This is a genomic window from Chryseobacterium sp. LAM-KRS1 (genome assembly GCF_013184525.1).
Taxonomy (GTDB): domain Bacteria; phylum Bacteroidota; class Bacteroidia; order Flavobacteriales; family Weeksellaceae; genus Chryseobacterium; species Chryseobacterium proteolyticum.
This window is the reverse complement of record NZ_JAAOIZ010000001.1, coordinates 749,731-865,073: the sequence shown is the minus strand read 5'-3', so window position 1 is coordinate 865,073 and position 115,343 is coordinate 749,731. Positions and strand designations below refer to the sequence as shown.

Below are 115,343 nucleotides of genomic sequence, written 5' to 3'. Positions count from 1 at the left end.
CAAAAAGAATAGTGTTTCTGAATTTAGTGGAACATTTGAGATATACAAAGACAACTCCCTGCTATCTTTGGAAAGAAGAATTGTATTGGATAGTGAGCCTACCAAATTTTTAAAGGTCGATCCTGATCATATTTTAGTCGGTACGGTAAAGGGTTTATACAATATCCGGTTGAGCACAAACCAAATACATCCGGTAATCGCTGACCAGGAATTGTCTATCCGTAATATCATAAGGTCAAAAGACGGTAACTTGTGGATCACAACTTTGGGAAAGGGATTTTATTTACTAAAAAACAACAGGCTTATCAGGATGCCTTATGATGCTGATGGTAATATTTCATCTCCTCATACCATTCTCGAAGATCAAAAAGGTTTTTTCTGGATCCCTACCAATAACGGCTTATATAAAGTTCATGAAAGCCAGCTTCTGAAATTTGTTCAGGCCCCGGATTCTAAGGTTAATTATTACAGATTTTCAAAAGATTCGGGTTTTTTCACCAATGAATTCAATGGTGGCAGCAATGTAAGTGGCAATAAACTTAAAAATGGGGATTTTGTGCTACCTTCTCTGAATGGATTAGTATTTTTTAACCCCTTAAAAATCGAAAGTTACTACCCTAAAAACATCTACATCGAAAGAGCAATGATAGATAACAAAGAAGAGTCCTTTCATAAAACTCTTTTTCTTGAACAGAAATCCAGCAGATTAGACCTCTTTATAGATGTTCCTTATTATGCAAATCCCGACAATATTGTGATAGAAGCTAAAATTATGGGGCTTCCCAACGCAAAATGGGAATCCATCGGGAAAGACAGGAAGTTTTCCATTTCCAATCTGAGGTACGGGAATTATTCTTTCATTGCAAGAATGCTTGTTTCCGATAAGGGAAAATATATCTATAAAAAAATCAACCTCATCGTAAGGCCTTATTTTTATCAGACCTTATGGTTTAAGATAGTGATGATATTATTACTATTCTTTGTGTTATACCTCCTTCTCAAATGGAGGATCCGGTTTTTGCAAAAGAAAAATCTGGAACTGGAAAAAATTATCACCGTACGTACCGAAAAACTTTCCGCTACCGTCGAAAAGCTTGAAACAACAAAAATTCAGCTTCATAAGGAAATCGAGCAGCAAAAAAAACTGATCGGTACCATAACACATGATATTACCACTCCTGTAAAATTTATTGCATTAACTGCAAAGGAAATATTAGGGAATAAAGAATTCAATCAACAACGGACTGAAAAAGTGCTCGCTTCAATTTATAAATCCTCCGATCAACTGTATAATTTTACGGCAACGCTCAAAGAGTATGCTGATATCTACAGCCACCACAGAACCGATAAGACGGAAACATACTCTCTGCATGATCTGATCACAGAAAAAATAGTGCTTTTCAGTACCATAGCTGAAAGCAATCATACATCCATTATTAACAATGCCGATCAAAAAATACACACCCGGATCAGTAAAAATATTCTGGCAGCCATTATCCATAATCTTCTGGATAACGCAGTAAAATATACAAGAGGAGGAACCATAACCATAGATGCTTTTACCGAGTACAGAAGCGTTATTTTAATTGTAGAAGATACCGGTTCAGGAATGGATCAGCAAAAAATAGATTATTATGAAGAGCTTCAGAACAACATCGAAAATGAAAAATTATTACTCCAAAAATATGGGATGGGAATCCATCTGGTGCTACAACTACTACAAATGATAGAAAGTAAAATAATCTTTACCAGAAACAAGACAGGGGGAACTACCTGCCGATTGATTTTAAAAAATAAAAAAAATGATTAAATACATTCTTATAGCTGATGATCATGATGTGGTTCTTACGGGAACAAGCCTGATACTGGAGTCCAGAATCCCTGATATATCCGTTGATCAGGCAGAGGATTACCCGGAAACTCTGGAAAAAATCTCCCAGCGAAAGTACGACCTGATTATTCTTGATATCAACATGCCTGAAAGTAAAAATAAAAAAATGATTTCTGAAATTAAAGAAATCGATCCGGATGTAAAAATATTGATATTTTCGGCCTATGAAGAAGAGATTGCTGTACAATACATAAAAGAGGGAGCCAACGGTTACCTCAGTAAACTGAGCAAAGTGGAGGAAATATCAGAAGCAGTAATCAGGATTTTCCGTGAGGGCTACTACTACCCTTCCGGTATTGTTAATCAATTACTACAGGACTCTCCGCTAGATTCCATAAAGAGGCTTTCGGAAAGAGAATATCAGATTTTTATTTTAATGGTGAAGGGATATGGAAATTTAGAAATTTCCAATGAGATGAACATTCAGATGAGCACCATAAGCACCTATAAAAAAAGGATCCATAACAAACTGAAGACCAATCATCTTGCAGATCTTATTAAACTTTATCAAAATTATATTTCCTGAAGTAAAATTTGCAAACACTGACAACTGACTCTTTTAGTTCTGTTTAAAAAAGGGTTAGTGATCCTGAGAATCGTGTAGAAAATTTTCTACACGATTCTTTATTTCATTCTACAGTCCATTACAGGCTCTTGTGGAAGTATTCCTATAATTTTACGCCTTGTAAATGATACTTTAATATCACGGACTTTTCCTGTTCTGATATAGGATTATTGACACATCAAAACCATAACCATAAACATTTAATAAATGAGTAAAAATTTTATCCCACTAGTATTATTCTTATCAACTATCACCTTTGCGCAAACGGGAAATGTTGGAATTAATACGGTAACCCCTGGCTCTACATTAGACATTAACGGATCGGTAGCGGCAAGTTATAAGACAGTTAATACGGCATCTTACAGTTTAACCGCCACTGATTTCCATGTATCATATAATGGTAGTACGAATACGACATTTAGCCTTCCTCCCGCAATTAATGGCACCGGAAATTTTAAAGGACGTATGTATAGGATTGCCAATAACAGTAATTTTACGATAACCATAAGTTCTGCTTTACCTGAAACAATTAATGGGAATACAAATATTCTGGTCCTTCCCAATCAAAGTGCACAGTTGATCAGTACAGGACTTACCGGAGCAAATTCCACATGGGAAAGCATAAGTGGAGTAACAAATACGGCCAGTAACGGTCTAAACCTTTCCGGGAATGATGTTAAGTTAGGAGGTACCCTTTCCCAGGCTACAGACATCGTTACTACCGTAGGAAATAATCTGAGTATCACCGGTACCGGTAAAGTTTTATTAGGATCCAATACGATCCCGGCTGGTGCGGCTGATGCTAAAATTGTTATTGATAATGGCACAACAAACGGAGCGCTGCAGATTAAGGATGGAACACAACAATTAGGCTATGTATTAACCAGCGACTCTAATGGATTAGCCACCTGGTCATCTACTGTTACTACTGCGTTTGCCAATAACTGGACTTCTTATACGGGAACATTAGTAAATCCTTTCACAGCACCTACCGGCGGCGGCGGTCTGGTTACCGGAATATCACTGACTATCCCTGCAAAAGGATGGTATTTTATCCGAAGTGGCGTAGCCATCAATTCTGAGTGTAATGATTACTTCTTTTATATCAATGGTATTGGAGACGTATGGAGAAGTTATTGTGGCTCTAACACGGCAGCTTTTATGTTTCCCCGGGATCAAAATCGTGTCTTGTACTTCGCAACACCAGGAAATTATACCATTTTGGCCGGTAAAACAAATTTTATTATCCCTGCCAGTTTTAATGCGGGTAATCCTTCTTTTTATCTTGATTTTGTAAAGTTTCAGAATTAACAGTATAAATAATCAATAAATACATTCATCATCCAACTAACTTTTTGATCATTTTAACCACAATTTATATGAAAAGAAATTCAATTTTCCTGACTTTACTTGCCGCCATGAGTAGCACTCTGAGCTATTCGCAAACAGGAAATGTGGGTATCAACACTACCACTCCCGGGAGCACACTCACTGTGAACGGTTCATTTGCCGCTACGTACAGAGCTGTTACAGCAAGTGGAAATGTCGCCCCTACGGATTACTATCTGGCCTACAGCAGCAATACGAACGGAACTTTGACGCTACCTGCCGCCATTACTGGTTCCGGTAACTTTGCAGGAAGAACCTATCATTTCAAAAATACAGGAACAGCCGTGTTATCTATTGCAGCCAACGGAGCAGAATTAATCGACAATCAAACAGGAGCAGGCGTTGGCACTGTTAATGTTCCCGCAGGTTACTATGCATTTTTTATAAATAAAGGAACAACGACAGGAACAACATGGGAGCTTATTTTGCTTTCAAGCTCTGACAGCTTGCCCGCAGCCACCACCAGTTATCCGTTTTCTACAGTAAGTACCACAAGCAGACAGGATCTTACCGCCAGCACCGGTCCTTACATCAGAAGGGAAATCAATTATCCTCAGGGAACAGTAATCAACACGGGAAATGTACTGAATATCAGTAACGGTCGGTTTACTGCACCTTCAAACGGATATTATATGTTTTATGGTTCCACCCAATTTGATAACGGAAATATTCCGGGTACACCAAGTTTCGACTGGGTTGTATTGTATCTTATGAAAAACTATGCAGTGAGCACAGACAATATTTTGGTACAATCTTTCCAACCTGCTCCGGGTACACTGACGGGAAGAAACGTATCGTGTATCACGTATCTTAATAAAGATGAAACCGTAAGCATGGCAGCCGCCGCCGGAGTAACCGGCAGTCCAATATACCAGGTTGTCGTAAGCTCCTTTTACGGATATAAAATAGCGAATTAATTTATACAAAACCGCGGATAGATTCTAATAACACAACTGAAACTTAAACATGTAGAAATCCCTCATTTTACAAGGTTTCTTATTAAAAAACGACTGTCTCATTAGTAGACAGTCGTTTAATTTAAATCTCTTTATGGTGAAAATTTAACACTTATTGTGTAGTACCTTCAATTTATAATCTTAAATTTATTGAATAATCATTAAAATAAATCAATTATGAACAAAACATTAATAGATACATCATGAAATTTAACAAATAAAACCAAAGCATAAAAAAATATGACTCTATGAAACAAATTTCACATTTCGTTTATTCTAAATTTTATAACCCAAAATAACAACCATGCCATAAACATTACAACATACAACCAAATCAAAAAAAAACTAATATGCCAAACACAAACTTAACATCACAAACCCGAATCAACAGTACCCTTCCTTTGTCCTCAGAAGAAAGGAACAAAATTTTGTACGAGTTCAATAAAACAAATTGGGACTTCAAAAAGGAACAAACATTGGTTTCATTATTTCTCAAACAAGTTTCCCTACATCCGGATAACGTGGTTGCTGTTTATCAGGATCAGCATATAACCTACCGTGAGTTGGATGAAAAAAGCAACCAGATCGCCAATACACTCATTGCAAAAGGGATTACAGAAGGAATGTACATCCCTGTATGGCTGGACCGCTCCCTGGAATGGGTCATTGCAATTCTTGGAATATTAAAAACAGGTGCTGCTTATGTTCCTATAGATCCTGCCTATCCGGTAAAACGCGTAGAGTATATTCTGAATGATACTAAAGCAGAAATTATAATCACCAATCAGGTCCTCTCTCAAAATTTATCTAAAGACCCAAACCTCCACATCTTTTATCTTGACCGTAAGGATGACCTCACTGATTCCTCCGTTCAGCATCCGGAGGTGATCATTCATCACAACACTCTTGCTTATACCATTTACACCTCCGGCTCCACAGGTAACCCTAAAGGAGTAATGATCACTCATGAAAGTATCCAGCACCTGGTAACCTGGCATAATGTTTATTTTAATGTCACCCCCACTTCTCATCTCAGCCTGGTGGCCGGTTTGGCATTCGACATATCGGTATGGGAAACCTGGTCGGCATTGACTTCCGGTGCGACCCTTTTTATAGCGGACAGCGAAGAGAGAACTGAAGCTTCCGCCCTGGTCAGCTTTTATCAGAAAAACAAAATTACCCACGGTTTTGCCCCTACTGTTTTGGTTCCGGCAGTCGTGGCACACACCAGAAATCATAATGATCTTCAGCTGGAATATCTTTTTACAGGAGGTGAAAAACTAAAGCCTGTCCTCACCGATGGACTAAACTATGAACTTATCGATTATTACGGTCCTACAGAATGTACCGTATATGCTACTTTTAAGAAGGTTAAAGATCTTCACGGAAAATATGTTTCTTCCATTGGCAGGCCTATAGCAAATGCTAAAGCTTACATATTGGGAAATCAAATGGAACTATTACCCATAGGAGCAACCGGAGAATTATACATAGGCGGCACCTTACTGGCTAAAGGATATTTAAACAATGAGGAACTCACAGCTTCAAAATTCATTATTAATCCTTTTATGGAAACTGAAAAACTATACCGAACGGGAGACCTTGCCCGATGGTCCTCCGATGGAGAAATCCAGTTTCTGGGAAGAATGGATAATCAGGTAAAAATAAGAGGATTCCGAATAGAATTGGGAGAAATAGAACGCACATTCGATCGACTGGAAGGAATACAAGAAGCTGTAGTAATCACAAAAAATACTTCAGGGAATAACAAATATCTTGTCGCCTTTATTGTTTTAAAACCCGGAACATCAAAGGATATCCAGCAAATCAGGAATTTTCTCAAAGAAGAATTACCCGGATATATGATCCCCGCCCAGATCATCTGTATCGACAAAATACCATTGACCGCGAATGGAAAAACCAATACGGACCTCTTAAGCAGCCTTGCAGAAAAAGAGGCAAAGGAACTTATCTCACACGAACCGCCAACAAATGAAACCGAGAAAATAATAGCTGATATCTGGTCATCGGAACTGGAACTTCCGGTTATCAATATCACTGATAATTTCTTTGATATCGGAGGAAATTCGCTTCTGGTTGCTGTTGTTGCGGTAGCTTTACAGGAAAAATTAAATATAAAAGTATATCTGCGCGATATTTATCAATACCCTGTTCTGAAAAAACTCAGCGATGTGCTTATAGCACGTGCTCACGAGGCAAGAGAAGCAATTCCTTCTGAAGACGTAGAACCTTATGTTGAATTACAACAGGACGTCTACCTGAATCCCGGCACCCGATTCAAGGATAATTTTGATCCCGAAAAACTGGAAAATCCATCTGCCATATTTCTCACAGGCGCCACAGGCTTTGTAGGAATCCATCTTCTGCAGGAGCTTTTAGATACAACGGATGCAGATATATACTGCCTGGTAAGAGCACAGGACGAATTTCATGCCATGGAAAAAGTCAACCAGTGCTTTATTCAGTTTCATATCCCGCAAAATCACTCGCAGAGATCAAGGATTATTCCGGTTTTAGGTGATCTGGCAAAACCTTCTTTGGGTTTATCTGAAGAAAAATTCGATCTGCTTGCCACTGTTATTGATGTGATATATCATTCCGGAAGTTCCGTCAATTTTATTGAGCCTTATTCTTATATGAAAGCACCCAATGTAGATGGAATAAGGGAAATTATACGTCTGGCAGGAACAGAAAGAACAAAGTGCCTGGCTCTTTTATCTACAATTTCAATTTATAGCTGGGGACATCTATTTACCGGAAAAAAGATCATGCTGGAATCTGACGACATAGAACAGAATATCATGTCGGTAAGTAAAGATATTGGCTATGTGCGAAGCAAATATGTAATGGAAGCTATAGCGGATCTTGCAGCCCGGGAAGGTCTCCCGCTGATTACGTATCGTTTGGGATATGCGATGTGTCACAGTAAATCCGGAGCGAGCGCACCTTATCAGTGGTGGTCCGGACTGGTAAAAAACTGTATAGAGTTTAAATCTTACCCTGCATTAACAGAACTTAGAGAAGGCCTGATCACCGTAGACTACATGACCCGGTCAATGGCCCATATCACGAAAAATAAAAATGCAATCGGCAAGAAATTCAATCTGATTGCCAGCCCTGAAACTAATCTGACGCTGGAGGATTTCTTTGGCCTACTCAAAAAGAATTACCCTTATGAACTTACTCCCCTTCCCTATAAAGAATGGCGTAAGCATTGGGAAAATGATACCAAAAACAGATTGTATCCATTAACAAGTCTGTTTAAAGATAATATGCATGAAGGCCTGTCTACTGTGGAACTTTACCAGCATACTTACATTTGGGACTGTTCGAATGTAAAGGAGTTCCTCAAAGACTCAGACATTAAAGAACCTGTATTCAACAAACCTGTCCTTGATGCTTATTTAAAGTATCTGGGCATGCATTCTTAGTTTTTAGTTATGGTGTATCCCCGGCCAAGGCCGGGGATTTTTAATATAAAGTTATCTGAAAATCTGTTGTGCAAACTCATAAAGGCATCTTCTCCAGGTAAGCCATTCGTGATAAGTTCCTGCGGATCTGTATGAAGTATAGGGGTAATTATTCTGAGTAAAGAAATCATGCAGAATCTCATTGAATCCAAAGAATCGTGCTTCTTCTTTTTCCCCGATCCCGACAAAGAAATAAGGCTTTTTCCGTGACTTTAAAAGATGATCAACCGGCAGCTCCTTAAAAGGCTCATCTTCAGTTCCTCCATAAATTACAGGACTGAATGACCCGATGGCTGTAAACATTTCAGGATGACTTACCCCTATCAGCATCGCCTGATAGCTTCCACGGGAAAGTCCGGCAATCGCTTTTTTACCATTGGTTTTATACTTTTTTTCTACATAGGGAACCAGCTCCTCGATAAAAATCTTATCCAGATTTCGGGATGAAATGACTGTTTTGGAAGAATTATCCGCCAGTTTTTCTTCTTCCGGATTTAATGCCACTCCGTAATCCATTACGACAATCATTTTCTCTGCTTTTCTTTCTGCCAGAAGATTATCAAGAATCCAGGCAATATGCCCCTGTCTTTCCCAACCCGTTATATCTTCTCCTGTTCCGTGGTATAGATACAATACCGGTAGTTTCTCTGATCCGTATCCCGGAGGAAGATAAACCTTAAAATTTCGCTTACCTTTTGTTATTCTTGAATTAAAACCATCCTCTATAATCTGTCCATGTTTTACATTCTTCTCAAAGAAAAAATCTTCTCCTGATGGAACTTCGATCCCGCTGGTCGGCTGACCGTAGCCAAAGTACAGCTGAGTATCCGGATCATTGACCCGCTTTCCATCCACGTTCAGCCAGTAATAATGAAATCCAATTTCAAGAGGATTTGTTGAAATATTCCAAAAACCGTCTTTATCTTTTGAGGCGGTAGATTTTATATTTTTCATACCATCCCCACCCTCTAAATTTACAGATTGAGCATCCGGAAAATACACCCGGAACTGAGCCTTCTTTTCAAAATCCAGCTTCGGAAAATCCTTTCCCGGTAATGCCGTTGTTGAAACACTGGAATTCTGACAAAATAGCATTGACGAAAACAAAACAGAAACGAGAAATATCTTTTGTAAATATTGCATTATTTTGATTTTAACATAAGAAAAATACGAACACTCATTTCTTACATTCCGTGTAAAAATCAAGTTTTCCCTATAATTTAATTCAATAATAAGAAAATATTCTTCTTAAATAAGTAAACAACAGAAAAAAAATCTTTCATTTTTTTGAAAAATTAGTTTTAATTCAAACTAATTTTAAGTATATTTGTTATACAACAGCGATTGATTAAACCTCCACTATACGTTAATATTCATCATATGCCCGTCACACAAAACAACATATCAGAATTAGCCCTGGAGCTTGGTTTGGCAATGAGTGAAATGAAAAGCCGTTTGCGACAGAAAATCCAGACCAGAATCAACGAGTATGATCCGGATCTTTCTTTTGAGCTTATAGAGATCCTTGGAGTTTTATCCCGGAATGACGGGATCAATCAGCAGGAGATAAGCAATAAAATAAGCAAAGACAAATCAAGTGTTACCTACCTGATCAACAATCTTGTAAAACGGGAATTGGTTGAAAGAATAGAATACAGCAATGACCGAAGGAATAAACAGATATTCCTTACCGCAAAGGGAAAGGAAATTGTAGAAATTGTTTATCCGTGGGCACTGGAACTGTATGAAAAAGCAGCCGGCAACCTTGGTATAGAGAAAATACAGGATGCTCTTTTCCTGGTAAAAAAAATGACAACAAATCTTGAATAACTGAGTTTAAATTTACTGATATGAGAACAATACTTGTACCTGTTGACTTCACATCAACTACCGAAAATGCCGTAAAACTTGCTGCAGAATGGGCCACACAATATCAATATACACATATTATTCTTTTAAAAACGTCGCAGGAATCTGAATTTGACTATCTCCACATAGCCGAAGGTCATCTGCTTGTGAATGAAGAAAATGTAAACAGCCTCATTAAAAGTACAGAATTACTCCTTAGTAAATTAACAGGTATCATCACTGAAAAATCACCTGAAGTAACTGTTCTAAAAGCGGTAAGCGAATGGACGCTTACGAGAAGCATCAATGAACTGCTGAAAGACCAGCCTTCTGTAGAACTGATCATTTTAGGAAGTGACGACCAGGCTTCTTCCGGTAACAGCTTTGTGTCTGAAAATATTATAAGTATTGCCAGAACCAGTCCTGTAAAAGCATTGATCGTTCCTAACGGTTACACCTACAGCACGATTAAAAATATTTTAATACCCTGTGACATAAACAGCATAACAAAATTAGACCGACTGTTTCACCACAAGTCCATCATCGAGCAGATGGATGTTCGCCTTATGTTTCTCAATATCAACACAAGAAAAGGGATCGATGATAATGAAGATAAAAAGAGAGACCTGGAAAAGTACATCCACCAATATTTAACCAAGATTCCGAGTACTATTCATTATTATTACGACGAAAATATTATCAACGGAATTCTGACTTTTGCCTCATCAAATAAAACGGATCTGATTATTGCGCTACCGGGAAGACATAGTTTCCTTTATTATCTGGCAAGCCGAAGTATTTCTGAAGGAATTTACCAAAATGTAAATCAACCTGTTTTGATATTAAAATAACTTCTATCTTCTATCTTTTATTTTCAAAAGCCGACTTAATCACATTATAAACAACAGAAAATAAGCAAACTAAAATAACGTAATGTATTTTTGATATAAAATAGTTGACAAAGTCAACTATTGATGTATATTTACATCATGAAACAATATTATATTGAACAAATAAGAGCTTTCAACAGGTATTATACACAGGTACTGGGGTTACTCAACAAGGGTATTCTTGATGGAGACCTGGGTATTTCGGAAGTCAGGGTTATGCGTGAGATTTATTTCAATGCTGACGTAAGACCTACTGAAGTGGCTGCTACTCTGGGATTGGATAAGGGTTTTCTAAGCCGCATCCTTAAACGTTTTGAAAAATTAGGACTGACTATTAGAAAAAAATCAGGAGAAGACAACCGTTCCAGCGTGATTAGTCTTACAGACTTAGGACGCAGCACTTATGAAAAGATCAACCGTGATTCAGACATTCAAATAGAAAATTTATTTTCAGATCTTTCCGAGCAAAATCTGAAAACGGTCATTCGGAGTATGACCACGATTGATTCTCTACTTCATCACAGAGATAATCATGCAGTTATAGATCCTGTTATTATCCGACCTATTGAAGAAAAAGACAATAAAGCCTTAGCAGATATTATTCGTACAGTTTTTGAAGAGTTCAACGCTCCTCAAGAAGGAAGTGTATATGATGATCCCAGAACAAACCAATTATATCAGCTTTTTCAAGATGTAAACGCAGAATATTGGATAGTAGAATCTAATGATGTAGTTTTAGGTGGATGTGGCTTCTATCCTACCATAGGGTTGCCTTCTGCATGCGCAGAGATTGTTAAATTTTATCTTTCCAATCAATTGAGAGGAAATGGTGTTGGACAATATTTGCTAAAAATGATAGAAAGAAGAGCAAAAAAAGCAGGTTATAAGCAACTTTATTTAGAATCTTTTGAGGTTTTTAAGGGAGCAATATCAATGTATGAGAAATTGGAATACAAACATTTACACAGTTCCATAGGAGATTCCGGGCATTATGCAACAACTATTCATATGTTGAAGGATATCTCCTAATTTAAATATTAAAATTAGACAGTGGTGACATAGGCTATCGAAGTATGCTTGCATTAGTTCCTGAAAAAAAATCAGGAATTGTTCTATTAAGCAACACTGATAATATAGATATTAATATTCGATATCCTATTGGATGAAACGGATCAATAAACATCAACGATCTTCTCAAAGACCTGCCTTCTGTGGAATTGATCATTTTAGGAAGTGACAACCAGGCCTCTTCTAGTAAAAGCATTGATCGTTGCTAACGGATACACCTACAACACGATTAAAAATATTTTAATACCTTGTGACATTCTCTTTCTATATCAATAAGTCAGACAAAAAACTATACGTCATAAGAACTAAAGTAATATAAATAAACATATTATATAAGTCCGGATTTATTATTTGTCTGATTTTTTTCATCTTATTAGTCACTTGCAATTAAAAAATAATTATATTTGCGATTCAATTACTACTGCATATGAAAGTGATAGTAGCCCTCACCAGTGCAATCATTGGTTAATCACCGGGCTTAAAACATAAGAACACTTTAAAGAACGAAGCCTCTTCGTTCCATATTACTATTACTTACTTTTAATTTTACATTTATGTCATATCATAAGAAAACCCCATCGAAGGGTTTGCGCTATTTCACATTGTTGAAACAATCATTACTGGGTACCGAAATGGATTATACGACCGGTAATATTAATAAAGCTGTTATTTTACTCGCCATTCCCATGATGCTTGAAATGATCATGGAATCGGTATTTGCACTGGTAGATCTTTATTTTGTAGGGCATCTCGAAAACAGCAGCTATGCCATACAAACAGTGGGCTTAACGGAATCTGTACTTACGGTAATGTACTCTATCGCAATTGGTATGAGTATGGCAGCCACAGCGGTGGTTTCACGACGGGTGGGAGAAAAAGATCCTGATGCAGCAGCACATGCCGGTATGCAGGCTATTATCGTAGCTTTTGCCGTAACCCTTGTCTTAAGCATCGCGGGGATGATTTATGCCGGGGATATTTTACGGATCATGGGAGCAAGCAAGGAAACCGTTGATGCTGGAGTAAACTTTACCCGGATCATGATGGGAAGCAGCCTTGTGATAATGCTATTATTCCTGATCAATGGTATATTTCGTGGTGCAGGAAACGCTGCCATTGCCATGCGGAGTTTATGGATTGCCAATATCTGCAATATCATTCTGTGTCCTATATTCATTAACGGCTGGGGTATCATCCCTGCATTCGGACTAACAGGAGCGGCTATGGCAACGGTTATCGGACGGTCTATGGGAGTGGTTTACCAGCTATTTTGCCTGTTTAACGGAAAGCATCAGCTAAAAATCAAGCTTCATCATTTTCGTATTGACTTGCCGGTAATAAAATCATTGGTTGGGATTGCAACTCCTGGTATACTTCAGTTTGTTATCGGGTCATGCAGCTGGATATTTCTTGCTGAGCTGGTAGCAACCACGGGTGGTGATCATGGATCTGCCGGTTATCAGACCGCATTGCGATTGATGATGTTCTTTATGCTGCCAGCCTGGGGTATGAGTAATGCTGCCGCTACCCTGGTAGGGCAAAACCTTGGAGCCAAACAATTTCAGCGCGCTGAAGATTCTGTCCTGGCTACTGTAAAATACAATGTCATCTTCATGATCATTGTCACCATATTATTTCTCTTTTTTGGAGATTGGCTGGTTTCATTTTTCACCAATGATATCCAGATCAAAGAAGTTGCCCAAAAGGCTATGTGGATTATGAGTACCGCTTTTGTCTTTTACGGCATTGGTATGGTAATGATGAATGCCCTTAACGGAGCCGGTGACACAAAAACCCCGACATGGATCAATTTCTTTGGCTTCTGGTTTCTTCAGATCCCATTGGCCTATATCCTTACCAAACACTTAGGCATGGGACCAACCGGTGTCTTTATCGCAATACCGGTTGCGGAAACGGTCATCGCAATTACGACATTTTTCTTTTTCAAAAGAGGTAAATGGAAAACGGTCAATGTATAGTCCCGGACTTATTATACCATAATTTTCTAAAATGAAGAGGCCACTCTATTGAGTGGCTTCTTTTAGTTAGGTCCAGCTGTTTTTAATTTGTAAATTAATGCTTGAAAAATTGAAGTATGGAAAATTTTTTAACCAAAAAATTTGGAAAGATCTTTAACCTCCAATTTATTGCTGAAGGATGGTGGTCTAAGGCATATAGTTTTACTGCTGAAGGGCAGCAATACATTATCAGAACAGGCAATCATGTACAGGATTTTATGAAAGACCATTGGGCTTTTATACATCTGAATAATACGAAAATTCCTATTCCTGAAGTTTTGGAATACGGAAATTATCATGATAATGTATACTACTGTATTTCAAGACAGGCAAATGGTGATCCTTCCGATGAGATCATGGACCATCTTGATCATTATTCGCAAACAGAGCTTGCAAAAATAATCATCCGGCAATTGGAAAATATCCACCTGAGCGATACCACGAACCTCAGCGGTTGGGGCTTTACCGATGCCCAGGGAAAAGGCATGTTTCCAAGCTGGCAGCATTTTCTCTTATCATTTTATAATAGCAAAACGACTGCAAGCTGGCAACATCTTGCCCAGACCTCATGGCTTAACAGACAGCTTTTCACACATCTTATCGAAAAAATGAAAAGCTTTTTCCCTTATCTGCCCAATGAAAAATATATCCTTCATGGAGACTTCGGGTTTGATAATCTTTTACTGGACGGAAACCGAAAAGTAACCGCTGTTCTGGATTGGGCCGAAATGATGCTTGGCGACCCGCTTTATGATTTACTGCATATGAATGAACCCTGGATAAGGGATACTGGTCCTGATTTTCTTTCGATCTGGCTGAATATGAAACCCGGGTATATCAATTTTGAGCATATAGAAGAACGGCTACAATGCTACCGTATCCATTATACTCTTTTCCATCTGTATATTCATACTGTACGAAAAGAGCATGATGATTACCAAAAAATTGAGAACTGGGCCATAAACAATTTATAATTTTTAAATATTTAGGTTAAATTAGTTCAATAAAAAGGTCATTATATTTCAACATTACCCGTTACGACGTCTCCGTCACGTTGATAAGCTGCGATCATAACCCCTTTCGAAGTCACGTGATTTTCTGTTAATTTAAATGCTGAAGGAATTCCATTCTCATCAAAAAGTCTTTTTCCCTTGCCAAGGATCAACGGATAGATTTTAAGTCTTAGTTCATCTACCAGATCATTTTCAAGCAGCAGGTGAATTAGCTCGCTGCTTCCCCATACCTGAATATCCGATCCTTCTGTGTTTTTAAGCATTCTGATATCTTCCAAAGTTTTTAAGAATACGGTATTTTTCCAATCAGATGTCTCCCTCTCTTTAGACAAGACATATTTTGTCCCTTCATTAATTGCAGGCCAAAAGTTTGCATGCTCAGGCCAATAGGATTCAAAAATTTCAAATGTTTTCCTTCCTAAAATATAATCTGAAGGCTTCATCTCTTCTTTCATAATCTCTCCAAAAAGCTCATCTCCATAGGACGCTGTCCACCCTCCATATCTGAAGTTTCCAGAGGTATCCTCTTCAGGTCCTCCGGGAGCCTGCATAATACCATCCAATGTTATCATGGATAAAACGGTTATTTTTCTCACTTTATTAATTTTTTATGATGTATTAAAATTATTACGCTGATCCTTTAATTAAATTACTTTAAAAAAGCATTAAGGTAATTCAGTATGGTCGAAGTCTGCATCATAAGGCTGACATGGTTTTGACCCGGTACAATGGCTAATTGTGATTTGGGCAAGGCTCCAAAGTCTCCTGCAATACCTCCACCTAATAATTTATAGGTTTTTACAAGCTCAATTTTATCGAGGCCGTCGTTATCCCCAGCTATGATCAGTACAGGAGCTGTAATTTTTGCGATATTCTCATCTCCCATATTATAAGATTCCGATGCAGAAGCCATCATTTGCTCAAGAAATTTGGTCCATTTTGTCTTATCAGGAGCTACAGCATCATAAGCAGTTTGCATAGGGCTACCATTAAAAACATCCGGTTTCATTCCCTTAAAAGCATTATTAATTTCCGGTAGCCAACCCGCGCTTTTATAAGTAGCAGAAATAATAACAAGATTTTTTAATCTCTTTGGACTCTGGATAGCAAACTCATAGGCGATGGCACCTCCAAAACTATAACCTACTACATCAGCACTCTCAACTTTAAGATAATCCATTACTTTTTCCACATCCTTTGCTAATGTGGCATGTGACAATTTCCTGTCCGAATAAGGTGTATGACCGTGTCCCTGCAATTCTATAGCAATCACTTTCCTGGTTTTTGATAATTCAGGGATCAGTTGTCCCCAATTCATATCAATGGTCATAAAAGCACCATGCAATAAAACTACCGGTCTGCCCTCTCCGTATACTTCATAGTAAACCTTAGTTCCTTCTACCGGAACATACCCGCTTCCGGAAGGCTTGATTTTCTGTGCATACAAATGCGAAGCCGTTAACATCATAATTACAATCATGATCAATGGCTTACGAAACGTATCAAATTTGAATAGATTTTTCATAGTAATATTTTAATTTGGTTTATTTTTTTTGATCTTATCTCAAACAGATCAAAAAACTTTTATCCAAAATTACTAAGCCATTAGAAAAGTTCGCTTGCCATAGGGCAAGATTTTATTGGGGTAAACAGTTTTCTTTGCTGATCTTGTTTTTTGCGGGAATTCCTGTTATTTCTTAAATATTTTTTTTACTACATATCTATAAAATCAATGTAAAATCAATAGACAAATCAAATTTTACCTGAAAATTTATCAGATAATTTTAGTGATGTAAATGAAATTTGATTAATTTTAACTCGAACTAAACTTAATTTATTATGAAAAATTTACAAAAAATCAAAAGAGAGGATTTGAAAACAATTAAAGGAGGAATTAACTGTCCTGGTGGCCAGATCTGCTTAATCGGTGGAAAATGGCAATGTATGCCATTCGATGGATGCGGTGGCGGAAACCAACCTTAATTTTAATTTTATCCAAATTTTATTATTATGAAAAATTTCACAAAAATTACAAGAGACCAATTGAAGAATATCAATGGCGGAGCAGTAGGTTGCTCGAATGATTGCTGCCCTCCTCCGGGAATTAAAAGATGTCCATCGGTAGTATGCTTTGCACCGTGTGAAATACTAAGTTAAAAGCTGAAAGGCGATCCGATCAATACGGTTCATTAACTTTAATAAAAAGCATCCTTTAGAAGTATCTAAAGGATGCTTTTACTTAATCATCTGCACTCAATCATTTTTTTAGAGGGTATAACTTCTGTTTCCACAGACTATTCATTGACAAAAACAGAAGAAGTTTTAGTCCAGATCAACTCCAATCAAAATCCCGATTGACCACATTAAAACAGTCGGTCCCTAAAGCATAACAAATTATTAATGATCCGTTTAAATACAGATAAATTAAATCACTTTTCTTTGTTAAAGTGAAAAGTACCGGGCATCTATTCTTAACGCAATCATTGGGGCATACTGCACGGATATCTTTTTACTTAAATAAAAATATTGTATGCTTTTAAACACTACCCTGCCTTTTTCTGGAGAATCAGAATTAACCATAGGCTTAGTGATCGTTTTTGCTTTATCCTTATTTGCTGTAGTTGTCTTTGAATTTGTAAATGGCTTTCATGATACAGCCAATGCAGTTGCCACAGTTATTTATACCAAAGCCCTTAAGCCCGTTATTGCCATCCCCTGGTCCGGTCTCTGGAATTTTCTTGGTGTTTTCACGGGTGGGATTGCTGTAGCGATGGGAATCCTGAAACTGGTACCCATGGACACGCTTATGACACTTCCCATAGCTGTCGGGGCAAGCCTGGTACTTGCTGTGCTAATTGCATCCATCATCTGGAATCTTGGAACATGGTACCTGGGTATTCCCTGTTCGAGCTCACATACCCTCATCGGTTCACTGATTGGTGCCGGTCTTGGTTTCAGCTGGTATTACGGAGGTGGTGTGAACTGGGGAAAGGCAAAAGAAATAGGGCTGTCACTCATCCTTTCTCCTATTGTGGGTTTTGGACTGGCTATTCTGATAATGTGGTTCTTTAAATATGTTCTCCGCTATAAAGCACTGTTTCATATCCCGGAAGAAGAAAATGATAAACCTCCTTTGGTAATCAGAGGTATTTTAATTACCACCTGTACTTTGGTCAGTTTTTTTCATGGAAGCAACGACGGGCAAAAGGGTGTCGGTCTTTTTATGCTCATCCTTATTGCATTCCTTCCTGCCAAATTTGCGATCAATCATGATATTCCCAATGACAGGATCATCTACACCCTGAATCATACAGAAAAGCTCGTACAAGGTATAGCCGCTGCATCTATTGAAAACCGAAATGAATTGGTTTCCATAAGTCAACAGATCGAAGCTGTAAAAAAACAGCTGGCTTATAAAAATGAAAAAGATAAAAAAGGAACCTATGCCTTCCGAAAACAGGTTGAAACTCTCGTAAAGTCCATTAAAATGATCAATGATGATAAAAAGATAATCATTGATGATACGAATAGGAGCCAACTTATGCATCAGGCAGCTGAATTAAATAAACTTACTGAGTTTGCACCGGTATGGGTTATTATTATCATATCAGTTTCATTGGGATTGGGAACAATGATCGGCTGGAAAAGAATTGCAGTAACCATTGGTGAAAAGATTGGTAATGAACACCTGAATTATGCGCAAGGAGCTTCAAGTGAAATTGTAGCGGCTTCAACCATCGGTATCAGTACATTTTTGGGGCTACCAGTTAGTACCACCCATGTATTGTCAAGTGGAATTGCCGGATCTATGGTAGCATCAGGAGGCAAGAATAACCTGAACGCAGGCACATTGAAAAATATCGGGATGGCCTGGATTCTTACTTTACCTGTTTCAATAATATTATCTTTGTTATTGTTTACACTCTTTCACCTGTTTATTTAATTTAACATGGTCTCCTTTTAGATTAATCAAATTATCATCAAAAACAAAAAAATGAAAAAAATACTGGTTGCATCCGATTTCTCTCACAGTGCCGGGAACGCTATGCTTTATGCATTATCCCTTGCTAAAGCTTTAAAAATGGAGATAACAGTTTTAAATGCCATACATCCCACAGAGGGAATCAATAATAATATTTACAATGTTGTCTTTATCGAGGATTATTATGCGCGAAAGAGAAAGGCTCTTCAGGAATGGACAGAAAGTTTTATTCAGAGTGAAGAATATAAAGACATTCCGGTTAAAACAATCTGTGATGTGGGTTTTCTTCGAAATGTGGTGACCAAATATGCAGAATACTATGAAGTTTCATTTTTGGTGATGGGGATTACAGGTGCTACGGGTATCAAGGGAATTGTAGGCAGCAACACCAGTATGGCACTATCTAAAATCCGGATCCCTACATTAATTGTTCCTATTGAAAGTGCAATGCCAGAAGTTCCTGTCATTACGCTGGCCACCGATTATAAAACAACAAAATTATCTGTAAGGGATGTTAAAGCTTTAAATCAGATTCTGAAAGTTTCTAAGCCTAAAAAACTTGAGGTTCTTCATATTTCTGAAAAAGAAACCAACCCTAAGGTTATAAAGAATGGTGAAAAAAAGCTCACGGCACAGTTTCCCTCTGTAGAAATTAATTTCAATTATATCGATGAGGAGGGTAAAACATCAAATGGAATTATAGAGTTTATTGATAATAATGAAACAGACATTTTGTGTCTGGTTAAAAGAAATCATAATATTATTTACCGCTTATTTAGCAGCAGCACTGTAGAAGAAATTCTTAACAAATCCGTAAAAGCAATATTGGTACTTCATGCTTAAATAGTATTGTTCATTTTTCATTTGTATCAAACCATCCTTTAATCTGCATAAGGTTAAAAGAAAAAATTAATATTAGTTCGCAATTATACAATTTTCATTTTCGATCAATCGGTTACTTTGTAAAAAAAATGAAAATGAAAAAAGTAGTTATGGTAAGCGTATTCATAGCGTTTGCCGGTTTTTGCAAAGCCCAAAATACAGATATGGTGTCAAAAAGTGCCAGGAAAGCCATAGAATCAAGCAATGCCATCTATGCAGATCTCGCCAATAAGGACGATGGATCTATTCTTACCAGATATACTGAAGATGCATGTCTGTTCCCTCCCGGCGCTTCACCCGTGTGCGGACGGGAGCAAATAGCTTCATTCTTTAAAGGTGGACCTAAGGTACATGTTACATTTACAATTCAGCATTTATATGGGAATGATAAAACATTCATTACTGAAGAAAGTTTTTATGAAATGAGAGATCTTGACGGTAAGAAAATAGACGATGGAAAAGTAATGGTCATCTGGAAAAATACAAAAAACGGATGGAAAATGCATCGCGATATGTTTAGCAGTAATCATCCAGCAAAATAGGCTAAAAGCCTACATTGACAGCCTCTTGAAAATCTTTCCCGTTTTCAATTAGGAAACTCCGGGATTCTGAGGGAACAATACCCGTAAATCTTTTAAATTCCCGGATAAAATGTGCCTGGTCATAATACCCGCAATCATAGGCGATAGAAGTCAGTGATGACCGGGTATTAAGCACCAGATGCAGGGATCTGTTAAATCGGATGACGGACGTAAAGGCTGCCGGACTGATACCGATATTGTTCATGTAAAGTTTTTGAATATATCTTTCCGATAGTCCGGAGTCTTCAGATAACCGGTTTAAATTTAATGGCTGATGATCAAATGAAATCCGCTTACTAAGAGCCAGAACCATCGACACTTTTTTCAATCGGTTTTCATTTTTTCTCATTTGCTGCAACAAAAAGTCTTCTACTATTTTAACCTGGCCGGACAAGTCACCCGCCATCATGATACGATCATACAAGGTTGTACTTTCTGCTGTTACATCATACATATCAGTGGCATAGTTTGTAAATTCAGAGACCGGATCATCAAAAAATAAAGTGCTGGCATGAGGATAAATTCTTACGATGAGTACCGTGGTATTTTTTAAGACCGTAAGTCTGGTAGGAAGTGTAATATGTCCGAGTAATTCTACAGACGGGGTATCTTTTCTTTTGCCATTAATGATAGTCGCAGCTGATCCGCCAGAAATATTAATAATCAAATCGATATAACCACTGGGATAAAATACAGCATCCGTGATATCTTTACCAATCGTTACAACCGTATAATTCTTTACGTAAGGCGCTAAAACAGCTGATGGCAAAATCTGCATAATCGGAATAAATAATTAAGTAATTCGCTAATACAAAGCCTGTTAAAGTTATAAAAAAACATGACAGATCAAAAGAAAAACACATACTTTTTGGCCCTGGCTGAGATATATGATATTTGCGAAATTTTCATTGGTTACAGTAAAATAAAGATCCTGCAATTTTAAAAACTACAGGATTCTTTGTCATCTAAACTATATACTTATTGATTTTTTTTAAAAAGTCCTGCTTTTAGGTTTGAGCCCAACGACCCCTCCGCCAGCTGAAGATAATTACGCTTACTCTGATCTTTTTCAATTTGTACAGTTCCTGTAGTCTGCACGTTTTTCATATCCAGAAAATCTGAGGAAGTTAAATCATTACCACCTATTGCACCGTCACCAAATCCTGCCATATTTTTATAGTCTGTAAAAATGCAATCAGAGGCTTTGTATCTCAGTGTACTTCCTTTTTCCCTTATCCATACCGTAGTCGTATTTGCAATGATATTATGATGAAAATCAAAATAGTCACCATCAGTACCTTTTGTAGTCCAGACCCCACTGAAATAACCTCCATAAACCAATGAATAACGCATGGCACTTCTGCTCCCCTTAGCTCCTTCATTTTTCCAGAAAACAACAGGATTTTTACAATTGAAAAATACACAATGATCAACCACCAGACCATATCCATTAGCTATAACCCCTACATGCAACGGCAATACATCCGGATTTCCGGTAAAAAGACACTGCGTTACCAGAAGATCATCTAATTTTTTGCCATCCCTCCAAATGGGATAAGACCTGCGTAAGTTTTTACCATCTATATAAGAATAGTCAGGGCTTCCCGTAAATCTAAGACCTTCAATAGTCACATGACTAACCTCCGGTTGTATGCCTCTTGCCTCTTCTCCTCCCACACCCGGTACAAGGGGTGCTGCTGTAACGACAACCGGCATTTTTTGAGGCCCCCAATCTGCATCATCAGGCATAATCTCCGCACGAATAACCAAACGGTTTTTAGGGGTATACTTATCGTTACTGAATACAACAGTCTCGGTGATCAGATGGATACCTTCCGAAAGAATGATTGTAGTGGATTCCTTTTCCTTATTTTGGTTGACGCGTCTTGCTGCTTCTGCAATTGTTTTCAGAGGTTGTTCTTTTATTCCGGAACTGGTATCGTTGCCGGTCCTGGGATTAACATATAATTGTTCTGCCTGTACTATCGCTACACTTATTATAAAAAGCAGAAAGCTAAGTATGTATTTTTTCATATTCCTTTTTTGGGTAAAATTAGGAACAATCTTATACTGCAAAAAGGTCATTTTAATTTTTAAATGGTCATTTTACAAACTCTTCCGGTATTGTTGAGGAGTGCTCCCCGTAAGTTTTTTAAAGAAGCGGTTAAAATTAGAAGGATCAGAAAAACCAAACCCGTAAGCAATCTCTTTTGCAGATTTGTTTTGATACAGCTCTTTCTTTATTTCTGAAATCAGTTTATGGTGAATCATTTGTTGTGCTGATAGCCCACTGAATTGCCTGCATATTTTGTTCAGAAATCCCGGACTGACATTAAGTATTCGGGTATAAGCCTCTACAGTCCTGTCATTTATAAAATTATTTTCCAGTAAAGATCGAAACCTGTAAAAATCCGGATGAACATAGGTATCCCCCTGAATATGATAAACACTTGCATAATAACGATTGAGAATGACAAGCAGCTGATATAAGACGGATCTGATCAGATGGCCACTGTCATTCTGGAGCTGCCCGAACTCCCCTTCTATTTCATGTAAAAGGTTCATACATTTCTCAAATGATACTTTCGGTATCTTCATCCCGGTTGGAAATGAATATTGATGAAAATATTGAAATCTATACAGGAACAGCTCGTCTGAAAAAAAGAGATAGAGAAAATCTTTATCAAAAAATAAAGTATATCCTTCTACCTTTTCTTTGATTTCCCAGCACCGAACTTGTCCGGGGCTTGTGAAGATAGCAGTTCCAGGAGTAATGGGAATCTTATTTTCATCCAATGTAAAGGTACCGGCTCCCTTTTCAATAAAAAGAATTTCGTAAAAACTAAGCTGGTGCAATGTGCTATCTAATACAAAATGATTTAAGGTTTCAATACGACCAATATCTAAAAGCAGCTCTAAACCATACTTGCAGGGAAGAAAGTGATACGTTTTAATTTTTGTGACCGGTTCCATTTCTTTTAACAACTTTTTCTTGCACCAATGATGGATTAAAAATACAAATTTCCGGAGTGTATATGATAATGAATAAAAATTATAATTCTATGATCAAAGATTATAGTATACAGCCAACCTGAAAAAGCCCCTCACAATTATTTGAAGGACTTTCTTCCTGAGTTATATGTCACATGATTTATGGTAAAAATGAAGAACCTATAACACTAAAAGACTATGCACCCATTTCTATTCCTTGTCTAGCTCATATCAAATTTACTTCATTAGAAGATTTTTATAGGGTATCTATTTTCAGTCCATATAATATTAAAGGTATTCTTTGAAAAATTTCGTTATATTTTCTATCAGGCTTTTCGTGTTATTATTAATTCCATGATTGGCATCTTCATAAATCAGTAGTCTTGTTGAAAAATTATTTTCCTTTAAATTTTTAAACAATACAATTGCATTTTCAACATTTACCCTTTCATCATTGGCCCCATGGATAATCATATTTTTTACTTTTTTATTTTTGATCATAGGAATAGCAAGAACTGAAGAGCGCTTATCCATTTCTTTTTTCGAATTTTTCTCAAAATCAGGAATGAGTTTTTTGTAAAGCTCCCACATTTCCGGTCTGTCTTTTTGATTTAAATCAGCAATGCCTCCTACCGTAATATTTACGTTTACTCTGTCTGTTTCTTTTAGGACTAAAAAGTTGGTCATTGCTCCTCTGCTTACACCCAACATTCCAACTTTTTTGGGATCAATAGTCTCCTGATGATCAATAATTTCAAATAATTTTAAGACATCTCCAATATCTTTCCCCCCAAATTCATCTTTTCCTTCACTACGGGCTCCTCCCCGTAACTGAGAGCCTATTACCACAAAGCCTTTAGCCGCAATTTTTGATAGAAAATCCGTTAATACTGGTAGAGTTACAGCTCCAAGTTCACCATTGCCTCCACGGTTGAAAATAATTACGGGATACTTCCCTTTTATTTTGGGCTCTATAAGAAACCCTCTTATTTTAAGATTGTCTTCTGATAAATAATTATATCCGAAAATTTTTACTGAGTCAAGATGTTGATATTCCGTTTTATAAACCTCTTTCCCTTCAGTATTTTTTACGGTATACCCCCCTATTTTTTCCGGTTGTAATTCCTCAAAACCGGTTGATAAATTTTGAGAGAAAACCAGATTCGACAGGATCAGTAAACAGAAATAAATAATTCTTTTCATTTTCTAAGTTTTTTTATTTGCTCTGGAGAATATTTTTTAGGATATTCTTCATACCAGGTTAGTAAGGTCTCTTCTCCCAGGTTATCATACACCCTTTCATATAAACTTTTTAATCGGTCTGTATGGCTTTCAACATTAAATGTCTCATTATACCACTCCTGTTGTTTTCTTTTTTCAGGCTGATGATGTATAAAACGTCCAAAATGTGCAGAACAAAAGGCTTCATAGTCCTGCGTAAAAAGAATAAAGTTATGCCACATCTCATCAATTATTAAGGTAGAATCATCAATAAAAACATCATCAACGTGGTTACCCAGCCATAGCCATTTCAATGTTTCGTTAAATATCTTTAAAGCTTCTTCCTTCTCAATATTGTACATGGTTAAAAAACGATCAATAACATCATCATTTCTGTAGGCCAGCACATCATGTAAGCTTTTGTTTATCATAGTAAGTCTAGTTTTAGATAAGAAGGAAGGAATGATTGCTCATTCCTTCTTTTTTTAGTAATTAAGGAGCAATTGCAACAACTGGTCCGCCCGGATTGGTCGGGGAAGTTACTGTACAGATGTAGCATTGAGTAATAACAATCGGCTTAGGAGGTGCCGTGCATGCAACACCACCATAAATTCCTTTAAGACCTTCGATTTTCTTCTTCAACAAATCATCAATAACTTTCTTTTTTCTGTTACTTTCAGAACTCATAATTAATAAACAGTTTAATTTTCTCCTACTCTATTAAGCTTTTCGGATTTCGCTTTTTTTAACAGGGCAAACATAAATTTTAATTAGATATATTCATAGCATACACTATTTATATTTATAAATTTAGAGCATATTAAAGCACCGCAACTATCTTAATTACAGAACGTTGATTTTTTACAAAATGAAATTAGATCATTGTAATCATCCATGTTAAAAACTATCCTAAACAATATTGAAGAGAACAAAAAGTCCGGTTATAATAAGTGTAAATATGCAAATTATATAAAAATGGCTCTATGCAGCTGGATTAAAGATAATCTATAAAAAAGCTACACCGTTCACCGATATAAAAAAATGACACCATTCATCTTCAATGGTGCCATTTGGTTTTTAGAGAATAAAGGTTTACTCCCGAATATCAATCCATCATCCGTTTTTTAATAATAATCAAAGATGGGTCTCTGGTTCAATTATTTTGAAAATAAGGCCTTTTTAAGAGCTAAAGCTCCCTGTTGCGAAGAGAACCTGATCGCCTCAATGTGATCAAGAGGATTAAGTAATCCGTAGTCATGAATAAATCCGTTATAGGTTTCGATAGTTACAGGTACTCCTGCCTCATCTAATTTTCTTGCATAGGCCAAACCTTCATCATGCAGAATATCATTTTCTGCAATCTGTACCAATGCAGGCGGAAGCCCTTTCAGTTTTTCCAGTGATGCCTGGAATGGTGAAGCATAATATTCTTTTCTTTTTTCCAGATCCGGAAGGTAATTATTCCACATCCACTTCATTAATGAAGCAGTTAAAAAACGACCATCCGCATAATTCTGCCATGATTCCCGCGTAAAATCAGCATCTGTTACCGGCCATAATAATAATTGGAATTTAATCTCAGGACCTCCTTTATCTTTTGCCATCAGGCAGAGTACAGCTGTCATATTTCCTCCTACACTGTTTCCTGCAACTGCCAAATTTTTCCCATCAACACCGATTTCAGCGCCATTTTCGGCCACCCATTTTGTAGCGGCATATATCTGGTTTATAGCTACCGGATATTGTGCTTCAGGAGAGGGAGTATAATCTGTAAAAACAGCAGCTGCACCACTGTTGACCACCAAATCCCTAACTAATCTCCTATGGGTAGGATAATCACCCAAAACCCAGCCCCCACCATGGGTAAACATAAATACAGGAAGCTTATCAGAAGAGGCATTGGCAGGCCTTACGATGTGGATGTTTACTGTAATACCATTTTGTGTAATTTCTCTTTCTGTCTCTACAATGTCAGAAAAATCGAACTCTACTGATTTTTGAGCGTCTATTAAAACTTGTCTCGCATCCTGAGGTGTCATCGTTTCCAAAGGTTTACCACCGCTATTGTTAAGCGCGTCTAGAAATTCTCTGATTTCTCTTAAGATTTGCGGATCTTTTTCCGCAGGAAGAAATTGTGCCATAATAAAAATTTTAGTGATTAATATGTAAATAATAAAGACCTATCCGCGTATTTATTTTTGTGTTTTCACAAGTTCTTTTACAACAACTTTTGCCATTTCCTTAGAGCTGAATGGATTTTGCCCGGTCACGAGATTATTATATACGATAACATTAGAAGTCATGGGTATAAAAGCTTTTTTTAGATTAGCTCCCCGTTCTTTAATCGCTGCTTCCAAATTAAAAGGAACTTCTCTTTTTCTTCTCGCTATCGTTTCTTCAAACCAATCAAATCCAGTGATTGACTTGCCTTTGATCAGATATTCACCATTGGACAGTTTTACGTTAAGCAGCCCTCCTACTCCGTGGCAAATGGCAGCTACCATTTTACTTTTTTCATACTGGTTTTTAATGATAACCTGTAAGGTTACATCATCTGGAAAGTCGTACATCGTAGCATGACCGCCCGCCAGATAAATACAATCAAAATTTTCGTTTTTTACTTCATTAAGACTTTTGGAGCTGTTTAATTCTTTCATAAACAAAGGATCCTCGTGGTAATTCCTGGTGATTGTATCCAAAACCAAAGGTTTTAAGCTTTCTGGATCAATAGGTACATCTCCTCCTTTAGGACTGGCAATAGTGACGACCCAGCCTTTTTCTTTTGCAGCGTGATAAATATGAGTAAGTTCACTTAGCCATAACCCTGTTGCCAATCCACTTGCATATTGATTTACATTTGTTACGATCAGTAAGAGTTTTTTCATCAGTATTTTTTACTTTAAAATCTGCCTTCCAAATCCATTCTCTATAATTTATATTCAGCAGATTATTAATATATATGTGTTTTTTAATGCCCAACAGAATATAATATCCTGTTTGAGAGACTAAAATATACAAAAAAAATCTGTTCACTGTAACCGGATCCATACAAAATGTAACCGAATCTCTGTTTATGAACAAAATTAAATGACTAACTAAGATGATGAACACTCCAATAACAGTATTTGTTATAGATAATAATGAAACATTATTGCATGTTATTATTGAACTTTCACCTGTGCTGCAAGTATTCTTTTTGCCCATTCCTGATAAAGAGTATACCACACCCGATCACCGTTGGTACTATTACAGAGTATCACTATACCACTCTTGGTTGGTACATGTAAAAACATTGCAGCGCTCCAACCTTCATTTTCTCCGGTATGTCCTATAGTCCTTAATCCCTCATAATTCATAAAACGATAGCCCAGGCCACTCTCTCCCTGGTCAGAATATGGTAAAACAGGTTGCTTCATTAATTCCAGCGTTTCTGGTTTTAAAACATTATTCAGATCATTTCGATTAGCTGTAAGGGATATTACGGCGAATCGGGCCAGGTCAACAATTGTTGTTTGCAGTCCTGCAGCGGCCTGCTCTGTGAAAATACGGTTATGTATCGGATTCCCTGATGTATCGTAAGCTGTGGCAGAGGTTTGTAATGTATCCGGCCATTCATAATCTGTATTTTTTAATCCAAGGGGCTTAAAAACATTCTCCTTCATGTAATATGCAAACTTCTCTTTTGTCTTTTCTTCAAGAAGCAGTTGTGCTAATGTATAACCTCCTCCCGAATACTCCCATTTCGTTCCGGGTTCACTTATCAACCGGACACTTTCACCATTTCTTTTTGTCTTTCCTGAAAGCGACTCTTCCAAACTCATTAAAGGTGTTCCCTGTTCCGCACCTCCATATCCATGTACCGAAAGACCGGCTGTATGACTAAGGATACGCCTTAATGTCACTTTTGAAACATTGTATTGGGATTCAGGCAATTTCCATCGCGTTAAATACTGATTTACAGGTTCATCTAATTTTAGATATTCCTTTTCACTGAGTTGCATAAATCCCCACGCAGAAAACACTTTTGAAACAGAACCAATATTAAATACGGTTTCCCTGCTGACAGGTTTCTGTCTTTTTACATCAGCAAATCCAAGATATTGTATCCATTTTACTTTTCCATTTTCAATAATGGCCACTGTCGTTCCGGGAACATTATTTTTTTTCATAGACTCCAAGCCTAATTTCTGGATTTTCATGTAGAGGGAGTCTGCCGGATTATTTCCAGTTGTTTCATTAAGCCGCCCGGTACCATACTTGCTTGAGCAGGAAAGAAAAAACGGTATAGTTACAATAAATAAAAATTTGACATTCTTGATGCTTATATACATGTCGGTAGAATTATAAATTTTGTTTCGATTAAGCCAAAGTTTTTGGCAATCATCCGGTCATTTTTTGTATCCGGGGAAAACATATTAGTACGTATTGTGAAAAATATAAATATTTGAAACCCGAAAATTCAGTAATTGCGATCAAAATCAAATATACTATTTAAATACACTATATTACTATTTTTTTAGATTTTTAAAGACAGGCAATACTATCATTCCAAAACTATTGATTCCAAATACAGGAAAAACGCTCTTTTAAGCGGCTTTCTTATTACTTTTTACGTTTGTAATGAAGCTGTACCAAACCGGTTTCAAATGTTTTTACGGTAATAAATTCAAGTACCTGTTCTGGTCTTCTGTCATTAAAAAGTCTTGTCCCATCACCTAATAAAACCGGGACAACCGAAATTACAAACTCGTCTATTAGGTCTTGCTTCAATAATTCATTAATTATTTCCGCCCCGCCGTCGCAATAAATATTTTTACCGTTTTCTGATTTTAAACGCTCAACCAATTCGGTTAAATTACCCGTATAAAAAATCGTTCTGCCTACTTGCGGCCTTTCTGTTCTGGTAATTACATAAACATCCCGTTCCCCATTATCATAATGAGATGCTCCGATTTCATTTACTACATAATCATAGGTTCTTCTACCAATAATTATGGTATCAATTTGAGAAGTAAATTCCGTATAGCCATAATCTTCGCCTTCTTTCTCTACAAGTTTTAAAAAGCTTAAATCGTCATTGGGTTGCGCGATATAACCATCTAAGCTCATCGCAATAAAAAGTGATATTTTTCGCATTGTTTTGAATTTTAATGTATCTGCAAATTTACTTTTACCCAGCCTGGTATACTTTGTAAAAATGCGACAAATTAAAGTAACGATGGCAAAAGTCCTGTATTTCTTTTGATTTCATGGCTAAGGTGTGAATGGTCATAGTAGCCACATTCAAATGCAATATCTAAGAGACTCCTGTTTTGATCCGGATTTCTGATCAGGTGCAAAGCATTCTGAAATCGGATTATATTGGTATATTCTTTTGGTGATATTCCAATAAGTCTTTTAAAATCCCTTTCCAATTGTCTTACGGACGTGAAATTCCTTTTTGCAAGCTCAGATATGCTGATTTTTCCTTTTGCAGAATGTATCTCGTTAAGTACAGGTTGTAACTTGTTGTTCTTATTCTGTACTCTAGCGGAAAAGAATTGATCAAAATAATGGAAAGTATCCTCTAATGCTTTGTCAACGTTAAAGGAATTTGATTTTTCAAATTCAATCGTGTCGTCTACCAGCTCATTCTGTGAAGTATAATTATAGAAATTGGCAAAAGCTGCCGGCTTCAGGCATGCACCGATTAAATGAGTATCAGTATCAATAAAACTATCTTTGAATGAAGTCATTGCTCCCACTACATAAGTTTTTCCGAACTCCATTACGACCGAACCGTTATCCGTCAAACAAGGATCTCCTACATTCATTAGTATACCAGCACAGCCATCCGGAAAAACTCTTTCCCATTGCTCTTCCTGTTCATTTCCTTTCAATTCCCAATAGAAATGAATGAAGGATTCTAATGCTTTATGCGGATGTACTTTTTTATACTCCATAGGTTTATTTTATAGCCCGATATTCTATTGCATTTCTTACTACCAATGCCTACAATCAGTCCAGATAGCCCTTGATTGTTTTTAAAACTCCAAAGCTGTCATTGGTACACGCTTCAAAATTGGCCACTTGCTTTACGTTCGGGTGTGCATTTTTCATCGCGTAAGAATATTTGGCATTCTTCAGCATTTCTATATCGTTCATATAATCTCCGAATGCCATCGTATTTTCAGGAGAGATTCCCAAAGATTTCTGAAGGATTTTCAAAGCGTTTCCTTTATTGATATCCTTATTCATAATGTCCAGCCAGTATTCTCCCGAAACAACCACTTCCAGACCAAATTCTTCAAATCTTTTCAAAACCGGATACAGATATTCTTCAGAGCCTTCAGGATGATAGACTGCTATTTTAAAGGCTGTATCATCAATTCTTTCAGTAAGATCATCCTTTTTCATATTTTCGGTATAATACTTTGAGAAAAAATCTACAAACTGCTGATCTTCGGTTTCATAATATGCCATTTTTTTAGCTGAGAGTACCGCTTTCGCTCCCGGTATTTCCCGAACCGCTTTGATGATCTCAACAATATATTTATATTCCAATATATCAGCAAAAAGCTCCTGATCTTTATAGATCACATAACCTCCGTTTTCAGCGATAAAGCCGATCTCACTCTCTATATCCCCGAAATAATGGGTAATCCCCGGCATCTGCCTGCCACTCGCGGGAACAAATACAATATTTCTTTTTTTCAGTTCTTTATAAATATCCGAAAATTCAGGGCTCATTTCATGGTTGGAATTTAGAAACGTCCCATCCATATCCGTCACAATTAATTTAATTTGTTCCATAATTTTATTGAGAAAAAGAGATGTTATATTCTGTATGTATCAGAATTACCATCTGCATATTCTTTCCAAAGGTATTGATTTTATTATTTTTTCTTGTAATGAATCCGGGGCAGGTTTCTTAATATTGCCGCGCTTTGTTCCGGGGTAATGTCTCGCTGAGGCTCTGCAAGCATTTCATACCCTACCATAAATTTCTTTACTTCCGCACTCCTGAGCAGCGGTGGATAAAAATGCATATGAAAATGCCATTCCGGATGTTGCTTTCCGTCCGTAGGTGATTGATGAATTCCCGCAGAATAAGGAAATGACGTTTCAAAAAGATTGTCATAAATTGTAGTCAGGTCCTTGAGTATGGCTGCAAGTGATTCTTTTTCATCCTCAGAAAATGCTGCAATATTTTCTCTTTGTTGTTTACTGATAATCATTGTTTCATAAGGCCATGATGCCCAAAACGGCACTAATGCTGCAAAATTTTCATTTTCTGTGACCATACGTTCGCCGGCCGTTATTTCCTGCTCAATATAGTCCTCCATCAATGTTCTTTTATTCTTTTCAAAATAAGATTTCAACTGATCCTGGGTTTTCTGAACCATTGCCGGAACTGATGACTGTGCCCATATCTGGCCGTGCGGATGAGGATTGCTGCATCCCATGATGCTTCCTTTATTCTCAAAAATCTGAATATAATTAATATGGTCCAAAGCGGCTAATTCAATGAACTGCGCCTGCCATGCATCCACCACATTTTTTATTTGTTCCACGGACATTTCCGGTAAGGTAAGGCTGTGGTCTTCAGAAAAGCAAACAACCCTGTTGATTCCACGTTCCGGAAGCAGGGTAAAAAATCCTGAATGTCCTTCTGAGAAATCAACCTCTTCATTAAGCAACGCCCCGAAATCGTTATTAAAAACATATGTCCCTTTATAGTCAGGGTTGCGGGCTCCGTTAGCACGCCAATTTCCGGAACAGAGATAACAGTCCGGATCATAGGCAGGACGATCATCTGCTGCGGTCTTCTCTCTCTGTCCTTGCCAGGGCCGGTTTGCCCGTTGGGGAGAAACCAGTATCCATTCATTCAGGAGAGGATTGTATCTTCTGTGGGGATGTTTATTACGGTCAAATGATGTATTCATTGGTGTATTCTTTTATCCCGTCTGAAATTTTAACTTGATACACTTTCATCTGAATATTAAAATGTTCAAGATATTTTTCACTGATGGCTTTAATCACTTCTTCAGCTCTGTTTTCCTGAATCAGGTTGATGCTGCAGCCCCCAAAGCCGCCTCCCATGATTCTTGCTCCCAGAACCCCTTCCTTCTGCAATGTGTTTTCAACCAAAAAATCAAGTTCAATGCAACTGACCTCAAATTCAGTGGACAGCCCCGTATGGGTTTCCGTGAGAAGTGTTCCCAGATATTCAATATTTCCTTCCGAAATTGCTTTGGCCGCCATTTCTACTCTTCGGATTTCTTTCAACAGATAGAGACATCTTTTGTATGAAATATCTCCCATTTCTTCTTTTGTATGATCAAGCATAGACAATGTAAAATCCCGGAATTTTTCAATCTCAGGGAAATTTTTCCATAAGACTTTTTTGCCGTGTTCTACATCTCTACGTCTTTCGTTATAGCCGGATGTCAGATGACTATGCTTTACACAGCTGTCAAAAAGCAGCAGGCTGTATCCTTTAAGGTCGGCATCAAAATATTGATGCTCCAAAGAATTACAGTCAAGCATAATGACCTTATTTTCCTTTCCGAAAACGGAGGCAAACTGATCCATAATTCCGCACTGAACTCCTGCAAAAGTATGTTCTGATTTTTGCCCGATCACCGCGATTTCTTTCTTGGTGAGATGAAGGTCAAAAAGTTCATTGAGGATATAGGCAAAGCCACATTCAAGGGCTGCCGAAGAAGAAAGTCCGGATCCCATTGGAATGGTACTACTGAAGACAATTTCCATTCCGCAAAACTGGTTTTCCGACTTCTGCAACTGGCTGAAAACGCCCAGAATATAGTTCATCCACATTTGCAGTACAGGTTTTACCTCTATTGTGACATCAAATGTATATTCTTCTCCGAGGTCTTTGGCTATGATGGTACAAAAATTAGACTGTGGCAGCTTGCGGACGGCAAAACAAATGTATTTATCTATGGCAGCAGGTAATACAAAACCGTCGCTATAGTCTACATGCTCACCGATAATATTAATTCTCCCGGGAGAAAGGAAGATGTGTTCAGGCTCTGCTTTGAATTCGGTCCTAAACTTTTGTATGGTTGGGTTGATTAACTGTTCCTGCATATCAATCTCATTTGATCAACAGATCTGGGCTCATCTAAAGTATAAAACTACTGAATTTTAATAGAGAAGTTATACTTTTTATGCCCAATCTTATTTCATTTTTTGTGAATCTTTAATAAACTGGTCTAATCCTGAATCTGTAAGCGGATGTTTAAGAAGAGAAAGTATAGGAGCCAAAGGACACGTTACCACATCAGCACCAATCTTTGCACAATTGATAATATGCATGCTGTGTCGGACTGAAGCAGCAAGGATCTGTGTCTGAAAAGCATAATTGTCATAAATCTCCCGGATTTCCGATATCAGATGAAGGCCGTCCGTAGAGACATCATCCAGTCTTCCCAGAAACGGAGAAACATAGGTGGCTCCTGCCTTGGCAGCCAGCAATGCCTGTCCGGAAGAGAATACAAGCGTACAGTTGGTCTTTATTCCCTTTTCAGAAAAATAGCGGATGGCTTTAATCCCATCTTGAGTCATGGGTACTTTTACAACAATTCTCGGATGTAGTGCAGCAAGCTCTTCACCTTCCTTAACCATTTCTTCAAAAGTAATTCCCAAAACTTCAGCACTCACATCACCATCCACAATGTTGCAGATATCAAGATAGTGTTGGTGTATGTTTTGTTTTCCGGAAATACCCTCTTTCGCCATCAGCGAAGGGTTGGTGGTTACTCCGTCAAGAACTCCAAGGGCATGGGCTTCTTCTATCATCGCCAGATTGGCAGTGTCAATAAAAAATTTCATAAAAAGTGATTGTTATTTTATAAGTGTTAAAATTACACTTATATTTTAATAAATCATCATATGATTACACTTTTTTATTGTTTTGCTAAAAATTATTCCATGAAATAATTAAACTCTTTCCTGTATTGAGAAGGACTTTTTTGGATGTATTCCTTAAACGTTTTATTAAAATAACTGAAATTATTAAATCCGGATTCAAAGCAGACTTCTGTAATGCTTAAAGGCTGTTCAGCAAGAAGCTTGAGGGCATGGGTAATTCTGTATTCGTTAACAAACTGTGTAAAGGTCTTATTTGTGATTTTTTTAAAATAACGGCAAAAAGACGGTACTTTCATATTGGCAAGATCAGCCATTTCTTCCAGGGTTATGGCTTCTTTAAAATGATCTTTGACGTAATTGAATATAAGATTGATTCTTTCATTATCTTCAATCTGTGTCTGAAGGTAATATTTTCCCGCATTTAAAATCCTGTAATCCTGAGTAACAGCCAATTCATCCAATATTTTTAAAAATCTGCATAATCTGTCCAAAGAGGAAGCTTCATGCATCTCAACAATCTCTTTCCCGATTCTTTTTTTCACATCCTCCCCAAATACAATACCTGCTTTTGATTTTTCAAGCAAAGAAGAAATCCTTTGCATTTCCGGTATGTCCCAGATAGGTTCTCCTAAAAAATCAGGTTTGAACTGAATAACCATTTCATACTCATTATGCGTACTTTCATTGGTGAGTCCGCAATGCGGTAGATTGCTTCCTATCAGTACAAGATCTCCTTCTGAAAAATAAGTGATACTACTTCCAATCTGTCTTTTCCCGGAACCTTTGCATACAAAAATCAACTCAACCTCGGGATGGTAATGCCAGACATGTGATTTTATATTCTCATTAGTCAGAAATTTAAGGCTGGTAAAGCTGCTTCCTATAGTAGGTCTTACCGCCTCAAAAGAAGGATTTACATGTTTCATAGGCCAAATACAAATAATTTCATATGCAAAATTAACAAATAATACACTAATATCATTAAACAAGGTTAATATAGCACATAAATATGAAAATTTAATTATAGCCTGAGAATTATTGGTGCCCTAGCTTTGCATTATTAATCCTAAAAGCCTTAACCCATGAGCACATTATTAAAAGCCATATTTTTTGCAGGAGCCTTGTTGTTTTCAGCAAATGTAATGAGTAAGAATAGAGATTTTTCCCTTTCCTTTGGAAACGTACAAGCCAAAACGTTAAATTTTGAGCTGTCGAACGCCAGAAGCGTATCTGTTTTTGTTTATAACAGTGCACATGATGAACTATTCTCCGAAAATCTTACGGATGGGAGCCATGTAATGAAAACATATGATTTTCAAAGCTTTGAACCCGGAACTTATTATCTGGTAGCAGAATCAGAAATGAAGATAGAGAAGTATAAAATACAAATCAGTTCCGATAATGTAATGGAAGTGGAAAAAAAGCCTGTGAGCTCAATCAATAAGCCTGAATATACCATTTCCGGTAATATGGCCAAGCTGCATATGTCGGATGTAAAGGGTCCCGTAAATATTTCAGTATATGATCTATCCAATACGACGTATTATACATCCAATAGAGAATATGCTGACGGCAATGTAGATATTACCTTTAATCTTAACCCACAAACAGCCAACCAATATATCATACAGGTTGAAGAAAACGGAAATATTTTTAATAAAATAATTTCCCTTAGATAACCCGCTACATTTAAAGATCATTCATTCCAATTATTTGGATTTAAAATTTTACATAGCTATTATTATTTGAGGCCGCTCTTCTTTCCGATCCGGAAAAAAAACGGCCTCATTTTTTTAATTGTGATGTCCCATATTCAATTTAATTTTTTTCAGATCTTCCAATTCGTGAACAGGGCGTTCGATGTCATAAGGAATCGGTTTTTTGGAAAAAGTCTGGAAATACAGCAGGCAGGCATCCTTCCACCAGACTGCATCTTTTGACTGAATCTTGAGTTTTGACTGAACATCAGCAAATCTTTGTTCATCTATATAAGGTTCCATCTTATCCCATACTTTCTGATAGTCCCTTACTTTTTTTACTCCGGAATCATACGTATAGCACAGCTCATCCCATAGTATTTTTCCGTCTTTCATTGTATAATCCCACGGAACATGATGAAACCACAGGATAAGATTTTCCGGACAGGTTGAGATATTCCCATACCTTTCATTCAATGGTGGAAAATATTGCGAAACAGCATTACTTCCTGTTTTTGTTCTGTTAAAGCCCAATCCCTGAGCATCAGCCTGATGATAATAGACAGGTGACCAGTCCGGTCTTCCGCCTTTATAATCTCCCCATGGCTCTGGCCCGTAGTGATGTCCGCCTGCAAAAATGTGGTGAAGTCCCAAAGGCATCATATAATCCACAGCGGTTTCTCGGGACGAAAGCATCATTTCTTTTACCGGATTCAGGAATTTCTGATTGTCTGTAAAGGTCATTTTAATCCATTCATCCGCAATCTGCTCTGAACTCAGCTGATGGTTCCATGCCAACCTTCCGAAGGCATACCAGTTGGCCTGTGCAAAATGATGCCCTGTCCAGTTGGTATCTTCCCCGATATTGGCAACAGCTGAAATGGCTGTAACTTTTGCGGGTCTTAAAGTTCCGTCTGTTATTTTAGCAATCGTAGATCCCTGACCGTCCGAGTAAGTATCACTTTCCAGTGTTTCCTTGAATAATGGAGCCAAATAAACCAAATGATTTGAAATGCCCAGATATTCCTGTGTAATCTGAAATTCTACCATTTCGGAAGTTTTTCTTAATGCTCCGAAAAGCGGATTAAACGCTTCGCGGGGCTGGAAATCAACCGGACCGTTTTTAATCTGAATAATCACATTATCCCTGAATTTACCATCCAGAGGAACAAATTCCAGATAAGCCTGTTTGGCTCTGTCGTCTTTGCTCGGACTGTAGACAAATGCTCTCCACATCACGATTCCATGGTAAGGTTTCAGGGCATCAGCCATCATATTGGCTCCGTCTGCATGGGTTCTTCCGTAATCCTGAGGACCCGGCTGCCCTTCGGAATTGGCTTTCACCAAAAATCCACCGAAATCGGGAATCAGTTTGTAAATTTCAGCAGCTTTATCCTTCCACCATTTTTGTACATCCTTATTCAATGGATCTGAATTTTGCAATCCACCAAGCACTTTGGGGGAAGAAAAATTCACGGAAAGATATACCTTGATGCCATAAGGCCTGAAAATATCGGCCAGAACCTTTACTTTCTTAAGATAATCTTCCCTGAGCATATTAGGCGATGCATTCACATTATTCAAAACAACGGAATTAATTCCTACAGAAGCATTCGCTCTCGCGTATTCTTCATAGCGCGGAGAAATTTTCCCTGGCAGATCTTCCCATTTCCAAAGCGATCTTCCGGCATATCCCCTCTCAATGCTTCCGTCCAGATTATCCCAATGATTCAGAATCCTTACATCGTATGATGGCTTTTCAATACTGTTTAAGTGAGACAGGTCGGCTTTTGTCTGCTGTAATCGCAAAATATGATAGACTCCATACAACAATCCTATTTCTTTCCCTGCAGAAATAACAATTTTTTCAGGGGTGGAAACAATTTTATAGCCATCTTTCAGATTTTTCTCTTTGTTTTCTGTACAAAGTTCCACCGCCTGCCCCTGCCAGTGGCTGCTCAGCTCTTTTCTGGCAATGTTCAGCGTGGGACTGTTCCCTTTGGAAATAATTTTATCTGCCGATATTCCGTTTTTTGCAGGAAACCGAAGCCATAGCTGACTTCCGTCCTCCGCGAAGGCCAGTAACGGAATGATCAGAAAAAATAGAATGTTGAGTCTCAGATATCGCATTGAAAAATTTTAAATTATTAAAGATGACTATGATTGGTCTTCTAGACCTTCAATCGTCTTGATTTTCCCTTCCTGATCGTATTCCAGTTCAATCACTTTCATACTTCTCAACCATGTTTTACCGCCACTGGGAACAGAATCATGGAAAAACAGATACCACTTCCCTTTGAATTCCACAATACTATGATGAGTAGTCCATCCTACCACCGGAGTAAGAATTTCACCCTGAAAGGTAAACGGCCCGTAAGGATTATCCCCGGTTGCATAGCAAATCAGGTGGGTGTCTCCTGTTGAATAAGAGAAATAATAGGTATCATTATACCGATGCATCCATGATGCTTCAAAAAAGCGGTGTTTATCTCCATGAAGCAGTGGTTTTCCGTTTTCATCAATGATGACAACGTCTTTAGGTGCTTCAGCAAATTCAAGCATATCATCACTCAGCAAAGCTACCTTAGAATGGATTGCAGGTTCATTATTTTCGGGAATTACAGCAGATTCAAGTGCTTTATTATCCCTGTAGCGCTGTAATTGTCCACCCCAGATTCCTCCGAAATACATATAATATTTTCCGTTATCTTCAAAAATGCACGGATCGATGCTGTAACTGCCCATCATCGGATGCTTTTCAGGAATGAAAGGCCCGTAAGGTTTGTCGCTCACAGCAACCCCGATTCTGAAGATATCATTCTGATCCTTCAGAGGAAAGTACATATAATATTTACCGTCTTTGAACGCAACATCACAATCCCACAGCTGTCTTCCCGCCCATGGAATATCTTTTACCGAAAGTACTACGCCATGGTCTTTAATTTCTCCACCTTCCACATCATCCATTGAGAAGACATGATAATCATTCATGTCAAAATGGTCTCCGTTATCGTTTTCTTCAATTCCACTTTCGCGGTCATGAGAAGGATAGATATAGATTTTATCTTCAAAAACGTGAACGGAAGGGTCTGCCATATAATCTTCCGGGAATAAATATTTTGATTTTTTCATTAAGTAAAAATTCTATTGATTTAAGTTTTTCTCTGCCAATTTTATTATTTTTTGTACTACTGGTTTCTCCTGATCTTTCCTGTCAAACAGTAGCGGGTAATCCGTTCTTCCTTTTACCGGGAAATCGTTTTTCCAGGATTGCTTATCGGTAACACCCCATAAGGTTACTCTTCTTATTTTGTCTTTATGTTTCAAAAACAAACCAAAGAAATCAAGATAGCGTTTTTCCCATTTCGCTTCTACTTCCTTAGGAAGACCTTTGATGTAAGGATTCATTTCTTTCTGATAGGCAACGGTATCCGAAACATTGGCAGAGCTTCCCCACGGAGAAGGCAGCGCACTTATTTCCAGTTCTGTTATATTAACTTTAACTCCGGCATTGGAATAATCTACAATTGCTTTTTCATACTCATCCATAGAAGGGTTATCCATCCCGACGTGAGACTGCATTCCCACCCCATCAATGCGGATACCTTTTGATTTAAGCTTTTCAACCATTGTAATGACTGCTTTTACCTTTTCAGGATACCATTCATTATAATCATTATAGTATAGTTCTGCATTGGGATCGGCTTCCTGTGCATACTGAAATGCCAAAGGAATAAAATCTTCACCCAGGATTTCGTAAAATTTACTTTTTCTGTAGGACCCGTCTTCAAGAATGGCTTCATTGACCACATCCCAACCTTTTACTTTTCCTTTGTAGTGGGAAACTACGGTTGTAATGTGGTTTTTCATGCGCTGTTTTAATACTTCCGGAGAAACATCCTTTCCGTTGCTGTCTGTAAAAAACCATTTTGGAAGCTGGGAATGCCAGATCAACGTATGCCCGATGATGAACATCTTATTTTTCATCCCGAAATCAACAAATTTATCGGCATCATCAAAGAAGAACTTTCCTTCCTGAGGCTGCAGAAACATAGATTTCATACAATTTTCAGCAACAATAGAGCTGAATTGTTTTTTGATAATCGTTGCTGCTTTCTGATCTGTCCCGTCAATCTGGGGAAGACTCATAGCGGTCCCGATGTAGAATTTATCCTGAAATGCTTTTTTTAAAGTCCCATCGGATTTCTGCGCCGACAGCCCGGAAGCGGTAAGAGCCGCCAAACCAATTAAAATTCGTTTCATAGTAATTGTTTTATTTTCTTCTTTCAGCCAGATCTTTTTCAATCTGAACTTCCATTTTTTTGTTGATTTTGTAAAATAAAAGCAGTCCGCACGCAATGAAAAACGGTATGGACGGGAAAATACTCACAAGCATTTTGGCTCCTGCCGCCACTGTTTCAGGCTGAATAGCCTGTTCGCTCCCGTGTACTGAAATGTATCCGTATTTCCCAATGATCAAAGCGACCAGTGAGCTTCCGATGCTGAGACCTACTTTTAAGCCAACCATCATTGCGGAAAAGATAATAGCCGTTGCCCTGCGGTTGTTCTTCCATTCCGAATAATCGGCAACATCAGCAATCATGGCCCACAAAAGCGGCGTACTGATTCCGTAAAAGAATCCGTGTAAGATCTGTGACAAAAACATCACTTTTACTGCTTTCGGAGGGTAAAATATAAACATCAGGATGAACAATGTAGAGATAAATAATGAACCAATAAAAGTATCACGCTTTCCAAATCTGTCTGCCAGCCTTTTAGAGAAAGTAATCCCGACGATCATCATGACAATTCCTCCTGCATTAAATAATCCGAATCCCGCAGACTTTGGATCTTCTCCGAAGAAATTCATCCCTGCAGAATTAAAAAATGCGGTAATCGGTGAGATAAAGCTCTTCAGGGCATTTTCATCCACATAGTTGTTAAAATAATATACATAAGATCCTCCTTTCATAGCCAATGTGATAAATATAAATGCGGTCACGGTAAGCATAATAATCCACGGTCTGTTCTGGAATAAATCTTTTAAATCTTCTTTCAGACTTGATTTCTGCTCCGGCTTGGGAATGATTCTTTCTTTGGTCGTAAAAAAAGTAATCAGAAGCATTACGGATCCGATCACCGCCAGCCATGTCATAACAGTTTCAATTCCCTGAGCTTTATCTCCGTGTCCTACATATAAAATGATGGGAAGCATAAATACCTGTACAAAGAACTGTGCAAACATTACGGCTACAAAACGGTATGAAGAAATACTGTTCCTTTCTCCCATATCTCCCGTAATAACACCGCTCAACGCAGCATACGGCAAGTTATTGGATGCGTATAATAGTAACAATAATGAATAGGTAACCGCTGCATAGATCATTTTACCCTGATAGGAAAAGTGAGGCGTGCTGAAAGCTAATAGTGCTGCAATACCAAGCGGTACGGCGGTAAATAAAATCCATGGACGAAATTTTCCCCATCGTGAGCTTGTACGATCCGCCAGTGCTCCGACAAGCGGGTTAAAGCCAAACCCGGCAATTAAACCTACGGTAAGGGTGATGACAGAGGCATCTTCTGCCTTGAGTCCGTAAATATCCGTATAAAAATAGGTTAGGTAGGTTACCAGGGTCTGAAAAACAAGATTGGCTGCCAGATCTCCCAGGCTATACCCTACTTTTTCTATTACCGATATTTTTTGCGGTTGATTATCCATTGATTGTAATAAGGTTTTCTATGTTAAATTAATTTTTTTCTGTTGTAAAAGGTGACGCAGGAAGCCCATTTTTGTTTTTAAGATTTCCATCCGGGTTGTCTGCCCAGTCGTAACGTACATTGACAGGGCTGGTGACCTGGTCATTCCAGACAATGACTTTACTACCTTTAGCTTCTGCTTTGGCCCATTGGTAGCTGCCATCTTTCTGCTGTATGGCAAAACCTTTCAGTTCTCCCTGTACCAGATCATCTGTTCCGGGTTTAAAGGATAAAATAATGGTATTCCCTTCTGTTTTCATGGACTGATAAACGGGTCCGTCTGCAATAATCTTTTTACCTTCCGCAATTTTCAGGGCTTGTAAAGCCAATCTGTCACCTACTGTTTTTTTATTCAGCGGATGAATATCGTTCCATTCTCCTACATCAATAGCTACTGCAAGCCCTGCGTAAGGAACATTGAGGGAAACCTGTCTCTGCTGCTCTCTCAGCTCAGCCCAGCCACTATCCAGAGGTTCATCTTTTTTCTCCATGAAATTAGCCAGCTGTACAATCAGGAACGGCAAATCATTCTTGTTCCATTTTGAACGCCAAAGTGAAATCATTGTTGATAGCAAATCTCCATATTCTTTAGGTTTTCCTGTATTGCTTTCACCCTGATACCAGATAAATCCTTTGATGTTATAATTGATCAGCGGGTTAATCATGGCATTATAAAGTCCTAATGGTTTCCACCGGATAAAAGTTTGTCCGGGAGCCATTTTTTCCATTTTTGCTCCTATTTTATATTTCCACTCGCCTTTAAGATCTGTTTTTTGTCCGTCAATTTCGAGGTAATACGGTTTATCGGCAATAAACTGCCCCTTCCCGCTTCCATTGATTACTCTTACGGTAATGATATTCTTTCCTTCTTTTAAAACGCCTTTGGTAATATCGTACCAACGTGGCGGATATTCATAGGTGACATTTCCTACTTTAATTCCATTGATGTAAGTAACATCAGCATCTTTTATCCTTCCCAGATTCAAAAATGCTGTTTTCTGATCCACTCCTTTTGGAAGAATAATTTCTTTGCGGAACCATACCGAACCGTCAAACGAGCCTTCCTGATCCTCCCACGATCCCGGTACCACCATGGTTTTCCATCCGGAATCATCCCCATTGTCTTTCTCCCAGTGCTGGTTCAACCCTATATCACTCTGATCAAGCTCTGCATACCATGCTTTGCTTAGGGATCGTTCCTGAGATTCTGTGGTTTTTATCAGGTCATCATTTTTCCATCTTTCTGCTTCAGTAAGATATTCCGGATATTTTCTCAGTGAGTTTTCATCCATCCAGGCCTGAACCGGAGAGCCTCCGAGACTGGTGTGAATGATTCCTACCGGAACTTTGTTTTTTTCATTCAGTTCTTTGGCAAAGAAATAGGCAACTCCTGAAAAATCAAGAATAGTCTGAGGGTTGGTACTTTCCCACTTCCCGCCGTCAAGATCATTTTGAGGCGCTTTAAAATTATATTTCTGCGGGACAGTAAAGAATCTTATATTCGGATTATTGGCATTTTTAATTTCATTTTCATAAAGAGGTGTCAGCCTGCGCATCGGAAGTTCCATATTGGATTGCCCTGAAGCCACCCATACATCTCCAATAAGGATATCCTTAAGGGTGATCTCATTAATTGTCATGCTATATGGACCACCGGCATTAAGCTTTGGAAGCATAAGGGTCCAGTTGCCATTCTGATCAGCCGTGGCATGATAGGTTTTACTGATAAACTTAACCGTAATTTTTTCTCCCGCATCTGCATATCCCCAGATTTTCAGATCCTGGTTCCTCTGAAGGATCATCCCGTCCGAAACCAAAGCAGGGAGCCTTACTTTTGCATGAAAACTGCAAATGGCTGCCAGAAAAAATAATAAGTATAGGGTTCTGTTTTTCATGGGAAAAATCTGTTTTTATTTTTAGTTCAGCTTGTATTGCTTTTCGTATTTTCCTTTCAGCAAACGGACTTCGATGATTTTAGCGGTCATCAATTTTTCATCAGCCAGGAATTTTACCGTTAGATGTTCTTTATTCTTTTCTGAATCCGGTATCGGAACAACCAGATATTGAGATAAGGCTCCGGACTTTCCGTTCAAATTCTGAGTAATGATGTTTTTACCGTTGATTTCAATATTCAGTACTCGATTGGCATTGGCATCAAAATAAAGCAGGTAAAGGAATGAAGCATTTTTCTCGTTATTTTTCATCTGATAGCTGAACCAGCCTTTGGCATCTCGGAAGTGCCGGTCTTCCATATAACCTGTACCAGAGTCTTTGCTTTCTATAAAATGATCTGATTCCGGCTGCTGTTCTCCTAATTGGATTCTATCAGTTGTGATGACATCCAATTCTTTGGTTTCCGATTCCTCTTTCGCCTTCTGTTTCAGCATATTTTCTATCCCGTTTTTGTCGGCCTGCGGCCAGTACAAAATATATCTTTCTGCCTGGATACTGTAAAACGGTACAAGCTCTAAACCTTTCCCAAATTTTTCCGACGGATAAAGCCCTGTAACGGCAAAGTTGAGCGGTTTACTGTTCAAAGGTGTAACATGGCTGACTACCTCGGAAGGATTTCCAAGGATAACTGGAATTTCGTTTAAAGGAATCTGCGGACCATGAGCAATATGGCCGCCTCTGCTATCGTCCGCAAGAAGTCCCTGTTGGTTTTCGGCACCGTATGTTGCGGCAAGCACTACAGGACCGTATTTAAATGCATAATAATTGGAATGGTCAGGAAGTTGTTCTGCAGAAAGATGCATCGGCAAAATCATTTTCACAACATCTCCTTTTTTCCATCTTTTAGTCAGTGTAAAATAGCCATCGGAACCTCGTTGTACTTTCTCCTGTTTTCCGTTGATCAGAATTCTTACTTCCGAGGCTGTGGTCCATTCCGGACATCTTAGTTTTAAACCAAATTCTGATTTTCCTGCGGCATCAAAGATCAGTGTTGTTTCAGGAACTTCCGGGAAGTTGTTCACCTGACGAACTATCACTTTTTGCTGTTTCCAGGTCAATGTGGAAGGAATAAACAGGTTCACATATAAATCCTTATCCGACCGGGCATAAATCATTTCCCCGTATTTGGCATGATTTTCCATCCCCGATCCTACACAGCACCAGAAGCTGGTCTGAGGCTGTGAATAAACACGATAGTGTCCGGGACGCATCGGGGTAAAGTACACGAAGCCTCCCTGGTTATAATTTTCCGTGGAAAGGATATGATTGTATAATGCTTTTTCGTAATAATCGATATAATAAGATTCAGGTAACGTTGCATAAAGCTCTTTCGTCAGCTTGAGCATATTATAGGTATTGCAGGTTTCCGGACCTTCTATACTTTTTATCATGCTGCTGAAATCATTGGCAGGGTTAAAATGCTCACTGACACTGTTTCCGCCAATAACAGACGATCTTTTCTCGGTAATATTATGCCAGAAAAAATCAGCGGCATTACTCCAGGAAGTATTATTTTCAAGATCAGCAATGCGTTTGTAGCCGATTACTTTTGGAATCTGTGTATTGGCATGAAGACCTGTAAGCTTATCTTCTCCCGCCAGAAGAGGATTAAGGATAGCCTGATGGGAAAAGCGATGAGCCAGTTGCAGATATTTTTTTTCATGGGTGATATCGTAAACATCCGCAAAAACTTCGTTAAGTCCTCCATGCTCACTGCGCAGCATATCCTGTATCTGTTCATCAGAAAGGCCTGACACTTCATTCAGCATCCAATCCGTAAGTCGGATCAACATTGTCTTTGCTTTTTCACTTTTTGCATACCAATAGGCATCGCGTAATCCTGCATATAACTTATGAATATTATACAAAGGAACCCAGCGATCATTCAATCCAAAACCTGAGGCGCGTATATTCCCCTGCTTTATTTCTTTCCAGATCTTTTTCCCGTTGGGAACCCCAGAAATGTATCCGTCCGGAGAAGCTTTCTGGCATCGTTCCAGCTCACTGATCATATAATCAATCCTCTGCTTGATTCCGGAATCACCTGTGGAAGCATACATTAATGATAGTGCAGAAATGTAGTGTCCTCCTATATGACCATCTAATCCGGTGTTTTCCCAATTGGGGTAATTATCTGCTTTTGGTTTTAGTCCGGCTTCCTTAAGATAGGGAGCCAGCAATCTGTCCGGCTCCATCTCCATAAGGTATTTCCGGTCTGCTGTCATGGCTTTATTGAAAACACTCTCTGATAACCTTACAGTTTCCAAAGGGAAATAATGAATTTTCTCCTTTACCTGGGCTGAGGTGAATGAAGCGAAACACAATAAAATAACTGAAAATTTTGGTCTCATGAATAAATGTTAATTCAACATTTCTAAAATAATGGAAACAATCTATATACGAAACTTTTTTTGAGTCTGTTTTAGTTATTTTTTTATTTAAAACCTTTCACAAAGCCCGGAAAATAAAAGAAAAGCCACTACCTTATCATAAAAAATAAGATAATCAATTCACAGAAAAAGAAAACTTTGCAATCACAGGATTCCCTATGAAAATGAATTAAGAATACGTTTTAATAAAAATTTCAATGATATAGTGAATACCTTATCGTATTTTTAACGTTAAGCTATTTTAATTAATAATAATAAGTGTTAATTCTAATTTTAACACAATTTTAACATTAAATTCATATACATTTAACTGGATTTCATTGCTATTTTTCATTTTTAATCCCAGTTTTAGCTCCCAAAATACCTTTGTAGAATCGTTTTAATAAAAATAATGATTCAGATTTAAAAGTGTAAGAATTACATTTGTATAAGATCGTAAGTATAAAAGTTTTACCTTTGCATCAAAATATAAAAGATGACTGAGGATTACTCCCAATATCCCAAACACCTGGTTGCTGTTGACTGTATTATTTTCGGTTTTGATGGCGAAAATCTTAAAATCCTATTGGTAAAAAGAAATTTTGAACCTCAGATGGGCGAATGGTCCCTCATGGGTGGATTCATTGGCAGTGAAGAGACATCCGATGAAGCGGCCAACAGGGTTCTGTATACATTAACCGGTCTTGAAAATATTTATCTTGAACAGCTGAAATGTTATACGGAAATTAAACGTGAGCCTACAGCCAGAATCATGTCAATCTCCTACTATGCATTAATCAATATTGAAAAAGATATTCAGATCAATGAACAGTACAGTGCAGAATGGGTTGAGCTTCAGAAAGCACCGGATCTTATTTTCGATCATAACGATATGGTAAAGGATGCTGTAGCCAGGCTGCGGAGAAGAGCCTCCACCGGACCTATTGGCTTTGAGCTTCTTCCTGAGAAATTCACCATGAAGGATCTTCAGAATCTTTATGAAGCCATTTTTGACGAAAAATTCGATAAGCGTAATTTCACAAGCAAGATCAATAGCATGGATATCCTTGTCAATACCAATAAAAAGGATATGACCTCATCCAGAAAAGGTTCTTTTCTTTACCGCTTTGACGAAAAAAAATACACCAAGAAAATATCGCGCGGGTTTATGTTTAAAATGTAATTGTTTTTGATATTATGCAAATCATCTATTTTAATATCTATACCCTGCACCTTTCCACAAATCTTCTATGACCTTAAGATAAATGAAATCTCGTTTTTTACGGGATTTTTTTTGAGCTAACCGGGAAATTTCAGCTGGCAAATAAACATTTGCGCCTTTTTATAGAAGTATCATAAAGAAAATTTATGATAAGGTTTTCTATTTCCCCTTTCAAATAAAACAATTATAACTATTTGCCAATTATTATATTTATGATATGATTTTTTTATGTTAATTTTAACTAAAATATTACCATATATTTAAATAAATATGTATTTTTATACAAAACTAACAACAACAAATATTATTTATTTGAATTTTCATCATATCATGCTTCATGCGTGAAAAATGGAGAAAAAGAGAATAAGGGTTTTCATATCTGAAACCTGACAGAGATAGTCCTGTCATTTCCTCCCCGTGATTAATGCCGAAAAACCGCAACAGATTATAACACTTTGAGATAAGCAGTTTTTAGTCAATACGCCCTGTCCAGTCAACTATCCCATTAAGATTTAAAAAAATCGAGTATCTGCCTGATCCTTCTAAGGGTAAAGAGGAAAAAATCGATCACCAAAAACAAAATTAATAACCCTTTAATATATAAATTATGAGAACAAACACAATGTGGCTATTTATGGCCTTTCTGTTAACCATTCTTTCTGGCTGCTCCCGGATGGAAAAAACTTTACAAGAAGAACCTGAAAACAATGTAAGCAACAGCGCCAGCGCCAGGGCATTGGCAGCAACTCCAATGCTGCATGTTGGAGGCAGATACCTTAAAGACCCTTGTGACAATAACGTTATCTTACATGGGGTTGCCATAACCCCCAGCCCCTGGTTCAATGGATGTCAATATGGTGCGAATTCCGGCTACTGTACCTGGGATAATTACAATGTACAGGGTGCTCTGAACTACAACAAAGCTGTTATGAACAAGCTCAGCAGTGCTTCCGATGGCTGGTATCTCAATTACATCCGCCTTCATATTGATCCGTATTGGACCAATGATCCCGGACCGGCTATCCCGGAGAACGATATCTCAAGATTCAATTACAGTCGCCTGGTTACCTACACCGATCAGGTAATTATCCCACTGATCAACCATGCCCGCAGTCTGGGAATGTATGTCATCCTTCGCCCACCAGGTGTATGCCCAAATCGTATTGCAGTCAATGATGCGTACCATAGCTATCTGAAGACCGTATGGACTTTTCTGTCTCAGCATCCCGGATTAAAGAATGCTGACAATGTGATGTTTGAATTAGCTAACGAACCTGTTGAAATCCTGGGAACAAATGGTGCTTGGGGTAGTACGGGAAATGAGCATTTTGCAGCACTCAAAAACTTCTTTCAGCCACTGGTTAACATCATACGTAACAACGGAGCCAACAATGTTTGCTGGATTCCGGGTACAGGCTGGCAATCGCATTATCAAGGCTATGTCAATAATCAGATCACAGGAGGTAATATTGGCTACGCTGTTCATATTTATCCCGGTTACTGGGGTGGTCTCAGCAACTATCAATCCTTTCAGAACGCATGGAATGTCAACGTTAAACCGATTGCAGACATTGCACCGATCGCCATTACCGAAACCGACTGGGCTCCACAAGGATATGGTACCTTCGGCATTGGTAATACCGGTACGGCAGGCGGAAGCGGATTTGGTGCCAACTTAAAATACATCGTGGATCAATCCGGCAATGTAAGCTGGAATGTTCTTGCCCCGGATAATCTCCTCCACAAAGGCGATCCTAATGCAGGAACAGCTTACAACAACGATTGGGAAGCCTGCGCTGCCCCGGTTAAACAGTGGTTTCAGCAATATGCATCCTCCAACTACCCCGTTGCCAACTGCAACACAAACAGTAGCCTGGTTAATAATGGTATTTATGAGATCGAATTTCAGACTGATGCCAACAAAGTAGTTGATCTGAAATCAGGAGAAGACGCCAATGGTGCAGTATTAAGGCCATGGACAAGGAATGGCGCTGCTGCACAGCGATGGGTTGCCATTGACGCAGGTAATGGCTACTGGCGTTTTGTATCCAAAGCCAGCGCAACCAATCGTTGTATTGATCTGGCCAGCAATAGTAATACATTGGGAACTTCGATCAGGCTTTGGCAGAACTATAGTAATGACGCACAAGCCTGGCAGGTAGTTGCTGTCTCTAATGGTTATTACAAAATACTATCCAAGGTGGATCCTACACGCGGCTGGGATATTCCCAACTGTACCATGGATGGTAATTCAAACTTACATCTTTGGGATTATTATGGTACATCCTGCCAGCTGTTTAAGTTCAAATTTATTGCAATGAATTAAACGTACATAACCAATTCTAAGATCAAAAAAATAGGATGCTTTTTCAGCATCCTATTTTATTTGTTATGTATAATAATTTCTACCAAAACCTTACATACAAGGCCGTCAGTAAAAGCAGTGTCATTACGATCAATACTAAAGTTCTGTTGTCCACTTTAAACATCGTCACATCAATGGCAAAGGCTTTAGGGTTTACTTTCGGACCTGCAAGACTGATCAGGATCATCGCGATTATCGTGATAAAGAATGACCATCCCATATTGATCAGGAAAGGAATCTCGGTAATGGTATGAACTACACCATTCTCCAGCTTTTCATAAGTGAACGCTGTATACATCCAGGTTTCTTTCCCGAAAATTCCCACGGCAAAGCTGTTGAAGAAAATGGCAAGAACAAAACCTAAAATTACTCCTACCAAAGCCGCTGTACCGGTTGTTCTTTTCCAGAACATTCCCAGAAGGAACATGGCAAAAACTCCAGGACTGATAAAGCCCGTATATTTCTGGATGAATGTGAAACCGCCTTCACCACCAATTCCTAAAACGTCCGTCCAGGTAAAAGCCAATGCAACCATCATGGCAATAATAATGACCCAACGGCCTGTTCTCACCATCTGGATTTCGGTAGCATCTGTTTTAAGGTATTTTTTATAGATATCCAGCGTAAAAATAGTTGAAATACTGTTCACTTTTCCTGCCAGTGAAGCTACAATCGCTGCGGTCAAAGCGGCAATAGCCAATCCTTTCAATCCTACTGGTAAAAATCCTAATATTGCAGAGTATGCTCCGTCTTTTACCCCGTTGAATCCCGGAAGGTGTCCTTTTGAATATAAAACATAAGCGGCAATTCCCGGAAGCATTACGATCACAGGCATGAATAGTTTCAGAAAACCGGCAAATAAAATTCCTGTTCTTGCCGTCTTCAGGTCTGCCCCTAAAGCTCTCTGAGTGATGTACTGATTACAGCCCCAATAGTTCAGGTTAACGATCCACTGACCGGCAAAATACATGGCCAGACCTGGTAACACGACATACTTCTGTACATCAAGGTTCTGAGGCATTGCCAACGTAGTTGTGGTGGTTGTTGGTTTTTGAAGAATCAGCTTAAAGTGCTGCGGAGCCTCATTGATCAGGGTATTGAATCCTGCCAGTGCATTTCCTACAGCCGCTCCGTTGATTCTCTGGTCTACAATCTGCAGCGCCATATACACCGTTGCAAAACCACCAATGATAAGAACTGCCACTTGTATAACGTCTGTATATCCTATCACTTTCATACCTCCAAGACCAATCAGAAGGGCCATAAGCAAAAGAGCGATCATAATACCGTGAAGATGTTCTCCTCCCAGTAAAGTATCAATAGCAAGAGCACCCAGATAAAGGATAGAAGTAAGATTCACGATAACATACAGAAACAGCCAGAATACAGCCATGATCAGTGAAACAGATTTGTTATACCTTCTCTCCAGAAATTGAGGCATGGTATAGATCTTATTTTTAAGATAGATCGGAATAAACCAGACCGCAATAATAATCAACGCAAGAGCAGCGATCCATTCGTAAGCGGCAACAGCGATTCCGACAAAGAAACCTTCGCCACTCATTCCGATAAACTGTTCAGCAGAAATATTGGAAGCGATTAAGCTGGCTCCGATAGCCCACCAGGTCAAAGATCCTTCGGCAAGGAAATAATCTTTACTTCCTGTAGATTCAGATTTTTTCTTTTTATAGATCCATAATCCGTAGGAAGCTACCACTACGAAATAGATCAGAAATATGATGATATCAATAGTTGCTAATTTTCCCATAGTTTAGTTTTTAACGGAGAATTTATAGATGGTTTTCGAGTGGTATTTCTGCCCAGGCTTCAATTCTGTAGAAGGGAAAGAAGGCTGGTTTGGTGAATCAGGAAAATGCTGGGTCTCTAAGCAGAATCCTGTTCTGAATTCATTTTTACCGCCAGTTTTGGTATCAAATTTTCCGTCAAGAAAATTTCCGGAATAAAACTGCACACCGGGTTCATCGGTGAAGACTTCCATCAGTCTTCCTGTTCCCTGATGATAAACTTTGGCGATGCTTCTTAATCCTTTTCCATTTAGAATCCAGTTATGGTCATACCCTTTTCCTTTTTTCAACTGATCGTCGTCTGCATTGATATCTTTTCCGATGGCTTTTGATACCGTGAAATCAAAAGGAGTACCTTTTACCGCTTTCTGTTCACCCGTAGGAATCAATGTTTCATTTACCGGAAGAAAATGATCTGCATTAATCTGTAGTTCATGATCAGTAATCGTTTTAGTAAAATTCCCGGACAGGTTAAAATAAGAATGCTGGGTAAGATTTACCACTGTAGGCTTATCCGTCTCAGCCTCGTAAGAAATTTCCAAGGCGTTGTCGTCTGTAAGCGTGTAGAAAACAGTTGTTGTTAATTTTCCCGGATACCCTTCTTCACCGTCTGCACTGGTATAAGATAATTTCAATGTCGGAAACTTTGCATCTTTTACTACCTCAATATTCCAGAATCTGGTATGAAATCCTTCTTTTCCTCCGTGAAGGCTGTTGGGACCATCATTTTTATTAATTTCGTATGTTTTACCCTCCAGTGAGAATTTTGCATTAGCAATCCTATTGCCGTATCTTCCGATCAAAGCACCGAAATAATAAGGGTTACCATCGAAATATCCTTCGGGTTTTGTAAAGCCAAGCACTACATCTTCGTATTTCCCATTTCTGTCCGGAGCGGTTAAGGATGTGATAATTCCCCCGAAGTTGATGACCTCAACTTTCATCCCGTTTTTATTGGTCAACGTATATTTTTTAATAGAATCGCCTTTTGGCGTCACTCCATAGTCTGAAGTAGAAATATTCTCCATTTTTCCTGAAATATCCTGTTTATTATTTTCTTTTTTACAGCCGAAAATAATTAAAAATAATAAAATAAAAATGCCGTTATATGTTGTTTTTTTCATAATTATTTACATATTTTTTAAAATTAATTAACGATAATACATTTCATTCCAACGAAGTGTATTTTTAAAGTCACGCATTCTGGTATCTTCATCAATGACTAATGATTCAATTCCTGCTATCTCAGCAAAATCTTCCAGTTGTTCTGCTGAAATATTTTCACTGTAACATGTATGGTGTGCCCCTCCTGCCAGTATCCAGGCTTCTGCGGCCGTATATAAATCAGGAAGAGGTTTCCATAAAACTCTTGCTACCGGAAGTTTTGGTAGCTCTTCTGTAATTTCCAATGCTCTGGTTTTGTTGATCAAGAGTCTGAAATGGTTTCCGAAGTCCATCAATGCAGCGTTCAGAGAGTCAATATTTCCTCTGGAATTAAAAACAAGACGAACCGGATCTGCTTTCCCCCCAATTCCAAGCGGATGAATCTCACATGAAGGTTTCCCGGCGGCCAGCACAGGATCTACTTCCAGCATATGGGAACCTAAAATGGAAGGGTTGGAAGGGTCGAGATGATACGTATAATCTTCCATAAAAGCATTTCCTCCTTCAAGGCCCTGCCCCATTGTTTTCATGGCACGTACGAGTGCTGCTGTTTTCCAGTCTCCTTCGCCTGCAAATCCGTATCCTTTCTGCATCAGTCGCTGTACTGCAATTCCCGGAAGCTGTTCCAGCCCGTGAAGATCTTCAAAGGTATCGGAAAATCCTTTAAATCCTCCATCTTTTAAAAATTTTTCAAGTCCTAATTCAATTTTTGCAGCGGTATGCAGCGAACTTCTGTTGACTCCCCCTTCCAAAAGGGAAGCTGCCATGAGGTAAGAAGATTCATATTCTTCCATAAGGCTTTTTATTTCTCCTTCGCTTACAGAATTGATAACGTCTACAAGGTCACCGATTCCCCAGGTATTGACTGAAAAACCGAACCGGGTCTCAGCTTCCACCTTATCACCATCTGTAACGGCTACAAACCGCATATTATCTCCGAAACGTGCAAATTTTGCTCCCTGCCAGTCGTCCCAGCCCGCAGCAACACGGCTCCAATCACCGATCTGCTTCTGAACTCTTTCTTCTGACCAGTGCCCTACCACTACTTTTCTGTTCTTTCGGAGTCTGCTTACCATAAAACCAAATTCACGGTCTCCGTGAGCTGCCTGGTTAAGATTCATAAAATCCATATCCATGGTAGACCACGGAATATCTCTGTTGAACTGGGTATGCAGATGCAGAAGAGGTTTCTGTAAAATTTTTAGTCCTCTGATCCACATTTTAGCAGGTGAAAAGGTATGCATCCACGTGATTACTCCTATACAGTTTTCTGCATGATTAGCGGCTGCAATGGTTTCAAATATCTCTTCAGTTGTTTTTACCGTTGGCTTTACAATGACTTTTACCGGGATGAAAGAAGATTTTTCAAGTTCTGCCACAATTTTCTGTGAGTGGTCTGCCACCTGGGCAAGTGTTTCAGGTCCGTATAAATGCTGACTTCCTGTGATGAACCAGACTTCTTTGGTATTGAGAGGTGTTAACATAATTTTGTTGATCGTTAATAGTTGTTTATCTTAAAGTGTTTAGTGTTTAAATTCCTGTCCGTAGTAGGCATTTTTGCCGTGCTTACGTTCATAATGTTTTTTGATAAGTGAGTCTTTCAGTCGTTCCGCATCAGGATTGATCTGTCTGGTGAGATAAGCCATTTCGGCAATGGTCTCCAGTACTTTGCTGTTGTAAACTGCTTTCTCTGCATTTTTCCCCCAGGTAAACGGGCCGTGATTGCCGATCAGAACCATTTCTACCTCTTCCGGAGAGAGTTGTTTTTGTTTAAAACATTCCAGAATCTGTATTCCTGTATTGTATTCGTAGTTTCCTTCAATCAGCTCATCCCGCATAGGCGGAGCGCAGGGAATATCTGTTGTTAAATGGTCCGCATGAGTGGTCCCGAAAACAGGAATATCCATTTGTGCCTGTGCCCAAGCCACGGAATAGATCGCATGAGTGTGGGAAATTCCACCGATGTTTTCCCAGTTTTTGTACAGGTAAGCATGGGTCTTGGTATCGGAAGAAGGTCTGAGCCTGCCTTCAATGACATTGGCATCAAAATCCAGAATCACCATATCTTCAGGCTTTAAAATTTCATAAGGGACACCGCTTGGTTTAATGGCAAAAATGCCTTTATCACGGTCTACAGCACTTACATTCCCGAAAGTATAGACCACCAGCTTCAGGGCATCCAACTGCATATTCGCTTCATAACATTCTCTTTGGAGTTCTTTATAGGTATTCATTTTGAGTATATTCAAAAGGTTAAAATGGGAGAATCAGGAGTTCTGAAGTTCCTTCCTGTTGTTTTTCAGTTTGGTATTGTATTCTACAAAATCAGCGAGATTCTGGTATTGCTGCATTAATTCTCTGTAGAGCTGTACTTCTTCCGCTTTCGGCTGGTATTCCGCTTCAAATGCGGAGCCCATTTTCATGCTTGCTTCCTGTACGGTCGGATAAATTCCTGCTGATACAGCTGCATAAACAGCAGCACCCAAAGCGGGAGTCTGATCTGAAGCAGCTACTGCAATCGGCATATCCAGAACATTAGCGAGAGTCTGCATGATAAACGGTGATTTCCTTGCTACTCCACCGATTCCGATCACTTTATTGATTTTCACACCTTCCTCTTCAAAACGGTCAACAATCTTCTTAGCTCCGAAACAAATAGCATTCACCAAAGCTTTGAAAATATGAGGTGCTTTTGTTCCCAGAGAAAGCTGGCTGATCGCTGCCTTAAGTTCCTGGTCTGCATCCGGCGTTCTTCTTCCGTTTACCCAGTCCAATGCAATCGGAACAGTATCTGAAAGAGGAATTTTTTCTGCTTCAAGGGTTAGTTTTCTGATAAGTCCTGCCTCCATTTCATCTGCGAGCTTTGTCTTCTGTTCATCTGAAATATTTTCGGAATGCATCATAACCTGGTGAACCGGCCACATCAGGATATCTTTATACCATGCCAGCACATCTCCAAAGGCAGACTGCCCTGCTTCAAGCCCTATCAATCCGGGAATTACGGAGCCGTCAACCTGTCCGCATATTCCTTTTACGGTTGTATCTCCAATAGCTTCTTGTGGGGCCACCATAATATCGCAGGTAGAAGTTCCCATGATCCTGATCAGTGTATTTTCTTCCACCTTTGCTCCTACTGCGCCTGAATGGGCATCAAAGGTTCCTACGGTAATAATAGTTTTGGTGGTAAGACCGGTTTTTGCGGCCCATTCTTCATTCAGATAACCAGCAATTTCATCTGAAGTATAGGTTTCCTTGTATAATCTTCCTCTGAGCGCTCCCAGAGATGGATCAAGCCTGTTGAGGAATTCTTCGGAAGGCAGACCATCCCACGAGTCATGCCACATGGCTTTGTGTCCGGCAGCACAACGGCTTCTTTTGAAGGTGGCCAGGTCTTTATGATCTGATAAAAGAAAAGTCAGATAATCACAGTGTTCCATCCAGCTATGAGCTGCATTTTTCACTTCTGCATCTGCTCTGCTGATGTGCAGTATTTTGGCCCAGAACCATTCTGAAGAGTAAATACCACCTTCATATTTTGTATAATCTTCACCACCCCAGGTTCTTGCAAGGGTATTGATTTCTTCGGCTTCGCGGATAGCGGTATGGTCTTTCCATAAAACCATCATGGCATTGGGATTCTCTTCAAATCCCGGAACCAGCGCCAAGGCAGTTCCATCACTTGTAACAGGAAGTGGTGAAGAGCCTGTAGTATCAATACAAATACTGACGATCTGTTCTGCCGGTATTCCGCTTTCTCTTACAACTTCTAAAATGGTTTTTTCCAGACCTTCAATATGATCTGAAGGATGCTGTCTGAAGCTATTAGCCGAGGGATTACAGAATTTGCCATCTTTCCATCTTTGATAATAGCTGACTGAAGAAGTTATTTCAGAACCGTTTTCAGTGTCAATAAGAACGGCCCGTACGGAATCTGTGCCATAGTCCAGCCCGATAACATATTTTTTCATGGTGGTGAAACGTTTTTGATTATTGAGATTTTAAATTCTCGTGATGAGATAAAAACAAATATAAGATTCTATTTTAAATAAATGTAAAAAACACACTTATTTCTTATAAACATATGTTTTACAGCTAATTAAATTATTTTCAACTTTAAAATCACTAAAGAATTGGCGGGAATTTCCGTTGAAATTTCACCATTTTTGGCTTCAGAAATCTCTTCTTTAGGTTTTATGGGTTCAGCATCGAAACTATTTTCAGTTGAAAGTTGTGGTGCAGACAAAAGGATTTTGGTTATTTTTTTACCTATTTTCAGAGTTCCGGGGTTGATATTTACCGTTTTAGCCTGAGTATGAGTATTGACGATTTTAATAATAATCTCATGAGTTTTCGCATCTTTTACTGCGGTAGCGTATAATTTTTCCTGGCCGGATATTGCTTTTCCGTTATGTTCTATTTTTAATACATCCGTTCCTTTATTGTTGGAAAATAATTTCTGAACATAATAATTCGGGGTCGCGTAGGATTTCAGATTATTGAACCAGATGAGATCGGGCGTCCACTGCCAGCCGTCAGCATGGGCAAAAAGCGGTGCGTAGGAAGTCATATAGACCACATCTGCATTTCTTTCAAGACCGGTCATAAAAGCGGCTTCTGAAAGGGCCGTCAGCCAATTATTTTTGTTATCAGGTTTTACCACGCCTACAGACTGGGCTGCATATTCTCCGGCAAAAACTTTTGGACCGGAACGGTCATACTGGTCGTATCTGCCTGCATTTTTCATAAACCATTCGGGAGAGTTGTAATAATGTTCATCTACAATCTGTGCGTTAAGCTGCTTCAACTCTCTCCATCCATATTCGAAAAACTCGCCGTCGGGTGACGGTCCGCTTCCGGAAATGATTTTTATGTCAGGATATTTTGTGTGAATGGCTTTTTCAAATACTTTATAGCGTTCAATATAATCCGCTCCCCACTGCTCATTTCCTACTCCGATAAATTTTAAATTAAAAGGCTTTGGATGCCCCATTTCAGTACGGATTCTCCCCCATTTTGTGCTGGAATCTCCGTTGGCAAATTCAATCAGGTCCAGGGCATCCTGAACATAAGGATCCAGATTTTCCATTTTCACCAGCTCTGCGGTATTGAACTGGCAAGCCATTCCGCAGCTCAGAATAGGAACAGGTTCTGCACCCAGATCTTCGGAAAGCTGGAAATATTCATAAAATCCCAGCCCGAAAGACTGTCCGTAATCCGGTGTAAGACGATGTGGAAATCCTGTACTCCATTTATTGATGAGATATTCACGGTCTGCTACATTTCCAATTGTTTTTTTCCACTGATAGCGTTCTGCCAACGTTCTTCCTTCTACAATACAGCCACCCGGAAACCTTAAAAATCCGGGCTGCAGATCATATAATTTCTGAACGAGGTCTTTTCGCAAACCTCCTTTTCTGCCTTTCCAGGTATCCTGAGGGAAAAGGGAGATCATATCCATGTTCACAATACCGTTTCCTGTAAATGTGATCCGCAGTTTTGCTTTTTCAACGGTTTGAGTTGCTTTGAAAACGGCTGTATACTCCTGCCACCCCTTTCCTTTGATGAGCGTGGAAACTGAAGAAATTTCCTTCCCATTTTCATCAACAAGACTTGCATTTACCGCAGCAATATTTCCTGAAACATTCTCCAGATCAAAGCTGAAATCATATTGTTCTCCCTGATGAAGCCCTATTCCCCTGAATCCTTCATTTTCCAGAATATAATTTTTATCATTGAGAACGGTAATTCGTGCGTAATTTTTATTGGTTTTGGCAGGGTCGGAATAAATGGTCAGAAACCCCGAATCCAGATTAGGAGAAAGTGTTTTTGTATTGGGCTGTTTCCAGCCTGTAAATGGTTCGTCAAATTCAAAGCTGCGGTTTTTAATCAGTTCAGCATACAATCCGCCGTCTGCGGCAAAATTGATGTCTTCAAAGAAAATCCCGTACATGGTGGGCTGTATTTTAACAGGTGCCGGAGTTTCTTTCAGATCCAGATTAAAAGTACGGACCGTATTATTCTGAGCCGCAAAAAAAGCAGCACTGAGGGAAATTGCGATGGAAAATATTTTATTTTTGGTTGTCATAGATCGTATATTTTGAAGCTAAAGCATGTCTCAATTTGTCCTGAATCAATTTTTATTTTACTTTTAGCGGAATACTTTTTAACCCCGCATCATCAGAAGTTCCGCCATAAAAAATGGTATAGTCGCCAGGTTTTGAAACCAGATCATCTGCTTTTTCATCGTAGAACGCAAATGAGTCTTTGGAAAGGATCAGCTGAATATTTTTTGTTTCTTTGGATTTAATCGGAGTTCTTTCAAAAGCCCTTAACGTTTTTACCGGTGCCTGGGCATCATTATTTCTTTTGATATAAACCTGAACGACTTCTTCGCCATCCCTTTTTGAAACATTGGTTACCGGAATTGTGATGGTCACATTTTCGTTGGTACTGATCGTATTTTTGCTCAGTTTTGAATCTCCGTAAACAAATTTTGAATAGCTCAGGCCATACCCGAAAGGATAAAGAGGCTTTTCCGTCATATAACGGTACGTTCTTCCTTGCATATCATAATTTTCAAATCCTTCGTGCTTGCTTGTTTTTGAAAGAGCGTTGTCCAGCTGTTCAAGGTTTTTATAAAAAGTAATGGGTAATTTTCCAGAAGGATTATAATCACCTGCTAAAACATCTGCTACGGCCGTTCCTCCAGACTGTCCGCCATACCAGGCGTTCAACAGGGCATCATAATTTTTCTCATCCTGTTCCAATCCCAGAGCACTTCCGGTACAAAGAACAAAAACAACAGGTTTGCCGGTTTTTCTAAGCTCCGCCAACAGGTCCCGCTGGACTTTAGGAAGGGCAATCGAAGTTTTGTCTCCTCCTCTGAAGCCTTCTGCATTCACCATCATCTCTTCACCTTCCAGACTTGGAGAAAGTCCGCCTGCAAAGACAATGACGTCCGCACTTTTCACTTTTTCCCTTACCGAAGCAAAATTAACAGGGTCTTTTCTGTACGCTTCAAAGGTGATGCTCACATATTTTCCTTTTTGTGTATGACGCAGTTCTATCTTGTATTCTTTTCCTTTTTCCATTTTTACAGGAAACTCTGAAGGATGTCTTGCATCAGGTCCTTTTCTTGTTGCGATTTCTTTTCCGTCCACGAAAAGTGTATAGATATCGGAAGTGTAAGCAGAAAACACAACCTCTCCTGTATAGGTACTTTTGAAAATCCCTGAAATGATCGCTGAAGTATTTTCTCTTCCTACATTGGGTGCAAGCTGGGTTCCTCCAAAGCTGTTGTAGCTGATGGCAGTAGAATTTACGGAAGTATTGGCCGGCTGCCCTTTGAATTCATTATTATTGAAAAACTCTACTTTCATTCCTTTTGCGCCGTTTTTCTGACTGATAAAATTCTGGTATAATGACGTTCTGGAAGAAGGATCTGTTACTTCGCTTCCTTTTTCGTAGATAATTTCAGCATTCGGGAATTTGGTTTTGATTCCTTCTAAAATCGTTACAATGGAAGAAGGCGTTCCGTTATAGTTTCCCAGCTGCATCAATCCGTCATCAGCATTTGGTCCTACAACGGCAATTTTTTTAATACTTCTGCTGAGAGGCAGAATATTCTTTTCGTTTTTCATAAGCACAATTGATTTTTGTGCCATTTTCAGTGCCTGCTTTTTATGTTCTTCAGAATCGACTACAGAATACGGAATTGCATTCCAGTGAACGGAAGATTTCGGATCAAGCATTCCCAGCTCAAACCATCCTTTCAGGATTCTGCGCATCGACTCATCAATATCCTTTTCGGTAATCAGCCCGCTTGCCAGAGATTTATTCAAATTGTTATAGGTATCTCCGCATTCCAGATCCGTAGAGTGTTTCAGGGCATCTGCTGCCGTTGTTTTTTCGTCAGGATGGGTGCCGTGGTATTTTTTCTGAAAGAAATCGGCCAGTGCCCAGCAGTCTGAGACCACCATTCCGTCATACTTCCATTTTCCACGGAGAATTTCAGTAAGTAAAGTATTGTTTGCACAACATGGCTGTCCGTCAAAAGCATTGTAGGCACACATTACTTCTCTTACATTCCCTTCCTGAACCAATGCTTTGAAAGCGGGAAGGTACGTCTCATACAGATCTCTTTTTGATATTTCTGCGTTATAAGAGTGGCGGTTCCATTCCGGTCCGCTGTGTACCGCAAAATGTTTGGCACAGGCGTGGGTTTTAAAAAATTTCGGATCGTTTCCCTGCAGGCCTTTTACTGCTGCAACGCCCAGAACGGAGGTAAGATAAGGGTCTTCACCATAGGTTTCCTGGCCTCTTCCCCATCTTGGGTCACGAAAAATATTGATATTGGGTGTCCAGAAGGTCAATCCTTCGTACCGCCCTGTTTTTAGAGCCTCATCAAAAGATCTGTTGTATTTTGCACGCGCTTCATCAGAAATCATTTCAAAAGTTTTAAAATGCTCCGGAACATCCCATGTGGCCGCCATCCCGATTGCCTGAGGAAAAACAGTGGCTGTTCCTGCTCTTGCCACCCCATGAAGTGCTTCATTCCACCATCCGTAGGCTGGAATTTCCAAACGGGGGACTGCCTGGGAATTATCCATCATCATTCCTATCTTTTCTTCTGTGGTCAATAAAGAAAGAAGGTTCTCTATTCTTTCATTAACCGGAAGATCGGGGTTTCTGAATGGGTATTTATAATGATTCTGAGCAAAAAATAAAGGTGCTGCCAGTGTTGCGCATAGCATTAATACAATTCTTTTCATAGGTAGTATGGTTTCAATAAAGTCCGAAAAAGGCTGTGGATTTTGTGATTAATCATTTTCAAACCACTTATTTCACAGATTTTTACGGATAATTATGTTTTCATTCTTATTATACACAAATTGCCAGTATTATTCAGCAACAATGCAATGAAAAACAAATATAACGTTCTATTTTAAATAAATGTAAATAATACACTTAAATTAAGAATAAATCCTACTTACTTTGGTTTTCATCTACTAAATTGTGGAAATAAAGCCATCATAAGCAGTGCTCATGATGGCTTTGGATTCAATTTATTCTTTAATGAATTTTTGTTTTACGATTGTATTATTTTTTTGAGTAACCTCAATAAAGTAAATACCGGCCGGGAAATCTCCCACATTAATTTGGTTTTTCCCTGGATTTATTTTCAACCCAGATCTGACGACACTTCCCCTTCCGTCAAAAATGGTGGCGGCAGCTTCTGACAGATCAGAATCAATGAAAAGATCTGCTTTTACCGGATTAGGATATATTTTCACAGCCTCATTTTTAGTTTCAGCAGAAATATTTCTGGTGTTTAACGATCCGAAGTTTAAAGGAAGAACGTTGGCAGAATAAGTATTTTCTTCTGTAAGATATGCTTTGAAAGATCCTATTGCAGGCTCACTTCCGGCAGTTACTTTATAGAAGCCTGTTACTCCGTTTTCTGTTTTCAGCACATAAGCATTCGCCGGAACTTTGATGCCCTGGTAAACTCCGTTCATCTGATTGACCGTGATTGCTTTGGGTGTGGAAACATTTCCTGAACCGCTGAAAGTAATATTCCCTGTCGCATTGACGATTACCGGAGTGTTTGCAGGAATGATTCCGTTTGAAATTGCGGTACAGCTGATATTATTGGCATTCGGAGACATCAGATAAGCAGTAACTCCGGAAGGTATATTAGCCTGGAATGGCAGGATCAGCACATCGTAACCATTAAATGTACGGCTGTAAGAAGCAGCATTGGCTGTGAAGTTAAACGGCACCTGAAAATCCATACCCTGACCGGAAAGGACAAGATTTGAACATGTAGTACCGGAGATCACATTATTGGCAGATGAACTTACGTTTGAATTCACATAATAAATGCTGTTAGTGTTAGCACTCATAGGCTGCCAGTTGTTGGAGGATGTAACTCCTGCTGCATTTCTGAAGTCTACAGAAGTATAGTAGCCATTTTCCAGTGCATCCATCAGATAGCTGTCGCTTGCGGAATAGGTTCCTCCGAATTTAGAAGCAATTTCATTACCCACATTAAAATAAACATTGCCCAGATTAATCGTAAGCACAGAGCTGTAATTGGAATTTCTCAGTCCTAAAATTCCTTTGCATCCGTCTGTAAGAACCTGTCTTGAAATATCTAAGGTGATATCGAAGTTTCCTCCCTGCGGAAAATTAATCTTGCCGTAATTATATGATTTCGTTACTCCCTGGCTGTTGATATAGTATAAAGTTGTATTGTCCGAATAGCTTTGTCCCGCCGTCGTATAGCTGTTTACATGCAGGATCAGTTTATTGTAGCGGTCATTAAGCTGAAGATATCCGTTAGCCGCAGTCATATTATTACTGATAAGAGGGCTTGGATTGGAGAACGTCACCGTTGTATTGCTGATATTGAATCCTGTCCCAAAAGCTGCGCTGGTAGGAGTTTGTGTTTCAATTTTATTATAATGAATATCACCGCCTGTCATCAGAGAAGCAGGTCTGTCACCACTTTTATTGAAAACAAAAGTCATGACACTAGAGGGGCTGATATCAGCAGTAGGCCGGAATGTTGCCGTACTCATAGTGATAGGTGTACTCACCATATTGGATTGCGTATTGGTCAGTACTTTTGTTCCTGAAGTCGTATAAAAAGGCAGATCAACCTTAAGGCTATAAGCATTCTGAGAAGAGTTGATGACCATAAGAACAATCTGATTTCCATCCTGGGAAATATAGGAAGACCCTTGTAAAGCTCCGGTTTTATCATCCCATTTGGCTTCTATTCTCGTTTTTCCTGTTGTATATTTGGCATAATGTGAAAGGATATAGCCCCTTTTGGTCATTACACCTGCGGGAGTTCCGTAAGTTCCATCACCCATTAAGCCATAATAGCGTTTGGCAGAATAATGAATCCACGCATTGACATTACCTAATAATGCATTGTTGACACTGCTGGCAAAGGTAAATGCATCTGTATTCCAGCTGAAATCTCTTGCCGGCTGTGTGGACGAAGAGTTCCAGTTGATCAGATATTCTGTCTGCCAGATTTCTTTGTTGTAATTCTGAAATTGTTTGTAGGTAGACTGCATAAGCCCGTATTGATGCCCGCCATACACTTCAAAATTGGCCATTGCTGCAGGATCCAGCAAAGCACTGGCAAAATTATCTGTAAATCCCACACTTTCCGGGGCAATCACTTTACAGTTGATGAGCTGTCCGTAATTCTTGATGAAGGTAGTAATTTGTGCAGGAGTCCAGATGCATCCCTGATACTGGGCCATTTCATCCGGTTCATTTTGAATGGAGATATAATCGAGCTCTACTCCGTTGTTCTGGAGATAGGTAACAAAGCTGTTAAGATAAAGGGCATAATCCTGATAATTTTCCGGCTTTAAATATCCCACCTGCTGTACTCCGTTCGCATCAGTATACACTGCATTCACATGATTATTGGTTTTCCAGGCTGCGGGCATGGTCCAAGGCGAAGCAAAAATGGTAAGCCCCATAGATTTGGCGAGTTGCGCTGTAGCCAGTACGGAACTCCAGTTGCTGCTGTTTTCGGGAATATATAATCTCATAATATTATATCCACCTTCACTGGAAGCGCCCCAAAGCGTCTGAATTTCTGAGGTAGACATATGGTTATACGCAAACTGGGGGCTGCAGACAAATCCTCCGAATCCTTTTATTTTCTGATAAGGAATATTCTTATCAATTTTTACGGTTGTAAGCTGTCCATGAAGCATCAGGCTGCAAAACAGAGCTATAGAATGAATGGTTACAAGACTTAAAATTTTTTTCATAATGGTTTAGTTTTAGATAGTCGTGATTTTGATCGTAAACAATTAAAGTAAGGGCAATAGATTCCCCATCAAGACGGTCCATTTTCAAAAACCGTCAGGAAAATTCCCTGAATGATATCAGGCAGTGATCTGCTAAATAAAGTTGCTTACAAAATCATTCGCTGTTCTTTCTCTTCATTCTCTGTGATGGAACTGTATTTCAGATTGGAATGTAAATAAGATTAGTGTTTCATAATTAAAGTGTTATTTGTGATGAACATTTGGTCATTCAGTGAAGCATTTCGCTTTCGGGAGCGCCCAAGTAAGAGGGTTTTAACCCTCCGGTGTTGATCAGTATCTTTTCAAGGACAATGCCGGGTTCCAACACTCTGAAACGTAACGTGTGCTTTCCAGCCTGCTGAACCAAATGCTTTGTAATAGATTTAATAATATGCTCTGACTGCCATTTTCCCAATTCTCCTTTGTAATGGCCATTGAAGTTGACAATTTGCGGAGTTTCGTTGTCAAAAGAAATTTCGTAACGCAATCCTTTATTATGATTAAAATTTAAAGTCGGTGCTAATAATAACTGGACTTCAAGCTCCCCTTTTGATTCAAAATTGATATCATATTCCAGCCAGATATTTTCATCAGCTTTTGGATAGGCATTCTGTGGAAAGGTTGTCACGCCGGATTTTGTTTTTCCGAAATTAGGAATCACTTCCCAATGGATCCGGTCAGATTTGCTCATTCTTGCAAAATTTTCTGCCTCAATGGAAACATACCCGTTTTTCTCTTGAAATATCTTTTCTTTGGGAACCTCAGCATCAGAAATGTAAGTAACTTCAGGCATTATATTTTCTTTTCCGTCTGCCCAGCTTTTATATCCTATCCTCATCTGATCCATCATATGCTTCCATTTTCCGCCGGCAATCACATTATTGTATTGATTATCCAGGTAAGCATTTCTTTCAAAACATGCCTTCACTTTATCTGCGTAAAAATTGGCTCCCGGATCTTTTTTCGCTGTCAGTTCCCTGTTTTTTGCCACCGCATAGTACATTTCGTATAAATTACTGCATGCATCAATCGGGTACAAAACCAACTGATAATACGCATCCTGATATTCTGCAGGAATCTGCTCTTTTAACCGTAAGGCGTCTACGGCCAATGCTCTGTAATCATTTAAGACCGTTTCAAATTCATGGTAATTTTCAAGGCTGTACGTTTTACTATCAAGGGTTTCAGGGGTTACTCTTCTGTTGTATTTGGCATACAGATTAATCATCCGGGCAATTTCCCCGGCATGTTTTTCACCAAACTGCTGAGCAGCCCATTTTTCAGTATATTCCAAAAGGTTTTTAGCATTAAACTGCTTCGGATTCCAGGCCATTTCCAGGAAAAAACTGATCGGAAATTCCATCGGTTTTAAATCTCCTACATTCACAACCCAAAGCTTATCTACTTTATGTTCATAGGAAAGATTCATCTGTTCCCATACTCTCTGGATGGGACTGATGTTGATCCATTTGGAGTTTCTCGGGCCGCCTACATAATCAAAGTGGTAATAGATTCCATAGCCTCCTTTATGCAAAGGTTTCGAAAGGTCAGGGAGCTTTCTTACATTTCCCCAGTTATCATCACAGAACAGCAGGATCACATCATCCGGAACCCTCATTCCTTTATCATAGTAGTCCTGAACTTCTTTATACAATGCCCAGACCTGAGGTGTTTTCTCCGCTTTCTTTCCGGTAACATCAGCGATGATTTTGCGCTGGTCTTTTACAATTTTTTCCAGCAGGGAAATATTAGTTCCCTCTCCCATCGCTTCATCACCATCACCACGCATTCCCACTGTAACAAGCTTTTCCCAGTTCTTACTTCTTTCGAGTCCGAATTTCCAGAATTTCTGTAAAACTTCCGCATTTTTAGCATAATCCCAGACATTAGGGAGGTTATTTTTTTTGATATACCTGTGCCAGTCGGTTTGTGCCAAAGCCATAGGCTCATGGTGGGAAGTTCCCATGACAATACCCATTTCATTGGCTAACGGTCCGCTCAGAGGATCATCGTCATAGAATGCCTTCCCCCACATTGCCGGCCAGATATAGTTTCCCTTAAGGCGCAGGATCAGCTCAAAAACATTCTCATAAAACTTACTGTTTACTCCACCAAATGTTGCTCTGGCCCAGCCTCCCAGTGAAGGTTCTTCGTCGTTAAGGAAAATACCGCGATACTCTACAGCAGGCTCACCATCAGTATATATTCCTTTTTTAAAGTATACATTATCTTTTTTCTCAACCGGAACATCTGCCCAATAATACCATGGTGAAACACCTATCTGCTGAGACATTTCATAAATCCCGTAAATCGTTCCTCTTTTATCACTTCCTGCAATCACAATGGCTTCAGAAACGCCCGGAAATGGATTACTGACATTCTGAATGATATATTTTTCCCTTTTCCCCGTTAATGCTTTTCCATCCAGCTTTTTTTGTCTGATCAAAGCATCAATGGTTTTGCTTTTACCAGCTTCACCAATAATGATCATCATTCCGTTCAAGCCAGAGTTTTGGGAAACCAGATTAGGCTGGACGCCGGTTACTTTTTGAAAATCAGATTGAAGATTCGCAACGGCACGCAGAATTCCTTTATCCGAATCACTGTCTGAAAAAAGCATCAAACTTGAATTGTGCTCTTTCAATACCACCGAATTTTCTGTTCTGGCAAAAGAAATAAATGGTTCGGTTGCTTTTACAAAAAATATAAACAACAACGTAAGAAACAGCGAAATGTTTTTTGTAAAATTCATACTATATCTTTTTGATTTTAATTTTTAAATAAGTTCAGATCCACAAATTCTCCCATTCTCCTGTAGCCCGCTTCATTGGGATGAAGGAAATCATGATCGTGCATATCGTTTAAGATGACCTCCGAATTTTCACTTTGCATTTGTTTTGCAAAATCGATGACAGCATCAAACTTCCCGCTGTTCCTGATCCAGTCGTTTACTTTTTTCCAGGCCTCGATACGGAAGGGTTTTTCGTAGAATGACTTTCCGAAAGGAAGAATCGTTGCTCCGTACACTTTGATCCCGTTAGCATGTGCCTTATCAATCATCACCTGATAAGCGGCAATGAGTTCTTCTGTTCTTTTGGAAGCGTCATCAGAATCTCTTGTTCCTCCCAGATCATTCACTCCTTCCAGAATGATCAACCATTTTACGCCCTGCTGATTGAGGATGTTATAATCGAAACGGTCTAATGCCGTAGGCCCTAAACCACCGCGCACCACACAATTCCCCCCAATCCCGAAATTAAGGACACTTACATTCCTGGTAGAAGGATTTGCCAGTAACCGCTGAGAAAAAATATCCGGCCAGCGATTCTGCCTGTTGGTTCCCGATCCTCTTCCATCGGTAATGGAATTTCCCATAATAGCCACCGCATACGAAGGTTCACTGGTCTTTACATCGATGTTAAAAAGCGAATACCAATGATCTGTTTTTACAGGGTTTTTAAATACCGCAGCATTGGCCTGCTCACCTTTAACAATAAAAGAGGTTGTTCTTGACCCTGGATGTCCGGTGACAGATTGGGTTACTTTTGCATAGGAAATGGTAATGGCCAGCAATGAATTAGACTTCAGGTTAAAGTTCACTTCATCAGAATAAATATCAGATCCGGGAGCAATTTTAAAATTGTTTTTATTCTCAAACGTTAATGATCTGATGGTAGCTGCATCCACATTGCTGCTATCGGATGGAACGGCAATAGAAACGGCTTTTACTGCAAGGCTGTCTGTAGAGTACCTGTTGGAAAAACGTAACCGCAATTTTTTCCCACCCACAGATACACGGACAATCTGACGTAGGGTATTCCCCGAAAGTCCCGGTTCCGGCGGCAGATTTTTGAGTTCCACCAATTGGGGAGCAGTTGCCCAGGTAGTGAGCCACTGGTCTTTGGATGATTGCTTCTCCAGACTCCGGGAGGAAGAACAGGAAACCAAAAATCCCGAAATGATGAAGAGGTATAAGTTTTTGAAGCGCATTTTTCCTTTTTTATTTTATTAATCTCTAATTTCTTACTACAAATCCTTCGTCGGGGATTTTCTCAGTACTGATAAACGGTTCTGCAGCATAGATCTGCAGGCAAAACCCAAACAACACAATAAGAAAAATATTTTTAAATGATTCATAATCAGTTTTATTTAACCTTAAAAAATCTGTATTCTTTTAATCTCTTCAAACCTTATAGGTTTTAAAAACCTATAAGGTTTACTTCTTTTAATTTTTCAGTACAAAACCACCCTGCGGCTGAATTTCAATCGTAAAATCACCTTTTGCATTCACTTTTAGTTCTTTTTCTGATGAATTTCCCTGCGCATCATCATTAATGAATCTAACTGTTTTCCCTGCAAACATCGGAAGCTTTATTTTCAGTTTTTGGGATTGCTTCTCAGCATTTACGCCAGCCACATACCATTGATCCGCATGTCTTCTCGCAACCATGGCATATTTCCCGGGATAGCCGTCTATGAAAACTGTTTCATCCCAAAGTGTCGGAACTTCTTTCATAAAGCTGAGCTGAAATTCCGGAGCATCGGTCAGATTATTCGGCATGATCCCAAACATCTGAACGGGATTCTGAAACAGTACTGCCGTAGCCAGCTGAAAGCCGTCCGTAGTATGTCTTTTATTTTTATCCCTGTTGGATTTCGTTAAATATTTATTGAGGAAAGTCCCGCCAAACTCCATACTTCCCACTGTATTTCTGATGAAAGGATGAAGTGTGGCAAAAAAAGCTTCCTGTTTCCGTACATCTTCTGAGAAATAGAGCATTTCTGAGGCAAGAACGGCCTCACTTCCTGCATAATTCGGGTACATTACTTCCCAGCCTCTCGGTAAAGTAGCTCCATGGAAAATAATGGTTAATCCAAAATCATTGGCGTCGGAAAGAATATCTTCGTACAGACGCATGGTTTCCTGTTTGTCTCCTCCGAAGAAATCCACTTTCAGTCCTTTTACGCCTGTCTCTTTCAGCCATTTCATTTCTTTTTTCCGTTCAACGGATGAGCTCATTTTGTTTCTCGGTCCCATCGGTGCGTCATTGGCTGCCCCATTGGAATTGTACCAAAGTAATACTCCCACGTTTTTCGATTTTGCATATTGAATAAGGTTTTTCATTCGTTCTTTTCCAATATTTTTATCCCAAAGCGCATCCATAAGAATAAACTGATAATTCAGTGCAGCAGCAAGGTCTATGAATTTCACCTGATCATCGTAGTTCATACTGTTATCCTGCCAAAGAATCCAGCTCCAGGTAGATTTTCCGAACTGGTAATCCTGTGACGGCTCATACATCAGATCTACCACATCAAAAGGAATGGTAGTTTCTACGATGGGTTTCAGGGAGCTGCCTACTGTAATTGTTCTCCACGGTGTTTTTCCGGGAAGAGAAACAGCAGCTCCGGTACTTCCGAAGCCGTTATTTTCAGCAATGTTCGGATACGCTACTTTGTAAAGATTTTTTTCTGCTGTGGTTTCAAGGTGTGAAGCACAATACGTACTGTTCACTCCTGTCTCGGAAAGCAATACCCAGCCCTCATTTCCAATATGGAACAGGCCAGGGAAAACGTATCCATAATCGGATGGCATTCCCAGTTCAGCATCAGCTTTATAGCCACTTTCATAACTTGGCCCTGTACGGGCAAATCCCGTCATCGGATTCATCATAGGTGAAAGAAAAGTGGTAGTCTGTGACGGAAATCTGTACCCTGTGGATTCTGACTGTATCACAACACTGAGCCGTTCTTTCATCGGTGGAATATTATAACGGAAAGCAATATTGTTGTTGCTCACCTGAAATTCAATACTTATCTGATGCTGGTCTGCATTACTGAAGTTAACCAATAAAGTATTGGCCTTATAATCAATGTCAGATTTTTTGATTTTTTCGTTCGTATATTTCTTAGAAACGATATCTTTTTTGCTGTCGATAAATTTCAGCTTCTTTGAAAAATCAGACTCGTTGGTTACCAAGCCTAACGGGGATTTTTCAAGCATTGTTTTTCCCTGAAGGATAATATCATATAAGGCTTTTCCGTCTTCTGAAAAAACATGAAGCTTCAGTTGTCCGTCCGGACTTGAAATTTCTGCTACCTGTGCAAAGCTTTTGCTGATCAGAAACAAGCTGAATACAATATATAAAACTTTTTTTCTCATAACTCATTATTTTCAAGAAAGGTCCAGTAATCGAAGTACATAATATCTGTTGAGGCTTTGCCATTGAATACAAAATACAGATCATGAATGCCGGTAATTTTTTCAGTAAGCTGAACTTTTACGGTTTCCCAGCGGTCATCCCCACCCGTCATCGGAACCTTTACCGTTGCGGCAACCGGTCCGTTCACAGCATCCAGATGAACGCTCATTGTTACCTCACTGTTATGCGTCGTTCCTACTCTTGCAGAAAAAGCTGCGGCTCCTTTTTTCCGGAAATCCACATTCTTTACACTGGTATAAGCACCATTTTTCTTGGCTTTGATGAAAACACCAGCCTCTTTATTCTGATAGGATTTTACATTTTCTGACCACGCAATCATTTCCGCCTGATTGAATGAATAAGGATTAACTGTTGCGATAGCTTTTGTAATTCCGTTGGTCATTTTAAATGGCGAAATGGATCCGTCTTTATTGAAGGTAAGCTCTTCCAGACTTACCGATCTTGTAAACCCGCTTCCGCCCGGCAATGCACCATTATGATAAAAGAAATACGTTTTCCCCCGGAAATCAATAACACCGGGATGATTGGTGAATGATTTCCCTTCAGTAGGCATTACAATTCCTCCATATTTCCAGGGTCCCTGTGCTGTTTTCCCTGTAGAATAGCCTATGAATTCAGGAAGTGGACCACCCGGCCAGAAAAGATAATACAGGTTTTTCCTTTTGTACAGCCACGGGCCTTCCTCGTATTTTGTGGGTCTTTCCGGATTGGGCTTCCCATCTCTTTTGCCAAATGATTCTTCTGTCATCGGAACTTCTGTAATATTCCCGGAATAGGAGATCATATCTTCATTCAGCTTTACATATTTAAGCTTAGGATTTCCCCAGTACATATGGGCCTGTCCGTCATCATCCACAAAAACGGTGGGATCAATATCTCCCCATTCGCTCTGAACAAGAGGTTTTCCCAGCGGATCATGAAAAGGCCCAAACGGACTGTCGCCAACGGCAACCCCTATAGCGCCTTTGTTATTGGTTTTGGACCACATCGGAACGTATAAAAAAAACTTTCCGTTTCTTTCTACACATTGTGCGGCCCAGGCATCACGTTTTGCCCAGTCGAAATCTTTATACGAGAGAATTGTTCCGTGATCTGTCCAGTTGACCATATCATTGGTGGAATACACTTTCCAGTCGTTCATGGTAAACCAGGTGGAATCATCCTCATCGTGTGTCGTGTACACATACAGCCTGTCATTGTACACCATTGGTGCCGGGTCTGCAGTATAATTGGTCTGAATAATAGGGTTCTGTGCTGATAAACCTTCGGAAAAGCCTATCAGACAAAGCCCCAGTATATATTGTATTGTATTTTTCATAGTCAGTTTTATTTTTTCTGAAAGCTCCAGTAATCGAAATTAAATAATTTTCTTCCTGCCGTAATATTTTTCCCCTGGAACACAAAATAGACATCGTGAACACCGGAAACAGATTCTGAAATTTTTGAGGTCAGGGTTTTGAACTCTTCCCAGCCACCGGTTCTCGGAATTTCAATCTCGGCTATTTTTGGCCCTTTAACATCATCCAGATGAACTTCCAGAATTCCGCCATCAATTCCTGCGGCAACGGAAGCTGAAAATCCTGAAGTTCCCTTTTCAAAATCTACCGAACGGACCCTGATATACCCTCCTGCTCTGGCATCGGAGACATACACTCCGGTTTTCCTGCTTTCGGAAGTGCTGCATTTTTCCGACCATGCCATAGTTTCGGCTTCTGTTCTCTGATATGGATTTAAGGTTCCAGCCGGAGCTACACCTTCTTTGGTCATGGTGATCTTCGGAATAGTCCCGTCAGCATTATATCTGAATTCTTCTACAGCAGTTGAGCGTCCGTAACTTCCGCCGGCCGGCAATAATCCGGTATGGTAAAACAGGTAGGACTTTCCTTTGAAATCGATAATTCCGCCATGGTTGGTAAAGCTGTTGGTCGGCTGGTCGGTCATTATTTTTCCCTGATATTTCCACGGCCCGGTTGGCGATGGGCTGGTTGAATAGGATAAACATTCTGTTCTTCCGGTCATTCCGGCGTACATCATATAATATTGATTGTTTCGCTTGTAAAGCCATGGTCCTTCTACATATACATCATCAAATTTTTCCTGCTTTTGCAGAACCTCATCACTTTTCCCGGGACGTCTCAGCCCGCCGAAAGCTTCCACAGATTGTGGAATTTCTGTGATTTTCCCCTGATAGGAAGTCATATCTTTATTGAGCTTCACATAAAATAATTTACTGTTTCCCCAATACAGATAAGCCTGTCCGTCATCATCTATAAAAACCGTCGGGTCAATATTATCCCAGGTTCCGGTTGAAATCAGAGGTTTTCCCAAAGCATCTCTGAAAGGCCCGGTAGGACTGTCAGACACTGCAACCCCAATAGCCATATTGTTGTCAACGGTCTGTACACAGATATACCAGTAGAATTTGCCATTTCTTTCAATACACTGCGCTGCCCAGGCCCTATCCCGCGCCCAGCTGAAAGACTCTAAAGAAATAGGCGAACCATGGTCTGTATAATTGACCATATCTTCCGTGGAATACACCCTCCATTTGGTCATCGTATAAAAATCAAATCCCGGCTGATCATCCCCTGTATAAACATACATTTTCCCTTTATAGACCATGGGAGCAGGATCTGGTGTAAAATGGGTCTGAATAACCGGATTCTGCGCAGAAATACCAATCCCTGCCAACAGAAAAGAAAGTGTGATATATTTTAAGTTTCGTTGATTCATATCTTAATCTTATTTATTTGAGTGAAATGAATTTATAATAAGCAACACCATGTGCCGGAATATCCAATGGAAGACTTTTTTTGTCTGTGTTGATTTCTGCAATATCCTTCTGTCTCCAAAGGTCACGAACCGCCTGAACACCGGAAATTCCTAATTTTTTGAAATCTTTATAGGGTAGCGTCACTTTTTCTCTTCCGAAATTGGCAAAAGCTACTGCCTTTCCTCCGTCTTCCAGTTCTTTGACATAAATTCTGAGCTCACCAATGGTCTGCAAACAAACACCCTGTTTTCCCAAAGCATCCTGATTGACGGCAATAACCTCATCATTCGTCAGAAGGTTTAAAGTGAAATCATCCAGTTTCTCAAGGTCACAGCCAATCAGCAACGGGGCAGAAAAAATGCTCCACAGACTCATATGAAGATACTGTTCATCAGGCTTCAACCGGCTCTGATGTGGATTTCCCCAGCCGACAACGCCAACAACCAGCATATCCGGATCGTTGCGGTTTCCGGGTTTCGCAAAAGGAGCTGCCTTGTCCTGAGCAAGGGCAATATTCTTTACGCTTGACCAGGTATCTGTAATATCGTTGGTGGTACGCCAGGATTGTGCATTGACCTCATCACCCCACTTCCATACCTCACCCATTCCGTATTGGCAGAGGTTGTACACGATGTCTCTCGGCTGCTGCTTCAAAAGGCTTCCCATCAGTTTGAATGGTTTCACGCCTTTATCCAAATCTCCGCCTCCTTGAAAGGCAAGAGAAGGAACTTTATCAGGATCATTATCCGGCAGCCCGTCAATTACTCCGCCATAGCTACACCAGTCGTATTTCAGGTAATCAACGCCCCATTTGGTGTAGCTTTCAGCATCCTGTTTTTCGTAGCCGTAGCTTCCGGCACATCCGCCACAGGTCCATGGACCGGGGGAAGAATAAATTCCCATTTTCAAGCCATTGTTATGCATGTAGTCTGCAAGACCTTTCATATCAGGAAATTTGGAATTGGTCAGAATATAACCGTTTTCATCACGCATTTTTCCCTGGAATGAAGGGTCTTTTCCATCTCTGTTATACTGCCAGGAATCATCGATATTGATATAATTCCATCCGTGATTGATTAGTCCCGACTTTATAAGGGCATCTGCTGCACGTTTCACTTTGTCGGCAGAAACTTCATGTCCGAAGCAGTTCCAGCTATTCCAGCCCATTGTGGGTGTGAGAGCGATTCTGTCTCCGCTTTCTATTTTTAATTTTTTTGAAACTGAACCTTTCGCATTTTTAGCATTCAAAGTCACTTCATAGCTTCCTTTAAAATCTATTTTTCCAGTGATGATTCCGGTCTGTGAATCTATTGTTAACCCTTTCGGAAGGTTTTTCGCCGTAAAAGTCATTGGTCTGTCACCCGTTGCCGCAACCCTGAACAAAAAAGGTGAGCCAGGACGAACTCCGTAAACGCCTGCTGAATTAATTTTTGGAGTTGCCGCAGGTTTTGGCGTCAAAATATAAGGTACTGATGAAATTGGGTTAAATGTTATCAATTTTGCACCGCCTGCTGTTTCAAACTTAGCATCTGCCCAATCGGCGTGATCATAATAAGGTCCGTTTCCGCCGTCTGTTACGACTAATTCTAATTGTTTTACACCTTCCAGCGAAACGGAAACAGGCTTTGCTTTATCGCCTAATTTCATGACCCCGCTTGACCAAAGTTTTTTGTTGTCGCCGTAAATTTCAAATTCGGCAGCGGGATTCTGGCCTTTGATTTCATCATCCATTCCCACCATTGCGGTAAAGCTTTTTGCTTTGCCATTTAATCTAATCAACAAAGAACTTTCAGCGTGGGTTCCAAAGCCTCTTTTGAAAACTTCGCCGGCAATGGTTATAGGTTTTCCGTCCACCGAAGTATTGATGCCCGGTTTTCCGTGCCCCTGTGTTACAACGCTCAAATCCAACTGGTCTAACCAAACAGTTGACTGCGCCTTGAAAATATTTCCCGACAGCAAAAATGTTACAGCAATTAAAAGTATTTTCGTCTTCAACATTATTTAAAAATTTGGATTTAATTAAATTTCCACCAATCGAAATAGAAAAGGTCTTTTTCTCCCTTAAAAACAAAATATAAATCGTGGATTCCTCTTACACTTTTCAGAGGTGTATTAATAGTCTTATATAGGTCACCCTCACCTTTTCCTGTAACGTTAACAGCGCCAAGCACAGGCCCATTAAGAGCATCTGAACGTACTTCTATTCTTCCTCCATAGAGAGCAGCAACATTCACATCCAAAGATTTTACACCTTTGGAAAAATCTACTCCCTGGATTTTAATATAATCACCATTGTTAATTGAGGTAACGATGATGCGGTCTGTAATTTTTTTACCTCTGTTATAGGGTTGATTACGTTGCCATTCTGTGACCATTTCTGTTTTCAGGCCTTCACTGTAAGCCATTGTTTCTGCTTCAACTTTTTTATAAGGATCCAGAGTACCCACTCTTTTTGCGCCATCCGCAGTCCAGAAAGGAAGCTTCTGAATGGTTCCATCTGCATTGTAGGTAATTTCTGTGACACTGACAGACCGGCGTTCGTAATGCTTGCTCATGGTCTGCATCCTAAGCATATGGTTGAATCCGAAAACATAAGATCTGCCTTTGAAATCTATAATACCGGGATGATTTCCGCTGGATCTCTGGTCGCCATCCATAATCACGCCTCCATAATTCCAGGGTCCTGTCGGTGATTTTGCAATGGCGTAACCAATCCCTTCCGGGCAGCATTTTGATGCATAAGCCATATAATAATGGTTATTTTTTTTCCAAACCCAAGGTCCTTCCTGATATTTGAAAGGATCTGGCTGATCTTTCACCTTCGCAAATGAAGGGTCCTTGGTGATTGGTCCGGCAAGAGATATCATATCTTCATTCAGTTTAGCATACCAAAGATTGGGATTTCCCCAGTACAGATAAGCCTGCCCGTCGTCGTCAATTAAAACTGTGGGATCGATGTCATCCAGAGAATTTTTGATCAAAGGCTTGCCAATAGGATCGGTGAAAGGACCGTACGGACTGTCCGCCACTAAAACACCAATCCCCATATTGTTCGGCATTGGACAATACATATAGAATTTACCGTTTCTTTCGACAACCTGTGGTGCCCAGGCACCGTTGTCGGTATTTACCCATTTAAAATCTTTGAGCGAAGCCACTACACCGTGGTCTGTCCAGTTGACCATATCTGTGGAAGTGTATAGTAACCAGTCCTTCATTTTGAATCCGAAAGCGTCGTCCTCATCATGGCTCGTATAAAGATAAACTGTATCCTTATAAACCATCGGTGCCGGGTCTGCAGTATACTTGGTTTGGATAATCGGATTTTGAGCGAATGAAATCTGAAAAAAAACTAAAACCATTATTAAATTTAAAACTCTCATAATCAATACTTTAAAATTATTTTAAACTTACATTTATCTTTTTTCCGGCATAATTCACCGATTTCTGCTGTCCATCAGGAAGAATCAGGTTAAAACGCCTTGTCTCAATCATTCCTTTGTATTTACCTTTCCGGTCACCTATCGTGAGTGTTTTTGATTTTTCGTTCCAGTGAAAAGGTATTTCTGTATAGGCACCTTTTTCATAATTATAATTATCGAATTCATCTTCGTATACAATGAAATCGGTATCGCTTCCCGGATAAACTTTTATGGTAAGATGATCCCATTTTTTCTCCGTTGCATATTGTACATCTGGCCCCAACGGAATGATGCTTCCTGCTTTTACATACAAAGGAATAGTCTGAAGATTAACAGATTTCTGAATTTCTTTCCCTCCACTGTATTTTTCATTGGTCCAGAAATCAAACCAACCTGTTCCATCCGGAAGGTAAACTTTCACGCTTTTGTTTTGAGTAAAATCTATATTTGAAACGGAATTGTCCTTATTGCTGTCGGTTTTATTCCAGCCTTCATTTTCATCGGTTTTAACTGTCTTTTCAGGAGTATATTGGGCATTGAGAACCGGCGCCACCAGCAATGATTTTCCAAAAAGATATTCGTTATTCATATCCCATGTTTTTTTGTCTGAAGGAAAATCCATGGAAAGAGCTCTCATAAAGCTTGACCCGTTTTTTGAAACATCATGGGAAACAGAATAGATATACGGTAACATACTGTAACGCAGCCTGATGAATTTTTCTATCGCATCATAAACAACTTCTCCTTTATTTCCAAATTGATAAATTTCTCTCGCAACATCGGTTCCATGAGAGCGCATCATTGGTGTAAAGGTTCCATACTGCAGCCATCGGACATACAGTTCCTGGAACATTGGATTTTTTGAACCTCCATTTCTTTTGTAAGTACCAGCAAAGAAACCGCCGATGTCAGAGTTGAAATTCGGATTTCCTGTAAGACTGAAATTCAATCCTGCCGGTACCTGTTTGCGCAATGTTTCCCAGGAAGAATTGACATCGCCGGACCAGGTGTTGGCGGCATATCGCTGCTGGCCTGCAAACGCTGACCTTGTTAAAATAAAAACCCTTTTATCACCGGTGGTTTCACGCTGATGATCGTAAACACCGCCTACTGTCATCAGCGGATATGCGTTTCTTACTTTTCTGAATGAGCCAAGGTAGGTTTTAGTATCCAGGTCTTCCGCTTTCTGGCTGAGATGATCAGGTTCTGTTGAGTCCATCCACCAGGAATCTACTCCCAGGCTGAAAATACCTCTGTTCAGGTATTTCCAGTATATATTTCTGGCTTCAGGATTGTACGCATCATAAACACGGACACCGGAAGGATAATTCATATCCGGAGGCCAGACATCACGGCCTGATTCAGGCCATGTACTGATATTAAAAAGCATACCCTTTGAATTCATTTCACGGTACTGTTTGGTCATTGGCCCGAATGACGACCAGATGGAAACCGAAAGATGGGCATTCATATCATGAATATCCTGTACCATTTTTTTAGCATCCGGAAAGTCGGGACTGATAAAGTCCATGGCATTCCACTGATAATTGTTTCCCCAGTATTGCCAATCCTGTATGATTCCGTCTAAAGGGACTTTCAGATCGCGGTATTTTTTAACCACCTCTGTCAGTTCATTCTGGCTTTTGTAACGTTCTTTGCTTTGCCAGTAGCCATATGTCCATAAAGGAAGCATCGGTACATTTCCTGTAAGGTCACGCATTCCGGCCACTACTCCATCTGCATTTTTACCGTAGATAAAGTAATAATCTATACCATCTCCCACTTCAGATGAGAAAGAGGTTTTCTGAGGTGTATCGGTAAATTGTGTGGGTGAATAGTTGTCCCAAAAAATGCCATACCCTTTTACAGACTGGAAAAAAGGCACAAAATCCCAGGTATTATTCTGAATCATTTTTACATCGGTATTCCGCTGGGACATTTTTTCATTTTGCAGAATTCCCAGACCGTAGATCGGCTCGTCCTTTTCAAGCTGAAAATCCTGTCTTACAGAATAAGTCTGCGTTCCGGCATCATTGAATGGCTTGAAGTCATTTGCGGTTTCTTTCAAAAGCTCCTTTCCGGATGGTAATGTATAGGTGATCACTCCATTTTTAGTATTAATGGAAAGCAGAAGGTCATTTGTTTTTAATGAAATAATATTATTTTTTTCTGAAACTGAGAATTTGATTTTCTGCTCCTGTTTAATGACCGACAAACTATTTTTGACAAATGATCTGCCTGCGGGATATTTAATAATCCTGATCGTATTTTCTCCATAAAATTTCACTTCAACATTCATATGATCAGCAGAAAACTTCAATCCTGAATCTGTTTTCTGATAAGACTGTGCACTGACATTTACCATTCCGGAAAACATGATGACTGTAATAATGGAAGTTTTGATGTTCATTTTTGTAAAGCTCATTTCATTTCAGATTTGAATTATTTTCTTTATGCCATTAACTTAAAATCTTTATTTAAAAAGTACCTGGGCAAACTGATACAGACTGTCTCTCCAAACCGGCCAGCTGTGACCTCCAGGATAATCTCTGTACGAATATTTAATTCCTATTTTATCCAGTTCTTTCAGCATTTTCTGCCCGTTTTCATAAGCAATATCATCTTTTCCGCCCATTGAAATCCAAAAATTTCTGACATTGGATGAAAAAGCAGATTTATTTTCATTTAAAAATTTGTACTGTTTATCGGCAACATCCTGAAGCATCGGCAACATATATCCTGAGCTGAAAACTCCCAAACCGGAAAACATATCAGAATTCTGAATTCCGGCATACAGCGTATAAATCCCACCCATGGAAAGTCCTGCCAACGCACGGTTTTCTTTACCTTTTTTTATCCTGTAATTGGATTCGGCAAACGGAATGATGGATTCTTTCAGCTCTTTTTCAAACATCTGAAGATTGCGTTCTCCAAAGTTCCGGATTCCGCCCTGTCCGATATTCGCATCCGGCATAATGATGACCATTTTTTTTGCCTTTCCTTCTGCAATCAGATTGTCCAGAATCAGATTGGTCTTGCCCTGGTTCGCCCAGCCGCTTTCATCTTCACCTCCGCCATGTAAAATATACAGTGCAGGATAACATTCAGCAGGATTCTGGTCGTAACCCGGTGGCGTGTAAATAAAAATTCTTCTCCAGGAATTGGTGACTTTGGAATAGAAATTTTTAATACGGATATCTCCATGAGGGACGTCTTTTAATGCATAGAAATCATCTCCTTCGAAAGGAATATCTATTCCACTGGCATACCTTCCCATTCCGTAGAATGTTTCGCTGGACGGATCTGCAACCGCAACCCCATCAATCAGCAGGGAATAATAATGGAAGCTTCCGCTTTGCGGATCAGTTGTACCTGTCCAGAAGCCATCAGCATCTTTTTTCAGATCGTATTTTTTTCCTAAATCGATCTGAACTTTTTGCGCTTCCGGTGCCTTCACTTTGAACATCACACTTCCATCGGGAAGGATCTGAGGATACTGGGCATTTCTGATATTGGTTGCTGCAGGAGTTCCCAAAACGGTAAATCCTTCAAACTTGGTTTTATCAACAGGCTTAAACAACAGCTGTGAAAAGATGTATAAGTCATTTTTCCAAACCTTAAAATCGTGACCGCCCGGTTCTATATAAAAGATATGAGGGATTTTATTTTTTTTCAGGTAATCGCTGGTTCTTTTGCTGAAAGGCATCAGCCCGTCTGCATCGCCACAGGAAATAAAAATCAGCTTCAGTTTTAATGCATCCTGTGGATTGGGTAAAAGCTTATTGGGCTCTTTTGTATTGGGTGCAGAAGAAAATGCGCCCAGCCAGGCAAACTTACCGATGTTTCCGAAAGCAAAATTCTGTGTCTGTCCGCCTCCCATTGACAACCCTGCCAAAGCGCGGTTTTCACGGTCTTTTTTAACCGGATATTTTTTCTCTACAAACGGAATCAAGTCATTCAGCAGATCTTTTTCAAAAGTTGCGAAAGCCTCAACTTTATCCTGAGCCATTATATTTCCTATGGCTCTGTCATCCTTCATTGCACGGCCGTTGGGAAGTACGACAATCATCGGCTGCAGTTTTCCCTGTGCATACAGATTATCCAGAATAATATTGGGTTTTCCCTGGTTGAACCACTCTTTTTCATCCCCGCCAATTCCGTGAAGAAGATAAAGAACGGGATATTTTTCACTTTTTTTGAAACCCGGTGGTGTGTAAATCAAAGCTTTTCTTGTTGTTCCAACGGTTTTTGACGGATATTGAATCGTGTCAATTTTCCCGTGGGAAACAGCAGCATTTTCCACATCGAAACCCTGCGGCGCCTGTTGATCAAGAGTTTGTGCGGAAACAAATATTCCCGATAAAACAAGTCCTAAAGCCCATATAACTGATTTATTCATGATTTTTATTTGTATTTTTTACACTTATTTTTTCGGATAAAAAAATAATAGGTATATTTTACTTACTGTTTACAACAGACTTTTATCTGCATTTGATTTTATTTTCCAGCTTCACTGACTCTGAAAAAATCTACATCTACAAAGCCTCCGGTATTTTTAGTGGCATAATTAAAAACTGCGAATTTCGAACCCATAAAGAATCTCCGGTAATCAAAGATCATTTTGTAATCTTTTGCCATTTCCGTCCAGTTCTTCTGATCCGTACTGTAATAAAAGTCTGCAAGATCTTTCCCGAGGTTAAAATCAGCATCAATACGCAGAAAAACCTTATCAGAATTAAGAGGAATCCGTTTTTTTTCTTCTTTTTTAACCCCTGTAATGGCTTTTGTTTTATTATCCAGGCTCACTTCGTTGGTTGAAAAAACAATGAATCTTTCTCCACCTTCCTTCACTACTGACAAGATCCCGGAGTCCCCGTTGAAAGCACTGAACCCTGCAACATCTCCATCTTTCATTCCTTTAAGGTCCATTGCGACAACCGCTGAAGAAGTCGGACCTTCCATTCTCTGGGTCAAAGTATTGGGTGCTGCGTACAGATTGTCTACCACTCTGCTGGTTTTCAGTCTCAGAAAACCTTTTCTTTCGGATAAAGACCAGGCTTCATTTACCGGATTATGATTCCATTGCCACTGGATTTTCATTGTTTTACCAGAGAACTCATCGCTTTCCACCAGATGATTTTTTGCTTTGAACGGCGGAAGCGGAACTTCTCCTTTCAAAGGAACTTTTCCGTTATCCCCCAGTACCGGCCAGTCATTTTCCCATTGTACAGGCAGAAGCAACGGAACGCGTCCCACTCCGTTTCTGTCCTGGAAAATAAGGGAATACCAGTTTCCGTTTTTATCATCAATCAAAGCGCCTTGCCCTGCATAGGAAAATCCTAAAAAATTATCTTCCAGAATTACTTTTTTCTCATAAGGACCTGTCACTTTATCTGCCCTGTAGACTACCTGACGGCGTTTCCCGTTTCTGGGCCATGATATCATCATCATATAATATTTTCCGTTGCACTTGATGATCTGGTTTCCTTCCAGAAGCCCGGTTTCCGAAGCATCTTTCTGAAATACCTCAGTTCCATCCGGATTTCCGATCACTTCTTTAAAATCAGGACTCAGTTCAAAAACTTTGTTGGAGGTGAAAACATATATTTTGTCATCATCATCGAAAAACAGTGAAGCATCATGAAAATGCCGTGTTCTGGTGATGAGTTTCCATTTTCCCTTTTCGGGATTATCAGTTACATAGAAATAAGATTTGAAAGGCTCATCATTCGGAGAGAATAAAACATAGTATTTCCCTTTATGATAGCGGATTGAAGAAGCCCATTGGCCTCTGCCGTAAACGGTTCCGTTCAATAAATCGTATTTCGAGTTGTCATTCAAAGTATCGAAAACATAGCCAGACATTTCCCAATGTACCAGATCTCTGGAATGCATTACCGGAGCTCCGGGCATCAGATGCATAGTGGTACTGATCAGGTAAAAATCATTTCCGCTTCTGGTAATGGATAAATCCGGCACATCTGCCCATATGATTGGGTTTGTAAATGCCGTACTTTGTTTTCCGGAAGGATTTACCTGGGCTGAAATAAGATTCAGCCCGATAAACCCCAAAAAAGAAACTATATAAGATATTTTGATTTTCAAAATGTACTGTGATGTTTGGTTCTACGCTTAGTTTTTCAATTTTAAAAAGAAACACTTCTACACAAGCTCAGTGTGGCGTTTCTCTGCTATTAAATTAATTCGGCACAATATCATTGGAAGAGGTACTGTACAGTCCGATAAGACTCCCCGTAAAACCTCCCGCTACATCAGTAGAAAGTATATCTCCTGAAACCGGTCCTCCCAGATTTTTGAAATTTTTGCCGTCCAAAGAATAATTGAAGCTGATTTCATCTTTTTCTTCTGTAGCCTGAAATTTGATACTCTTTGAAAGTGAAATTTTTTCGCTTGCAATCAATTTTGATTGGCCTTTTTCTGTTCTTTCCAATACGATGTAGAAATCTTTATCTTTTTTCGTGATTCCGAAAACATAATTGAATGTTTCGCTTTGGTAGAGGGTAATTCCAGCCAATTCTTTTTCCGATTTTGGTTTATAATCTAAGGTTACGGAAGTTTCAAAATCTTCGTGCTGTAATCTGTGGAACAAAGATGAAATCGGAGCCAACGCTTTGATGTTCGTTTCCATTGGGTTCACTTTTACACCATTTTTTGTTGCAGTAATGAAGTTTTCACGAGGACCACGCATGGCAATCCAACGGAAATCAAGGTTTTTATCGGTTAGTTTGTCGTTGTATGTAAAGTTGCCGTTCGGGAAAAATCCGGTTTGCCCGGTTTGATTCTGAACTCCTTGTGGCATTTTCAATTTTGGTTTCATCGGAACCAGACCATTTTGGAATACAGGATACGTTCCGCTCCAGTCTACAGGAAGAATGAAAGTTTCACGTCCTTTGGTAACACGGTTGTTTACATTCGGACGAATTGCTAAAAATACGCCATACCATTGTCCGTTCGGACCTTCCACCAAATCTGCATGGCCTGCCCAATCCACTTTTTCCTTTCTGTCTCTCGGAAAATATCTTTGCGTAAGAATCGGATTATTTTTAGCGGGAACAAACGGTCCTTTCGGAGAATCTGCCATAAAAATAACTTCGCTATGGTTGCCTCCGGTTCCGCCTTCTGCACACATCAGGTAATATTTCCCTTTGTATTTGTACAAATGCGGACCTTCAATCCAAATTGGTTTTTGAGAAAGGTCAACTCCACCGTTTACGATAATTCTGTCTGAACCTGCAACAACCTGATCTTTTTCAAGGTCGTAATCCCACATTTTAATAACACGGTGACCTTGATACTGCTCGGTTCCTTGTGGTGGTGCGTCGTTGTGAACGATGTAAGCTTTTCCGTCATCATCAAAGAAAATGGCAGGATCAATACCGTCAAAATTCAGTTTCTGAACTTCGCTCCATCCTTTTGCCGGATCTTTGGTTTTTACGACCATATTTCCGATACCGCCCGCAATCTGGGTAGTGATCATATAAAATGTATCGTTGTGTTTATTGTATTTGATATCAGGTGCATAAATCCCATGAGAAACACCTCCTTTTTCCACCTTAAGCTGAGAAGGCCTGTCGAGAACGTGCCCAACCTGCTTCCAATTGACCAAATCCTTGGAAGTGAAAATCGGAACGCCCGGGAACATTGAGAAAGAAGAGTTTACCAGGTAATAATCATCACCTTTTTTGGTAATGCTGGGATCAGGATAACAGCCCTGTAAAATCGGGGAATAGAACTCGTCCGGCTTAAGAGGGTTGTCATTATATATTTTATCGTTTCCATGGTAGTTGAAGTCGGAAAAAGTCTGTGCAGAGAGGTTACTGATGGAAAGTAGTGCTGCCACTGCAATGACATTGGTTTTATTTCTTAAAAAAACAGGATTCATTAGACTCTTTTTCATATATAGATTTTTTAGTTTTTATTGTAAATAGATTTAGTTTCGGATTGTCCTTCAGAGCTTTTATCACTCCTTCTTAATGTATAGACCTTCCCTGCTTCAGTCGGGAAATCATAGATAAGATCAGTTTTAATTTCAACAGGATTCAATTTTGCTTTGTCAGAAATCACAGGTTTCGGAGTTTCCGGAATTTCAAATAAAGAATTCGGGTTTTTACCTTCTGCTTTTTTCAGTTCTGCATTTCCGGAAAGCTGCATTTCGTTCGGAAGTCTTATTCTGCAGTTTCCTCCCGATCCGGATTTTATGGTAATTTCTTTAGCTTGATTGTTTTCCCAGATAATACTGACTTCGAAACCTCCATATGCTTTCAGCCCCGAAATGCTGCCGTTTTTCCACTCAACCGGAAGTGCGGGAAGAATGTCTATAAAACCATTTTGAGTCTGCAGAAGCATTTCGGTAATCCCGGAAGTACAGCCGAAATTTCCATCAATCTGGAATGGAGGATGTGCATCGAAAAGATTCGGATATGTTCCGCCTTTGCTGCCCCAACCGTCTTTTTCTACCAGTGTTAACTGATCTTTGATTAATTTATTGGCGTGATTTCCATCTAATAATTTAGCCCAAAGATTAACTTTCCAGCCCATTGACCAGCCTGTGGATACATCACCACGGTGAACGAGTACGGTTCTGGAGGCGTCCAGCAATTCCGGTGTGGTAAACGGACTGATCTGGTTGGAAGGAAATAATCCGTATAGATGCGAAACATGTCTGTGGTTATCTTTAGGATCGTCCAGGTCTTCCATCCATTCCTGCAATTGTCCGTAACTTCCGATTTTCATCGGTGGTAATTTTGAAATAATAGTGTTCCAGACCTGAATTTTATCTGAATCTGTATTGAGAATCTGTGCTGCCTTTTTTGTTTTGGTGAACAAATCGAACATCAATTGATTGTCCATTGTATTTCCCGCCGCCAGAGCACTTCCCTGGTGTCCCTGCGGAATATTTTCGGGTGACATTGACGGGCTTGTCACCAGCCAGTGATTCGCAGGCTCTTCAATCAGGAAATCTTCATAAAACTGTGCTGCAGATTTCAGAACAGGATAAATGGTTCGCAGATAGTTTTTGTCTCCGCTGTATAAATATTTTTCCCACAAATGCTGTGAAAGCCAGGCTCCGCCCATCGGCCACATTCCGGCATTGGCAAAATCCACTACCCCTGTTATTCTCCAGATATCGGTATTATGATGTGCTACCCAGCCACGGCTGTTGTACATTGTTTTTGCCGTTTCTTTTCCTGTTTCGCTCAAATCTTTTATCATCCGGATCAATGGTTCATGCATTTCAGGAAGATTAGTCTTTTCTGCCGGCCAGTAATTCATTTCCGTATTAATGTTAATCGTATACTTGCTGTCCCAGGCCGGTTTGTTGGAATTGTTCCAGATCCCCTGCAAATTGGCAGGCTGGCCACCCCGCTGAGAGGAAGAAATCAGGAGATAACGCCCGAACTGATAATATAATGAAACAAGTTCCGGATCATAACCTTTTGCAAAATTTTTAATCCTGATATCCGTTGGATTTTTTGAAGCTTCAGAAGTTCCTAAATCCAGATCTACTCTTTTAAAATAGTTCTGATAAACACTCAGATGGTTTTGAACTAAAGTTTTGAAACTTTTATTTGCTGCTGTTTCAATATACTTTCTGGCTTTTGCAACTTCGTCTGTATTTAAATTTTTGTAGTCTGTAAAATTAGTGGCCATTGCAATAAGAATCGTGACCTCATGAGCATTGCTTACTGAAATTCCGCTCTCTAAGATCTGAGTTTTGCCACCTTTGGTCATGAGTTTTGCCAGTGCATTGAATTTCACCTGCCCCTGAATGCCATCTAATGTGGAAGAAATCCCATCCATTTGTAAAGTATTGGCATCAATAGCTTTGACGTTCTTTTTAAGCTCGCTGTTGAATTTTGCTTTAAAATTCAGAGCATTTTTGTGATCTGAGCTTAATTTAATAACGATTACATGATCAGGAATTGAGGCAAAAATTTCTCTTTTAAAATTAATGCCTTCAGAGGTAAATGTAGTGGTTGCTATTGCTTTTTCAATGTCCAGTTCTCTGTAATAATTTCTGATTTCTTTAAGGTTATTCAGATCCAGTGTAAAATCACCAATATTCTGAAATGCCGAACCGTGAACTGTTTTAGCTGTTAATCCTTTATCCGCAAGAATCTGGGCTCTTTTATAGTTTCCGTTAAATAAATAATACCGGATAGAATCCAGGACTTTTGGAGCATCCGGATTATCATTTCGGGAAGGGCCTCCGGACCAGAATGTCCCTTCGTTCAACTGAAGCTTTTCCTGATAAGGGTCTCCATAGACCATAGCTGCCATATTTCCGTTTCCTACCGGTAGAGCTTCCACCCATTGTTTTGCGGGTTTATCATACCACAGCTTATACTTTCCTCCTTTCTGGGCAAAGGAAAATATACTGATCAGAAGACCTGTGGTGATGTAAAACCCGGATTTCATTTTTACTTTTTAAACTTCAAACTGTATTATTGTTATACTAAACTGTTTTTTTCCTGTTAATCAACGAAATGAGTCCCCAGGCTGCAACATATGAAATTCCTGCAATAAAGAAAATAATATTGTAACCGCCATTGACGTTTCCTGCCTTTTTGAATGTGTCCAAAACAATCCCGATGAACAACGGAAAAATAATTCCTGCCGCTGAACCGAGCATCCCGCCAAAACCAATGACAGAACTGACATAGCTGTTGGGTAACTGATCTCCGACCGTGGTCATAAGATTGGCACCCCAACCCTGGTGTGCGGCTGTTGCAAAAGCAATGATGATCGTGATCATCCACATATTATCTACATATTTTGAGAACATCACCGGAACCACCATTAATGCAAACAGTAACATCGTAATGCTTCTGGCTCTTCCGATGGCCCATCCTTTTTTGATCAGAAATGATGAGAGATATCCTCCACCAATACTTCCGATCGTGGTTCCGCTGTAAATAATAATTAACGGAAGAGATGGTTTTGTTAAATCCATTTTGAATACATCAGAAAAATACGCCGGCAGCCAGAACATGAAGAAATACCAGATAGGATCAGTTAAAATTTTACCGATGGCAAATGACCATGTTACTTTATATTTGAGTAATTCCGATAAAGGAATTTTCGTTTTCTCTTCTGTTTTTTCAGCCTGATCGCTTTTTATGTACTGTAGTTCTTCCTTACTGATATTTTTTGTTTTTTCCGGTACAGCATAAAATTTCCACCAAAGGACAATCCAAACCATACCCAAAGCGCCAATCCATACAAAAGTCTGCCTCCAGCCGTAATGTCCGAGAATGAACGGAACCAATAACGGTGCTAAAATAGCTCCCACCGTTGCTCCTGAGTTAAAAATTCCCGTTGCTAGTGCTCTTTCTTTTTTCGGAAACCATTCAGCCACTGATTTGATGGCGGCAGGAAAGTTTCCTGCTTCACTGATTCCCAACGTACTTCTTGCAATAATAAATCCGATGGTGCTTTTGACAAGACCATGTCCTATCGAGGCCAAACTCCATACAATAAGGGAAACCGCATACCCGATTTTGGTTCCTACCCTGTCTATAAACCTTCCCATCGCCATATAACCGATGGCATAAGTCGTGGTAAAAGCCATGACGATATAACTGTAATCTTTTTCGTCCCAGCTGAATTCTTTTTCCAGCACAGGTTTCAGCAAACCCATTACCTGACGGTCAAGGTAATTGATCGTAGTGGCGAGGAAGACAAGAGACAGCATCCACCATCTTATATTGCGGTTTTGAGGAGCCTGCATTGAGTTATTGATTAAGTTGTTGTAATAAATTTTTTGTTTTCAGAGTCAATTCTTCTTCATTATTATCTTTTCCGATGAGAGAGCTTCCCAACCCTGCTGCTATGGCACCTCCATTGAGCCATTCTCTGATATCTTCAGTTTCAGCATGAATTCCTCCGGTTGGCATAAAATTCATTCCCGGAAAAACAGGTTTCACAGATTTGATGTAGTTCTTTCCTAAAGCATCAGCCGGAAATATTTTAACCAGTTTTAAACCGTTCTGATAGGCAATATTGATATCGGAAGGGGTAAAGCAGCCTGGAATCAGAAGGATATTTTTTTCGAGAGTATGTTTCACCAATGCCTCATTGATAACAGGCGTAATGATAAAATCTGATTTTACGTTAGCATAATCATCCATTTCCTGTATATTTTTTACCGTCCCGATTCCTAACAGAAGACCAGGAAATTCTGTATGGGAAATTTCTTTCAGCTTAGTGAAATTTTCCAATGCCTGATGGCCGCGGTTGGTATATTCTATCACACGGATTCCTGCTTCGTATAAAGCTTTTATGATATTTTTTGAGACTTCAAACGATTCGTTATAAAACAACGGAACGATTTTCTGGTCTTTTATTTTTTGTACTATTTCATTCATAATGTTTCGATATTAATGCTTTCATCAATGGTATCTCCTTTTACAAAAAGCTTTTTAAAAGCAACTTTTGTAGCATCTTCCAGAACCTGCTGTTCAGGATTTCCTTTTAAAATTCCATGAATCAAAGCGGCCATGAAAGAATCACCGCTTCCTACCCTTTCTTCAATTTTATCTGAATTGTATTTTTCTGAAATCAAAAGCTGTTTACCAGCAAATAAGGTGGCAAAATAATTGACCTTTTCGCCGTTTGTAAAGCGGAAGGTATTGGCTATTTTTTCCACAGCCGGAAATTGTTTCCTGATTTCCAACGCTGTTTTTTCAGCCTGTTTCAGAAGGTTTTCATCATCGAAATTTCCGTTAAGCTCATATTCAACAGGAATATTGAGAAACTGCTCCACAGACCAGATATTTCCCATAAGAACATTCACAAAAGGCATCAGCTCTTTAATTTTGTGAGGATTCTGGTTTTGCCAAAGCAACGCCCTGTAATTCAGGTCAAGAGAAACCGTAATATTTTTCGTTCTGGCTTCCTTCATGATTTGCAGGCATTTGCGGAATGCATGGTCACTCAAAGCCGGCGTGATGGTGCTGATATGCAACCATTTTACTCCTGAAAATATCTCATCATCACTGAAAGTTTCAAAATCCGATTGGGTAAAAACAGACGGAAAACGATCGTACACCACTGAGGCATTCTGCATATCTCCATCAGAAGAAAGATAAAATGTTCCTATTCTTCCCTTGTTCTTTTCTGCAAGGACTTCTATTCCTTTATTTTTAAGCTGAAATTCCAGCTGGTTTCCTACGAAATTTTCAGGCAAAGCTGATAGCAGCTTTACAGCATTCTTCCACTGGGAAAGTGCCGCTGCTACATTGTATTCAGCTCCTCCTATGTATAACTTAAGAGATTGCTCATTGAGCCAGTTTCCTTCGGAATCCGGGGCAAAGTGGAGAAGCAGTTCCCCGAAACATAATATTTTCGATGAATCCTGCATGGTTTTATATTTCAAAATAATTTTTTGTATTGTGATAACAGATATCCTGGATGATCTTTCCTACCCATTTTTCGTCATCGGGAAGAAGACCTCTTTCCATTTCACTTCCGAACATATTGCATAAAAGCCTTCTGAAATAATCGTGTCTTGAGAATGATAAAAGGCTTCGGGAATCGGTCAGCATGCCGACAAAAGTGCTGATAAGACCGATATTGGAAAGCGTATTCATCTGCTTGGTCATCCCGTCAAGCTCATCAAGAAACCACCAGGCTGCTCCAAACTGTACTTTGGATTTGATGCCTCCTTCGTTGAAGTTTCCGGCAAGGGATGCCAGAACTTCATTAAATGCCGGATTCAGATTGTAAATAATAGTTTTGGTCAGCTTTCCTTCCGTATTCAGCTCATCAAGCAAAACGCTCAATCTCTGTGCGTAATACGATTCTCCAATGGCATCATACCCTGCATTGGCACCCATTTTCCTGAACATTTCTGAATTGTTATTCCGGGTTGCCCCTACATGAAACTGCTGTACCCAGCCTTTTTCTGCATACATTTTGCAAAGTTCTTTCAGCAAATAGCCGCATAATGCATCCGGATTGGAAAATGTCGAAATATTTCCTTTCAGGAATTCTGAAAACTCTTTTTCAAGACTATGATTCCACTTTGTGGTATCCGGGAAATATTCAAAGCCGTGATCGGCCACTTTTGCCCCTGCTTCCACAAAATAATTGATTCTGGACTGAAGTGCATTCAACACATCAGAGACCGATGTGATGGAAAAACCACAGACTTTTTCAAGCTTTTTAATTCCTGAAAGATATTGTTCAGGATTGATCATATTGATATAGGTATCAGGACGGAAAGCCGGAAGAACAGCTGTTTTAAACTCACTGTTTTTTAATGCTTTATGATGAACCAGATCATCAGCAGGATCATCTGTAGTACATAAGGCTTCTACTTTAAAATTTTCAATAATGGATTGTGGCAAAAAACCAGGTGTCTGCAAACTTTCATTCATCTGATGATACACTGCATCTGCATTATTGGATGATAAATATTCGCTGATTCCAAAAGGATTTTTGAGTTCCAGATGGGTCCAGTGAAATAATGGATTACGAAGGGTATAAGGTACTACCTCTGCCCATTTCCTGAATTTTTCCTGATCTGAAGCATTTCCGGAAATAAGCTGTTCATCAATGCCGAAATTTCTCATGGCTCTCCATTTGTAATGGTCACCATCCAGCCATATAGCGGTTGAAGAACGGAAATTCTGATTGGTAGAAATCACATCCGGTTCAAGATGATTGTGATAATCGATCACCGGCATATCTTTGGCATAGCCGAAATACAGATTTTCTGCCTTTGCCGATTCAAGCAAAAACAATTCTCCGAAAACGTCTTTATTTTTAATGGAATTACTCATGATTTATTTTTACAACCCTGAATTTTAATTAACTTGTTTAAACTCTGCAAAACCACAAAAGTCACAAAAGCCTTATTTTAAAACACTTTAGCTCACTTAAGAAAGTTTAAAATAATTCTGCAGAAAAGTTCACATAAGATGAAAATCAAAGATTTTCACAACACTTAGGTGTCTACTTTTTAAAAACAGGACCTTGAATGAAACCATTAAGGTCCTGTTTACTGTATATGAAAAAATTAGTTTTTTTTATACTCCACTGAATGCGCTGAAGCCTCCGTCAACAGGAATCAATGCTCCCGTGATAAAACTTGCGGCATCGGAACATAGAAACTGTACAACCCCGTTCAGTTCTTCTACTTCTCCAAATCTCTGCATCGGTGTTTTGGCCATTACTTTTTTACTTCTCTCCGTTAAGCTTCCATCCGGATTCAGAAGAATTGCACGGTTCTGATCTCCAATGAAAAATCCTGGTGCCACGGCATTCACACGTATCTTATCTCCGAATTTTAATGCAAGATCAGAGGCCAGCCATTGGGTAAAATTGGTGATTGCTGATTTGGCTGCAGAATATCCGGCTACTCTTGTAATCGCTGAATAGGCAGCCATGGAAGAAATATTGATAATGTTTCCGCTCCCCTGTTCAGCCATTGCTTTTCCGAAAACATAGCTCGGATAAACAGTTCCGTTGATATTAAGATCAGTAACCTCCGCCCATCCTTTCATATCCATATCGAAAAATGACTGTTCGGGAGATAAGGTTGCTGCCGGAATATTTCCACCGGCTATATTGAGCAGAACATCAATACGGCCATACTTTTCCTTTATTTTCACTGAAGCGGCTTCAAGGCTTTCAATATCCATCACATTGGATTCTACAGCGAGTGCCTCTCCTCCTAAATCCTTAAGTTCTTTTACCCGGGCATCCAGTGTTTCCTGATTTCTCCCCAGTGCAACAACTTTGGCTCCGGCCTCTATAAAGCTTTTGGCAAGACTTCCTCCCAAAACACCTGAAGCCCCTGTGATGACTGCTACTTTGTTTTTAATACTAAACAGGTCTTTCATTTTACTTTTTATTATTTATTACAAACGCAGTTTAATTTTTCTGTAATTCCGACTGTACTGCGGCCATTACGCCTTCTATCTGACCCAATGCCAGCATTCTTCCTAAAAATGAATAGCCGGGATTATAACCTTTGTCAATATCTTCGGTTAAAAGCCTTCCATGATCAATTCTAATAGGAAGATTAGGGTTTTCTTTTTCGAATACACGGATCACTTCAATAAGCTTTCCTCTTCCTCCCAGGTGATGAGCCTCGATGAAGTCACCGTTTTCAAAGACATTTGTACTTCTCAGGTGAACGAATTTGGTACGGTGGGCAAACTTCTTTGCAAGCTTAGGAACGTCATTCTGAAGATTAGCACTTAGAGATCCGGCACAGAACGTTAGACCGTTGTGTAGGTTATCAACAGCTTTCAGAAGCCAGTCAATATCTTCTTCATTGGTCACTATTCTTGGTAAGCCCAATAGTGAAAATGGAGGATCATCTGGATGTACGCACATCTGGATATTCCATTTTTCACAGACGGGCATTATTTTTTCAAGGAAATATTGCATGTTCTGGCGAAGTCTGTCTTTATCGATTCCATCATACAAAGCCAATAAACTCTTGAATTTTTCTACAGGATTCAATTCACCTTCTTTGATATTTCCGTTTACGAATCCCTGTGTTTTTACAATGACTGAATCTATCAGGTCATTATTATCTTTTTCCGTTAAGGTATTTTTTAATTCTTCTACCTTCTGAAGGATTTCTGCATTATAATCGCTTTCGGCCCCCTCTCTTTGAAGAATATGAATTTCGAAGTACGCAAACTTGGCTTTGTCAAAATAAAGTGAGGACGAACCGTCTTCCCACTCGTGAAAGAGATCGGTGCGTGCCCAGTCGAGAACAGACATAAAATTGTAGCAAACTGTTGTAATGCCTGCTTTACCCAGATTTTCAAGGCTTGTGATATAGTTTTCTATTAAAGAGTCACGGTCTTCACCTCCGTATTTGATCGCTTCGCTTACGGGAAGACTTTCCACAACAGACCAGCGAAGTCCGTGGCTTTCTATATAGTTTTTATAATCATTGATGGCCTCCAGATTCCAGATTTCTCCGTTTGGGATATCATGCAGTGCAGAAACAATTCCTTCTACTCCTATTTGACGAAGCGTACTCAGTTCTATTTTGTCTTTTTTTCCAAACCAACGCCAGGTTTTTTCCATAATTTTTAAATTTTAATTCAGATAAACAAAGCAGGTGCTTTCACACCTACTCTGTTGCTGATATGAATGTAGAATAAAATTAATTGTATCCGGGGTTCTGATATTTTGCCTTGATATCTGCAGATACTTCCATCGCATCAATCTGATTCTGTGGAATAGGTCTCAGATAATGAAAAGGTTGTATCGTTCTTGTCACCGTTTGCGGATCATGATCTCCATAAGAAGCTCCCCCGATCTGATAGGTAGCCGCATAATCTCCCCATTTCTGTGTACGTACCAAGTCATACCATCTGTAGAATTCCCCGTAATATTCGCGGGATCTTTCTGCAAGGATATAATCAATGGTAATTACCGCTGGTGTAGCCGCAATCATGGCAGCACTGTTATCCGCTACGTAAGCAGCATTCTGGGCATTATTGAACTTCCATTTTCCGGCACGGGCACGGATGACATTAATTAAACTTCTGGCTGTCATAGCACCTGAAGCTCCTTTTACTGCTGCTTCTGCTGCAATAAAATAGAATTCTGAAAACTTGGCAACGCTGAAAGGACGGGTTAATCCCGCATTCGGATAGCCTAAGCCATTCGGATCATCGGTACGATAAGTTCCAATTTTCCATAAGCCAGGATATACAATCCTGCTGATTCCATTCGGTGCAATTACCCAATCTGCTCTTCCTGCCAGTGTTCCTGCTCCTACACCACTTTGTCCCGCTCCTGTAGGATAAGCAGGCAATTGGCTGTCATCGTTAAGAAAGCTCAGGATAGCCCCACCCGGTTGTACCGGTAAATTATTGGCGTTATAAAGTACAGGAACCGTTGTAAGACCCGTTCCATTCTTGTTCCAGTTTCCTCTGTACGTGGTTACAAAAGTTCCATCATAACGGGAATCATTGGTTTTATCTGCAAAAGTATTTTTAATGACTCCCAAAGTAGGACACATACGAACCCAAGGACGTCCCAGTGATTGCGCCGCCTCTCTCTGTACTGAACTTACAACGTCTGCGCCAACCCAAGCTGTGGTTTTACTGCTTTTGATAGCCGTATAGTTCCAGGTCTGCATCCATGCTGCAAAATTGTCCGGAGCCCAGCCTGATCCAAATCCTACAGGATCACTTTCATTATAGTAAGTACTTGACTGTATATGGTCCGCATAGAGCATCGATTCCGTGTTTCTGTCGTTTGAACCTACATTGACATCATAAAATGTAGGCTGAAGCGCATAAGGTCCCGGGTTGTTGATTCCTTCCATTGCGACATCATAAGCCTGCTGGAAATACCATTGAGCATTATGTCCGTCAGGGTCAGTTCTTGTTGCTTCAGGGTAAGTCGGAATATTGTTAGGATTCTGCAGCCACCATCCATAAGTAAGGTAAGCTTTGGCAAGCATTAATCTTGCTGCATTTTTGGTTACACCACCTGTTACTCTCGGTGATGAAGGTAAATTTTCTATTGACTTTTTAAGATCAGCAAAAACCGTTTTTGTGTAGACTTCCGGCACGGTATTCCTTGCAGAATTCGTGGACGGAAGCGTATTATATTTCAATTCTCCTGCCCCTAAGTCCAAAGGAACTCCTCCATAGGTCTGCACTAGCATGAAATAATAAAATCCGCGGAAGAAACGGGCCTCGGAAATCATGGATTCTGCGATTCCGAACCCCGGTCCCTTTTCAATGATTCCATTGGCTGTATTGATATACGGAAACACTGAATTCCAAACCATACTCGTAGGAAAAGTATTGGAATTGATAATACCGTTTCCGGACATATCAAGTTCTTTAAAGTTACCATCCGCACTTTGGGCCCATGTTGATTCGTCAGTTCCATTCTGGCAATTGCTCATGAAATATCCATTACCGTACAATAATCTCATCTGTCTGTACAGAGAGGTAAATCCCTGATTAATTCCATCCGGTGTACTAAAGTAATCCGCTGTATATATTGATCTTGGCTGCTCATCCAGAATTTCATTACATCCTGTAAATGTTAGGGATAAAAAGATTGTTCCCAATACCAGTTTTTTGTTAAAATTTATCATGACAATACAGTTTTAAAAGGTTAAGTTAAGTCCCATTAAGTAATTTCTTGTGGAAGGGTTGTTGGTTCCTATAACAAGCTGACGGCTTTGATATCCGCTTACGGCCTGGTTTTCATTTCCGAAAGAGTTCGGTTCCGGATCCATTCCTGAGAACTTATGATAAGGAGAGAATAATACAACAGGATTTGTTACGGTAAAGTAAATTCTTAAGCCGGTGATCTTCAAATCCTTTAAAAAATCTTTGTTGAAATTATAGCCTAATGTAATCGTACGGAGCTTAAGGTAAGAAGCATCAAACATCGCTAAAGTAGAAGAATATTTCGGGTTATCACCGCTCAAATGGCGTCCCGGACGAGGAAAATAAGCTCCTGTATTATCTTCTGTCCAGTAGTCTACATCCACGTTGTTCCCTCTACCTGTTAATCTGTTAAGATAACTTGCAGATCCGTAAATGGTACTTACCAGGATTCCTCCGTTTTGGAAAGCCCCTACTGTGCTTAGTTCAAAGTTCTTGTAGGCAAAACGCATATTAAATCCTCCCTGAAATTTAGGAGCGGTATCAAAAATCTGCCTGTCGTCAGGTCCTATTGCCCTTACCGGTGTTCCGTCAGGATTATAACCTCCGGTGTAAAGAACTTTGATAGATCCTACTACATCTGCAGCAGTCCCCGGTTCCAGAATGCTCTGATAAGGATCTCCTGCCTGCCAAAGGCCTACATACTGATAATCATATAACGAATTGATATTATGACCTACAAACCATAGGTTATTCACATCGCGTGTTGTTCCGGATGCAAGAGATAAAATTTTGTTTCGGTTGGTATAAAAATTAACTCCGGCTTCCCATGTAAACCCATCCGGATTATCGAAAATGATACCGTTTAAGGAAACTTCAAAACCTTTATTTTCTGTTTCCGCTACATTGGAAACAATGGATGACCATCCGCTTGTTGCCGGAAGACTCTTCTGTGTCAACAGGTCATATGTATGGGTTTTGTAATACTCCACACTCCCCGTAAGGCGGTTGTTCAATAAACCGAAATCCAGACCGTAGTTTTGCGTTTTTGAATATTCCCAGCCCAGGTTCGGATTTGGTGGCTGACTTCCATAGATCCCTGTACTTCCTGCACTTCCAAAATTATAAGGAGCAACACTAAATCTTCCCATAGTAGAATATGGATCTACTGCCTGATTGGAGGTCTGTCCCCATCCAACCCTGAATTTAAGAAGATTAATGGCTTTGATATTCTGCATAAAGGATTCATTGGTAACATTCCATCCTAATGATAATGCGGGATATGTATGCCATTTGTTGCCGGGAGCCAGTCTGGAAGATCCGTCTGCACGAAGTGTTGCTGTCAGCATATACTTGTTATCATAGGTATACATTACCCTTCCCATTGCAGAAAGAAGACCCGTTTTCCAGTAGATCTGGTCTTCCGGTCGTACGGTAATATCTGCCTGAGGCGATTGTCCCAGATTATAATACTGGAAAAAATCTGCAGGGACATTCTTTGCGCTCATGTATGAGCTTGTATACTTATTTCCTTCTGCGGAATATAATCCTACGGCATTAATTTTATGCTTTCCAAATGTACGGTCGTAGGTTAAAAGGTTTTCCAGGACCCAGTGATAGGTTTGGTTATTCCCTCTTCCTGCAGCTGAAGGCCCAAGAGGATTCGTATTAAATACTCCTACCCCAGCATAATTTCCACTATTTGAAGTACGGAAATCCAAACCTACGTTCAATCGGTATTTCAGTCCTTTGATCGGAAGATTGGCTTCCCCGTAAAGGTTGTTGTAGGATGCAAAAGATTTGGTTTCGTCAATATATTTATCTCCAAGACTTTCCAGGCTCCCTCTGGTATAAATCCATGTCTGATCAATACCTCCAGCCGTGCTCATTACCCTCTTTGGGCTTCCGTCCGCATTGTAAGGATTGGCAATTGGAGAAAATCCCAGCACTGCTCCCGGATTTACCCCATTTCCTTCAGAGATTGAATAATTGGTATTGGATGTAAAACCAAATTTAAAAACCGAGCCTACCTGCTGGTCAATAGCCATTCGCAGGGCAAATCTTTCATAACTTTGAATAGGGATCAATGCATCTTGCTTGAAGTAAGATAGGCCTACATTATAATTTCCTCCGTCTGTTCCTCCTGAAACCCCGATATCATGACTGGTCATCATCGCCGGTTTGTAATACAGGCTTTGCCAGTCCGTATTAACACTGTTGCTTTCATCAGCACCATTTGAATATAAAGGTGTTGTATTTCCTGCCGGAATGGCATAAGCGCGCAGCTGCGCAAACTTAGGGCCATCCATCATAGGATATTTTGAAAACAAGGTCTGAACTCCCGTAAAGGTATTGTAAGTGAATCTGGGTTTCTGCCCTTTTGCTCCTCTGTTGGTTGTAACGAGAATAACTCCGTTTGCTCCTCTGGATCCGTAAATCGCCGTAGCAGAAGCATCTTTAAGGATGTCAATACTTTTGATATCACTTGAGCTTATATCTCCCAATGATCCTACGAAAGGAATTCCATCCAATACAATCAACGGATTATTATCTCCTGTCAGAGATCTTGTTCCCCTGATACGGATCTGCATGGCAGCACCCGGTTTTGTAGAGGTTTGTGAGATGTCTACCCCTGCCGTTCTTCCCTGTAATGCCTGGGTTATGTTAGCTGAGGGTACTTCACGCAATGCATCTCCTTTTACAGTGGCCACAGAACCTGTAACCGCCTCTTTTCTCTGTGTTCCATATCCTATTACAACAACTTCATCTATTTTCTTTTCTTTAACTATCGTATCCTTTTTAACCTGTGAATATGCTATGCCGGAAGGCAATAAAGTCATTGCAAAAAATAATGCTGCTTTATTGCTTTTATTGAAATAAAATCGGTTCATAATTATTATTTTTAGTATTAGTTATTGAATAAAAGGCTGATTAATAATTATAGTTTGTAAAGTCCTTAGTGTTTACAAGCCTTTTATTTTTTATTATATATGCATATTCACGATGGCTTCAAACAATTCCTGTTTTCCGCTTTTTGGCTGTGGTTCGCCGATTTCGTGAGCTATTCTCTGAAGATCTTCCAGGGTAAGTTTACCTTCCTCGAAAGATTTTCCATTCCCGTTATCAAAAGAAGCATAACGATCTGTTCTCAGTTTTTTGTAATCAGAATTTTCCAGGATATCAGCTGCTGCAAGAAGACCTTTTGCGAATACATCCATTCCTGAAATATGAGAAATGAATAAATCTTCAGCATCTATAGAATTTCTTCTGATTTTCGCATCAAAGTTTACTCCACCGGCTCCCAGGCCTCCCGCCGGAAGCAGTACAAGCCACGCCTGAACCATGTCGTAATAATCGATCGGGAATTGGTCGGTATCCCATCCGTTCTGATAATCTCCTCTATTGGCATCAATGCTCCCTAAAAGTCCGGCATCTACAGCTACCTGAAGCTCATGCTCGAATGTGTGCCCCGCCAACGTAGCGTGATTCACTTCGATATTCAGTTTGAAATCTTTATCCAATCCGTAATGTCTCAGGAATCCGATCACTGTTTCGGAATCATAATCATACTGATGCTTGGTAGGTTCCATTGGTTTTGGCTCGATCAGGAATGTTCCTTTAAATCCTTGCTGACGCGCATAATCTCTTGACATGGAAAGAAAACGGGCCAGGTGATCTTTTTCACGCTTCATATCCGTGTTTAAAAGACTCATATATCCCTCTCTTCCACCCCAGAAAACATAATTTTCTCCTCCCAATGCTATCGTTGCATCTATTGAGCTTTTCACCTGAGTTCCTGCGCAGGCCACGACGTCAAAATTCGGATTGGTAGAGGCACCGTTCATGTATCTTTCATGGGTGAAAACATTGGCTGTTCCCCATAGAAGCTTAATTCCTGTTTCCTGCTGCTTTTGTTTTGCATATTCTACAATAGTCTGAAGGTTTTTCTCATAATCCTTCCAGTTATTAGCAGGATCTACCAGGTCGATATCGTGGAAACAGTAATAATTGAAGCCCATTTTGGACATGAATTCAAAACCAGCGTCCATTTTATGCATAGCTCTGGTCACTGCATCATTTCCGATGTCCCATGGATGGTGGATCGTAGGACCTCCGAACGGATCACTTCCGTTTGCGCATAAGGTATGCCACCAAGCCATTGCAAATCTGGTCCAATCTTTCATAGGTTTTCCCATTACGATCTTTTCAGCATCATAATATCGGAATGCCAACGGGTTCTTGCTTTCTCTTCCTTCAAACTTAATTTTTTCAATACCCGTAAAAAATTCTTTTGTACCTGTTAAAGTGTTCATATTTATTTGATTATTTTTAATTTGTTTTTTTAATTTTTGCGTAGGAATTCCCTTCTCACTGGTTCTTAAAAGTCAGTAAGAGGATGAAAAATACGGTTGTAATTGCTTTAGATTATTTCATTAAGATGATGTTTCCATCGCGCATAGGCTTCTGTATATTGTTCTTGTTTTTCGTGTTCCGGCTCTATCACCGCTATCTTTTCAAGTGAAGAAAATGCTTCTCTGGAATCTGAATAAAATCCAATTCCCATTCCAGCAGCTCTTGCAGCTCCCACTGCTCCATCGGTATCATAAAGTTCAATGACCGCATTGCTCACGCTGGCCAGAGACTGGCGAAAGATTGAACTTAAAAACATGTTGGCATTTCCTGCACGGATGACCTGTATATCCATTCCGATATTTCTCATGATATCCATTCCGTATTCGTAAGAGAATACAATACCTTCCTGCGCCGCACGCAGTATATCTCCCTTAGTGTGTATATTGAAATTGATTCCGTGAATAGAACAGCTGGTATCTTTATTTTCCAGTACCCTTTCAGCACCGTTTCCAAAAGGAATGATACTTAACCCTTTTGAGCCAATAGGTGAAAGCGAAGCCATATCATTCATATCCCCATAAGAAGAAAGTGAGGTTGCGAAATTATGCTTCAGCCAGGAATTTAAAATACCGGTTCCGTTGATACATAGTAAAACTCCCAGCCTGATCTGCTCCGGTGTATAATTGACATGGGCAAATGTATTTACCCTTGATAACTTATCATATTCCAGCTGATCCAGAACACCATAGACAACTCCTGAGGTTCCTGCTGTAGAGGCAATTTCTCCGGGATTAAAAACATTCAGGGAAAGTGCATTATTCGGTTGATCACCTGCCCTGTAAGATATAGGTGTCCCTTCTTTTAAGCCTAATTCCTCAGCTGCTGCTTTGGAAACCGTTGCCTGGATACCAAATGTAGGTACGATTTCAGGGAAAAAGCTTTTAGGAATACCATAGTAGTTTATGATATCTTCCGAAATGCAGTTGTTTTTAAAATCCCAGAAGATCCCTTCTGATAATCCTTCAATAGTTATTCCGATCTCCCCTGAGAGTCTCATAGCAATATAGTCTCCCGGAAGCATGATTTTATCTATCTTTTTAAAAATTTCAGGCTCATTTTCTTTTACCCAGGCCAGCTTTGATGCTGTAAAGTTTCCGGGTGAATTCAACAAATGAGACAGGCATTTTTCCTCTCCTATTGTTTTAAAAGCTTTTTCGCCGTAAGGCACAGCACGGCTGTCACACCAGATAATGGATGGCCTTAAGACATTCTGATCTTTATCTACCAGAATCAGACCATGCATCTGCCAGGTAATTCCAATTCCTTTGATATCTTCAGCATGTATACCGGATTCATGCATCACAGCTTCATGTGCCAACCTCAGATTGGTCCACCAGTCGACTGGATTTTGCTCTGCCCATCCCGGATTTATAGCAGTGATTTTCATTTCTTTTTTGGGAGAAAATTCAGAAGCAATCACTTTTCCACTGGATGCCTCGATGAGACAAACTTTCACAGAAGAACTGCCAATGTCATAGCCTAGTAAGTACATAATTTTTTAAAAAGGTTATTTTATAAGTTTTGTATTGTTTTTCTTGTAAATCTTAGCGTCAAATCTGTAGTACCTTGCGGCACGGTGTGACACATCTTTTTGAATTTCATCCAAGGGAACAATATAGGGGAACGAAGAAATTTTTTTATGAAAATTCTTGATGTCAATATTTTTTTCACTTAATGCACTATAGAGCTGATAGAGCTGTCTGATGGTGAATCTTTTCGGCAGCAGTTCAAAAATGATAGAGAAATCAGATTCAATCCATTTTCTGATCTCCATTAGAGATTCACTGATAATTTTGTTGTGATCAAAAGGCAGTCCCGGAACTTCATCAATAGGATACCAGTCTACGGTATCATATTTTGTACTGTTGATTTTGTGGTCTATTTTACAAAGAGAAAGATAAGCCACTGTAATGATCCTGTCTATATGATGTTTGTATTCCTGATCCATCCATTTGATATCATGTGCATTGCTTGCTCTCATGGGATCTGCAAAGCATTTGAACTGTTTGAGGACCATTTTTTTAATCCCTGTAAGTTCGTGCAGTACTCTTTGTGCAGCATCATCCACATCTTCGTCGCTGAAAATCAAACTTCCGGGAAGCTTGATTTGTTTTTCCAATGGTACATCATCTACATGACGTTGTACTAATAATATATTCAACCGGTTTTCATGGTCAAATCCAAACACAACGCAATCTACAGAGACGTAGGTATGAATAAAATTCTGATTCATTAGTTTGTTAACATTTTGGTAACATTACAAATATAAAAATTCATCTGAATAAAAAAAATAAATCCATCATTATCTACTGCTTATCAACACATTACATATCGAATTTTTATGATATGAATTGTATAAAAATTATGATAAGGTTATCATTAAAAATACACTTACTTATTTCATAAGACATGAGTTCACAATTAATTGCAATATCACAACACCAAAAAGAGGATCATTTTTTTCTGAATAAATATTATGATAAGAAGAATTAATTTTTTTTTCATTTTAGCTGAAAAAAAAATGTAAAAAAGACACTTTTTATTATGAAAAAGTAAATAAAAACCTATTTTCATTCACCAATTTTCCGCTCTAACAGCAAAAAATTATGAAACAATAAATTTAAAGGGTGTGATTATTTGATCTTATAACCATCAAAAAAATATAATTAAACGGCTCGTTCCGGAATCCAGGAGAAATGGTCTATTTAAATTACCCGGCACTTATTGGAACACAATTAAACCATGTAAAATACTCTCATACTCATAAATAAAGGAGCCTGTAGATTACAGGCTCTTTTATTTATATTGCTGTTGCAAAGGCTAAAGCGATTTCTATTTACTTAAGCTCAACATAGGATTCTTTGAATACCTGCCATCCTTCAGATGAGTATTTCCAAATCAATGTAAAGAATTTAGGGTCTGACTTTCCGTTTAATTCCAAATCACGTGTCATTACTACCATTCCTATATCTCCATCACAAACAGCATAATGAAATTCAGCTTTGGTAGAAAACGGTGTAGCTTTGGCATCATTGTTTCCTTTAACAAAACTAACGAGCTGTTCTTTATTCATCGTATCCACTGTTCCATTCTTATCAACTTTCACAATGAGTAAATTATCCGCATAAATCTGCTGTACATAGGGAACATTAAAATGCGTTGCCTCATCAATAAGTTGCTTGGTTAATTCAATTAATTCTTTGCTATCCATCTTTAAAATTTTAGAAAATTATACGAACAGCCCCGATGGCTATTACTATGCAAAGATGGATATAGTGCCCTTTTTAAAAACTTAAACTGGTTTAAGTTATTCTGATTTTTTTATTTTCAATTTTGCAGTGAAAATTGTAATTATTGGGTAATTAACCTATCGGCAGCAAAGTCATAAATATTATGAAGAAAGATCTCTCCCAAATGGTTCAATTACCTATCTGTTGTCTTCATCTAAAATGTAACAATTAAAATCGTAATAGGAATGTATATTGGTAAATCATACAATCTCTTTGAATTTATGAAATGGACAAAAAGTAAAATTTACATTTTGATCCTTTTAGGCTTTATTCCCATATGTCTTTATCACATTTTCGGTTTAAAATGGGTCGCCATTCCCTGGTCTGTCATTGCAATGCTGGGAACAGCAACTGCATTTATATTAGGCTTTAAAAATAACCTAAGCTACAACCGGTCCTTAGAAGCCCAGAATGTATGGACTTCTATCCTATCCAATAGCCGTGCCTGGGGGTTGATGGGCAAAGATTACTTACCAGATAACAGCGAAAGCCCAAAAACTCTTATTTATACGCATATTGCCTGGGTTACTTCCTTACGTTACAGCATGAGAGAACACCAAAGCTGGGAATCAACCAATAAAAAGAATAACGTAAATTATCGTAAACACTTCAAAATTCCGGAACGGCAAACAACCCTCAAAGAAGAACTGGCGAAATACCTGGTGGCTGAAGAGCTGGAGGCCGCTCTTAAGGCAAGAAATACTTCAACTTATATTATGGGGCTACAAAGCAAAAATCTGAAATCTCTTTACGACAAACAGGAAATCATAATGGCTCAATTTATGGATATGGAAAAATCGATCAAAGAGTTTTATAATCTGCAGGGAAAAAGTGAACAGATTAAATATTCTCCATTTCCCCGCCAGCATAATATTATTAACAACCTTCTCATTCAATCTTTTTCATTTCTACTGCCGTATGGATTATTGTCAGATTTTAATAGGCTCAACGAAAGTGTGGACGGATTGATGAAAGGAAATATGATTTGGCTGATCATTCCTTTCAGTTGCTTAATTTCCTGGTTGTATTCATCTATAGCACAAGTAGGTGAAAATACTGAAAATCCATTTGAGGGAGGTGCCAATGATGTTCCTATATCCCAAATTAGTTTTCAAGTAGAAATTGAATTAAGAGAAATGCTGGGAGAAGTGAATTTGAAAAACACAAATCTAAACCAAAATAATATTATTTTATAGAGCTCATAACATTTGCTTTGGTATTCCAAAAAATCTACAAGCAATCGCCATTGTTTGCTGGATATACTTTAACCATAACATTTATGGATAAGCTATATTAGTTGGCCGATAACTTTAATGTATTAATAAAGAACCTATGAGTTTGAGCAAGAAATTAGTAGATAATATGGATTACCTGACTTCTTATATTCAAAATCCGGGAAAACTAAACTTAGGAAAAAAAGCAAATAATAGTTATAAAAAAACGAATCAAGTAATTATTTTGTTCTAAATTTTCATTCTAAATATTTTTCTCTTAACATTTTGGTTTCATATTCACCAATCCCGAATTCGGTTTTATAAAAATTGGAAAGTGAACCATATTTTTTAATAATATTTCCTAAAATTTGATTAATATATTCGGGTTTCAGCTTTAATGCATCATAAATTTTTTGAGTTGTCGTACCAAATTCTTCTGCCACTTTTTTAAAATGAATATTGTCGATAGGTTGGATATAAACATTTGAAAAAATAAATTTTTTAAATTCTTCAGAATTCGGGTTTCCTCTGTCTGGTTGTAAAAACAGATTAGATTGTAAGTAGTTTTCTTTGATTTTATCCATTGGGATATCTAACATATTTAACAAAAATACAGTTGCTAATCCTGTCCGATCTCTGCCTCCGGTACAATGATAAAGTAAAGCTTCTTCGATAGGTTGCATGGAAATCAGTTGAAAAAATGCCCTGTACTGTTTTACAACCTCTATGTAGTCAGGATTCCGATAACTATTGACAAGGTATAGCATCCGTTGAAATGGTCCGTACTTCCAAGTGGCTACTTCGTCTTCCATAGTAATGGGTAAATCATTATGTTTCACATATTCTGCAATTTTACTTTTATCAATCTTATTTCCTAAGATGGGTACGTTCACTACTTTTACATTTAAAGGAAGCTTGTCCGGTAATTCTTCGGCTTCTTTTAATGCACGGAAATCTACTATAGTACGAATATTTAGTCTTTTCAATATCTCAACATCTTGCTCTGTGAGATAATTGAGCTGTGAGCTTCGATAAAGGGCACCATATTTTATCATTCTCCCGTCACTAGATTGTAAGCCTCCAAGATCACGAGTATTTAAACTGCCTGAAAGCCGGATTATTTTTTGTTCATTGTTCATACCGTATAATAGGATTATTCTTTAGTCTCTTATATTCATATATTTTTTAGGACACATAGAGTCTTTATAAACAGATCATATAGCCATAATTATTAGTATGGGTAATTTACTAAATACAAATTTGAAATCATGCAATATTTCTAAAGTCCGTGAATTGGAAATTATATACCTTTGAGGTCTTTTGACAGTCTATTTCAAAAACAAAACTTACAATTTTACTAATTGCAGGTTTTATCTATTTTTTGATGCTTTTTAAAAACTTCCGTTTCGCATTTTGCGGAGAATGAGGGATTCGAAGTTACTCTTTCAATATGCTTTGTTTACTAACTTTAATCTTGAACTTATAATAGAGATGCATTAAAATCATTTCTATTACAAATAGTAATTCCCCCATTTATTCTTTAATAGCAATCTTTTATAAGTATTTAAAACTTCATTCTAATTCTTAAATACTTCGATAGAAAAAAAGTCTTTACAATATAATTAATTAGTAAGTGTAACGTATTGATATAGCATTTTTGGATTTTCCGCTTCGTTTACAAGAAAATCTGCCACACCAGCTCTCGAGATTTTTCCTACCTTCATTCCCTTATGTAGCTCCCGTACAGTCCTATACATTGACGAATCTGCATTATTGGTAAGCATTCCGGGTCTTACGATCTCCCATTTTATAGGACTTTTTGTTATAAGGGTTTCCATCCTACTTTTATCTGAATATTGATCTTTAAGGAATAAAGAAATTACTGTACGCATAAAAAAGCTCAAATATTTTTCACTTTCTCCTGCTCCAAAACCCGTAATCACTAAAACTGGTGAAGAGAAATTAAGTTCCTTGCATACTTCAATCAAAGTTTTTGCGATATCAGAAAAAAGTGTGGTCGCCTTTTTATTTTTTGTTCCCACTGTAATCATAACGGTATCGGTATCTGTGATAGCACTTCTTAAATCAGAGGCCGAAGTCGCGCTTCCGTTAATTTTAATTAAATTCGGATGGTCCGGAATATCATCGGTATTTCTTGATAATGCCTTAACGGTGTGCCCTCTTTTTAGTGCTTTATTAACGGCTTGTAATCCAATTCCAGCTCCAGCACCTATAACAGCTATTTTCATTTATATAGTAGATTTAATTTCCAGGTATTTCTCTATAGTTCTTTTAGATGCCACTAATAGGCTCTCGCTTCCCCATTTCCATGGTTCTCCGGTAGTGGTCAATAAATCTGCACCAGCCTCTTTGGCGATGAGTAATCCCGCGATCCAGTTATAGGTATCAATATCCTCCTGGACAAATAAATCTATTCTTCCCGCACCTACATAGGCTAGTTGCAATCCATGAGGTCCATAGTTTCTGACAATTCCAAAATTATGAAGCAGTTTAGTAACGGTAGAACCAATTTTTTCATTCAATTGGTTATCAGATTTATCCTGATGACCATAATCAAAAACGGCCAACATTACCGAAAGATCAGTTTTTTGACTAAGCTTAAGCAATTTACTGTTCATGAAAGCACCTTCCCCATCTATTGCCCAAAACATTTCGCCAGCCAATGGATCATATATAACAGATAATGCAGGTTTACCCTGACGGACAAGAACAAGATTTATGGTCCACCCTGCGATATGTTGAAGGTATTGTATTGCCCCATCCATCGCATCACAAAGCCAATATTCATCTTGCCGTGCAGGACTTCTTTGCGAATCTGTATCAAACTCATCGCCTATGTGCCATGGTGTGTCTGGAAATTCCAGTGACAAATCCTTCTTTAATGATGTTAGGCACTTGTCGTCAATATCGTCCAGTTGCTTTAACAGTTCGTCCATACTCTGTGGTATCGGATTTTGTTTATACTCTTTTAAAAAGGCATCGCCTATTTTTCGTACTGCATCCAGGATGACCTGAATATTTGTTTTGTTTTGCATGTCAATTGTTTATTAATTACAATGCAAACTTACGTACTGTAAGAGCTCTGGAAGTAGTTTTAAAAAGGGGAAGGATAGTCCTGATCACGGAATTTCTTCCGAAACTCAAGTGGAGTGAGGTTGGTTACTTTTTTAAAAAGCTTTCCAAAATATACCGGCTCATCATATCCTACTTCGTAAGCAATTTCCCGTACCGTATTGTCCGTAAAATATAATAATCTTTTTGCCTCTATAATGGAAGCTTGCTGGATATGTACAGATACAGGACTTCCAGTCAAAGATTTTACTGTATCATTCAGATGGGCAGTCGAAATTGAAAGCGCCGAGGCATATTGTGCAGGCTGTTTCCATGTTTTAAAATGTTCTTTGGAAAGTTTTATGAAAGCTTCTTTAATGATGAAGCTTCGCTTTTCTTTGACCTTATTATCCGGTATGATACTGGCAAGATTTCCGGCAATAAGATTCAAAAGACTATTCAATAATGAATGGATGCTTTTTTGAATGTAATTGTTTGTGTTATGTAACTGTAACTTTTCAATAAGATCCGTCAATTTAAAAATCTCCTGATAAAAAACAGATCCTGTTTCAGGGACTAACGGATTACTGAAATTATTTTCTAATAATTGCAATACTTCCTTATCTACCAGTGATGGATCAAAACCGATCATCCAACCTTTTGGCTGATGCACTTCTATGACATGATGCACCTCATCAGGGAAAACAAAAAGTATTGCCGGACCTATAAACTCAATATTTTCAAAATCTATATTTAATTTGAATTCACCTTCCACAGCTAGCATGAATTGACAATGATTATCACGGTGAGGCCTTGAAACATCATGGTGATCATCCTCTCTATTTTCCATATTTACAATCAACATTCCCGCCCTAGAATCAGGTGAGAGTTCAAATTGTTTGATGCTGTTTTTTTGGTTTTTCAAGATTTACTGATGTTATTATAGATCAAATTATATCATTGATTCGGTAAAAATAGAATAATATATTTTGTTGGAAAATACATTCAAGAAGAAAAAACTAATAAATAACGGCAAAGTTGAAATTTGTCATCCAAATGTTGATCCCATCTTTTTACATCCCATTTTCTTTTAATAGAGGTCTCTTTTGGGATACCATCAACTTTAATTCTCAAATAAACATTTCTGATACTATCAGATTTCCTTTTTGAACTCTTCAAAAAAAAGATAAGCCCATAACTATTTCCAACACAACTCGAAAATTTTAAAGCTAGTAAATGTCGAACTAAAGTCTATTGAAATCAAGTCATTAAGGAGTTTACAAATTGATGAGCGTGCCACAAATATTTTGAGCATTTTTGAAAACTTTGATATACTTTCCCAAAAAACAAAAAACCTGCAATTTTTACTAATTGCAGGTTTTATCTATTTTTGATGCTTTTTGAAAACTTTCGTTTCGCATTTTGCGGAGAGTGAGGGATTCGAACCCCCGGACCTGTTACAGTCAACAGTTTTCAAGACTGCCGCAATCGACCACTCTGCCAACTCTCCCTGAACTCCGGTTATACCTTCGTTTTCAGTGGTGCAAATATAGAGAGTTTTTTATTTCTGACAAAATATTTTTAGCAGTCTGTGAATAAAATATTAAAATTTATATACAAATGCATTAATATTCATCCCCGCTCCTACTGAGGCAAACAAGACTATATCTCCTTTATCAATATCATGAGAATCCAGTTCATCTTTCAGGATCATGCTTAGTAATGAAGGGATTGTTGCCACACTGCTATTGCCTAGTTTTTTGATAACCATAGGCATAATATCTTCGGGCATAGGTGTATTGTACAACTGATAGAATCTTTTAACAATAGCTTCATCCATTTTCTCATTCGCCTGGTGGATGATAATCTTATTCAGCTGATCAATTCCATAGCCACTGTCATCCAGACATTTCTTCATTGCATCCGGAACATTTGAAAGAGCAAATTCGTAAATTTTACGCCCGTCCATTTTAATGTATTTGGTATCCGGGCATTTGTCATTGTTGTATGATTTTCCGAAATATAAATAATCTTTTTCGGTCAGGGTAAAAGAGGCTGAGATATGGGATTTTATTCCGTTTTCTTCCTCAGAGATCTCCAGAATGGCTGCCCCTGCCCCATCTGCATAGATCATACTATCCCTGTCGTGGATATCCACTACCCTGGATAAGGTCTCAGCTCCGATAACCAGGCATCTTTTGGCAATACCGGATTTAATGAATGCATTGGCCTGGATGATTCCTTCGATCCATCCGGGACATCCGAATAATACGTCATAGGCGACGCAAAAATTATTTTTGATTTTTAATAGGTGTTTTACCCTTGAGGCAAGACTTGGAACCGTATCGGACTGAACAGTTCCAAAGCGGACATCCCCAAAGTTATGGGCAAATATAATATAATCCAACGTTTCAGGATCAATTCCTGCATCTTCGATAGCTGCTTTGGCAGCAATAAAGCCCAGATCGGATGTAACCTGATCATTGCTTGCATATCTTCTTTCTTCAATGCCCGTAATCTCCTTGAGTTTACTGGCAATAATAGCATTACTTTCTTTTAATGACTCGCCGCTTTTGTTTATAAAATTGTGTTTATCAAAGAATAAATTGGTAATGGTTTCCGGGGGGATGTAGTTTCCTACACCAATGATTTTACTGGTCATCTAAAAGTTATGATCTATTAATCCATTTTTGATTTAAGAATTAATTCGATAAATATAACGATTAATTATAAAAAAAAGTATTTGAGATTAGAGATTGTCTTCTTTTTTTACTTAATCTGTTATGCATGTCATAAGCATTTACTGAATTTTAATTCACTAATGCCCCTCTTATAAAAAATAAAATAATCTTTAACTGAGTAGGAATCAATCATCAACCTGGCATCAAAAACTCTTAATCTTATAAAATCAAAAAACGTTATGCCTCAGCCAACACTTCTTTTGTTTCATAATTTCTTTCCCAATCTTCCAATAAATTTAAAATGGGCAAAAGAGCAAGTCCCTTTTCCGTGAGGGTATATTCAACCCGTGGTGGCAGTTCTTTAAATTCCTCTCTGATTAGCAGTCCATCCTCTACCATTTCTCTTAGCTGGTCGGTAAGAACCTTACGCGAAATGACATGAATGCGGGCTGCAATCTGTCCAAACCGTAATTTTCTGTCATTAATTACCATAACAATGACAGGCTTCCATTTACTTCCCAGGGAGGACATAGCCTTTACCAGGGGACAACAGTGCTGGGTTATTTTATTTTCTTTCATAAGTTACAAGCCGGTTACTATCGTTTGTTACGACAAAGTTACCACAATTTTTTTTCTAATAGGTACAAAAACGAATTATTATTAGTTACTTTGTGTAACAAAAGAATAAAAATTATTAATAAAAATTAATAGAAAATGAGTACAGACGCGTTATTCACTCCATTTAACTATAAAAATCTACACCTTAAAAACAGAATTGTAATGGCTCCCATGACGAGAGCACAATCGGATAATGGTGTACCTACACAACAAATTGCAGATTATTACGGCCGTAGAGCAGCCTCAGAAGTTGGATTAATCCTTTCTGAAGGAACTGTAATCAATCGCCCTGCCTCTAAAAATATGCAGAATATTCCTGATTTCTACGGTACTGAAGCATTGGCAGGTTGGAAAAATGTAATCGATCAGGTTCATCATAACGGGGGTAAAATGGGACCACAGATATGGCACGTGGGCGATACCCGTTCATCTGACGACTATCCTTTGGTTTCTATGGAAAAAGCTTCTACTATGTCTCTGGAAGATATTCAGGACACCATAAATCAATTTGCAGCTTCAGCGAAATCAGCTAAAGATTTAGGCTTCGATTGTATTGAGATCCACGGTGCTCACGGTTATCTTATCGACCAGTTTCTATGGGAGGTTACCAATACAAGAACTGATGAATATGGTGGTAAAACAATAAAGGAAAGAACCCGCTTTGCTGTAGAGGTAGTAAAAGCAATCAGAGCGGCTGTAGGAGAAGATTTTACAATTATCATCCGACTTTCGCAGTGGAAACAGCAGGATTATAAAAGCAGACTGGCCGCAAACCCTTCTGAGATGGAAGATTGGTTGCTTCCTTTAAAAGAAGCGGGAGTAGATATCTTCCATTGTTCACAACGTCGTTTCTGGGAGCCAGAGTTTGAAGGTTCGGATCTTAACTTTGCCGGATGGGCCAAAAAAGTAACCGGCCAGCCAACAATTACCGTAGGGTCCGTAGGACTTAAAGGTGATTTCATGTCGGCATTTGCGGGTGAAAGCTCAGAAAAATCTGACCTTACGGAATTACTGAGAAGGTTAGAAAGACAGGATTTCGACTTAGTGGCTGTAGGCCGTGCTTTACTGAACGATTATCAGTGGGTGAAAAAAGTAAAAGAGGGAAAATTAGAAGAACTTTCAGGCTTTGCAGCAGAAAGTATGGGAGTTTTGTATTAAACCGTTACAACAATTTCTTTGTTTATATATAAAGTTTTCTTCAATAACCGGAAATCTAATCTCCTGATGATTTCCAATGTGCAAAAAGGATTTCAGAAAGTATTCGGAAATTACTGGCATAAAAAACCTTCAAGTTTAAGACTTGAAGGTTTTGTTTTTTTAATAAAATTGTTCATTATTTCACCACGGTCGCTTCGAGCTCCACTATTAAAGTTTCAAACAATCCTGTTACCTCAAGCATGGTAACCGCCTGTTCAATACCATGCCTGGCGATCCACTCCTGAAGGATAGGAAAATGAGGCCACAGCTCTTTCGTAGATGTGGTGTAAATATTTAATCTGACGATTCCTTTGCATTCATAACCCGCACTAGTAATTACTTCCTCCAGATTGGCTATAGCCTGTTCCAGCTGGGATTTCATATCCTTCGTACTTGAAGTTCCATCCGGATCAATAGCCGCCTGCCCGGAACAGTATAAGGTAGCTTCTGCATTTTTCACTTCTACAGCCTGGGAATAGCTTCTTTCTTTTTGCCAGTTCCAGGGATTAATTGTTCGCTTTTCCATTGTTGTTTGTTGTTTATATTATTGTAGCAAAGTTGCAATATATCCACTGGAACAACTCTTGACATGGATCACGATTATGAAGTGATGAAGATCACTCCTTTATAAAGAAAAGCGGCTTAAGGTTTCCCTCGAAACACCCAGATAAGCAGCAAGAAGAGATTTAGGCACACGCTGAACCAGTGCCGGATATTGTTTAAGCAGCTGATCATACCTTTCTTTCGTAGAGGAGGTCATCATCGAAAGTATACGTTGCTGGGCTGATATAAAACCAAAGTAAGCTTTCTCAAGAAAAAAATGTTCCATTTTGGGAATCTCCCTGCATAATTTTTTATATCCCTCCAATGTTAAACAAAGAACTTCCGTATCTTCAACGCATTCCAGAGACATCGTTGCTCTGGATCCTGTGTAAAAAGCTTTGAAATCACTCTCCCACCAGTCTTCCATGGCAAAGCCTACAATATGGCTTTTATCGGTATCATCAGTGTATACCAATTTTAAAAGCCCTTTTAGAACAAAATAATTGCAGGATACAGACTCCCCTTCCTGAATCAGGAATTGGTACTTTTTATATTTCTTCCTCGTGAAATACGAGGAAATGATGATAAATTCCTCGTCACTTACCGGAACAACTTTTTCAATATGTATTCTTAACGGATCCTGCATCTGTAGTAGCTTCGAAAGTATAAAAATACTACTTTTACTTTCTTAATCATTTAATTTGATCAGAATGGTCACGTTTTTTCCCTCTGATGGGTCTTAAATAGAAAAGGAATGCAGGAAAATTATCGTCAGCTATTGACTTACGCTTATAATATTACAGGTTCATATGAAGATTCACAGGACCTCGTGCAGGATGTTCTGGAAAAATACATTTCATTGGATAAAGCAGAAATCAGGAATGAGAAGAATTTTTTAATAAAAAGCACCATCAATCACGCTATAAATTTTAAAAACAGGCACACAAAAAAGATGGTATATGGAGAGTGGCTTCCGGAACCGTTGTCTTTTGATAATGCGGAAAACAGACTTATTCAGGAACAGACTGCCCGTTATACTTTGCTTGTTCTTTTAGAAAAACTAACGGTTAAAGAACGTGCTGTCTATATATTGAAAGAAGCTTTTGACTATTCCCACCAGGAAATCGCACAACTCCTTGATATCTCTGCTGAAAATTCAAGAAAATTACTGAGCAGGGCAACGAAACACCTTCAGAATATCGAGTATAAGCCAGATCATATCAACTCTTCGATTTCCCATGAAACCCTTTCGCAATATCAAAAAGCATTAAGCGAAGGAAGCATCCCGATGCTTGAGGAACTTTTACTGAACGACATCAGGCTTTCTGCAGATGGCGGACAGCGTGTCCGGGTGATAAAAGCAGTGGAAGTAGGAAAATCAGCTACAGCTGCCCTTCTTGCCTATGTCCAGCAGCAGTTTCTTAACCACAAACCTTTTACTTTTCACAGGTTCAATCATCAGCCAGCCATATGTTTCTGGAGGGAAAATCAGATATACAACTGCCATATTTTAGATGTTGATCGTGATGGCAGAATCCGGGAGATTTATTCCATAGTAGATCCGGAAAAATTAAAAAGATTAACATAAACGTCACGTTTCCGAGAAGCGGTGTGTCTTTAAAGAAAAAGCAGAACATGACAACACTACTTCGCCTCGACAGCAGCCTCAGGATAAATGATTCCTATTCCCGTTCCATGGGTGATTATTTTACAGAACAATGGAAAGTAAAATATCATGACGGAAGGATTATCACGAGAGACCTGACCTTACAGCCTATTCCCCACCTGACCCAGGAAACACTCAATGGATTTTTTGATGACTCATTACATTCAGGACACATCGGATTGTCCGATCTGCTTATAGATGAGCTGTATTCCTGCGATGAGATCCTTATTACCTCTCCGATGTACAATTATGGAATTGCCTCT

87 protein-coding genes and 1 tRNA gene (2 of these 88 only partly in view) are annotated in these 115,343 nt (G+C 39.0%); 22 read left to right on the top strand and 66 right to left on the bottom strand.

The window, feature by feature from the left end; genetic code table 11:
* The 5 genes from G9C87_RS03815 to G9C87_RS03795 all read left to right on the top strand — a co-directional run.
* Window positions 1-1,810, top strand: the 3' portion of a protein-coding gene (locus tag G9C87_RS03815; RefSeq protein ID WP_172278274.1) for an ATP-binding protein. Its footprint begins 1,205 nt before the window's first position; only the last 1,810 of its 3,015 coding nucleotides appear in the window; the start codon falls outside the window, past its left edge; it ends in the stop codon at window positions 1,808-1,810.
* Window positions 1,803-2,417, top strand: a complete 615-nt coding sequence (locus G9C87_RS03810; protein ID WP_172278272.1) for a response regulator transcription factor — start codon at window positions 1,803-1,805, stop codon at window positions 2,415-2,417. Before G9C87_RS03815 ends, G9C87_RS03810 begins: the two co-directional genes overlap by 8 nt.
* Window positions 2,418-2,663: 246 nt before the next feature.
* On the top strand, window positions 2,664-3,767 hold the full coding sequence (locus G9C87_RS03805) for a hypothetical protein (protein ID WP_172278270.1): 1,104 nt from the start codon (window positions 2,664-2,666) through the stop codon (window positions 3,765-3,767).
* Window positions 3,768-3,835: 68 nt separating this feature from the next.
* Window positions 3,836-4,762 (top strand): hypothetical protein, encoded by a 927-nt coding sequence (locus G9C87_RS03800; RefSeq protein ID WP_172278268.1) that lies wholly within the window; start codon window positions 3,836-3,838, stop codon window positions 4,760-4,762.
* Window positions 4,763-5,151: 389 nt separating this feature from the next.
* On the top strand, window positions 5,152-8,253 hold the full coding sequence (locus G9C87_RS03795; protein WP_172278266.1) for an amino acid adenylation domain-containing protein: 3,102 nt from the start codon (window positions 5,152-5,154) through the stop codon (window positions 8,251-8,253).
* A 51-nt stretch (window positions 8,254-8,304) separates the two neighbouring features.
* Here G9C87_RS03795 and G9C87_RS03790 read toward each other — a convergent pair whose 3' ends face one another.
* The gene (locus tag G9C87_RS03790) at window positions 8,305-9,435 is read right to left on the bottom strand and encodes an alpha/beta hydrolase-fold protein (RefSeq protein WP_172278264.1); all 1,131 of its coding nucleotides are present in this window, start codon (window positions 9,433-9,435) and stop codon (window positions 8,305-8,307) included.
* A 237-nt stretch (window positions 9,436-9,672) separates the two neighbouring features.
* Here G9C87_RS03790 and G9C87_RS03785 point away from each other — a divergent pair, with 237 nt between their 5' ends.
* The 5 genes from G9C87_RS03785 (at window position 9,673) to G9C87_RS03765 (ending at window position 15,090) form a co-directional block, all read left to right on the top strand.
* A complete protein-coding gene (locus G9C87_RS03785; protein WP_172278262.1) occupies window positions 9,673-10,122 on the top strand; it encodes a MarR family winged helix-turn-helix transcriptional regulator in 450 nt (149 codons plus the stop codon).
* Window positions 10,123-10,142: 20 nt separating this feature from the next.
* Window positions 10,143-10,991: a universal stress protein gene (locus G9C87_RS03780; RefSeq protein ID WP_172278260.1), complete on the top strand. Its 849-nt coding sequence runs from the start codon at window positions 10,143-10,145 to the stop codon at window positions 10,989-10,991.
* Between the two features lie 138 nt (window positions 10,992-11,129).
* Window positions 11,130-12,059 (top strand): helix-turn-helix domain-containing GNAT family N-acetyltransferase, encoded by a 930-nt coding sequence (locus G9C87_RS03775; RefSeq protein ID WP_172278258.1) that lies wholly within the window; start codon window positions 11,130-11,132, stop codon window positions 12,057-12,059.
* Window positions 12,060-12,652: 593 nt separating this feature from the next.
* Complete coding sequence (locus tag G9C87_RS03770) at window positions 12,653-14,077, top strand: MATE family efflux transporter (RefSeq protein ID WP_172278256.1); 1,425 nt, start codon at window positions 12,653-12,655, stop codon at window positions 14,075-14,077.
* A gap of 116 nt (window positions 14,078-14,193) precedes the next feature.
* Window positions 14,194-15,090: an aminoglycoside phosphotransferase family protein gene (locus tag G9C87_RS03765; protein WP_172278254.1), complete on the top strand. Its 897-nt coding sequence runs from the start codon at window positions 14,194-14,196 to the stop codon at window positions 15,088-15,090.
* Between the two features lie 41 nt (window positions 15,091-15,131).
* Here the strand turns inward: G9C87_RS03765 and G9C87_RS03760 are convergent, their stop codons facing one another.
* Entirely contained in the window at window positions 15,132-15,725 is a 594-nt protein-coding gene (locus G9C87_RS03760; RefSeq protein ID WP_172278252.1) for a dihydrofolate reductase family protein, read from the bottom strand.
* 53 nt (window positions 15,726-15,778) lie between these two features.
* Window positions 15,779-16,654, bottom strand: a complete 876-nt coding sequence (locus tag G9C87_RS03755; RefSeq protein ID WP_228456940.1) for an alpha/beta fold hydrolase — start codon at window positions 16,652-16,654, stop codon at window positions 15,779-15,781.
* Window positions 16,655-16,968: 314 nt separating this feature from the next.
* Here G9C87_RS03755 and G9C87_RS03750 point away from each other — a divergent pair, with 314 nt between their 5' ends.
* The 5 genes from G9C87_RS03750 to G9C87_RS03730 all read left to right on the top strand — a co-directional run bounded on the left by G9C87_RS03750 (window position 16,969) and on the right by G9C87_RS03730 (window position 20,535).
* Complete coding sequence (locus tag G9C87_RS03750; RefSeq protein ID WP_172278250.1) at window positions 16,969-17,112, top strand: bacteriocin-like protein; 144 nt, start codon at window positions 16,969-16,971, stop codon at window positions 17,110-17,112.
* 27 nt (window positions 17,113-17,139) lie between these two features.
* A complete protein-coding gene (locus G9C87_RS03745; protein WP_172278248.1) occupies window positions 17,140-17,286 on the top strand; it encodes a bacteriocin-like protein in 147 nt (48 codons plus the stop codon).
* Between the two features lie 373 nt (window positions 17,287-17,659).
* Window positions 17,660-19,072, top strand: a complete 1,413-nt coding sequence (locus G9C87_RS03740) for an inorganic phosphate transporter (protein WP_172278245.1) — start codon at window positions 17,660-17,662, stop codon at window positions 19,070-19,072.
* Window positions 19,073-19,123: 51 nt separating this feature from the next.
* A complete protein-coding gene (locus G9C87_RS03735) occupies window positions 19,124-19,954 on the top strand; it encodes a universal stress protein (RefSeq protein WP_172278242.1) in 831 nt (276 codons plus the stop codon).
* Between the two features lie 134 nt (window positions 19,955-20,088).
* Window positions 20,089-20,535, top strand: a complete 447-nt coding sequence (locus tag G9C87_RS03730; protein WP_228456939.1) for a YybH family protein — start codon at window positions 20,089-20,091, stop codon at window positions 20,533-20,535.
* Between the two features lies 1 nt (window position 20,536).
* Here G9C87_RS03730 and G9C87_RS03725 read toward each other — a convergent pair whose 3' ends face one another.
* The 16 genes from G9C87_RS03725 to G9C87_RS03650 all read right to left on the bottom strand — a co-directional run bounded on the left by G9C87_RS03725 (window position 20,537) and on the right by G9C87_RS03650 (window position 35,588).
* Window positions 20,537-21,352, bottom strand: a complete 816-nt coding sequence (locus G9C87_RS03725) for a helix-turn-helix domain-containing protein (RefSeq protein WP_172278239.1) — start codon at window positions 21,350-21,352, stop codon at window positions 20,537-20,539.
* A 200-nt stretch (window positions 21,353-21,552) separates the two neighbouring features.
* Entirely contained in the window at window positions 21,553-22,608 is a 1,056-nt protein-coding gene (locus G9C87_RS03720; protein WP_228456938.1) for a hypothetical protein, read from the bottom strand.
* 72 nt (window positions 22,609-22,680) lie between these two features.
* Window positions 22,681-23,547 carry an AraC family transcriptional regulator gene (locus G9C87_RS03715; protein ID WP_172278234.1) on the bottom strand — a complete coding sequence of 289 codons (867 nt, stop codon included), beginning with the start codon at window positions 23,545-23,547 and terminating at the stop codon, window positions 22,681-22,683.
* Window positions 23,548-23,853: 306 nt separating this feature from the next.
* Window positions 23,854-24,768 carry an alpha/beta hydrolase family protein gene (locus G9C87_RS03710; RefSeq protein ID WP_172278232.1) on the bottom strand — a complete coding sequence of 305 codons (915 nt, stop codon included), beginning with the start codon at window positions 24,766-24,768 and terminating at the stop codon, window positions 23,854-23,856.
* Entirely contained in the window at window positions 24,765-25,217 is a 453-nt protein-coding gene (locus G9C87_RS03705; protein ID WP_172278230.1) for a hypothetical protein, read from the bottom strand. Before G9C87_RS03705 ends, G9C87_RS03710 begins: the two co-directional genes overlap by 4 nt.
* Window positions 25,218-25,278: 61 nt before the next feature.
* Window positions 25,279-25,473 carry a hypothetical protein gene (locus G9C87_RS03700; protein ID WP_172278228.1) on the bottom strand — a complete coding sequence of 65 codons (195 nt, stop codon included), beginning with the start codon at window positions 25,471-25,473 and terminating at the stop codon, window positions 25,279-25,281.
* A gap of 470 nt (window positions 25,474-25,943) precedes the next feature.
* Complete coding sequence (locus G9C87_RS03695; RefSeq protein WP_172278226.1) at window positions 25,944-26,927, bottom strand: alpha/beta hydrolase; 984 nt, start codon at window positions 26,925-26,927, stop codon at window positions 25,944-25,946.
* A 51-nt stretch (window positions 26,928-26,978) separates the two neighbouring features.
* The gene (locus G9C87_RS03690; protein ID WP_194304222.1) at window positions 26,979-27,671 is read right to left on the bottom strand and encodes a type 1 glutamine amidotransferase domain-containing protein; all 693 of its coding nucleotides are present in this window, start codon (window positions 27,669-27,671) and stop codon (window positions 26,979-26,981) included.
* A 276-nt stretch (window positions 27,672-27,947) separates the two neighbouring features.
* Entirely contained in the window at window positions 27,948-28,985 is a 1,038-nt protein-coding gene (locus tag G9C87_RS03685) for a serine hydrolase domain-containing protein (protein WP_172278224.1), read from the bottom strand.
* 403 nt (window positions 28,986-29,388) lie between these two features.
* Entirely contained in the window at window positions 29,389-29,922 is a 534-nt protein-coding gene (locus tag G9C87_RS03680; RefSeq protein ID WP_172278222.1) for a dihydrofolate reductase family protein, read from the bottom strand.
* A gap of 71 nt (window positions 29,923-29,993) precedes the next feature.
* Entirely contained in the window at window positions 29,994-30,728 is a 735-nt protein-coding gene (locus G9C87_RS03675) for a helix-turn-helix transcriptional regulator (protein WP_172278220.1), read from the bottom strand.
* A 55-nt stretch (window positions 30,729-30,783) separates the two neighbouring features.
* On the bottom strand, window positions 30,784-31,578 hold the full coding sequence (locus G9C87_RS03670) for an HAD family hydrolase (RefSeq protein WP_172278218.1): 795 nt from the start codon (window positions 31,576-31,578) through the stop codon (window positions 30,784-30,786).
* Between the two features lie 83 nt (window positions 31,579-31,661).
* A complete protein-coding gene (locus G9C87_RS03665; protein WP_172278216.1) occupies window positions 31,662-32,711 on the bottom strand; it encodes a UDP-glucose--hexose-1-phosphate uridylyltransferase in 1,050 nt (349 codons plus the stop codon).
* Window positions 32,695-33,879, bottom strand: a complete 1,185-nt coding sequence (galK, locus tag G9C87_RS03660; RefSeq protein ID WP_172278214.1) for a galactokinase — start codon at window positions 33,877-33,879, stop codon at window positions 32,695-32,697. The genes G9C87_RS03665 and galK overlap by 17 nt, the downstream gene beginning before the upstream one ends.
* Window positions 33,880-33,969: 90 nt before the next feature.
* On the bottom strand, window positions 33,970-34,623 hold the full coding sequence (gene fsa / locus G9C87_RS03655) for a fructose-6-phosphate aldolase (protein ID WP_172278212.1): 654 nt from the start codon (window positions 34,621-34,623) through the stop codon (window positions 33,970-33,972).
* Window positions 34,624-34,715: 92 nt separating this feature from the next.
* Window positions 34,716-35,588 (bottom strand): AraC family transcriptional regulator, encoded by an 873-nt coding sequence (locus G9C87_RS03650; RefSeq protein WP_172278210.1) that lies wholly within the window; start codon window positions 35,586-35,588, stop codon window positions 34,716-34,718.
* A 156-nt stretch (window positions 35,589-35,744) separates the two neighbouring features.
* Between G9C87_RS03650 and G9C87_RS03645 the strand changes: the two genes are divergently transcribed.
* Window positions 35,745-36,341, top strand: a complete 597-nt coding sequence (locus tag G9C87_RS03645; protein ID WP_172278208.1) for a hypothetical protein — start codon at window positions 35,745-35,747, stop codon at window positions 36,339-36,341.
* Window positions 36,342-36,455: 114 nt separating this feature from the next.
* Here the strand turns inward: G9C87_RS03645 and G9C87_RS03640 are convergent, their stop codons facing one another.
* From G9C87_RS03640 to G9C87_RS03615, 6 genes are read right to left on the bottom strand one after another with little or no spacing between them, the layout of a single operon-like run.
* The gene (locus G9C87_RS03640; protein ID WP_172278206.1) at window positions 36,456-38,489 is read right to left on the bottom strand and encodes an alpha-glucuronidase; all 2,034 of its coding nucleotides are present in this window, start codon (window positions 38,487-38,489) and stop codon (window positions 36,456-36,458) included.
* 27 nt (window positions 38,490-38,516) lie between these two features.
* Window positions 38,517-39,491: a glycoside hydrolase family 43 protein gene (locus tag G9C87_RS03635; protein WP_172278204.1), complete on the bottom strand. Its 975-nt coding sequence runs from the start codon at window positions 39,489-39,491 to the stop codon at window positions 38,517-38,519.
* 12 nt (window positions 39,492-39,503) lie between these two features.
* A complete protein-coding gene (locus G9C87_RS03630) occupies window positions 39,504-40,622 on the bottom strand; it encodes an endo-1,4-beta-xylanase (RefSeq protein WP_172278202.1) in 1,119 nt (372 codons plus the stop codon).
* Between the two features lie 10 nt (window positions 40,623-40,632).
* On the bottom strand, window positions 40,633-42,078 hold the full coding sequence (locus G9C87_RS03625; protein ID WP_172278200.1) for an MFS transporter: 1,446 nt from the start codon (window positions 42,076-42,078) through the stop codon (window positions 40,633-40,635).
* A gap of 28 nt (window positions 42,079-42,106) precedes the next feature.
* Complete coding sequence (locus tag G9C87_RS03620) at window positions 42,107-44,011, bottom strand: sialate O-acetylesterase (protein ID WP_172278198.1); 1,905 nt, start codon at window positions 44,009-44,011, stop codon at window positions 42,107-42,109.
* A 21-nt stretch (window positions 44,012-44,032) separates the two neighbouring features.
* Window positions 44,033-46,420 (bottom strand): glycoside hydrolase family 127 protein, encoded by a 2,388-nt coding sequence (locus G9C87_RS03615; RefSeq protein WP_172278196.1) that lies wholly within the window; start codon window positions 46,418-46,420, stop codon window positions 44,033-44,035.
* Between the two features lie 514 nt (window positions 46,421-46,934).
* Between G9C87_RS03615 and G9C87_RS03610 the strand changes: the two genes are divergently transcribed.
* Together G9C87_RS03610 and G9C87_RS03605 are read left to right on the top strand one after the other, a co-directional pair.
* Entirely contained in the window at window positions 46,935-47,621 is a 687-nt protein-coding gene (locus G9C87_RS03610; RefSeq protein WP_172278194.1) for an NUDIX hydrolase, read from the top strand.
* A 646-nt stretch (window positions 47,622-48,267) separates the two neighbouring features.
* Complete coding sequence (locus tag G9C87_RS03605) at window positions 48,268-49,986, top strand: RICIN domain-containing protein (protein ID WP_172278191.1); 1,719 nt, start codon at window positions 48,268-48,270, stop codon at window positions 49,984-49,986.
* Between the two features lie 79 nt (window positions 49,987-50,065).
* On the opposite strand, the gene G9C87_RS03600 is transcribed toward G9C87_RS03605, so the two are convergent.
* The 32 genes from G9C87_RS03600 to G9C87_RS03445 all read right to left on the bottom strand — a co-directional run bounded on the left by G9C87_RS03600 (window position 50,066) and on the right by G9C87_RS03445 (window position 104,010).
* Window positions 50,066-51,793: a sodium:solute symporter family transporter gene (locus G9C87_RS03600; RefSeq protein WP_172278189.1), complete on the bottom strand. Its 1,728-nt coding sequence runs from the start codon at window positions 51,791-51,793 to the stop codon at window positions 50,066-50,068.
* 3 nt (window positions 51,794-51,796) lie between these two features.
* On the bottom strand, window positions 51,797-52,954 hold the full coding sequence (locus tag G9C87_RS03595) for an aldose epimerase family protein (RefSeq protein WP_172278187.1): 1,158 nt from the start codon (window positions 52,952-52,954) through the stop codon (window positions 51,797-51,799).
* Between the two features lie 27 nt (window positions 52,955-52,981).
* On the bottom strand, window positions 52,982-54,478 hold the full coding sequence (araA, locus tag G9C87_RS03590) for an L-arabinose isomerase (protein ID WP_172278185.1): 1,497 nt from the start codon (window positions 54,476-54,478) through the stop codon (window positions 52,982-52,984).
* 39 nt (window positions 54,479-54,517) lie between these two features.
* A complete protein-coding gene (locus G9C87_RS03585; protein WP_172278183.1) occupies window positions 54,518-55,228 on the bottom strand; it encodes an L-ribulose-5-phosphate 4-epimerase in 711 nt (236 codons plus the stop codon).
* Between the two features lie 33 nt (window positions 55,229-55,261).
* Window positions 55,262-56,962, bottom strand: coding sequence for a ribulokinase (locus G9C87_RS03580; protein ID WP_172278181.1), 1,701 nt, complete (start codon window positions 56,960-56,962; stop codon window positions 55,262-55,264).
* Window positions 56,963-57,090: 128 nt separating this feature from the next.
* A complete protein-coding gene (locus tag G9C87_RS03575) occupies window positions 57,091-59,079 on the bottom strand; it encodes an alpha-L-arabinofuranosidase C-terminal domain-containing protein (RefSeq protein ID WP_172278179.1) in 1,989 nt (662 codons plus the stop codon).
* Window positions 59,080-59,131: 52 nt separating this feature from the next.
* Window positions 59,132-61,765: a glycoside hydrolase family 3 C-terminal domain-containing protein gene (locus G9C87_RS03570; RefSeq protein ID WP_172278177.1), complete on the bottom strand. Its 2,634-nt coding sequence runs from the start codon at window positions 61,763-61,765 to the stop codon at window positions 59,132-59,134.
* A gap of 294 nt (window positions 61,766-62,059) precedes the next feature.
* Window positions 62,060-64,798 (bottom strand): T9SS type A sorting domain-containing protein, encoded by a 2,739-nt coding sequence (locus tag G9C87_RS03565; RefSeq protein ID WP_172278175.1) that lies wholly within the window; start codon window positions 64,796-64,798, stop codon window positions 62,060-62,062.
* A 268-nt stretch (window positions 64,799-65,066) separates the two neighbouring features.
* Complete coding sequence (locus tag G9C87_RS03560; RefSeq protein ID WP_172278173.1) at window positions 65,067-67,589, bottom strand: glycosyl hydrolase 115 family protein; 2,523 nt, start codon at window positions 67,587-67,589, stop codon at window positions 65,067-65,069.
* A 17-nt stretch (window positions 67,590-67,606) separates the two neighbouring features.
* Window positions 67,607-68,827, bottom strand: a complete 1,221-nt coding sequence (locus tag G9C87_RS03555) for an SGNH/GDSL hydrolase family protein (RefSeq protein WP_172278171.1) — start codon at window positions 68,825-68,827, stop codon at window positions 67,607-67,609.
* 235 nt (window positions 68,828-69,062) lie between these two features.
* Window positions 69,063-71,000 (bottom strand): glycoside hydrolase family 97 protein, encoded by a 1,938-nt coding sequence (locus tag G9C87_RS03550; protein ID WP_172278169.1) that lies wholly within the window; start codon window positions 70,998-71,000, stop codon window positions 69,063-69,065.
* Window positions 70,997-72,379, bottom strand: coding sequence for a glycoside hydrolase family 43 protein (locus G9C87_RS03545; RefSeq protein ID WP_172278167.1), 1,383 nt, complete (start codon window positions 72,377-72,379; stop codon window positions 70,997-70,999). Before G9C87_RS03545 ends, G9C87_RS03550 begins: the two co-directional genes overlap by 4 nt.
* A gap of 8 nt (window positions 72,380-72,387) precedes the next feature.
* On the bottom strand, window positions 72,388-73,794 hold the full coding sequence (locus G9C87_RS03540) for a glycoside hydrolase family 43 protein (protein ID WP_172278165.1): 1,407 nt from the start codon (window positions 73,792-73,794) through the stop codon (window positions 72,388-72,390).
* Between the two features lie 13 nt (window positions 73,795-73,807).
* Window positions 73,808-75,832, bottom strand: a complete 2,025-nt coding sequence (locus G9C87_RS03535) for an NPCBM/NEW2 domain-containing protein (protein ID WP_172278163.1) — start codon at window positions 75,830-75,832, stop codon at window positions 73,808-73,810.
* 17 nt (window positions 75,833-75,849) lie between these two features.
* A complete protein-coding gene (locus G9C87_RS03530) occupies window positions 75,850-77,196 on the bottom strand; it encodes a glycoside hydrolase family 43 protein (RefSeq protein ID WP_228456937.1) in 1,347 nt (448 codons plus the stop codon).
* 37 nt (window positions 77,197-77,233) lie between these two features.
* Window positions 77,234-79,681 carry a TIM-barrel domain-containing protein gene (locus tag G9C87_RS03525; protein ID WP_228456936.1) on the bottom strand — a complete coding sequence of 816 codons (2,448 nt, stop codon included), beginning with the start codon at window positions 79,679-79,681 and terminating at the stop codon, window positions 77,234-77,236.
* A 48-nt stretch (window positions 79,682-79,729) separates the two neighbouring features.
* Window positions 79,730-81,655, bottom strand: coding sequence for an alpha/beta hydrolase-fold protein (locus tag G9C87_RS03520; RefSeq protein ID WP_172278159.1), 1,926 nt, complete (start codon window positions 81,653-81,655; stop codon window positions 79,730-79,732).
* A gap of 98 nt (window positions 81,656-81,753) precedes the next feature.
* Window positions 81,754-83,361 (bottom strand): glycoside hydrolase 43 family protein, encoded by a 1,608-nt coding sequence (locus tag G9C87_RS03515; protein ID WP_172278157.1) that lies wholly within the window; start codon window positions 83,359-83,361, stop codon window positions 81,754-81,756.
* 94 nt (window positions 83,362-83,455) lie between these two features.
* Window positions 83,456-85,174 (bottom strand): glycoside hydrolase family 43 protein, encoded by a 1,719-nt coding sequence (locus G9C87_RS03510; RefSeq protein WP_172278154.1) that lies wholly within the window; start codon window positions 85,172-85,174, stop codon window positions 83,456-83,458.
* 11 nt (window positions 85,175-85,185) lie between these two features.
* The gene (locus tag G9C87_RS03505; RefSeq protein WP_172278152.1) at window positions 85,186-87,696 is read right to left on the bottom strand and encodes a glycosyl hydrolase family 95 catalytic domain-containing protein; all 2,511 of its coding nucleotides are present in this window, start codon (window positions 87,694-87,696) and stop codon (window positions 85,186-85,188) included.
* Between the two features lie 37 nt (window positions 87,697-87,733).
* Window positions 87,734-89,008 (bottom strand): MFS transporter, encoded by a 1,275-nt coding sequence (locus tag G9C87_RS03500; RefSeq protein ID WP_172278150.1) that lies wholly within the window; start codon window positions 89,006-89,008, stop codon window positions 87,734-87,736.
* A gap of 4 nt (window positions 89,009-89,012) precedes the next feature.
* Window positions 89,013-89,645 (bottom strand): bifunctional 4-hydroxy-2-oxoglutarate aldolase/2-dehydro-3-deoxy-phosphogluconate aldolase, encoded by a 633-nt coding sequence (locus G9C87_RS03495; RefSeq protein ID WP_172278148.1) that lies wholly within the window; start codon window positions 89,643-89,645, stop codon window positions 89,013-89,015.
* A complete protein-coding gene (locus G9C87_RS03490) occupies window positions 89,642-90,655 on the bottom strand; it encodes a sugar kinase (RefSeq protein WP_228456935.1) in 1,014 nt (337 codons plus the stop codon). The genes G9C87_RS03495 and G9C87_RS03490 overlap by 4 nt, the downstream gene beginning before the upstream one ends.
* On the bottom strand, window positions 90,645-92,063 hold the full coding sequence (gene uxaC, locus G9C87_RS03485) for a glucuronate isomerase (RefSeq protein ID WP_172278145.1): 1,419 nt from the start codon (window positions 92,061-92,063) through the stop codon (window positions 90,645-90,647). The genes G9C87_RS03490 and uxaC overlap by 11 nt, the downstream gene beginning before the upstream one ends.
* A gap of 246 nt (window positions 92,064-92,309) precedes the next feature.
* The gene (locus tag G9C87_RS03480) at window positions 92,310-93,125 is read right to left on the bottom strand and encodes an SDR family oxidoreductase (protein WP_172278143.1); all 816 of its coding nucleotides are present in this window, start codon (window positions 93,123-93,125) and stop codon (window positions 92,310-92,312) included.
* 31 nt (window positions 93,126-93,156) lie between these two features.
* Window positions 93,157-94,332: a mannonate dehydratase gene (uxuA, locus tag G9C87_RS03475; protein ID WP_172278141.1), complete on the bottom strand. Its 1,176-nt coding sequence runs from the start codon at window positions 94,330-94,332 to the stop codon at window positions 93,157-93,159.
* A 79-nt stretch (window positions 94,333-94,411) separates the two neighbouring features.
* Window positions 94,412-96,370 carry a RagB/SusD family nutrient uptake outer membrane protein gene (locus tag G9C87_RS03470; RefSeq protein WP_172278139.1) on the bottom strand — a complete coding sequence of 653 codons (1,959 nt, stop codon included), beginning with the start codon at window positions 96,368-96,370 and terminating at the stop codon, window positions 94,412-94,414.
* 12 nt (window positions 96,371-96,382) lie between these two features.
* Window positions 96,383-99,277: a SusC/RagA family TonB-linked outer membrane protein gene (locus G9C87_RS03465; protein ID WP_172278137.1), complete on the bottom strand. Its 2,895-nt coding sequence runs from the start codon at window positions 99,275-99,277 to the stop codon at window positions 96,383-96,385.
* Between the two features lie 93 nt (window positions 99,278-99,370).
* Window positions 99,371-100,699, bottom strand: coding sequence for a xylose isomerase (gene xylA / locus G9C87_RS03460; RefSeq protein WP_172278135.1), 1,329 nt, complete (start codon window positions 100,697-100,699; stop codon window positions 99,371-99,373).
* 107 nt (window positions 100,700-100,806) lie between these two features.
* Window positions 100,807-102,291 carry a xylulokinase gene (locus G9C87_RS03455; RefSeq protein WP_172278133.1) on the bottom strand — a complete coding sequence of 495 codons (1,485 nt, stop codon included), beginning with the start codon at window positions 102,289-102,291 and terminating at the stop codon, window positions 100,807-100,809.
* Between the two features lie 15 nt (window positions 102,292-102,306).
* Window positions 102,307-103,032, bottom strand: a complete 726-nt coding sequence (locus G9C87_RS03450; RefSeq protein WP_172278131.1) for an NUDIX hydrolase — start codon at window positions 103,030-103,032, stop codon at window positions 102,307-102,309.
* A 603-nt stretch (window positions 103,033-103,635) separates the two neighbouring features.
* Window positions 103,636-104,010 carry a hypothetical protein gene (locus tag G9C87_RS03445; RefSeq protein WP_172278129.1) on the bottom strand — a complete coding sequence of 125 codons (375 nt, stop codon included), beginning with the start codon at window positions 104,008-104,010 and terminating at the stop codon, window positions 103,636-103,638.
* A 300-nt stretch (window positions 104,011-104,310) separates the two neighbouring features.
* Between G9C87_RS03445 and G9C87_RS03440 the strand changes: the two genes are divergently transcribed.
* Window positions 104,311-105,285, top strand: coding sequence for a bestrophin family protein (locus G9C87_RS03440; protein ID WP_228456934.1), 975 nt, complete (start codon window positions 104,311-104,313; stop codon window positions 105,283-105,285).
* A 275-nt stretch (window positions 105,286-105,560) separates the two neighbouring features.
* On the opposite strand, the gene G9C87_RS03435 is transcribed toward G9C87_RS03440, so the two are convergent.
* The 7 genes from G9C87_RS03435 to G9C87_RS03405 form a co-directional block, all read right to left on the bottom strand.
* Entirely contained in the window at window positions 105,561-106,442 is an 882-nt protein-coding gene (locus G9C87_RS03435; RefSeq protein WP_172278126.1) for a tyrosine-protein phosphatase, read from the bottom strand.
* A gap of 483 nt (window positions 106,443-106,925) precedes the next feature.
* A complete protein-coding gene (locus G9C87_RS03430; RefSeq protein ID WP_172278124.1) occupies window positions 106,926-107,552 on the bottom strand; it encodes an NAD(P)-dependent oxidoreductase in 627 nt (208 codons plus the stop codon).
* Window positions 107,553-108,359, bottom strand: a complete 807-nt coding sequence (locus tag G9C87_RS03425) for an inositol monophosphatase family protein (protein ID WP_172278122.1) — start codon at window positions 108,357-108,359, stop codon at window positions 107,553-107,555.
* A gap of 59 nt (window positions 108,360-108,418) precedes the next feature.
* Entirely contained in the window at window positions 108,419-109,225 is an 807-nt protein-coding gene (locus G9C87_RS03420; RefSeq protein ID WP_172278120.1) for an AraC family transcriptional regulator, read from the bottom strand.
* A 575-nt stretch (window positions 109,226-109,800) separates the two neighbouring features.
* A tRNA-Ser gene (locus tag G9C87_RS03415) sits at window positions 109,801-109,885 on the bottom strand.
* Between the two features lie 93 nt (window positions 109,886-109,978).
* On the bottom strand, window positions 109,979-111,037 hold the full coding sequence (locus G9C87_RS03410) for a 3-oxoacyl-ACP synthase III family protein (RefSeq protein ID WP_172278118.1): 1,059 nt from the start codon (window positions 111,035-111,037) through the stop codon (window positions 109,979-109,981).
* Window positions 111,038-111,293: 256 nt separating this feature from the next.
* Window positions 111,294-111,587 carry a winged helix-turn-helix transcriptional regulator gene (locus G9C87_RS03405; protein WP_228456933.1) on the bottom strand — a complete coding sequence of 98 codons (294 nt, stop codon included), beginning with the start codon at window positions 111,585-111,587 and terminating at the stop codon, window positions 111,294-111,296.
* A 183-nt stretch (window positions 111,588-111,770) separates the two neighbouring features.
* On the opposite strand from G9C87_RS03405, the gene G9C87_RS03400 reads away from it, so the two are divergent.
* Window positions 111,771-112,832, top strand: a complete 1,062-nt coding sequence (locus G9C87_RS03400; protein WP_172278114.1) for an NADH:flavin oxidoreductase — start codon at window positions 111,771-111,773, stop codon at window positions 112,830-112,832.
* A gap of 175 nt (window positions 112,833-113,007) precedes the next feature.
* Here G9C87_RS03400 and G9C87_RS03395 read toward each other — a convergent pair whose 3' ends face one another.
* On the bottom strand, window positions 113,008-113,397 hold the full coding sequence (locus tag G9C87_RS03395) for a RidA family protein (protein ID WP_172278112.1): 390 nt from the start codon (window positions 113,395-113,397) through the stop codon (window positions 113,008-113,010).
* Between the two features lie 99 nt (window positions 113,398-113,496).
* Window positions 113,497-114,060 carry a Crp/Fnr family transcriptional regulator gene (locus G9C87_RS03390; RefSeq protein WP_172278110.1) on the bottom strand — a complete coding sequence of 188 codons (564 nt, stop codon included), beginning with the start codon at window positions 114,058-114,060 and terminating at the stop codon, window positions 113,497-113,499.
* Window positions 114,061-114,168: 108 nt separating this feature from the next.
* Here G9C87_RS03390 and G9C87_RS03385 point away from each other — a divergent pair, with 108 nt between their 5' ends.
* Both G9C87_RS03385 and G9C87_RS03380 read left to right on the top strand, forming a co-directional pair.
* Window positions 114,169-115,002: a sigma-70 family RNA polymerase sigma factor gene (locus tag G9C87_RS03385; protein ID WP_172278108.1), complete on the top strand. Its 834-nt coding sequence runs from the start codon at window positions 114,169-114,171 to the stop codon at window positions 115,000-115,002.
* Between the two features lie 47 nt (window positions 115,003-115,049).
* Window positions 115,050-115,343: the beginning of an FMN-dependent NADH-azoreductase gene (locus G9C87_RS03380; protein WP_172278106.1), read on the top strand. The gene runs 339 nt beyond the window's last position; only the first 294 of its 633 coding nucleotides appear in the window; the start codon lies at window positions 115,050-115,052; its stop codon lies off the right edge, out of view.

What these genes read in the sequence shown, in the direction of transcription:
- G9C87_RS03810 (WP_172278272.1), top strand. Translation starts at nt 1,803, where the DNA reads ATGATTAAATACATTCTTATAGCTGATGATCATGATGTGGTTCTTACG.
- G9C87_RS03805 (WP_172278270.1), top strand. Translation starts at nt 2,664, where the DNA reads ATGAGTAAAAATTTTATCCCACTAGTATTATTCTTATCAACTATCACC.
- G9C87_RS03800 (WP_172278268.1), top strand. Translation starts at nt 3,836, where the DNA reads ATGAAAAGAAATTCAATTTTCCTGACTTTACTTGCCGCCATGAGTAGC.
- G9C87_RS03795 (WP_172278266.1), top strand. Translation starts at nt 5,152, where the DNA reads ATGCCAAACACAAACTTAACATCACAAACCCGAATCAACAGTACCCTT.
- G9C87_RS03790 (WP_172278264.1), bottom strand. Translation starts at nt 9,435, where the DNA reads ATGCAATATTTACAAAAGATATTTCTCGTTTCTGTTTTGTTTTCGTCA.
- G9C87_RS03785 (WP_172278262.1), top strand. Translation starts at nt 9,673, where the DNA reads ATGCCCGTCACACAAAACAACATATCAGAATTAGCCCTGGAGCTTGGT.
- G9C87_RS03780 (WP_172278260.1), top strand. Translation starts at nt 10,143, where the DNA reads ATGAGAACAATACTTGTACCTGTTGACTTCACATCAACTACCGAAAAT.
- G9C87_RS03775 (WP_172278258.1), top strand. Translation starts at nt 11,130, where the DNA reads ATGAAACAATATTATATTGAACAAATAAGAGCTTTCAACAGGTATTAT.
- G9C87_RS03770 (WP_172278256.1), top strand. Translation starts at nt 12,653, where the DNA reads ATGTCATATCATAAGAAAACCCCATCGAAGGGTTTGCGCTATTTCACA.
- G9C87_RS03765 (WP_172278254.1), top strand. Translation starts at nt 14,194, where the DNA reads ATGGAAAATTTTTTAACCAAAAAATTTGGAAAGATCTTTAACCTCCAA.
- G9C87_RS03755 (WP_228456940.1), bottom strand. Translation starts at nt 16,654, where the DNA reads ATGAAAAATCTATTCAAATTTGATACGTTTCGTAAGCCATTGATCATG.
- G9C87_RS03750 (WP_172278250.1), top strand. Translation starts at nt 16,969, where the DNA reads ATGAAAAATTTACAAAAAATCAAAAGAGAGGATTTGAAAACAATTAAA.
- G9C87_RS03745 (WP_172278248.1), top strand. Translation starts at nt 17,140, where the DNA reads ATGAAAAATTTCACAAAAATTACAAGAGACCAATTGAAGAATATCAAT.
- G9C87_RS03740 (WP_172278245.1), top strand. Translation starts at nt 17,660, where the DNA reads ATGCTTTTAAACACTACCCTGCCTTTTTCTGGAGAATCAGAATTAACC.
- G9C87_RS03735 (WP_172278242.1), top strand. Translation starts at nt 19,124, where the DNA reads ATGAAAAAAATACTGGTTGCATCCGATTTCTCTCACAGTGCCGGGAAC.
- G9C87_RS03730 (WP_228456939.1), top strand. Translation starts at nt 20,089, where the DNA reads ATGAAAAAAGTAGTTATGGTAAGCGTATTCATAGCGTTTGCCGGTTTT.
- G9C87_RS03725 (WP_172278239.1), bottom strand. Translation starts at nt 21,352, where the DNA reads ATGCAGATTTTGCCATCAGCTGTTTTAGCGCCTTACGTAAAGAATTAT.
- G9C87_RS03720 (WP_228456938.1), bottom strand. Translation starts at nt 22,608, where the DNA reads ATGAAAAAATACATACTTAGCTTTCTGCTTTTTATAATAAGTGTAGCG.
- G9C87_RS03715 (WP_172278234.1), bottom strand. Translation starts at nt 23,547, where the DNA reads ATGGAACCGGTCACAAAAATTAAAACGTATCACTTTCTTCCCTGCAAG.
- G9C87_RS03710 (WP_172278232.1), bottom strand. Translation starts at nt 24,768, where the DNA reads ATGAAAAGAATTATTTATTTCTGTTTACTGATCCTGTCGAATCTGGTT.
- G9C87_RS03705 (WP_172278230.1), bottom strand. Translation starts at nt 25,217, where the DNA reads ATGATAAACAAAAGCTTACATGATGTGCTGGCCTACAGAAATGATGAT.
- G9C87_RS03700 (WP_172278228.1), bottom strand. Translation starts at nt 25,473, where the DNA reads ATGAGTTCTGAAAGTAACAGAAAAAAGAAAGTTATTGATGATTTGTTG.
- G9C87_RS03695 (WP_172278226.1), bottom strand. Translation starts at nt 26,927, where the DNA reads ATGGCACAATTTCTTCCTGCGGAAAAAGATCCGCAAATCTTAAGAGAA.
- G9C87_RS03690 (WP_194304222.1), bottom strand. Translation starts at nt 27,671, where the DNA reads ATGAAAAAACTCTTACTGATCGTAACAAATGTAAATCAATATGCAAGT.
- G9C87_RS03685 (WP_172278224.1), bottom strand. Translation starts at nt 28,985, where the DNA reads ATGAAAATCCAGAAATTAGGCTTGGAGTCTATGAAAAAAAATAATGTT.
- G9C87_RS03680 (WP_172278222.1), bottom strand. Translation starts at nt 29,922, where the DNA reads ATGCGAAAAATATCACTTTTTATTGCGATGAGCTTAGATGGTTATATC.
- G9C87_RS03675 (WP_172278220.1), bottom strand. Translation starts at nt 30,728, where the DNA reads ATGGAGTATAAAAAAGTACATCCGCATAAAGCATTAGAATCCTTCATT.
- G9C87_RS03670 (WP_172278218.1), bottom strand. Translation starts at nt 31,578, where the DNA reads ATGGAACAAATTAAATTAATTGTGACGGATATGGATGGGACGTTTCTA.
- G9C87_RS03665 (WP_172278216.1), bottom strand. Translation starts at nt 32,711, where the DNA reads ATGAATACATCATTTGACCGTAATAAACATCCCCACAGAAGATACAAT.
- galK (WP_172278214.1), bottom strand. Translation starts at nt 33,879, where the DNA reads ATGCAGGAACAGTTAATCAACCCAACCATACAAAAGTTTAGGACCGAA.
- fsa (WP_172278212.1), bottom strand. Translation starts at nt 34,623, where the DNA reads ATGAAATTTTTTATTGACACTGCCAATCTGGCGATGATAGAAGAAGCC.
- G9C87_RS03650 (WP_172278210.1), bottom strand. Translation starts at nt 35,588, where the DNA reads ATGAAACATGTAAATCCTTCTTTTGAGGCGGTAAGACCTACTATAGGA.
- G9C87_RS03645 (WP_172278208.1), top strand. Translation starts at nt 35,745, where the DNA reads ATGAGCACATTATTAAAAGCCATATTTTTTGCAGGAGCCTTGTTGTTT.
- G9C87_RS03640 (WP_172278206.1), bottom strand. Translation starts at nt 38,489, where the DNA reads ATGCGATATCTGAGACTCAACATTCTATTTTTTCTGATCATTCCGTTA.
- G9C87_RS03635 (WP_172278204.1), bottom strand. Translation starts at nt 39,491, where the DNA reads ATGAAAAAATCAAAATATTTATTCCCGGAAGATTATATGGCAGACCCT.
- G9C87_RS03630 (WP_172278202.1), bottom strand. Translation starts at nt 40,622, where the DNA reads ATGAAACGAATTTTAATTGGTTTGGCGGCTCTTACCGCTTCCGGGCTG.
- G9C87_RS03625 (WP_172278200.1), bottom strand. Translation starts at nt 42,078, where the DNA reads ATGGATAATCAACCGCAAAAAATATCGGTAATAGAAAAAGTAGGGTAT.
- G9C87_RS03620 (WP_172278198.1), bottom strand. Translation starts at nt 44,011, where the DNA reads ATGAAAAACAGAACCCTATACTTATTATTTTTTCTGGCAGCCATTTGC.
- G9C87_RS03615 (WP_172278196.1), bottom strand. Translation starts at nt 46,420, where the DNA reads ATGAGACCAAAATTTTCAGTTATTTTATTGTGTTTCGCTTCATTCACC.
- G9C87_RS03610 (WP_172278194.1), top strand. Translation starts at nt 46,935, where the DNA reads ATGACTGAGGATTACTCCCAATATCCCAAACACCTGGTTGCTGTTGAC.
- G9C87_RS03605 (WP_172278191.1), top strand. Translation starts at nt 48,268, where the DNA reads ATGAGAACAAACACAATGTGGCTATTTATGGCCTTTCTGTTAACCATT.
- G9C87_RS03600 (WP_172278189.1), bottom strand. Translation starts at nt 51,793, where the DNA reads ATGGGAAAATTAGCAACTATTGATATCATCATATTTCTGATCTATTTC.
- G9C87_RS03595 (WP_172278187.1), bottom strand. Translation starts at nt 52,954, where the DNA reads ATGAAAAAAACAACATATAACGGCATTTTTATTTTATTATTTTTAATT.
- araA (WP_172278185.1), bottom strand. Translation starts at nt 54,478, where the DNA reads ATGTTAACACCTCTCAATACCAAAGAAGTCTGGTTCATCACAGGAAGT.
- G9C87_RS03585 (WP_172278183.1), bottom strand. Translation starts at nt 55,228, where the DNA reads ATGAATACCTATAAAGAACTCCAAAGAGAATGTTATGAAGCGAATATG.
- G9C87_RS03580 (WP_172278181.1), bottom strand. Translation starts at nt 56,962, where the DNA reads ATGAAAAAATATGTTATCGGGCTGGACTATGGCACAGATTCCGTACGG.
- G9C87_RS03575 (WP_172278179.1), bottom strand. Translation starts at nt 59,079, where the DNA reads ATGACAACCAAAAATAAAATATTTTCCATCGCAATTTCCCTCAGTGCT.
- G9C87_RS03570 (WP_172278177.1), bottom strand. Translation starts at nt 61,765, where the DNA reads ATGAAAAGAATTGTATTAATGCTATGCGCAACACTGGCAGCACCTTTA.
- G9C87_RS03565 (WP_172278175.1), bottom strand. Translation starts at nt 64,798, where the DNA reads ATGAAAAAAATTTTAAGTCTTGTAACCATTCATTCTATAGCTCTGTTT.
- G9C87_RS03560 (WP_172278173.1), bottom strand. Translation starts at nt 67,589, where the DNA reads ATGAATTTTACAAAAAACATTTCGCTGTTTCTTACGTTGTTGTTTATA.
- G9C87_RS03555 (WP_172278171.1), bottom strand. Translation starts at nt 68,827, where the DNA reads ATGCGCTTCAAAAACTTATACCTCTTCATCATTTCGGGATTTTTGGTT.
- G9C87_RS03550 (WP_172278169.1), bottom strand. Translation starts at nt 71,000, where the DNA reads ATGAGAAAAAAAGTTTTATATATTGTATTCAGCTTGTTTCTGATCAGC.
- G9C87_RS03545 (WP_172278167.1), bottom strand. Translation starts at nt 72,379, where the DNA reads ATGAAAAATACAATACAATATATACTGGGGCTTTGTCTGATAGGCTTT.
- G9C87_RS03540 (WP_172278165.1), bottom strand. Translation starts at nt 73,794, where the DNA reads ATGAATCAACGAAACTTAAAATATATCACACTTTCTTTTCTGTTGGCA.
- G9C87_RS03535 (WP_172278163.1), bottom strand. Translation starts at nt 75,832, where the DNA reads ATGTTGAAGACGAAAATACTTTTAATTGCTGTAACATTTTTGCTGTCG.
- G9C87_RS03530 (WP_228456937.1), bottom strand. Translation starts at nt 77,196, where the DNA reads ATGGTTTTAGTTTTTTTTCAGATTTCATTCGCTCAAAATCCGATTATC.
- G9C87_RS03525 (WP_228456936.1), bottom strand. Translation starts at nt 79,681, where the DNA reads ATGAGCTTTACAAAAATGAACATCAAAACTTCCATTATTACAGTCATC.
- G9C87_RS03520 (WP_172278159.1), bottom strand. Translation starts at nt 81,655, where the DNA reads ATGAATAAATCAGTTATATGGGCTTTAGGACTTGTTTTATCGGGAATA.
- G9C87_RS03510 (WP_172278154.1), bottom strand. Translation starts at nt 85,174, where the DNA reads ATGAAAAAGAGTCTAATGAATCCTGTTTTTTTAAGAAATAAAACCAAT.
- G9C87_RS03505 (WP_172278152.1), bottom strand. Translation starts at nt 87,696, where the DNA reads ATGAAATCCGGGTTTTACATCACCACAGGTCTTCTGATCAGTATATTT.
- G9C87_RS03500 (WP_172278150.1), bottom strand. Translation starts at nt 89,008, where the DNA reads ATGCAGGCTCCTCAAAACCGCAATATAAGATGGTGGATGCTGTCTCTT.
- G9C87_RS03495 (WP_172278148.1), bottom strand. Translation starts at nt 89,645, where the DNA reads ATGAATGAAATAGTACAAAAAATAAAAGACCAGAAAATCGTTCCGTTG.
- uxaC (WP_172278145.1), bottom strand. Translation starts at nt 92,063, where the DNA reads ATGAGTAATTCCATTAAAAATAAAGACGTTTTCGGAGAATTGTTTTTG.
- G9C87_RS03480 (WP_172278143.1), bottom strand. Translation starts at nt 93,125, where the DNA reads ATGAAAGACCTGTTTAGTATTAAAAACAAAGTAGCAGTCATCACAGGG.
- uxuA (WP_172278141.1), bottom strand. Translation starts at nt 94,332, where the DNA reads ATGGAAAAAACCTGGCGTTGGTTTGGAAAAAAAGACAAAATAGAACTG.
- G9C87_RS03470 (WP_172278139.1), bottom strand. Translation starts at nt 96,370, where the DNA reads ATGATAAATTTTAACAAAAAACTGGTATTGGGAACAATCTTTTTATCC.
- G9C87_RS03465 (WP_172278137.1), bottom strand. Translation starts at nt 99,277, where the DNA reads ATGAACCGATTTTATTTCAATAAAAGCAATAAAGCAGCATTATTTTTT.
- xylA (WP_172278135.1), bottom strand. Translation starts at nt 100,699, where the DNA reads ATGAACACTTTAACAGGTACAAAAGAATTTTTTACGGGTATTGAAAAA.
- G9C87_RS03455 (WP_172278133.1), bottom strand. Translation starts at nt 102,291, where the DNA reads ATGTACTTACTAGGCTATGACATTGGCAGTTCTTCTGTGAAAGTTTGT.
- G9C87_RS03450 (WP_172278131.1), bottom strand. Translation starts at nt 103,032, where the DNA reads ATGAATCAGAATTTTATTCATACCTACGTCTCTGTAGATTGCGTTGTG.
- G9C87_RS03445 (WP_172278129.1), bottom strand. Translation starts at nt 104,010, where the DNA reads ATGGATAGCAAAGAATTAATTGAATTAACCAAGCAACTTATTGATGAG.
- G9C87_RS03440 (WP_228456934.1), top strand. Translation starts at nt 104,311, where the DNA reads ATGAAATGGACAAAAAGTAAAATTTACATTTTGATCCTTTTAGGCTTT.
- G9C87_RS03435 (WP_172278126.1), bottom strand. Translation starts at nt 106,442, where the DNA reads ATGAACAATGAACAAAAAATAATCCGGCTTTCAGGCAGTTTAAATACT.
- G9C87_RS03430 (WP_172278124.1), bottom strand. Translation starts at nt 107,552, where the DNA reads ATGAAAATAGCTGTTATAGGTGCTGGAGCTGGAATTGGATTACAAGCC.
- G9C87_RS03425 (WP_172278122.1), bottom strand. Translation starts at nt 108,359, where the DNA reads ATGCAAAACAAAACAAATATTCAGGTCATCCTGGATGCAGTACGAAAA.
- G9C87_RS03420 (WP_172278120.1), bottom strand. Translation starts at nt 109,225, where the DNA reads ATGGAAAATAGAGAGGATGATCACCATGATGTTTCAAGGCCTCACCGT.
- G9C87_RS03410 (WP_172278118.1), bottom strand. Translation starts at nt 111,037, where the DNA reads ATGACCAGTAAAATCATTGGTGTAGGAAACTACATCCCCCCGGAAACC.
- G9C87_RS03405 (WP_228456933.1), bottom strand. Translation starts at nt 111,587, where the DNA reads ATGTCCTCCCTGGGAAGTAAATGGAAGCCTGTCATTGTTATGGTAATT.
- G9C87_RS03400 (WP_172278114.1), top strand. Translation starts at nt 111,771, where the DNA reads ATGAGTACAGACGCGTTATTCACTCCATTTAACTATAAAAATCTACAC.
- G9C87_RS03395 (WP_172278112.1), bottom strand. Translation starts at nt 113,397, where the DNA reads ATGGAAAAGCGAACAATTAATCCCTGGAACTGGCAAAAAGAAAGAAGC.
- G9C87_RS03390 (WP_172278110.1), bottom strand. Translation starts at nt 114,060, where the DNA reads ATGCAGGATCCGTTAAGAATACATATTGAAAAAGTTGTTCCGGTAAGT.
- G9C87_RS03385 (WP_172278108.1), top strand. Translation starts at nt 114,169, where the DNA reads ATGCAGGAAAATTATCGTCAGCTATTGACTTACGCTTATAATATTACA.